The following is a 115,343-nucleotide window of genomic DNA, read 5'->3' on the forward strand; positions in this document are numbered from 1 at the left end:
AAAAAATTGTCGCAGGCGCTTTGCGGTTGTGGGCGACTTACCGTTGGTAGAGATAGCAACTTTAACATTGCCCTTGGTTACGATCCCGCCCATGTAAAAATCACAAAAAGGAGGATTATCCGCTACATTAACTAGGATATGCCTTTCCCGGCAATCGTGATATACTTGTTCGTTTACAGCAACTTTATCGGTAGTGGCAATAACCATATGACGGCCTTCCAGGTAGGTTTTATTGTAACAATCCTTAGTTATTTTTACTTGATGTTTTTTGGCAAGTTCCAATGTTTCATGCAAAAATTCAGGCGCCACCATTTCCACTTGGGCATGGGGACTGGATTTAAGCATAAAAGTCAGTTTTTCCAAACCAACATTACCTCCCCCCACAATCAAAATATTGAGCTGGGACACCTTTAAAAAAATGGGGTATAATTCATTCCTTTCCATATTGCCTCTTGTTTTATTCCAATACACATGCACTTTTCAACAATTGCTTTTACCAATAAAAAAGCAATCCATTCAAAGATAAGGCACAAAATGATAGACCCTCTTTCATTTTGGATAGATTTTCAAATACACCAAAGTGTTTTTGTTAATTCAATGGAATATAGTGTTCATTTTTTTATTGCCATATTTAAAAGTGCTAATTTCGAGATCCAAAACTCTAAACTAACTTCAAACGATGCCTTTGCGTTCTTTTCATAATGAAATTAGCGATCGGCACCGGCACTACTCTAATTTATTAAATATGATCAACTACAAGAAAATTAAAAATCAAATGATATCCTTATTGTTATTGTTAACTTGGATAACATATGCACAAGAACCTGTAGATTATGTAAACCCATTGGTGGGAACGGATTCCAAACCAAGCATGTCCAATGGAAATACTTACCCTGCCATAGCCATGCCATGGGGCATGAATTTCTGGACCCCTCAAACCGGTAAAATGGGAGATGGCTGGGCATATACCTACTCAGCTGATAAACTAAGAGGGTTTAAACAAACGCATCAACCCTCACCTTGGATGAACGATTACGGCCAGTTCGCCATCATGCCCCTTACGGGAAAAACAAGATTTACCGAGGATGATAGGGCCAGTTGGTATTCACATAAATCAGAGATTGTAAAACCATATTACTATAGTGTTTATTTAGCAGATCATGACATTACAACCGAAATTACCCCCACAGAAAGAGCGGCCATGTTCCGGTTCACCTTTCCAGAAAATGAAAATTCACACGTTGTACTTGATGCTTTGGACAAAGGTTCCTATGTAAAAATTATTCCAAAAGAACGTAAAATAATAGGGTATACGACCAAGAACAGCGGTGGGGTACCAGATAATTTTAAAAATTACTTTGTGATGGTCTTTGATAAGGACTTCGAAACCACCAAGACTTTTAACGGGGAGCAACTATTGGAAGGTCTGGAGATTGAAACCGACCACGCCGGTGCCATTGTAAGCTTTAAAACAAAGAAAGGCGAGGTCGTTATAGCCAAAGTGGCCTCCTCTTTCATTAGCTATGACCAAGCTGAATTGAATTTAAAGGAACTTGGCTCCGATGATTTCGATACTATTAAAAAAAATGGAAGGGCTGCCTGGAACAAGGAGCTGGGAAGAATAAAAGTGGAAGGTGGAAGTGTAGATCAATTCAGGACCTTTTACTCCTGTCTGTATAGATCATTACTTTTTCCAAGAAAATTCTTCGAATATGACGCTAACGGAAAAGTGGTGCATTACAGCCCATACAGCGGTGAAGTATTGCCGGGGTATATGTTTACCGACACGGGATTTTGGGACACGTTTAGAGCATTGTTCCCTTTTCTTAACCTAATGTATCCAGAACTTAACACCCAGATACAAGAAGGTTTGGCCAATGCCTATAAAGAAGGTGGCTGGTTGCCGGAATGGGGAAGTCCAGGCCTAAGAAATGTTATGGTGGGTAACAATTCTGCTTCCGTTGTGGCAGATGCCTACCTAAAAAATGGAGACACCAACTCCTATGACATTGCCACCTTATACGAAGCGTTGATCCACGGAGCCAACAATGCCGGACCTTTGACAGCGGTAGGAAGAGCAGGGGTAGATTATTACAACAAACTTGGCTATGTGCCTTATGACGTAGGCATCAATGAAAATGCTGCAAGAACCTTGGAATATGCGTATGACGATTTTACAATTTATCAATTGGCCAAAGCCTTGAACAAACCAAAAAAGGAAATCAACCTTTATAAAAAACGAAGTCTGAATTATAAAAATCTGTTCGACCCAGAGACAAAATTAATGCGAGGCAAAAATGAGAATGGTGAATTTATGGCCCCCTTTAACCCTTTTAAATGGGGTGATGCCTTTACCGAAGGTAATAGCTGGCATTACACCTGGTCCGTTTTTCACGACATCCAAGGATTGGCAAATTTGATGGGTGGAAATGACGCCTTTGCCGCCAAATTGGATAAAGTATTTTCATTACCACCAGTTTTTGATGAGAGTTATTACGGCTCTGTAATCCATGAGATAAGGGAAATGCAGGTTGCCAATATGGGCCAATATGCCCATGGCAATCAACCAATTCAACACATGCCTTATTTGTATAATTTCGCAGGACAACCTTGGAAGACCCAATATTGGGTAAGGGAAACCATGGATCGTATGTATACCCCGGCACCTGATGGTTATTGTGGGGATGAGGATAATGGCCAAACCTCAGCCTGGTACGTATTTTCCGCTATGGGCTTCTATCCTGTTTGCCCAGGAACAGATCAATATGTTTTAGGTACCCCCTTGTTCCAAAAAACAACACTTATATTGGAAAATGGGAAGGAAATTAACATCAATGCTCCTAACAATAGTACTACCAACAAATATGTAAATGCGCTGACTTTAAACGGCAAGGCCTATTCCAAAAACTGGTTGAGCCATCAAGAATTGGTTCAAGGGGCTGTATTGAATTTTGACATGTCCGATACTCCAAACAAAAATAGGGGAACCAAAACCGAGGATTTTCCTTTCTCGCTATCTAACGAAAAATAAGAAACAGCGCCCTAAGAGGACTGGAAGATAAAGTGCAATAGCAATCTGTTCGAGCCTGACAATATAAAGGCTCGAACAGATATACTTCTAATAAAAATTTCTTTTCTCAAATTAAAAACGGCAGCCCCTAGAAAGCAATTTATAGCTTTAGGACTGCCGCACCGATATTCAAAATCCCGCTGGGGACTATAGTTTTTCTATCACACTCTTATTTGTCCATTCCCATGGACATAATATTTGTTGGTTACCAATTGTTCCAAGCCCAATGGCCCCCTATGGTGTAATTTATCTGTACTGATGGCCAATTCGGCACCAACACCCATTTGTCCGCCATCGGTAAACCTAGTAGAAGCATTGTGGTATACGGCAGCACTATCTACCTGATCCATAAACTCTTTGGCCACATCACTGTTTTTGGTCATTATGGTAGCCGAATGCCCTCCTGAATATTTGTTGATCATTTGAACTGCCCCATCCAAATCCTCTGCAGCCCCTAAAACACACTTCATTGCCAAAAATTCTTCATACCAAATATCTTCGTCCTTTATTTTAGAGCTTTCAGGAAGTACTTCAGCTACCTTATTATCCACTAAAACAGAAACTCCGCGCTCACTTAGGATGGCCTTAAGCTCTTTGATTCTACTCGAGAAATCATCAATATTTACATCGACCAAAATTTTGTCCAGCGCATTGCAGGCCGAAATCTTATCGGTTTTGGCGTTGAGGATTACCTCCAAACTTTGCGCCCAATCCGCATCCTTGTCAACATATAGGAAATTATTGCCCCTTCCACTGACCAATACGGCACATTTGGCATGTTCCTTTACAAAGGCGATCAATCGCTCTCCTCCTCGAGGTACTATTAGGTCCAGCTTTTCGGTAGGATTCCTCAAAAAGGCCTGAGTTTCTTCCCTATTCATATGAAGCAATTGGATCCAGTTGTCATCCAAACCATTTTCTTCAAGTGCTTGATGCCAGCATTTTTCCAATACAATATTACTGTGAACGGCTTCCTTTCCTCCTTTCAACAAAATTTTATTATTGGCCTTAAAAGCCAAAACGGCAGCTTCAATAGTAACATCCGGTCTAGATTCATAAATGATCATTATGGTTCCAAAAGGGGCTGTTTTATTTTCAATTTTCAATCCGTTTTCAAGTACTTGTTCAGATTTTATTTTACCCACTGGATCTTGCTGTTGAAGGACCTCCGAAATGGCTCCGATCATTCCTTCCACTTTTTTTTCATCTACAATGAGCCGATCGTACATTGCCCTGTCCTCTTTATCAAAAAGATCAAGGTCTTTTTTATTTGCAGCTATAATTTCAGGTTTTTTGCTTTCCAAAATACTCATCATGGATCGCAACACCTTATTTTTTATTTCTGTATCTAATAATTTCATTCGTTTATTTTTTCGTTACTAAACCTTATACCGTAATCTTGGTACCTACGTTCTTCCCTTCAATAATATCCAGAATAACCCGCTTTCTTTTTCCATTGGCTATATAGGTAGGAATATTCTTGGAAGCGGTCTGCTTAGCGATATTTAGTTTGGAGCCCATGCCACCTCTACCTTCGGCCTCACCTTTATCAATGGACTTTATATACTGTTCCACATTCTGATCTACGCTAACGTTCTCTATCACTTCCGTATCCTTATCATCTGGATGTCCGGTATATAGTCCGTCCGTATCCGTTAGGATAATCAATTTATCAGCCTTGGTAAGTTCTGCAACCAGACTTGCCAACTCATCGTTGTCAGAAAACATGGATTTGGTTAGCGAAACCGCATCATCCTCATTGGCAATAGGTACTACCCCCTCGGCCAACAAGCCCTCATAACAATTGATCATATTATCGCGATGGTTTCCAGGGTTAAAATCCCGTTTTGTAGCCAGTACCTGTGCACATTTCATTCCATAATCTTGAAATATGTTGTAGTAATGGCGCATCATCCTAGGTTGCCCAATGGCCGAATATACCTGTCGTCGAGTTGCCTTATCCGTTATCTGACTCTCGCCCATCACTTCCATTCCGGCAATTACCGACCCTGAAGAGACCAAAACGGACATTATATTCCGCTCGTACAATTCTGCTATCTGTTGTACCAAATGATCAAGAACAGGCTTAACGATCCTGTTGTCCTTGTTGGTCATTACATTGGTACCTACTTTTATGACTACTCTCTGTTTATACATATCTTATTTGTCCTTTCCCAGCTCTACTGCTCTATTAAAAGCGGAATAGGCTGCTTCTTTTATCAGTTCCTTTACATTGTTATCTTCCATAGAATCCAATGCTGCCCTAGTCGTCCCTCCTTTAGATGCTACTCTATCCATCCAAGAATTGGGGGAAAGATCGGATTGATTGAATAGGTCTACGGCTCCTTCGAAGGTGTGACTTACCAACATCTTGCTATCATTGGCCGAAAAGCCCATTTTTAAGGCAGCTTCCATCATACTCTGCATAAAATAAAAAACGTATGCAGGTCCACTTCCTGAAATTCCAGTGGAGGCATCAATAAATTTTTCGGAACTCACTAAAATAGATTTTCCAGTGGTATCCAATAAATTTTCTATAGTCAATAATTCTATTCTAGATACCTCTTCCGAAGCCGTATATGATGTTACACCTTTCCCTATCTGCGCCGGCAAGTTTGGCATTGCCCTGACAATTTTATGAATCCCGAGCCCTTCTTGCATCGATTTTATGGTTACCCCGGCCATAATTGAAATAACAATTTGTCCTTCATTGACGAGGCTTTTCATCTTCTTAAATAAATCCTCACTATGGTAAGGTTTCACGGCAATAAAAATAAGATCTGCCTTAGGTACACAATCCTCTAAATTTTCGTGTACTTCAAAATGTAAAATCTTTTTTAAGGACAAGGTCTTCTCTTGAGAACTGTCCAAAATCATTAAATTTCTTTTTTTAAGTAGTTTTGATTTTGACATGGCCTCCGCGTAGGTCAATCCCATGTTCCCAGCCCCAATTACTAATACTTTCATGTATTGTTTTTAAGTTATACTTTATTTACACCCCATTTGGTACAATAACCGTGCGATTACCCTTTTAACGATATAGAGTTTAACTGTTGATATGGCATTATCATAGTTAAAATTTATACCCAAGCGCTAGCCTTTGCTATAGCTAGGATTGAAGCTTTTAAAAAACTCGGATAAATATGGGTTTTGGCCACTGGACATGCTTTAAGCCATTTCCAGAACCTGACAAAATGGTGCAATTGAGCAGAAACACAAATGAAAAACCAACCAAACAGTGGGATTGGCATGCTAAAAACACCTTCCCTGGAGAAGGACTTAATTCTAGATGGAATAATTAATCAATTCACAGCGCAATAATGAAGTCATCCCGATGCCTTGTGAATAGTCCAAGGCTAAAAGTATTTAGTGCAAAAAGTAAATTTTTAACATGGTGGCCTCCTCATTGAATTCATTGGAAACCCCGTGGGGTATTGATCCGTCAAAATACAAAAGATCACCTTTTTCCAAGAGGACCTTATCTTTTTTAAGCAAGTAATTAACCTTTCCGCCAAGAACATAAATCAATTCATTGGCATTTGTAGAAATGGGTTTCCGATATGCCCCAGCGGCAACATTAACAATATAGACCCTAATGCTACTATCGGAGGAAGTACTGGAGAGCAAATGGGTATATTCCAGATTAACGGAATCTTCCCGATCTTCCTTGGTCCCCATGCCATTTTTTATTACTATATAATCTCCAGAAACATTGGATGACAGGTCCAGCTCTGACAGATCTATACTAAGCGTCTGCATTATTTTTAATAAAACAGGTAGGGATGGCGTAGTTCTTAAATTTTCAATCTTGGAAATAAGGCCAGCACTAACGCCGGTCCTTTTCGCCACTTGTTGCAAGGTTAAATCTCTTTTTTGGCGGGCCAATTTTAATTGTCTGCCAATATTTATAAGAATATCATCCATTTAGCTGCTGTTGGTCATTGGCTAGCAAATAACTAGCCGTAATATGTGTTACGTTGCAAAAATAAGCAATTATTTTTGGCAAAACCATGCGCAAAATTTTAATTGATTTCAGCTTCCATTGGATTGAAATCTATTCTTTCAGCCTACTTTTCCAAAACACCTTAATTATGGTTTTCTATTTCTTTTTAAAGTTTACATTTCTATCACTTATCGAAGCGGAGAGCCTTGGGGCATCGGGATGATTCTTTTCGGAAGGGGTCGGACGCATAAAGCTACTTTTCCTTCCCTCAATAGAAATTTGACCGGAAGAATCTAGGGTTAAAAAGGCGAAAATGGAATCCTTGTACATAGCCCTACTGCCATCGGAACCATATCCATCGCCAACATAAAAATAGGAAGCACTGTTCATTTGAAAATAATGGACATTGTTGATATAACTATGATCATCAACATGATGGTGACCGCAGAAACAGGCTACTACTTTTTGGTAATCCGTTCTATTATTGGCATCATCTATTACTTTTCTAACGGCAAACCTACTGGGAGAGGACCAACCATCCCAAATTTCGTCAAAGGCCTGATGGGAAATAATAATGGTTTGCTTATCCGTTTTTTCCAAATCCTGTTTCAGCCATTCAATCTGTTCTGGATTTACCAAGCTTCTATTTGCCTGATCAATATAAAAATTCGCATTGGCATAATCCTCATATTTTCCATCCTTCATAATATAGTTGCCATCCATTATCACAAAATGAAAGTCACCTTTATCAAAGGAATAATAGTTCTTTTCCATTCCAAAAAAATCCATTGCTTCCTTCTTGGTGACCTTATCCATATCATGGTTTCCCAGCACATGATATTTCTCACCCTTGTAGGTATTCCAGAGGTCCATACATTCCTGGGATTCTTCCGTTGCATAACAAAAATCACCGCCTTGAATGATAAAATCCAATTTTCGGGAGGAAGCCTCCTTGATGAAAACCTCCAAACGCTCTAATCCATCTGAACAAAATCCGTGGTGGATATCAGTGATAAAACCAATTGAAACAGCATTATTCGCAACGACTTCCTTTTTTGGAGCAAAGGCATAAGCAGCCGTAGTCCCCACACCCAAGGCCAAAGAGCCCAAACCTATGTTCGACATAAACTTACGACGTCCTTTATTTTGATTTTGCATAAAATGTTTTTTTGTTAATTAACCACTTACCTTATTGGATCTGGCAGCGGCGCATTTGTTTAACCAATCGTCACCAAAGGGGTCTATTTCACCAAACCTTGAAATTTCAAACTCTGAAAAATCCATGGGATTTGACCTACCGGAAGCCATTTCCGCAATACCCAGGCCTACACCTCCGGCCACCGAAATACCCGCCCCGCAACATCCGGAAGCCACTAGAAAACCCTTTGTACCCGGAACTGCCCCCAATACTAATTGGGAATCGGGAGTGTAACCCGAAAATCCCGCCACGTAATACTTAATCCCCATATCATAGAAGGCAGGAAAAAATCGCGCAAGTCGCTCCCCGTTTTCAAAAAGATCGTCCATTCCTTCATCGGCACTAAATACAAAATCCGTTATGTCCTTTGGCACTTCTTTGGGCGAAGTGACCAGAGATTTACTTTCCCTTATCCCAAAGAGCAAACTACCCCCTTCAGGACGGGCATAAGCTTGGGCATCCGGCAATAACACCATAGGCGAATCTGTTGGGAAAATATCGGCCCTTTCTGTAATCCAGTATTGGCTTCTCACTGGTGCCATGGGAAGACCAGCTCCTATTTCCTCAGCTAAAATTGGCGCCCAGACGCCTGCAGCATCTACTACTGTGTCCGCATATATTTCCCCTTCCGCGGTCTTCACCCCTTTAACATTTTTACCCTCATGTATCAGGCCCAAGACTTCAACTCCTTGACGAATTTTTGCTCCATGTTTTCTAGCACATCTAGCAAAGAATGTCCCTAGCATATAAGGGTCACAATAGGCTTCATTGGGCACAAAACCAATATTCAGAGCCTCGTCCACTTTTAGCCATGGCGCTTTTTTTTGTGCCTCCTCTTTAGTTATATAATAGGCCACCTGTTTGTATTCTTTGGCAATTTCCATAAGCTCCTCCAGATCCATGACCTTGGCTTCACTAGCTGCCACGTGCATCATACCAACTACCTTAAAATCCAAAGTCTCCCCCAATTCTTCCTCCATTTCCTTGGCCACATTAAAGGTCTCAATGGTTAATGGAATATAAGACCGCTTGGAGCGGACCATGGTCATTAGGGCAGCGGCTCTACTGGTAGCCGCGTTATTAAGTTCGTTGCGCTCCAATAGTACCACTTCTTTTTCCGGATTATTTTTACTGTAGTAATAGGCAATTGCACAACCAAATATACCACCCCCAATTATTACTAAATCGGTCTTTTCCATTGAATTGTATTTCTTCTATTGCATATTATTTATAGCCAAATCATTTTTCTTCTACTTTGAAATTGGAATAAAATGATATTGGAAATAACAGTTATTATTACCCTCGATAGACCTAATCCGTACTTTGCTGGTTCCACTTTAAAGCGGCCAATCCACCTCCAATAAACGACATGATGACGAAAAAGTAAAATAGATTGTCCCAGCCGTAATACTCGTTAATAGCCACTACTATAAAGCCCGAGAACATCTGTCCCACAGACCCCATGCCATTAATTATGCCAGCAGCCATTGCGGCTCCTTTGGTACCGCCAACATCCATTGACCCCGCAGTGCAGATAAGGGAATCGGGTCCGTAAGTGGCAATCCCGATAAGGGCTATACTGATTATCGTGGCTATTTTTCCGTAAGGAACCATATAGGGATGGACAAGACAGGCAAGACCCAATCCTATCATCATAATAGCTACTGTACTGAATCGATTGGATTTGAAGATCTTATCCGAGCTGTAACCCGCCAGGATGACCCCAAAAAAGCCTATCAACTCATATACTGAAGACATATAACCTGCATCGCTTACATCATAATGCAACGCTTTCTCCAAATACACTGGCAGCCAGAATAGAAATGCATATCTGGTCATTTTAAGGATCATATAGCAACTGGAATAGACCCAAAGGGAACTGTTCCTTAGCAACAGGCCCAATATTTTAAGTTTCTCTGCCTTGGCACCTCCCTCAAATTCATACTTATTTTCAACGATTTTGGGCAGGCCAATGTCTTCCGGATTATTTCTGGTAAACAGAAGGTACAGGATGGCAATAACAAAAAGTATTAGAGAAGGGAAAATAAAACCTCTTTTCCACCCCAGCTCCGACAGGAAATCCATATCGAATGCCACATAAGTGGCAAAAATAGTAGCTAGAAAGCCCCCGGTAACATAACAGGTAGACCACCACGACATGACTATTCCACGTTCCGTTCTTCTAAACCAAGGGGTCATATTCTTTATTAATCCGCTCCATCCAGTAGATTGCCCATAACCATTTGCCGCTATAAGGAAAACTATCACCCCTGCAGAAAAGGTCATCCCCAGAAATAAGTTTCCAATTGCAGCCAAAAACAGTCCAAAAGTGACCACTTTTCTGGGCCCAAAAGTATCCGATAAGTACCCATTTACAAATTGGCCTATGGTATACACCAAACTGTAAACAAAAATAATGGAAGCATAATCAGAGTTGTCCAGGCCCAGGTCTTTTTCCATGGAACTCCAGGTGACCGACAAGTTTTTCCTACCGAAATAAAATCCCGCATAGGCCAGCCAAGTGAGAACAAATATTCTTTTCCTCCAATACTTCTGATCAGCCGTTAAACTCATGGTTTGACTTTACACTTAAATTAAACTTTATAAAGAATCGTAGACATTTAACAAACGATAATCTGTACGGAAATTACGCTTTTATAAAACCTATTTTTTCAAGGTATTCCTTTAAGACCTTTAGAAAATTTTGAATATCGGTATAATCTATCTGACCTATATTGGATATCCTGAAGGTGTCATAATTATTAACCTTACCCGGGTAAATGGTAAATCCTCTTTCGAAGAAAAAATCGTGCATTTCATCAAAATCATATTTTTCATTCTTAGGCTCAATAATGGAGGTGATTATTTTTGAATGATGCTCTTTATCAATTAAATATTCCAGCCCCATCTCCCCTATTCCACTTAATAATGTTTCCCAAGACTTGGCATACCTTGCATAGCGCTTTTCAATAGTTTCTGCCTTGGTTTCTATTATGGCCTGTTTTAAGGCATAAAACGTTTGCACAGGAGGGGTAAATCTTGTTTGATGTGTTTTTTCAAAATAGGCGTATTGCGCATATAGGTTAAGATACAAGTTCCGCATTGGAATGGATTCTGTTGCCAACAAAGCCTTTTTATTGCATATGGCGAATCCTATTCCGGCCATTCCCTGAATATTCTTATTGGAGCTTGCGGCCAAATAATCTATATTCATAGCTTTCATGTCTACAGGTATTGCGGCAAAACCGCTCATGGAGTCCACAATAAAACTTACATTATAGGTAGCACATAATTTTCCAACCGCTGTGATATCATTCAACAAACCAGTAGTGGTTTCATGATGGATCATGGCCAAATGGGTCAATCCCTTTTCACGTTTGACTACTTCCTCCAGGGCCTTTAAGTCAATAGGTTCTATGGAAGAAGATTCAAAAACCACGGTATCCAATTTATAAATTTTGGTGATCTGACACATTCGCTTACCATAGGCTCCATTGTCTATGATAAGGATACGACCATTTTCAGGAACCACGGAACTCAATATGGCCTCTACTGTTGCTGTACCCGAACCCCCGAACATTACTGTGGCATACTCCTTGGGATCACCTACGAATTTGGTGATTTCAGTGGCACAATATTCCATTAAATCGCCAAACTCTTTTTCCCTAGGGCAAATATCAGTAACTGCCTGAGCCAATTTTACGGAGTCCGTAGTTGTTGCAGGACCGGGGTTCAACAACACATTTCTTTTTATTTGCATGTAATATTTTTTTCGATTAAGATTTATACTTACTCAAATAATGATTGAAAAATTTAAATATATCCCTAGGCAATATCCCAAGGCAAGGAATAGGTCTTAACATAGGTATACCCTTTCATGGTCTCTATTACCCCTTCCTTATACCCCAAGCCGGAATCCTTAACTCCTCCAAAAGGAGTCCATTCCAATCGATAACTTGGTGCTTCGTTTACATTTACCGTGCCCGTATCCAACTCGGTAATTACCCGCTGAATGGATGGCCAGTGATTACTTACTACACCTCCGGACAAACCATATGGAGTATCATTGGCGATATCTATTGCTTCATCCAAAGTTGTGAATCGTATTATTGGAGCAACAGGACCAAAGGTCTCTTTTGCAACCACTTCATGGGCATTTTGCACATGGTCTAATACGGTAGGGGCATAAAGGGCACCATCCCTTTTATGTCCAGCCAAAAGCACTGCACCATTATCTATTGCATTTTGGACACGCGCTTCCATTTCCATGGCAGATTCCTCAGTAATAACAGTTCCCATATCGTTTTCAGCATTATAGGGATCCCCATATTTTAAGGCTTTTACTCGAGTTGCCAATTTGGCGGCATAGGTGTCCGCTATACTCTCGTGAACCAAAATCCTTCTAATGGCCGTACAACGCTGGGCCGAATTCTTAAAAGTCCCAGACATGGTTACCTCTACTGCCTCATCTATATCGGCATCTTCGAGAATTAACAATGCTGAACTTCCACCAAGTTCCAAAACCAATTTTTTATATCCTGCTTTGGAGGCTATTATTTTCCCCACTTTACTTCCTCCAGTAAATGAGACCATAGTAATTTCCGGATGTATGGTCATCATTTCAGCTGTAGCCTGTACATCGGCACCATTGATCACATTCAACATATTTGGCGGCAGCCCACAATCCAACGCCAGTTGGGCAAAATAATATGCCGACAGCGGTGTTTTTTCAGAAGGTTTTAAAACCACTGTATTGTTGGTCGCGATTGCGGGAGCTATTTTGTGAACCACTTGGTTCATAGGATGGTTGAACGGCGTAATACAGCTGATCAATCCTAAGGGAACACGAGTAGTGTAGATCCTTCTGGGTTTTCCGTTTTTGGAAACATCACAAGGAAACACCTGGGAATCATCATCCAATGCCTTCATAGCGGAAAATCGCAACACATCGGAAACCCTACTGGCTTCATAGCGGGTATCCTTTAAACAAAGTCCCGTTTCATCGGTAATCATTTTGCTGACCTCATCAACCCGCTCCTCAAGGGCATTTGCAATCTTGTTCAATATATCATAGCGCTGATAGCGCGTAAGGGTCATCTTGGTATTTTTGGTATCCGTTAAAACCTTATCCAAAGTTTTTGTATCTATGGATGACACCCTACCCACCTGTTTCTTGGTAAATGGATTATAAATATCGATCCATTCACCGCTTTTCACCTGTTTTCCATTGATTATACTTCCAAATTCGATCATAGCAGTGTTTTTAAATGGTTTAATTAGAAAATCCGTTACTCAAAAAGTGGAACAGATCAAAATTCCTACTGGTACCAGATGCCAATTTATTACTGTATTCAGTGTTCAATTTCTTATTGAATATCATTGGCACCTCTTGACAGTGCTCTCCACCATGTGAACGCAAACCTTCCTTCACCTTGTCCAGTTCGTGCCAATCCGGGGTTCTTCCAATAGTAGTAGCAGAATCTGCCAATACTACCAAATCTCCTATTCTATCTCCTGGTAATTCAAATTCTTCCACAGCTTCCTTATTAGTCAGCACCTTTTCAATTCCGTCAAGGGACAACAAATATTCCTTGGCCGCCTTTAACTGTGATTTATCCTCCAAATACAGAGTCCCATAGCCACCTAAGGCTCCGTGATGTACTACATAGGGATCTGTAATCGGTAAAATTACCCTTGACTTAATATTTTGGGCATCCAGAAGTTGTTCTATAAACTGAACTTTGGGACTGCCATCCGGATTGGTCTTGGCCTGCATTCCATGATCTGCGGTTACACCAATAATGGCACCCAACTTGTCCAACTCACCCAGCCAAAGGTCAATTTTCGATAAAAAATCGTTCGCATCTGCACTTCCAGGGGCATATTTATGTTGCACGAAATCCGTTGTAGTCAGATACATAACATCAAAATGTTCCCTCTTCAACAACTTGGCCCCGGCCTCAATACAATAAACAGAAATATAAGGGTCATAGATTCCTGGTCTTTCCTTGCCCATTAATCCTTCCTCTACATTTTCAATACCGTTTTCTTCCATTGTGGCCTGATTGGCAAATTCTGCAGAAAAGCAAATGCCGTCCAGATTATGGGCCAACATCTTCCGCAACTTATCCTTGGCGGTCACTACTGCAACCTTTCTTCCATTTTTGCTCAGTTCAGACAGGATTGTAGGTACTTTTAAATACTTTGGGTCGTTCATCATAACCTCCTGTTGCAGCTCTGTATCCCAATAAAAATTTCCGCAAATTCCGTTTACTTTTGGGGTAACTCCAGTAACTATAGCCATGTTATTTGGGTTGGTAAAAGATGGAATAACACTTTTCACCATTCCCATAGAACCTTGCTTTATAAAACGTTGCAAATTCGGCATCACTTCTTTGGCGCCTTCATAATATGGATAAGAGGTTCCATCCATACATATTCCAATAATGGTCTGCTTTTGCTTTGGGTAACTTCTGTCGTTAATGTTCATGTTTAAGAATAACTTTGCGTTGAATAAATATTTTGCACTAAAGTACAAAAATTTTACATATAGGATAATTTTTGATGTTAATATTAATGGCCGTAACAATAGGCATAAACAGCATTCATAACCATATTAAATTAGCAAAATCCCAAAGCCTATAAATTAAGTAAACAGTAAATTAAAGTTCATTAAAATGACAAGAAGTGCCTATAAATAAGCCCTTTAAGTGGCAATAGACAGGAAATTATAACAGTTATGTCAAAGGCACAAAAAAACCCCTATTACATAAAATCAATAGGGGCTTGGTTTAAAATATAAAATTGTGATTTAATCGATCAAGCCAAATACTCTTGGTAGCCATAAAGATAGTTCCGGCACATAGGTAAGGATCAACAATACGGTAGTCATCGCTGCCAATAAAGGCAATAATGGCTTTATAACTTTTGTGACCGGTACTTTGGCTACACCACTACCTACGAAGAGCAGCGTTCCTACAGGAGGGGTACATACCCCAATACATAAATTGAGAACGATTACCATTCCAAATTGAACCGGATGCATTCCCAATGCCATTACTACCGGTAAAAATATAGGTGTAAAAATAAGTACCGCCGGGGTCATATCCATAAAAGTACCCACAACAAGTAAAGTGATATTAATAAACAGCAACACCAACAAGGGGTTCTTTACAGATTCCAAAAGGAAGCCTGTTAATGACTGCGGAATGGATTCAAAAGAGAACAACCAGGACATGGCCATGGAAGTTGAAATCAAGAACATAACAATAGCTGTTGTCTTGGCACTGCGAAGAAGAATAGGCCTAAAATCGGCAAACTTTAATTCCTTGTTTACGAAGCCCAATAAAACAGCATAAACTACGGCAATTGCCGCAGCTTCCGTAGCCGTAAAAATTCCAGCAACGATACCACCCACTACTATTACCAATAGGGTTAAACTTAAAATAGCATTTTTAAAATCAATGAACAGCTTTTTAAAGCTCACTCTTTCCTCCTTGGGCAAACCTTTTTTTCTGGCATACAAATAGACCATGAACATAATGGCCAGTCCCACCAATAATCCTGGTATATAACCTGCAATAAATAATGCAGCCACCGAAGCGGTACCTCCACTGGCCAAGGCAAATATTATTAATACATTACTGGGTGGTATTAAAAGCCCGGTAGTGGATGCACTAATATTTACAGCTGCACTAAACTCCCTGGGATAGCCATCCTTTGCCATTTTCTCTGTCAAGGTACTCCCAATAGCAGATGCAGCCGCAATGGCCGATCCGGAAATGGCCCCGAACAACATAGCGGAAATTATATTAACGTATGCCAATCCCCCGGGCAAACTTCCTATAAGTGATTTTGCAAAGTCGATCAAACGATTGGCAATGCCTCCCCGGTTCATTATTTCCCCGGCCAAAATAAAGAAGGGGATGGCCAGTAATGCAAAATTATCGATACCTGTTGTCATTCTCTGACTAACAGTGGTCGTAGCGGGCATATAAGCTATATTGATCAGTAAGGTAATCGTTGTAGATATACCAATGGCATATGCCACAGGTACGCCATAGGCCAACAAGCCCATGAAACTAATAAACAATACTATTATACTTATGGTTTCAATACTCATTGTTGTTGGCGTTAAAGGTTATTTTAATGTGATACACGGAAAAGAAAATGATCATAAGGCCGCAAATTGGCACTATGGCATAAACATACCCAAGTGGCACTAACAATGCCGGGGACAACTGTCCCAACTTTAGTGTGGTGTAAACCAAATTACCTCCTCCAATAACCATAATAATCAAGGCAAAAACCGCCATAACCACCTGTATTATTCTATGTCTCCTTTTTTGCTTGTCCGCTGGAAGTTTGGACAATAAAAAATCCATGGAAAGATGGCCTTCTTTCTGTCCATTGATATAGGCAGCACCCAAAACCGTTAACCATATCAATGAAAATCTGGCGAATTCTTCTGTGAACGAGCTGGATTGCCCCACTACGTACCTTGAGACTACCTGCCATACCACGTCAAGCACCAATAAACTATATATAAGTACTAACAATCCCTCAATGGCCCTATTCAATATTCTATACGTCGTTTGCATTATTGATTGTTGATTTCTTCGATTATTTTTTTCATCTTGGGATCCTTCATCAATCCCTCCAAAATTGGCTTCGTTTTTTCAACAAAGGGACTTTTATCCGGATTATAGATTTCCACATTGGCCTCTTTTAAGATTTTCATACCCTCCTCCACGTTTTCCTTCCAATATACTTTTTGTTTCTTCACACTTTCATCTGCCGCCTCCTGCAACCATTTTTTTTCAGTATCGCTAAAGGTATCCCAAAACTTGGTACCCACTACTACGACGTCCGGTACCATACTATGCTCGTCCAGTGTATAGAATTTACACACCTCATAATGATTGGAAGTTACAAAGGAAGGGACATTGTTCTCCGCACCATCCACTACCCGTTGCTGAAGAGCGGTATAAAGTTCCCCATAGGCCATTGGAGTGGCGGAACCACCCAGATCGTTTACCATGTTAACGGCCATTTGATCGTTCATAACCCTAATCTTTTTTCCCTTTAAGTCCTCTGGGGTTTTTATAAAGCCGTCCAAGGTATAAAAGCTTCTACTACCTGCATCATAGAAACAAAGACCCCGAAGCAGAAATTCGCTGCCTCCCTCCAAAAGTTCCTTTCCTATTTTCCCCTCCAATACATTGAACATATGCTCGCTGTCCCTAAATAAATAAGGTACTCCCAAGACCCTGTATTCCGGGGCAAAACTGGACATTGCGGCCGCACTTACCTTTGTCATGGCCACACTGCCGATCTGCAGCAGTTCCAAAACTTCCCTTTCTGTACCCAACTGCCCATCTGGAAATATTTTGATCTGCAACTTTCCTCCTGATTTTTCATTAAGGGCCTCTTGCATGGCCACGATCCCTTTATGGACAGGATGTGTAATAGGCAAGGAATGGGCGAAGAATAAAGTTTTGTGATTTGTTATATCAGAACAAGAGTATAGCCCTAAACACGCCAAAATCCCAATGGCAACAATAAATTTTCTCCCTAGGGTTTTATAATCCTGCATATACATTTTGTTTATTCGGTCGTTAACGTTAACGTAATTATCGTTTATATTTGATTTCCAAACCTTAAAAATACTCTTTTTTTGAACTTTAGCAATAATTCCTTACAATTCTAGCCAAATAATTGCGCCTTCCATAAAAATCTCCACTCTATTTTAAATTTTCATTAAGTAGCTTTCATAAGCATTTCCCTAATGCCCTTTTCCAGGCCATAGAGCTCGGCCATACCTATGGCTCTGCCAATCAGGGAGTATCCGGAGTAGAACTCATCCTTTCTTTTCTTGTCATCCAACAATACATGGCCATGATCTGGCCTAATGGGAATTGCCACCTCTCCAAGACCACTATTTTGCCTTCTTAGTTGCTCATTAACAATAGCCTCCATTAACTTGGGCATGGGTATGGAACCATCTAAATGTGCCGCTTCATAAAACTTACCATCTTCCTCCCTAGATACATTTCTTAGATGTAGAAAATGAATTTGAGGCCCAAAATCCCGAATAATCTTAACAAGGTCGTTGGTACCAACAGCCCCTAAAGATCCTGAGCAAAATGTTAATCCATTACTGGGAGACGGAACACAATCCAGAATAAATTTTAAATCTTCGTAAGTCGATGCAATACGGGGAATACCAAATACAGGAAATGGTGGGTCATCTGGATGCAAAGCCATTTTTACACCCAACCTTTCGGCCTCCGGAATAACCGATTTTAAAAAATATGCTAGATTTTCCCTGAGGACCGATTTTTTAATCTTACTGACCTCCTCAAGGGTAGACCTAAAATCAGCTAGGGCAATGGCCTCCTTGGACCCTGGCATCCCAGCCAAAATAGCACTTTTTAGCAGCTCACGTCCCTGATGGTTCAGTGTATTATAATAATGTTTGGCCTTTTGGACCATTTCATCACCATAGACCTCAGCTGCCCTATCCCTTTGCAAGATGAACAAATCAAACGCAGCAATAGCCACAGGATCGTACAACAAACTTATTGCCCCAGTTGGAAGCTCAAAATTTAAATTAGTACGGGTCCAATCAATCAATTGCATAAAATTATAGCAGACTACCTTAATTTTGTTCTCTGCCAAATTCTTAAGGGTCTCAATATAATTATGAATGTAGATGTCCCTTTCGGGCAAACCGTATTTAATAGCCTTATGGATATTAACACTTTCCACTACGGACCATTCCAGGCCGTTGGACTCAATTTCTTTTTTAAGTTCACCTATAATCTGTGATGACCAAACCTCACCAATGGGCACTTGATGGCAAGCAGTTACTACTCCAGCAACACCAAGCTCCTTGATATCCTTTAAGGACACTCCAAAACTAGGTCCGAACCACCGTAGAGTCTTCTTTAAATATTGCATGGGTTATACTCCGGAAAAAGAACTAAATCCACCGTCGATTTCATAAATACTTCCAGTAACAAATGAAGAAGCATCACTAAGTAGATAGTGTACCATTCCGTTAAGTTCAGATGCATCACCAAAACGTCCCATTGGAGTATTAGTGATAATTTTTTCGCCCCTATCCGTAAAGGAACCGTCTTCATTAGTCAACAGTCTTCTATTCTGATTTCCGATAAAAAACCCAGGAGCAATGGCATTTACCCTGATCTTATCACTAAATTTAGAGGAAAGTTCATTGGCCATCCACTTGGTGAAAATATCCACTCCGGCCTTGGCCATGGAATATCCCAACACTCGTGAAATGGTCTGTTTGGCTGCCATAGATGAAACATTTACAATGGAGCCAAATCCTTGTTTTGCCATAATTTCACTTAATACAATTGTAGGAATTACGGTACCGAATAAATTTATATCCACCACTTTTTGGGTATCACCAAGTTCAATATCGTAAATCGTTTGATCTGGTTTCAAAGTGGCTCCGGGAATGTTACCTCCTGCCAAATTAACCAAACCGTCCAACCTCTTAAACTGAGTGATTATAGTGTTCTTCAATTCGGTTAATTGCTTTTCATTCATTACATCCAGAACGAACAAATGAGCACTATTAGTACGAATTTCATTTAATTCTTTGCATTTTTCTTCCAGCTTATCCAAGGATCTACCCAAGAGCAATACCTTGGCTCCATTTTCCACAAGATATTTGGCAATTGACCCTCCTAAAGTTCCAGTTGCACCGGATAAGGCATATATTTTATTTTCAATCGAAAAAAGTTTACTCATCAATTCTAATTTTATTATTCTACTTCAACGAAACCCAAAGATAATACAAGGGAACAACAATGGGCATAATATCTAAGCTTTACCCTAAAGCAAAAAATGCAAAGGTTTACATAGTTGAACAAATCTCCATAAGTCTTATCAAAAAATGGAGACAAACAGATTTCCTTCCTATTTTTTCGCCATTTTATAGCCTTCAATGGTAGTGTAATATTTGGTAATCATATTCGGTATCTCCCAGTTTGGCAATTTACCATCTTCCAAATACTGTAAATAATTTTGGGTTACTTGGGCAAAATGTGCCTCATGACCAATTTTAAATTCATCGGGAATATTAATTTTCCACATATTCTCCGATACTTTTTCAGCATTCGTCCCCGGAAATTTAGAGTTTATGGTCTGCTCAAGTGCCTGGGAAATTAGATTATCAAAATTTTCACCGCCCTTGGATCTAATATATAATGTGGGCTTATAATTTTCTTCCTTACCCTGTTTAATAATCAGATCACTTTTTGTACCCCTCATTATACTATAATGGGTATCCCCAGTGCCCTCAGGAGCTTCGTAATTCCATATCACAGATACCTTGGCGTACTTCCCCTTAATTTTATAAAGCATTTCCCCATTGCAATACACCTTAAGTTTATCACCATCGATATCCTTTTTAAGATAATCGGGAAAACTATCCAGCCCGGTGACCCTGGTAAATTCATCCAGAGTCAAAACTGTTGGCCAACGCTTGGCCTGAACCATTTCTATATCTGTACGATCTATAATCTGATCCGGAAAAAGTTCCCATTGCACCAAATCCACCAAGTGGGTGGTTACATCCACAATTCCTTCACCCTCTTCATTTACGTCAAAAAACCACGCTGGCCTCACCAATGGCTGGCCAGAAACATACTTAAAAAAGTGATGAACACTTTCTTTAATAATGGCCGGTTCCTCAGGATTTCCTTCCAACACTTGGCCAAATATATCGGGCAACATGGAAAACTGCCTTTGCATACCAGTAGTAACTTCAAAACGCTCGGTCATAATATCATAAATCATGACCCCATTGTCTTCAGCTATTTTAAAAGCCTCTTCCAGTTTCTGGAACCCTTCCGGATTAATCACCAATGGCTTATCCGCATAAACGTTCAACCCAGCTTTTACTGCGGCCAAAATATAATCTATCTTTTTGGAGTTTTTCCCTGCCACCACCATGACGTTACCGGGTTTATTGGCAATCATTTTTTCCAAATAATCATCCCCGAAATAACTATTCACCTTCCAATGGGTGGGGTTTTCCGACCTTGAATTATAGGCTTCTATTTTACTTAAAAAATCGCTTACCTCCGCCCCTTCGGGAGCAAAAACATAAATGGTGGAATCTACTGCATTATACATTGTTTTTTGAACCAAGGCGGCATGAAAATGCCCTGGATCCAAAGTCATTAAACTTACTTTGTCAGGAGCAATATCAGCAGTTGCTTTCACTTCTTCTTTTTTTTGACCACAGCTAAGAAACAATACCAAAAGAAAGGTCGAGATACTATATTTCATTTATTAATTTTTTTTTGTGAATAATGACAAACCCCTCCTTGGTTCAAGTTATTTTGACCAAAGGAGGGATTATTTTTACATCATTCAATATACAACATGTTTACTAAACTTTTACAAAGTCAGTCCCATAAGGCTTTCTCTGTTCCCTGTGCAACATGGCGTTGGCCTCATTATCATTAATAAACATCTCTTTCTCGTTGTCCCATTCCAATTTTCTATCAAATTGCATGGCAATATCACTGATCAGACAAGTTACGCATGCCTTGTGCCCTTTTTCAATTGGCGAAATTGGGGCTTTTCTTGTTTTAATGCAGTCCAACCAGTTCCCGTGCTGATCATCGATCTTCTCCAAATTGATCTCATTCTCACCAATTACCGATTCCAATATTTTAGGATCGGAGGCATTAAGGGCTTTACTGCTCTTTTCCTGATCCACAGGATCGGAGGCTGAAGCTTGATAAGCACCTCGGGATACAAAGATCCAACCATCGGTACCTTCATAACGTATTCCGTTGGTATACCCGCCACTGGTGTAGACCGTAATTCCGTTGTCATATTCGTGTTTTACAAAGAAATCGCCATGTACATTCCACAAGCCAGATTTCGGGAATTCTGCCAAGGCCTCGACAGATTTTGGCCCTGTTAGCTCGGTATCCATTCCCCATGCCGCTGAATCATAATGGTGTTGTCCCCAACCTGTGATCATTCCTGCACCGTAACTTCTTAGGCGAAGCCACCCCGGCCTACTATAACCCTGTTGAGGGTGCACACCAATTTCGGTATAAGGCACTTCTGGGGTTGACCCCAACCACATATCAAAATTTAAATTTTTAGGTACCGGCATTGCAGGTGCTTCCGGTCCGGCAGGATCTCCTGGAAGTCCGATCTTAACCGTATGTATTTTACCAATGCGACCATTTCTGACCAGCTCGGCAGCCACCCTAAATTGGGGCATGGCTCTTTGTTGTGTTCCAACTTGAAGTATAACTCCCGTTTTTTGAACGGCCTCACGCAACTGTTGACCTTCCCTCACGGTTAGCGATGTAGGTTTTTGCAGGTATATATCCTTTCCAGCCAATGCCGCTTCCATTGCCGGCTGGGAATGCCAGTGGTCAGGGGTACTGATAACCACGGCATCTATGTCCTTATTGAGTAACATTTCACGATAGTCATCGTAGATTTTGGTATTCATGTATTTATCCTTCCCCGTTTTCTCCTTGTAGAACTTATCCACCAAAACCTTGGCATCGGCTGCCCTATTGGAATCCAGATCACATACGGCAACATAACGGGATTGGTCGAACCTGATGGTATCGTGAATATCATGGTCGCGGGCAATACGTCCACAACCAATCTGTCCTATATTAATCTTATTGCTCGGTGCGTTCTTTCCAAATACACTTGCAGGTACTATAGTTGGAAATCCAACCACGGCCGCAGTGGTCAATAGGGAGTTATTAATGAATTTTCTTCTTTGCATCTTTTTTGATTTTAATTTAATTCACAAATTATTTGGTTGAAAACATGGATATTTCCCCTGTCCCCATATTTAATTATTAACAATTCTGGGCATCTCCGCAAAACTCTTCCAATAAGATTCCGCTTCCTCAGCCGTAAGTTCGCCATCAAAAACCACCATCCTATATTTTAGACTGTAGTCTTTATTGGGCTCAATTTTCCATTCCTCGTGACGTATCGGGCAAAATTCGAAAAACATATCTCCCCTACCCCCATTTCCATCAATGGGCCATATACGCATTGGCTCTGGGTGGGACCTATTTTCCGGGTAACTTAAAAACAAAACACCATTGGTTCCCTTACCATCTGCAGACTCCCCGGTTACCATACACCAGCGGGCGTTGGTACCATCAGCGGTGAGGCGATCGTTGCCTTCCGAAGTAAGCACCGTACAATTATCCTTATGCCAGCGTTCCGTAAAACGCATTCCCAAACCTCCTCCATAGCGATAGGCTTCAAAAAGAATACCGTTCTTTAAAGGGGAAGAAAAATTAGATGTATAATCTACCATATACCTATCCGGGCGATCCAAGTCCCACACCTTAACGTCCAAATCTTCGTTCAAAGCTATTCGGTTATCCTCGGAAGCTTTTAAGTTAATATGTTCTTGACGGGCGTTGAAGCCCCCATATAAGGCCCCAGAATAAGTGTCATTAAAATCCTTAAATAGGACCGTCCCTTGGCGTTCCACCAAATTCCAGAAATCGACGCGTTCCCCTTCAATCTGGGTATGTGTCCACGGCCCCCATATGCCATAATGATGGTAATGGTCTGGAGGTTGAATTCGACTAAGGGTATCTCCCGAGGGAGAAAGTAAAGGATGAAGGTATCCGGATTTCCGAAAGATGGAATCCACACCTTTTGGAGGATAGGTCATTCCATATCTATAGGTTAGCAATGGAATGGAACCTTTCAACAATTGAAGGTTGCCATTGTTTTTATCCGTTTTGACTCCTTCCGATCCATGGATTTGAGCCTCTTCCTTTACTATTTCATAAGAACCGTTATTGTTAGGCGTATGAACAAACCATAGCCTTTTCTGACCATTGTCAATTTGAAAAGGTATCTGTTTGCCATTATTCTTCAACACCAAATTACTTTGGTCGTCTGCATCTCCCAACCCCAAAGTATCAATTTTTAAAGAAATTGGAGAGGCTAGAGTAATTCCATCCTTCTCGGCTATTTCAAACTTATACGCTTCTTTGTAATTACATGACAGTAACAACATTACAACATAACCAAGAAATACATACTTCATTTAAATAGGTTTAAAGGATGGAATTTACAAAAAACTAATTAACTCAATTCTTCTAATATTATTCAGGGATAGTGGTCAGTGGTGGAATATTATTTTCCGCTCCTGGATATCCTTCATTTTGGTTTATTACCCCCTGTGTATTGGCGTTAATTGCCGAAGCAGGGATTGGCCACAACACATGATAAGGACTCATAGTATATTCATCACCGTGAATAGTTTTCACACCCTTATTGTAAAAGTCGGTAACCTCCATTATTCGGTCATACCAAAAATTATCGGTAGAGAAATTATCCAAACTATAGGTCTTACCATTGTATGCTGCTTTACCCGTCTTAGCAAAAATATAGGCAATACGTGTCAGCTCAGTTTTCCTTCCTTCCTCATAATACAATTCACGTGCACGCTCATCCAAGATATAAGCAATATCTACATCGGTAGCAGTAATTTCATCTGCCTCTGCCCTTCTTCTCACGACATTGATATCATCTGCCGCAGCACCTAAATTTCCTTTCCAGAAGTAAGCCTCGGCCCTTAACAAATATGTCTCCGCAACCCTATATACATACCAATCGCCGTGACCTCCTGCTGGTTTTACATTTAAAGGATCTGGAACAAAAAATTTATAATGTGGAAAGCCATACCAATTTCTTATGGTATCCGAACAAAGTGGAGTTCCATTGGGCAAATAAAGCTCCAAATTCTTTCCATAATAAGAGTTTCCAGAACTTTGTAGACTAGGTGCATTGTACACTAAATCTTCCATATCATACCAATTGCCCAACTTATGGCGTTGGTCATTATTTGCATCTTTCCAAATCTCTTTGGTACTATAATGTGTACCCCTATTTCTACCAATACCCCTACCTATTGCCGTAACTTGATCAATATCTATCCCTGGGGCATCTGACATACCATTCTGGCCATCCGGAGTATTAATAAAGCGCCACCAGAGTGGAACTGCTTGTCTTTGAATACTGGTGCCACCGGGATAGTCACCGTTGTCCTCATAACCCAACCTATCTATAACAACCAATATTCCCTCAGTGTTACCCGGAATACTTTTGTTTTCCACCCGATGTAAATCCCAAGTTACATCCTTTGCTGCATTACCCGCATCAATGCCAAACCTATCCGTGGTAAGGGAATGTGTACCCCCATTGATTATTTGGGTAGAGGAGGCTATGGCGGCATCGAAATCACCAAGGGCAAGGTTTACTTTTGTCAGAAGATGCAAAACCGCATCTTTGTTAATATCACCGTTATTGGCAACTGCGTTTACCAAAGGAACCGCTAGATTGAGGTCTTCCTGCATTTTTCTAAGGATGGTCTCTCTAGCCGTAGTAACAAAATCCAACCGTGCTGAGGTAATCTCTTCCAATATTAAGGGAACATCCCCAAACTGCTGTGTCAACCTATAATACCTGTAAGCTCTATGAAACAAAGCTCGTCCCAAAATATCATTTTTTTGCGAATCACTTTCAAACTCTGCATCATCCAATCTTCCAATAACGGTATTGGCATATTTAATTCCTTTATAGAATTCCTCCCAAAACCATCCTATTCGGTTAAAATTGGCACTATTCAGGTTCGCATCTGGCAAAATCAATAGATTTAAATCCTGGGCGGGACCTGATTTATCCGTTGTTCCTTCCACTGAAACCTCAGAAAAGATATTCTCTGTAATCATTGGTGCACCATCTCCATAAAACTCTGCTCTTAAATTCCTCATAGCCTGTGACAAAAGGCTATTTAATCCTTCCGGCGTATTTAAGGCATTACTTGGAGTAAAGAACGATTGTGGATCTGCATCCAAGAATTCTTCCTCACAGCCCGTAAAGGCAAAGGCCACAATTAGGGTAAAGCTTAAAAAGGCTTTTCTATAGTTGTATATAATATTTCTCATCGTTATTATTTTTTTATTAAAGACTTAAATCAATTCCAAAGGTGAAAAACCTAGGTGTAGGCAAACTTGGATCAGTACTTCCATTGGAATTTCTTCCGTCTATATTGGTTGGCTCTGGATCGTAAAAGTCCCAATGAGGTGCATAAACCGCAACATTTCTAGCGTTGGCATATAACCTAAGACTCTGCAAAGACAATTTTTCAAGAAGGGGTTTTGGAAATCTATAAGCAATGGTAATATTACTTAAACGGATAAATGAAGCATCTCTCCATATGGCAAAATTAGAACTACCATCACTTGAAAACAATCTTGCATAATCGTTAATTGGATTATCCGGTGTCCAGAATGGGGTTTGAATGGAGTTGGTCCTATCTATAAAACCGTTTCTGTTTTTTGCTTCATTAAACACTCTTTTCTGACCCCAATTGGAATAAACCTCAAAGGAAAAATCAAAATTCTTTAGCATAGTGAACCTATTGGACATCGCCCAACTGAAGCGTGGTGATCTATGTCCCTGAAAAACATTATCATCCACGGTAAAATCCCCACTGTTATCAACATCGTTTATTTTCCAATCACCTGGAAAAACGCCATACTCAGCAGCTTGGGCAGCTTCATTGGTCTGCCAGATACCTATGGCTTCCTGACCCCAAATAACGTCTGTGGCCTGTCCTATAAAACGCTGATTTGTAATGTCATCCAATTCATTTCCATTTTCATCAAGATCTCCATATAATTTCCTGATTTTGTTTCTGTTCAAAGAGAAATTAAAACTGGTATTCCATTGGAAATTCTCCCTATTATAATTTTGGGTGGCCAAGGTAAATTCGAGACCTTTATTTTCTATTTCTCCCAAATTGGTAGTTACATTGTTAAAACCAATAATATTGGGCAACTCCCTAGTAACTATAAGATCATTGGTAATATTTTGGTAAGCCTCAATAGAACCTTCAACCACTCCGTTGGCCAAACTAAAATCCAACCCTAAATTGGTAGCTTTGGTACGCTCCCATCTTAGCTCTGTATTTTCCTGAGTTCCATTGTCAAATGTAGGCACGGTAATAACATTGCCCCCGGCATCCACATTTAAATATTTATTTGCACCAAGTCTAGATAATGCAGTAAACCTTCCTATATCCCTATTCCCGTTTTCCCCATAAGACAATCTTAGTTTTAGGAAATTAACAAATTCCGAATTAAAAAAAGATTCATTGGAAATGGTCCAAGCACCTGCTATGGAAGGAAAATATGCTCTTTTATTGTTGGTTCCAAAGGCCGAGTAACCATCCCTACGCATGGTCATCGTTAAAAGGTAGCGGGAATCGTAATTATAATTCAATCGCGTCATTACTGCATCGCCCGTACTTGTTTCGTCCTCACTATCCACTGTTTGCACGGTACCCAATTCCAAGGCACTATAGCCCAAGGCATCACTAGGCTCAAATGTATTGGCTCTAGCACGGGTGAAATAACTTTGATATTTTTCCCCATACACCAAAAACATTAAATTAAAGGAGTGTTTATCTATAGTCTTGTCCCAACGTAAAATGTTATCCAACTGCCATTCATTAATCTTGGTCACCTGTCTTACAGCAGAACCTACTACGTTTTGTGGGCTAGCTGCAGATGCATGATTGTAATATTCCCGAAATTCCAAACGATTGGTATACCCTACTTCATAAGAGAAACCCAATGGCAATTTTAACTTGGCATACACTCTAGAATTAAAGGTATGGTCCAAGTCTATACGATCATTAAACTTCTGAGCCAAAAATGCGTTAACAGCACCCGCCCCGTTATCGTCTTGGGGACTTAAGCGTATATTACCTTCATCATCGAATTCCGAACCCCAGGGACTAGATCTTTCTATTTGACCACGGTCTGCGGCAATAAAACCTTCATTACGTTTTGCAAATTGGGTATTCATCCCAACAGTCAGCCAATCGGTGATTTTAGCATCCAAATTTAATCGCGATCGCAATGCCTCAAATTTTTCTCCATTTATTATACCTTCATTGGAGGTTCTACCAATGGACCAATAATAATTTAATCCACCGTTTCGTCCGGAGATACTGGTATTGATATCATTTCGAAAACCTTTCTGCATTATCCTATCGTACCAATTAATACTATTTCCAGCCAAATAATTTTCTATTTCTACATCCTGAAACCCAATTCTGTTCAACCAGGCCCTAGTGGGGTCTCCAGCAGATCCATCATAGGCCAGCCATTGATCTAAGGTTACACCAGATGGCAAGTTGCTGGGATCATCATATCTTCCCGGATTATCTATAGTATTCTGGGGATTGATACTTTTAAATACTTCAGTTCTCCAGTTCACATAGCCTTGTGCGTCGTATGGCCGCTCCTTATAGGCGTCAGATGCCATTCCCACACTAGTATTGATATTTATGGTAGGCTTATCACTGGTTCCTCTTTTTGTGGTTACCAAAATAACACCACTTGCCCCCCTTGCTCCATAAACGGCGGCAGAACTGGCATCTTTCATCACATCAAGCTTATCGATGTCAGAAGGAGCAATATCGGACAGGTCCCCATTATATATCATTCCGTCCACTACTATCAACGGACTTGAACCCGCACTAAGACTATTATTACCTCGAATTCGGATTTGACTAGTACCTTTAGGGGAAGCGGAAAGCCCAATGCTAAGACCAGCCACATTCCCTCTCAAAACATCGGTCACCGAGTTGGTGGATTGGTCGGAAAGTGCGGCTGCATCCACTTGTGAAATAGCCCCTGTTAGATCCTTCTTTTTTACTGCGCCATAACCTACCAATACTACTTCATCCAAGGTAGATGCAGTAGATTGCATAGTAACATTAATTTGAGCGTTACCATTAATTGGTATTTGCTGCTCTTCAAAACCAATATAGCTAATAGTTAATGTGGCATTTTGGCCGGCCACCTCAAAACTAAAATTTCCGTCAAAATCAGAAACCACCCCATTGGTTGTTCCTTTTTCAATAATGGATGCGCCGGGTAGCGGAACACCAAACTCGTCTACTACGGTTCCCGAAACGGTGAAACCATCTTGCCCATAAACGGACATTGAAAAAAATGTACAGAGAAGCGTTAGAATTAATAACGCCCTGCACCTAACTTTTTTAAATAAATTTCTCATACATAAATGTTTAAAGTTGGTTAGTTATTGAATTTTAGTCATGAGTGGAAAACCAAATCATGTTCACATTCTGGACAAATCTAAATAATTGCATTTTATTACGCAACCGATTGCGTTATTATGTTGGCAATTTTTAACTAAAAAAATCACTTTTGTTGAATTTATACGGTAAAATCCCTCTAATTTCACATATTTTACTCCCTAAATTAAATTGCACTTTAATAATAAAATTTTATTTGTATTATTGTTGCAGAGTTTGTGCAACAATTTATAATATGGACAAGAGAATTACCATTTACGATTTGGCAAAAACGCTGGGTGTTTCGGCCGGAACCGTAAGCAGGAGCCTAAACGACCATCCCTCCATAAGCCAAAAAACCAAGGACCGTGTAATCTCAAAGGCCAATGAACTGGGTTACAAAACCAATAAATTTGCAGTAAACCTCAGCACACAGAAGTCCAATACCATTGGAGTCATTGTCCCCAAACTCAATTCTATTTTCATGTCCACCGTTCTGGCGGGGATAGAAAAAATAGCCAATGAGGCCGGTTATAATTTGATTATAAGTCAGTCTTTGGAGTCTATGGAAAAAGAAAAGTTAAATGCAAAAACGCTCTACGATAGCGGAGTTGATGCCCTTTTGGTATCCTTGGCCTACGACACTACGGACTTTGATCATTTTGCAAATTACATTAGAAACAAAATACCACTTATATTTATTGATAGGGTGCACAATTTGCCCAATTGTTCCACCATAATAATCGATAACAAATTGGCCGGATTTGAGGCTACAGAGCATTTGATAACTCAGGGCTGCAAAAATCTTCTGTATATTAGTGGCAATCTAAAACGTAACGTTTATTCCGAGCGACTGAAAGGATTTAAGGAAGCTATGGCCAAACACAATTTAAAATTTAACCAGGCCAATTTACTGGAATCCGATCTTGGCCCAAGTAGTGTTAAAGATGTCATTGCGCATATCAATAATAATGACATACCCATTGATGGACTGTTCGTAGCCAACGACACCTTTGCCGCCCATTGTATTAAAGAATTAAAAAAAGAGAAGTATAAAATTCCCAGTGACATTAAAATAATTGGGTTTAACAATGACCCTATCTCGGAATTGGTCACCCCAACCCTTAGTACCATAAATTATCCAGGGTACGAATTAGGGGTTTTGGCCGGACAAAGTGTTATTAGCCATTTAAACGGCGGCATAGACTTGCATCCCGCAAACTCCATTACCCTTAGACATAAACTGATAATAAGAGAATCTACACTTTAATAAATATCTAAAATGAACAAAACAGTTTACTCCTTATTTACATTCCTTTTTGTTGGAACAATTTTCGCCCAAAGCCTAGAAGAAATACCCATAGATGACCAATGGCTTGCCAAAATTGAATCACTTGCCCCTACCGCACCTAGAGTTGCGGCAGAAACCAAAAAAATATTGGTATTTTCGCAGCATACCGGTTTCTACCATTGGACCATTCCACACAACGACGAAATGCTGAAAATCCTAGCGAGGAAATCGGGAGCATTTGAGATTACTATTGCACACGACGTTGATAGTTTTGATAAAAAAAATCTAAAGCAATACGATGCCATAATTTTAAACAATTCCAATCCGGCCGGACCTAAGCGGGACTTGTTCTGGGACCTACTAAAGAAGAACACGACCTTGAATGACAACACCATTGCCAAATTGGCGGCAGATTATGAAAAGAATTTAATGGATTATGTTGCAAAGGGTGGTGGATTAATGATCATGCACGGTGCAATCACTGTACAAAACAATTCCAGGGAATTCAGCAAAATGACTGGGGGCAGCTTTGACTACCATCCCAAACAACAGGAAATGCACCTAAAGGAGGTTAATGCCAATCATCCAATGGTACAGGCCTTCAAAGGAAAGGGCTTTACCCACGTGGATGAACCCTATTTTTTCAACAATGCCTATTCTGACTACAACTTTAGACCTTTATTGTACATAGAAGCTGACAAATTGGAGGGTTTACGTAAAGAAGTTACCGACAACACAATCTACGTGTCCTGGATAAAACGACACGGTAAAGGCAGGGTGTTTTATAGCTCCCCTTCACATAACGCCCAGAGCATGGATAATCCGGAATTGCTTCAATTCTTTTTGGATGGTATGCAATACGTAGTGGGCGATTTAAAATGTGATGATAGCCCTATAGGAAAACCTTGACATAATCCCTTATCAATATTATAACATCAATAAAAAATGCGCATCCTTTTAAGATGCGCATTTTTTATTTCTTGCTATTAGTAGCAGCCTTGAATAACCACTTCCCAAAAAGTCTTATTTATTAAAATCGAAAAAGTTTTTGGCGTTATAATAAGAAATATCCGATACAATTTTTCCCAGCAATTTTTCATCTGCCGGTAACTCTCCATTTACTACATCTTTACCTATTAAATTACATAAGATCCTTCTAAAATATTCGTGTCTAGGAAAAGACAAAAAGCTCCTGGAATCGGTCAACATTCCCACAAAACAACTTAAAAGTCCCATATTGGAAAGCACATTCATTTGTTTTTCCATTCCGTCCTTCTGATCTAAAAACCACCATCCAGAGCCAAACTGCACCTTTCCTCTTACGCTACCATCATTAAAATTACCAACCATGGTAGCTATAACTTCATTATCGGAGGGATTAAGATTGTAGATTATAGTTTTGGCCAATTGATCTGTTCCGTCCAATTCATTTAAGAAACCGCTCAATGCACGGGCCTGTGAAAAATCTCCGATAGAATCGAAACCGGTATCGGGCCCCAATTTAGACAATAGCCTTTTATTATTGTCCCGGATGGCCCCTATATGAAATTGTTGCACCCATCCTTTTTTATGATAAGTCCTTCCCAAAAATAGTAACACCTGTGCCTTGAAATATTGTACTTCATCAACAGTTAGTGCCTTACCGTCCAAAACTTTTTTAAATAGACTTTCAGCATCATAAGTGCCTTCCTTGAAATGATATAATTGCTCCAAACCATGGTCAGCAAGCCTTCCTCCTTGTTCATGGAAATAATTGATCCTGTTTTCCAAAGCAGCCAATAAATCTTTGAAAGATGTAATATTGATATTGGACGCTTCTCCCAATTTCTCCATATAGGCAACATATGCAGCTCCCAATTCTATTGCAAATGTCTTATCTGGACGGAAGGTTGGAAAAACTTTTGGCGTAATTCCTTTTTGCTTGATGTTTTTATGGAATTGAAGGGTGTCTATAGATTCATCCGTAGTGCACAAAGACTCCACTTTTTGCTGCTGCAAAAGCCCTATAGTGTTGTGGGAAGGTTGTTGTAACATGGCAGATGTTTTCTCATAAATTTCCTCTGCATTATCAGGCCCCAACAACTCTTGAATTCCAAAATAACGTTGCAATTCAAGATGCGTCCAATGGTATAAAGGATTCCTTACGGTATAGGGTACAGTCTCCGCCCATTTGAGAAACTTTTCCTTATCCGTGGCATTTCCAGTTATATAGCGTTCATTTATCCCAAAAGCACGCATAGCACGCCATTTATAATGATCACCGGCCAACCAGGCCTGACTTATATTTTCAAAAACCCGGTTATTGTCAATTTCTTGTGGAGGAAGATGATTGTGATAATCTATTATGGGCAACTCTTTTGCATAATTGTGGTATAAAGTTTTAGCAAAGTCGCTTTGCAAAAGAAAATCATCATTTATAAAAGTCTTCATCTTTTTCCGGATTTAATTTTTATTTTAATCTACGATCTTTATCACTAAATGTCGTTCTACTCTCTAAGGCTATTTTCCAATATGCTCATACAATTCCTCTTCTGTATACTCCATCCCGTCTTTAGACTTGACATCGCGAAGTTCCTTTATTTTTTCAGGCTTTAAACCCTTAGGGTTAACAGAGAATGCATTGGTCACATAGGATATTATATCCGATATATCCTTATCGGAAAGATTCTTATTATACTTAAGGCCTGGCATTTGATGATTCTCATCATACAATTCGCCTTTTATTTTCAAAGGACCTTTTAGGCCATGAAGAATAATAAGCCCCAATTGTTCCAAATGCGTAGAAATATACTCTGACCCCACCAGTGGTGGTGCCAATCCGTGGATACCCTCCCCACTGGACGAATGGCAAGAAGCACATATTTGTCGGAACAGAATAGCTCCATTGGTCCTAGAATCTGCTCTTGCAATTTTTGTTGAATAAATATAATTAGGTTTGTCGTTTCGTTTACGCTCCACACTTTCGGTTGTTAGACTGGCGAGGTCCGAATCCTTAAGCTTATTAAATTGCCCAAGTTGGGAGTCAAGGACAGTAAGAACATCTTCCGATCCACTGACAATCGCCTCCTGATAAATTTTCTTATCACTGTATTTATTCGCCAAATCGTAAATTATGGGAAAAAATACTTCCTGGTCGTATTTGGCCCAAATCCCCATTGTTGTTGAAAGGTATAGGTCCAACATGGGCTCATTCCTGTTCAAAAGTTCGGCAAAAAGATCTTTTGCTTTGGGAACATTTTTGTCAGAGGCATACTCTTCCATAAGGACAATGGCATGTGATGCAGCTTCGGGATCACCACTTTGAGCTAACTCCTGCAGGAAGTCAAAAGAGAGTGCATTAAGTCCCTTTAACACATAAAGGGCGTGCATTTGAGCCAATGGACTAGTATTGTCCAAAGCCATTTCTTTTAGTTCTGGCAGGGTTTCCTTATTATTTTTATGTATCAGATATTGTTGGGCACGATCGCGCACCCAACCATTGGCATCCTTCAATGATGCAACCAACTGGAATCCTGATAAAGTCTCAAGATCGGGAATGCTCCTCGCTGGTTTGTCTTTGCTTCGGACCCTTAAGATGCGACCATAATCCAGTATGGTGTCCAATTTTTTCTGGGCCGATATCTTTTTTAAATAAGGGCTTAAAAATGCATAATGTTGAATTACACCGCGGTGCATATCTACAACATACATATTCCCATCGGGGCCGGTGGCAAGATTTACCGGGCGGAACCCTTCATCCGTGGAAGCCAAAAACTCCTTTCCCTGCCACGCTTGCTTGGCCTCCACCCGATCCCCATAAAAAGATAGGATATTTCTTTTGATCAAATTGACCTCTGGAACGCATACAAAAACATTCTGGTCGTAATCTTCAGGAAACATCCCGCCCCTATATACCAATGGACCGCAGGCAGCCGTAACATTAACCAATAGACTATCCTGATTCAAAACCCCTTCTTCGTAACCCCGGTTTACAGAGGCAGCATGAAGGGGATAAACACGTTGATCTTTGGTCAAGGTCTCGTCCACTCCTTTTTTGGGAACAAAATATTTATTCCGGACCAATCTATTGGGCAGTATATGATCGCCCAATAGTTGAGTGGAATTGTTATTGTAATAAAGTCTTCCAAAATTGTCATGGGAAATACCCCATTGCCCTCTCTGGGTAGTAGGTTCTTTTTTCCACACTCCATTCGTACGCTGATATCTGAAATTGGATTTGGCATTATATATCCAATTATCCAAATTCATCATTAAACCATTGGGCTGATGTTCCGGGTTACCCACTGTAGCATAAAGTGAATCTACAAGAACCCTGTTTACAGGTTTATCATTCTCAATTTCCACAAACCACAGGTTAGGGGATTCTGCATACAAAAGTCCCCCGTATACCAAAGCCAAAGCTCTAGGCATCACCAAACTATCCAAAAAGGTTTTGGCATGGTCCATAATTCCGTCCTCGTCAAGATCCTCAAGAATTTTAATAGATCCACTTGGCAAATCTTCCCCATCACCTTCCAAATTGACCATAAACCCAGTCATTTCAGCTACCCAAATCCGTCCCTTAGAATCGAAATCTATGGCGACCGGTGCTGTCAAAAGGGGTTCGGACGCCACCATTTCCAAGTCAAAACCATCTTCTACCGTATAATCCTCCAGTGAAATCCGAGGTTCATCATAGGAAGGTTTACATGAAATAATGGTAATTGAAAGGGAAAGAAAAAAACAAAATAATAATCTCATTAAATAAGTAGTTTGTATTCTGTATACTTGAAAAGGCCACTAAAATAATGCAGAGGTAATTAAAATACTAATGGATTAATATATATTTGGCAAAATACAGACAAACAGTGGACTATATGCTTTTAATTTGGCATTTTTCCATTGATAATTAGCTCTTTTCCTGAGAAAAGGGTTCCTTCAAAATATTATTACAAAACTATTTTAGCCCTGTATTTTTTTAATCAATTCACTGATTTTGCTATCCGTTAAGGGCTTGGCAATAAAATCATTGACTATTTCATATTGTTTGGCCTTCTCAATATCCCTGGAATCTATAGATGAACTTAAAATATAGACTCTAATGTTCTGCACATTGGAAAGTTTACTGAATTCATCCAAAAACTCCCACCCGTCCATTATGGGCATATTAAGGTCTAAAAAAATAACCTCAGGCGAACCTTCCTCAGATTCAAGCATAGGAACTATCATTTCCAGCGCTTCTTTCCCATTTTGAAAGACAATTATATTTGAAGCGAAACCATTATTCTTCAATAAAACTTTTGAACCAAAAACAAAAATAGGGTCATCATCAATGATGCAGGTAGTATTAATTCCCATTCACTTTATAAATTAATGTGTTTTTTTAATTGAAACCCCATAGTCTTTTTAATCTATAGAATATGTTGGTTTCCAATATCAGTAATATTTATTCATCTGGACATTAAGCACTTATTAAAAAATTGTTAAAATTAAGAGGATATTTTCAGAATAACCGTGATCGGTATCCATAACTATGATATCCAATTAAAGAATTTTAAAATATGTCGTAAATTTTGTTCCCTTATTTATTTCACTTTCCACCTCAATCTTACCGCCCATGGCTTCAATTTGATTTTTACTGATAAAAAGCCCTATGCCACGAGCTTCTGGATGACTATGAAATGTTTTGTACATCCCAAAGAGCTTGGATCCATGTCGGTCCAAATCAATTCCAAGTCCGTTATCGGCAACACTCAGAAAAGCATAATCCCCAGCCCTTCCGCCGTTAATTTTTAGTACGGCCGGCCTATCTGGAGATTTGTATTTAATGGCGTTGGTAATCAGATTAAGAATAATACTCTCCAAATAGGCATGCACTGCGAGTACATTAATATCACAATCAACCTCCAATTCTATTTGTGCATTGTTTTTCTTAACTAGGGAATCAACCGTTCCTAAAGCTTTCTGAACGTTTTCCAATAAATTTTGGGAAGTTAAAGTTGAGCTTACTTTAGAATTTATTTCTACAATCTCATTTAGTTGGTATATGGTCTCGTTCATATTATCCGAAACGACCTTAATATTGCGATAGTATTCATTTTTAATTACGTTGGGATCCTCTTGGAATGCCAAATCCAACAACATGGAAATATTGCTGGTATGCGATCTTAAATTATGCGAAACGATATGGGCAAAATTGATCAGGCGGTTGTTATGCTCCGTAAGGTTTTCGGTTAATAGCTTTTTGTCGGAAATATCCTGAATCTGTGCCACCAAATGAGTAACCTTGCCAGCATCATTTTTAACGGCCGCTATGGCTGCATTTACCCAAACATAGCCCCCATTTTTATGCACACAACGTTTCTCCAACTTAAACGACCCTTGTCCCCCACTATGAATTTCTGCCAACATTTCCTCAAGTCTACCCATATCCTCCTGATGCGCCAAATCAAATATTGTTTTTTCCAGAACTTCGGTCTCACTATATCCCAATATTTCACAAATTCTAGGATTGGCCTTACTCAGTCTTCCCTGCAAATCTATGACCAACATGCCTATTGCGGCATGTTTAAAAGACCTCCTAAACTCTTCTTCCTTGACTGCCAATTCTTTTGTTGCCCTGGCCTTTTCATCTATATTCTGAAAAAAACCATATAATCTTGTACAGACGCCATCCACCATTTCCGCAATTCCAATCGTTCTAGACCAAAACACCCTTTGATCAGTTGTAACTACCTGTAGTTCAAGATCAAAGCCTTCTCCTTTTTCAGTAGCTGTTTTTATGGCCTCTATTAGGGCTGCCCTGTGCTCCCCTTCCAGAAAAAAGAGATATACTTGCTCTAATGTAGGGACATAATCTTCAGATACTTTTACCATTTTTTTAATAGTTGGGCTCCAATAAACAGTATTGGTTACAAAATCCAACTCCCAAATACCAATTTTCGCTGCTTCATTGATGCGCTTCATTATGTCCGTGTTATGAGCCAATAGAAGTTCATTCTGTTTACGTTTTGTTATGTCCTGTACTTGGGACACAAAATGTATAATGTCGCCATGGTCATTATGTATTGCGGACATGGATATATTGGCCCAAATAACAGATCCATCTTTGTGTATAAACCTATGCTCTAACTTTATATATTTATGTTTACCATGAAATAATTCTTCTATAAAAGTCCGGTTTATTTTTAAGTCGTCCGGATATGCAATACGCTCCAGATCCATCTGCTGCAATTCAGCTTCGGTATAACCGAAAATATGGCAAAATCTTTTGTTGGCTTTTATCAATTTATTTTGACCATCTATCAAAGCCATTCCCATGGAAGAATGGTTAAAGGTTTGCCTAAATTGCTCCTCTCTGAACCTAATTTCCAACTGTACCTTTTTAATGTCATCAATGTCCTGAATAAGTCCGTATAACTTAACACACTTATTACCTCTATGTTCGGAAGCACCTATTACCCTTACCCATTTCAAGTTTCCGTTCTGTGTTTTTAGCTGCAATTGCTCATCAAACTCCATAGGTTTCAGAAGGGATTGAGAAACTATCCTCTTTATACGTTCACGATTTTCACCTTCCAAATAAAAACTCAAGCCTGCTTCCAAGGTTGGGGTATAATCTTCCGACACCTCGTGTATTTGCTTATTGACTTTACTCCAGAAAATATTGTTTTCCTCTTGATCAACTTCCCAATAACCAATTTTTGCAGCTTCACTGGACCGTTCAAAAAGATTCTTATACTTTTCCAACAAGATTTCATTGGTTTTACGACTAGTTATATCGTAATGAATACCTGATACGATTTCGGGAAGGCCATCTTCATCGTATTTGGTGATTTCACCACGGCTCAAAACCCAAACCCAATGCCCCTTTTTATGTTGCATTCTAAATTCCACCTCGTAAATACCGTTTTCTTTAACATGATTTTCCAGGGAAATATCTATCTCCTCAATATCCTCTGGATGAACCAGCTTTAAAAAAGTGCCGTAGGTTAATGGTTCCAGCTCGGCCAAAGTATAACCGAACATATCTGCCCATCTTTCATTACAAACTACATTCCCTGTTTTTAGATTACCTTCCCATATCCCTATATTGGCCCCCTTTACAACATTTTTATAATGTTCTTTCCAAACGGTCAACTGTCTTTCATCTTCCTTGTATTTTTCAATACTGAAAACAGAACCCAAAAGTGCATGGGCAGCCCCTGAATCATCCAACATCAAATTACCCCTTAAACTAAACCATAAGGAATACCCCTTTAAATGGTTCAATCTTACATCTATGTTTAATGGATATTTTTCAGAATTGTTGATATGCCTTTGACAGGCGTCTTGGATAAGTACTAGATCTTCTTGGTTAACCAATGATAAGAAATTGACCTCTACTACTTTATCGGGTGTTGACGAATAACCAAGTAGTTGTGACAGCTTATAACTAATACCTCCCCTTTCCGGATTTTTCAAATTCCAACACCATATGCCATCCGTAAAATTTTCTTGGACGAGACTAAAAAAATCACCTTCCTTATTTAATAGATCGCCAAATTCGTTTTGTAAGGTAGTCATATTGCTTTTTGGCATAAAATCGTCCTATTTTAAATATAATCATTGCCTAAAACTTCCAATACACCTGCACATTAGAATTAGATTCAAAATTATAAACCTAATGTCCAACAGGATAAACTAATCCTCACTTGAACCAGTATTTACAAAGCAAAGTTGTGCCGTGCAGTTGGTCCGCCATTAAATAGCTACTTAAAAGGAGAGGGGGGAATACCTAGTAGTCGTAACATATTTCCCTATTGCTATTGACTTTATATGATTCAGGTATACACAGTGTATACCCAAATATAAACAAAGAAACCGTTAACACTGAAACGATTTCAAAAATGATAAATTATATCGGCCTTAAAATTTTAATAAATACTAAGGAATAAATTTTCACCCGTGGAAAATATATAGTAGGAAATGGCCACAAAAAAAGATAGATTATTTGAAAAACTTCCAAATTCACCAACAATGTTGGACTGTCCCTTTTTATGGCCTATTTAGCATTCTTAAATACTTACATTCTTAACATTAGGCAGAATTCCTACTTGCATTTATATTTCCGTATAAGGACCTAATTACTATTTTCTCATATAAATCCTTATACTCGGTGTCCTTACTCATTTGCTGAAGGGCAAATTGTTGGATAACCAATAAAGGCAATACTATATTTTCCCTTATTTTAACCGATTCCCTTGAAACCGATTCTTTTTCCATCAATATCTTGGAATCTGAAATAAGCAATAACATTTCCTTGGACAGCAAATATTCCTCATATAGAATTTTCCAGAAATCACCATATTCCTTATCATCCTTCATATAGCTGGTCAATTCAAAATAACATTTGGCCAAGGACATCATACTATTGAGCATCAGTGCCTTAAACAAAGGGACATCTTTGAACAATTTTTTCAAATCCCCTAATTTCCCTTGATCTTTTAAAATCTTAATAGCAGTACCAATACCAAAATAACCTGGAACATTCTGCTTAAGTTGACTCCATGAACCTACAAAAGAAATAGCCCTTAAATCCGTGAGCTCCAGTTTTTTCTTATGGCCTCTTTTCCCCGGTCTACTCCCTATATTCGCTTTTTGGTAGTATTTTAAAGTACTCTTATTTTCTAAGTACGAGATGAATTTATCATGATTCTTTAAGTCATCATATTTTTTGAAACTTAAATCGGACAAGGCCTCCAATAATTCCCTGGATTCCTTGGAAATAATATTTTCCTTACCGAAAAAATTATTGGAAAGACCTGCAGTTAATAATTGTTCACAGTTATGTATAAACTGCTCCTTGGTACCATAAGTACTAGTTATAGTCTGCCCTTGTATGGTTAGTTGTATTTCATTATTGGCAATGTCTTTGGTTTGTGCCGCGTAAAACCTATGGGTTTTTCCTCCACCACGGGCAGGTGGTCCTCCACGCCCGTCAAAAAATATCGCCTTAATATTATTTTGATCACAAACGGCAGACAATTTTTCTTTGGTCTTGAAAATTTCCCAATTCGCCTTTACATATCCTCCATCCTTGGTGCCATCAGAAAACCCGAGCATTATGGTCTGCTTATAACTGCGCTGATCCAGATGCTTTATATAAGCAGGGAGATCAAACAATTCATTCATAGTATTTTCTGAACTTTCCATTCCTTTCATGGTCTCAAACAAAGGAATAATATCGAAGGTAATTTTATCAGAATCCCAACCACACCATCTAAATAGTCCGTAAACAAAAAGAACAGAAAAGATATTCTCGGAATTACTTATAACATAGCGGTTGCAGCCTTCTTCCCCATTTTTTTCCTGTATCCCTCTTAACTGTAGGATATTCTGGATGGTTTCGCGGACAATATCCTCCTCAAAATCCTGTTGTTGTAGGTTGATCTCCTTATGGAGTAGGATATCTATTAATTCCTGTTTATCCAGTTCATCAATATTATCAGAAATATATCCGTTCTCCTTAAGAATTGCTTCTACCACTTGTCTATGAACGCTATGGTCTTGTCTAATATCCAAGGTGGCAAAATGCGTCCTAAATATTTTTACCTTGTCTATAAGATAATCCAAATCCTTTAGGTACAACTTGTGGTATTTATTAATCAATATCGACCTAATTTCAAGAAGAGGTTCTATAATTTCATCGTAGCGCAACACTTTGCTGGCATCGAACATGGTATTGTACAACCGTCCCCTTAAATTGGATATTACATCCTGCAGTTCCCTAAAAGTTAATTTTTGCTGTAAGTTTTTTACATCGTGATAATAACATTTCATTAGGGTAATACGTAGCTCGTCGGCCACATCCTTGGTAATACTGGAAGTCACAAAAGGGTTTCCATCCCTATCCCCACCAGGCCAAAACCCAAGTTTCATGATGTTATGGTTATTAAAATCCATGTCGCCAATATTATCCTTGATGTAGGCATAAAGGTCACCAACAGCATCATAATAAACATTCCGTAAAATGTATATTATATTTTTAGCTTCATCCAAGGGAGTAGGTTTTTTAGCATTGATTAAAGAGGTTAGCCCCAATTGTTGAAGCACAAGATCAATGTCATTGATTTTATTTTCTAAAATCAGACTCCTTAAATTACTAATGATATCCAATACAGCAGGGGTGTAAAATTGGGTAGGATGTGCCGTTAAAACGATGCGAGCACTAAAGGTGGACAATTTTTCCGAAATCTGGTCCCAACTTTTATTTTTGTCAACAAGCTGAAAATAATCACCAATAGTCAGTGAACTACTGTGTTTCTGTAGCCTTGGAAAGGCTGCATCCTCAACACTGTCATACAACACCACTTGTCTTTCCACATACTGAATAATCCGGAACATAAAATCTATCCTGTCTTTTTCCGAATCTATCTTGGCATAGTTTTCAAAAAAAGCGTCCAAAATTTCCTGCGGATTTTTCCCGGATTTCAATCCCTTTTCAGCCTGATCCAATAATAAGGGAATAAGCATCCCGACATTTTCAATATTTTGATACGGCAAATTAAGGAACAAGCTATTATAAATATTGAACTTGTTATGAACTGATTTTTTAAACTCGTCTAATCTCTCTGATTGATGCATACATCTTTAATTACATTCTACATTATCAATTCCCACAAAAATAGGAACATGAATTTCAAAAATTAAATATCGGCATATTTTTAGATTTGAAGTAAGAAATATGCTCCAAACATCAAAATTTTATGGGGACACCTCAAAATCAATCCACTTCACAACAATAATTTTCCAAACGGATTACAACAACTTACATTTACATTGTAATAATAGAAAAGTAATTTTTTCATTTTCATATAGTGTTCTCGTAAAAGAGCTTTGTCGAACTGGCAAGGCTCTTTTTAGTTTCTGCCTATTTAATGGCAACTCTATTACATTACCTAGTTAAAAACAAAATATAAGCTTTTCCATATCAATAATACCTATAATCAGGACTTTCTGAAATAGGCATTTATGCAAACCTTTGCATAATTAATATTTCCCTATCTTTCCCATTATCAATATTTTATTGTTTTTTTGATTAGCACCCACTCCTGTTTTCATTTATGATTATCCAACAACATTTGCGCATTTTACTGATTATGATAAGTTTCATAATCGCGTCTTCCTGCGCAACAAAAAAAATCAAAAATCCGGAAGGTATAAAATTGGCCGTCCTAGCCGACGTACATTTGAGCGATGTTTATGGCGAGCTAAAGGATAATGATTACAAGGGGCTAAAGATTAAGCTAAATGGGGAGTATGCCTTTATAAGGACCATGAAATCGCAACTGCATTCCACACGCATCTTCAATGAAAATTATTTTGCCTTTTTGTCCGCCCTGGATGATGTGGTAAGTAGGGAAATAAAATACGTTCTTTTGCCTGGTGATTTTTCCGATGACGGCCAGCCCATACACATTAGGGGGTTAAAAAATATTCTTGACCATTACACAAAGACTTATGGACTTCAGTTTTTCCTGATTACGGGGAACCATGATGTGGTTCAACCCTTTAACCATAAGGATGGCAAGACCGACTTTCTGGGTGAAGGCGGAAAGTCACAACCTATTATGTCCCAACCGAACATGTACACTTCCAAGATGGATATGGAAAATCCCGTTGTAATATCCAGCGATCTTCAAAATTTGGGATATGAAGAAATTACAAGGTTTTTGGGCGATTATGGCTTTTTTCCAAAAAAAGAGTACCTCTACTGGGAAACTCCTTTTTCAAATTACAACTTCGAATCCTACAGCTATGACAAGGCTCGTAAAACTGCCGATTTAGAAAATAGAAGCCACCAAATTCCTTCGAATAATTTACCAATGCATGATATAAGCTATTTAGTTGAACCCATAGAAGGATTATGGCTATTGGCGCTTGATGCCAATACCTATATTCAAGACAAGAAGTTAAATGTTGATATTGCCCAACCTGAATATCCAAATACTGGGCTAGGACTAAACAATCTACTTACGGATAAAAAATACCTTTTGGACTGGGTACGTAAAGTAGCTGATAATGCTAAAAAACAGGGCAAGACCCTTGTTGCTTTTAGTCATTATCCCATGGTGGAATTCAATGACGGAGCATCCCCGGAAATGGAAGAATTACTGGTTGGCAGCAAGATGCAAATAAAAAGGGTTCCCGATAAAAAGGTCGCACAATTATTCGCTGAAGCAGGTCTAAAACTTCATCTGGGAGGCCATATGCACATTAATGATACCGGAGTCGCAGTTTCCGTGGAAGGCAATACCTTGTTCAATATTCAGACCCCTTCACTCGCAGCCTACAAACCGGCCTATAAAATACTGACACTTAAACATGGGGGATTCGCTGAGGTGGAAACTGTTGTCATGGATACCGTCTCCAGATATAAGGAATTTTTTGAGCTATACCATCAAGAATTTGGCTTTTTGGAACTCACGAAAGAAAGAAGTATCTGGAATAAGGACATTTTGTCTTCCAAAAACTATATGGAATTCATGGAATGGCATCTTAAAGAACTGGTGAGACTTCGATTCCTCCCTAGTGAATGGCCAGTTGAATTCAAGGATTTTGTTGTGGGCCTTTCCGGCAAGGAGCTAATACTGCTGTCCCAATTAAATACCTCCCTAACCATGGATGAGGTAGTGCAAGACTATAGAGAAAATCCAGAGAAAGTAGTGGACAGCCTAAATCTCTATAAAGGCAAAACATGGGAACAACAAATTAATGTAAATGACTTGGACGATTGGTCCGGCTATGATTTGTTAATGGATCTTTATAGGCTAAGAAGCGCTGATGAGTTGGCTATGGATGACATCGGGGCCAACAGATCACATCAATATCAATTCATAATAGATTCCTTTTTAAACAATCCTTCCTTCAAAGGCGATGCTTCCCCCTCTAAAAGAAAAATGTTACTACTGATGAACATTTTTGATAAATTTTTAAATGGGGCACCCTCGGACCATTTTCAACTAGACCTTAATTCAGGAAATATCTTTTCCTTAAAAAAACCTTTACATGAAAACAAATAAGCAATTACACTGCACGCTCCTGATATTTTTATTTGGGATGACAGGGCTGTCCGCCCAAAACAAATTGGAAGTTGATTATGTGAACCCACTAATTGGAACCCCGTCAGCTGGTTTTATCGATGGAAGGGATGGTGGAGGTACCATGCCTTGTGTGGGAACCCCTTTTGCGATGACCAATTTTGTGGCCCAGACACGTGAAAACAAGATCAGTGAAATGCCCTATGTCTATGAAGACAATACCATACAAGGCTTTATGGCCACTCACCAGCCAACGGTGTGGATGGGCGATTATGGCTACGTCTCCGTAATGCCTCAAGTTGGAAAATTAAAGTTACTTCCCAAAGACAGGGCCCTGCCATTTACCCATAAGGATGAAATTTCGAAACCCAATTACTACAGTGTTTCCATGGGTGATAAAAGTCAAAAAATAAAAGGGGAAATAGCGGCTGCATCACGCTGTGGTATATTTCAATTCACCTTTCCAAAGTCCGATGAATCCCACATCGTTATCCAAGGTATTAATATAACGGAAAATAAAAAATCGTTTCACGGCTATATCAATATAGATGAAAATAAAAGGGAAATTACTGGTTACAACCCTGAGCGGATGTCTTCACATTTGGGACCGGAGCTCAAAAACTTTAAAGGCTATTTCGTAATTCAATTTGATAAATCCTTTGAGCGATTTGGAACTTGGAATTCCTTTAGGACGGAACCCGACATAAAAGAAATGGGCAGAGAGCAGACCGGTGCCAGAATGGGCGGATACATAAGTTTCAAAACGGAAAAAAATGAAAAGGTCAAAGTAAAAATTGCAACTTCCTTTATAAGCTTGGAACAAGCCCGCGAAAACTTATCCAAGGAAATACCGGATTGGGATTTTAATAAAGTAGTGGAAAATACCCGGGATATTTGGCAAGAAAATCTCTCTAGAATTAAAGTAAATGGAGCTACGGAAGATCAGAAAAGTATATTCTATACCGCCTTGTTCCACACCATGTTGTTTCCTAGGGAATTTTCTGAGTACGGTCGCTATTACAGTCCGTTCGATGATAAGGTCCATAAAGGGGTTTCGTATAACGATTACTCCCTTTGGGATACTTTTAGGGCCCTACACCCCCTACTGCATTTTACACATCCAGAACGGGTTAGCCCTATGATACAATCCCTATTGCAAATGTACCAAGAGGGCGGGTGGCTGCCAAAATGGCCAAATCCTACCTATACCAACATCATGACGGGGACCCACGCCGACGCCGTAATTGCGGATGCCTATGTAAAAGGCTTTAGGGATTACGACCTAGATCTAGCTTATGAAGCTGTTCGAAAAAATGCCATGCACCCACCTTATAGAGACACCGAAAAGCCATGGGGGGACAGGGATGAAGGTACTTTATACGAGGCAAGGGGCGGACTCACCTACTATCATTCCTTAGGGTATGTGGCAGCCGATAAGACTCGGGAATCAGTTACAAGGACCATTGAATTTGGAATAGATGACTATAGCATTGCCCAAATGGCCAAGGATATGGGTAAAATGGAAGACTATGAGAGATTAATGGGATGGAGCAAAAACTACAAAAACCTTTACAATAAGGAGACCGGCTTCCTAAATGCCCGTCTATTTAATGGGGATTGGGACAAAAACGTACAGGAAGGTTTTACGGAAGGTGGACGATGGACCTATTTATTTGGGGCCATGCACGATATACAAGGAAGCATTGAACTCTTTGGAGGAAGGGATAAGTATGCCGCCAAATTAAATGAAAATTTTGATGGGCAGCACTACCGTCATGATAATGAACCCGGACATCATTATGCCTACCTTTTCAACTATGCAGGGCAACCTTGGAAAACCCAAGAGCTTATCCGTAAGCACACCTCAACCATTAATTATAGAAATCATCCTCTAGGAATCAACGGAAACGATGATTGCGGACAAATGTCGGCTTGGTATGTTTTTGGCGTTATGGGATTTTACCCTGTCACTCCGGGAACGGATATATTTGCCATTGGGGCTCCGCAATTTCCAGAATTCACCCTTAGCCTACGCAAGAACGGTGAGCCAAAATCCTTTAAGATAAAAGCCAACAACCTCTCCGAAGAGAATATGTACATTCAGTCCCTGAAATTGGACGGAAAGATATTGGATGAACCTTTTATCACTTATACTCAAATAATGAATGGTGATGTCCTAGAATTTGAAATGGGAAAAAGCCCCAATCCCAACGCTTTTAAAAACAACTAAAAAAGGAGTATAGTGATATAAATTCCCCATTGTTCCAAAATAACAAAGAGGATGGTTTTCAAAGTTAAAACCATCCTCTTAATACTTTATAGATTAGTTCTTTTATTCTCCCGATATATACCTCAACCACGCCATTATTTCTTGGGTATGGAGTTGGTAATCGGAAATCTCGGTTGGAATTCCTTTCTGTTCCTTCAATGACAAGGCGAATTCCTTAACGTCCTCCAAAGATTTAAAAGCACCACTGTTGACCAATTTTTCGGATAAAAACGAACCGATCAATGCCATGTCCGAAGTACTAAATTCAGGATGGTATTGAACCCCAAAAAATGAACCTTTTTTATAGTCGAATGTCATTGCCTGTACCTTGGAATGAGAATTACCGGCTAAAATAAGGGCGTTTTCGGGCACTTTTGCAACTTCATCATAATGAATACACAGTGATGAATAGGTCTTTTTACGGTGGGAAGTTAACGGACTTTTCCTTCCCAAGGGAGTGAGATCAATTGGTTTGGAGATTCCAAACTCCAAACCGTTCTTGCTAAGTGCCACCTTGCCCCCAGCTACTACCGTAGCTATCTGCATTCCCCAACAGCTTCCGTAAAACGGCACACCGCTCTTGAAAACCTCATTGGCAAAATTTAATTGCTGTTGAACATCCGGGATATCATCAAGGACACTAAGGGAGCTGCCTGTCCACAATACCCCATCATATTTTTCCAATTGTTCAGCTGTAGGCAATTCACTTGCCCCATCAGCCGGAAAGGCAAAATTTGTCTGAGCCTTTGGGACCAAGCCCCTCAGCATTTCTTGAAACATTAGATGATAAGGCTTTATCCCAAAGGCTCCTCTTTGCAGGCGTGTTTGTTCGTTATTGCCTTCTACTATTAATAATTTCACTCTTACAGTCCTTTTATTTCACCAGAAACAGCAGCTTTAAAAAGTTGCTCCAAATCCTTTGCATTAACAGGTTTTGCGTTGGAAGGTGTTGATGGATCTTTAAAAGCCATTTCCCCTATTTCCTTTGCGTTATCAGTATTAATGTCGATATCTTTTAGTGTATGTGGAATATTCAATTCTTTTCTCAGACCGATTATATAATCTATAATAGCATCGGTACCATGCTTTTCCAGTCCCAGGACTTTGCTTAAATGCACCATTCTATCCTCAATAGCTGCCTTATTCTGTTTTAAGGCATATGGCAATATTATGGCATTTAACAAACCGTGTTGTTTATTGTAAATGGCTCCCAATTGATGGGCCACTGAATGAACGGAACCTAATCCTTTTTGAAAGGCCGTTGCCCCCATAGAAGCTGCTACCAGCATTTGTCCCCTAGCCTCCAGGTTTTTTCCGTCCTTTACTGCAATCGGCAAATATTTGGCAATAATACGGATGGCTTCAATAGCAATACCTTCGGCCATTGGATGATATCCCGGAGCGCAATATGCTTCAATGGCATGCACCATAGCATCCACCCCTGTCCAAGCAGTGATATGAGGTGGCAAGCCTAAAGTCAATTCAGGATCGGATATCACTATTGCCGGTAACATTTTAGGATGAAAAATGATTTTCTTGGTGTGCAATTTTTCATCCAAAATCACCGATGCCCTACCCACCTCTGACCCTGTGCCAGCAGTAGTCGGGACAGCTATAATGGGAGCAATTCCGGCTAGGTCGGCATAACTCCAATTGTCGCCCACATCTTCAAAATCCCAAAGCGACCTGGTCTGTCCGGACATAAATGCGATTGTCTTGGCCGCATCAATCGCAGAACCACCACCAAATGCTATAACTCCATCATGTTTATTTTTTACATAATGGGCCACTCCGTCGACAACATTTTTTTCGGTAGGATTCCCCTGCACATCACTGTATACCGTAAAATTTAACCCTTCCTTTTTTAAGATGTTTATAGTTTTTTCTACTATATCCAATTTTACCAGGCCTTCATCAGTAACAAATAAAGGGTTCTTGATCCCCAATTTTTGGCATGCCTGTGATATTTCATTTATTCTACCATTTCCAAACCAGATGGTGGTAGGATAATTCCAATTTGTATTTGCTAATTGCATTAATTCTTATTTTTTAATTCAATAAATTGATTTCTAAATTTTATTTCCCTTTTCTAAAATTAAACGACTTCACCCGTGTAACATGGTCGTAGCCAATTTTTGACAGGGTAACGCCCTTTCCCGAATTTTTAACACCAGTCCAAGCCAAGGCAGGATCCAAATAATCACAGCGGTTCATGAAAACTGTACCGGTTTCAATTCTCCTTCCCAAATCCATAGCCCTATCCATATCATTGCCCCAAATGGAAGCGGTAAGTCCGTATTGGGAATCATTCATCAATCGCAATGCTTCTTCATCGTTCCTCACCTTCATTATTCCAACTACCGGTCCAAAACTTTCCTCGCTCATTACATCCATAGTATGATCCACATTCACCAGTACATGAGGGGATAAATAGGGAGTATCTCTTTTGGATGCCGCGAACAGGGATTCCGGCACCAAGGACTTTGCTCCTTTACCCAATGCCTGTTCTATTTGTTTTCTTACGTAATTAGCCGCATCAGTCTTCACCATTGGTCCCAGATTGGTCCCTGCATCCAAAGGATTTCCCAATTTGTATTGCTTTGTCAACGCTACAAATCCGTCAATAAACTTGTCATAAAGAGATTCGTGGACATAAATTCTTTCAATACCACAGCAGGATTGTCCACTATTAAAAAATGCTCCGTCCACCAAATTTTCTACACTATTCTCCAAATTGGCATCGGCCATTACATAGGCGGGATCCTTTCCTCCCAATTCCAAACCACAGGGAATAAACTTGTTCAGCAAAGAATTTTGAACGGCTATTCCTCCCTGTACAGAACCTGTAAAGTATACCCCGTCAATTCTGGTATCGGAAACTAATTGGGCCGTATTTTTATGGTTCAAGTGCAGTATTTGAAAAACGCCCTTCGGCAAGCCGGCCTTCGCAGCTGCTTTGGCATATCGTTCCGCTACCAAAGGTGTCTGAAAAGAATGCTTTAAAATCACCACGTTACCTGCCATTAGAGCAGGAACAATAGCATTTACAGAGGTCAAGAAAGGATAATTCCAAGGGCTTAACACACTAACAACACCAATGGGCACACGTTCTACCCATCTTTTATCCGGATTGGCACTATCTTCTACTTTATAATCGGTTAAAGCCTCTTCCGCTGCACCTATCATATAATGGGCACGGTCCGCAAACCCTTTTATCTCGCCCGGGGACTGACCCAAGGGCCTACCCATTTGCCAGGTAATTTCGAGAGCAATGTCATTCTTATCCTGAACAATGGCCTCCACAAAAGATGTAATATACTTTGCACGTTGAGCAATGGATAGATCGGACCACAATGGAAAAGCACTTTCGGCCAAACTTAAAGCCTGCTCAATATCCTTTGGGCCATGTTCTTCGGCAGTGTAATAAATACTGCCATCTATAGGTGATATAGTGTTTATCATTTTTTAAATTATTTCAAAATAACGTTTTAATTGCCAGTCTGTTATGGCTCCAAGTTGTTGTTGATCTTCCCATAGTCGGGTATACGCATAATGATCCACAAATATATCACCAAACAAGTCTCGTGCAATTTTTGAATTCTTAAATTTCTCAGCAGCATGTGATAAGGTCCTGGGCAACTGAAGTTCCTGAGGAAAATCTACATCATAGGCATTACCATCCACAGCTTTGGTTGGTTCAATTTTATTCTCTATACCCCATATTCCGGAACCAATTGCGGCTGCCAGCGCCAAATATGGATTAATATCGGCCGCTGAAACCCTATACTCCACTCTTTGTGATTTTTCCGATCCCGGGATGGCCCTAAGTGCACAAGTTCTATTGTCCATACCCCAAGAAGCAGCCGTAGGTGCCCAAAAACCTGGAATAAGACGGGTATAGCTGTTACAGGTAGAGGCCACCATGGCGAGCAATTCGGGCATTAACTTTTGCTGACCCCCTATAAACCAACGCATAACGTCTGACATTCCATGTTCCTTGCTTTCATTATAAAAGGCAGATGAACCATCCTTCTTTTGTAAAGAAATATGGATATGTCCGGATTGCCCTGGATAATTGGAAGACCATTTGGCCATAAAAGAGGCCATTAAACTGTTCTGCTGTGCCCATACTTTTACAAAGTTTTTAAACAAAGCCCCATTATCGGCTGCCCTTAGCGCCTCGGAATATTCAAGAGCTCCTTCGAGCACCCCTGCCCCGGTTTCTGTGTGCAGGCCTTCCAAAGGCATTCCCATCTCCTGGGCAAGACTCATTATTTCATGGTAAAAATTGGCATGGGTAGAACTTCGCAATATGGAATATCCAAAATTACCCGGTGTCATAGGTTCCAAATTATGGTAATTTTTATCGCGAATGGATTTTGGGGTCTCATTGAACAAGAAAAATTCGAACTCAAAGGATGAGCTTGCCGTATACCCAATATTCCCTAATCTATCCAAGGTTTTACGAAGTACAGATCTGGGGCACACACTTGCCGCTTTACTCTCGGAAAAATCAACCAAAAATATGACCGATTTATAATCTTCCGTTGGCAACACCCTCATACTCGACGCGTCTATTGTGGCATTGGCATCCGTAAAACCATCAGCCCAACCGGTAAAGGAATCATTCTTATATAAAACATCATTGGAGTCCCAGCCAAAGATTACACTGCAAAATCCGAATCCCTTGTCCAAAGCCGAAAGGAACTTTTTAGAATTCACATATTTCCCACGGAGTACGCCATCAACATCAACCACAGCCAACTTTATATTTTCAATCTGATGTTCGCTAATATATTTTTTAACCGATTCCGGTGTTATTTTTGGTTCTTCCTTTTTCATCTATTTAAAAATTTTTATTAATCTGAAAATGAACACGATAAAAAAATTTTGTGTAAATCAATCGCTACGCTTTCCCATAAACCTGCCTTCCGGCAGGCAGAATTTTAATTATTTCGGTTGGTATGCAAAAAATTAATTTTGTTTATGCTCATTTCATCGGTTAATTTTTGTTGTTTGTATTGGCCCAATAACCCTCCTAATGCAATGTAAGGTTTCATTTGACCACTTTTTGGTTGATTTTTCAATTCTTAATCTAAAGTGCGGTTTTAAGACACAGCGGTATTGGTACTATCCCAAATGTTGCTAATCCAAGTTTTCAATACATATATGCAAGCCAACAAGGGGATCTTCTATAAAAATATTGATTAATGTCCACCTCCACGTATAAAATCTAGTTTTTTACAAGTGCTTTTTTCGTTTCGTGCTCCAAAGCAAATTCTTCCTCAGGGGAGAGGATCAATCGGTGCCTACCCTTAAGTGCAAAGTATGCCAAACCTATTATTAAATAGCCTATGGATATAAAGACAGCAGTCCTATAGGATTGATCCTGTAGCTGAAAATATATAATTACACTTGCCAATAAAATAGTGGTCCAAGCACCAAACTTCCCAAAAGGGCTAACATAAGGCCTTTCTAGATCAGGCTTGTTTTTTCGCAATAACAAAAAAGAACCGCATTGTAGAATATAGGATAACATGGCACTAAAAACAGCGATGTTCAATAAAGCCCCTCCAATAAAGACCTCACTTTCATTTCCGGCCAAAAATTTGGTGACCATCAAAACCAAAAAACCTATAACAGATCCCAAAATCAAAGCGGTATAAGGTGTTTTTCTTTTGCTATGGGTAAGGGACAGCAATACTGGAAAATAACCTGCCCTGGATAGGGAATAAATTTGTCTCCCAAAAGCGAAGATAATAGTATGGAATGATGCCAAAAGACCAATGGAAGCCACTAAGGCCAAAAGTTTGGCAATATGATCACCGTACAATACTTTAAATCCGTCCAATAAAGGTTCCCCGGATTGAGAAAGGGCAAAAGAACCCAAAGGTATTGAAGCATTAAGCCAAAGGATTAAAAAAGCCGAAATAATCAGCGTAATGATTCCATAGGTCAATCCCTTTGGCATATCCTTTTTGGGATCCACTGATTCTTCTGCCGCCAATGGCAATTGTTCAATGGCCAAAAACAACCATACTGCAAAGGGCATGGCTTTGAGGGCTCCTTCCCAGCCCAAAGGGAATAATGAACCTCCTCCGCCAGGCAAATGTTCAGCAGTACCATCGGCACCTGCCTTAATATCCAACGCATAGGTAGTAAAATCGGCACTTCCGATAGAGGATACCCAAAATATACCCAAACAGCCCAAAGCCAATAAAGTAAGTGCTACAGTAAATCTAAAAGAGAGTTCCACTCCTACTATGTTCAACAAAGTAAAGATCGTATAGAATCCGAACCACCAAAGGGGCAACAATTCCGGTGATGTTTCAAAAATTCCCTGCATATAATTACTAAGAAAAAACACAATAACGGCCGGTGTAAGAATAAATTCCAGGTTTTCCACCAGTCCTGTAAAGAATCCGCCCCAAGGTCCCATGGCCGATCTGGCAAAAGAATAAGCGCCACCGGTATGTGGCAGGGCAGGAGACATTTCTGCAACGCTCTGGGTAAGCCCAACATACATGATAGCTACAATACAAGTAGCAACGAACATACCACCCCATCCTCCTGAAGCCAGTCCCAAGTTCCATCCAGAAAAATGTCCCGATATCACGGCACCCACCCCTAAGGCCCATAAGGACCAAACACCTGCATGGCGTTTAAGTTCCCTGGATTCAAAATAGGATTTGTCCATTTTCTTGTACTTCACGCCTTTGCTCATATCAATTAATCTTGGTTTAGGTTATTTATAAATTACTTAGTTGGTAACTAATTTACTATGAAATAGGAAAAGCATCACCCCAAAAATTTCAATGCGGATCAATATTCTCAAGAAAAAGACCATAGGGAAAGAATCCCTATGGTCTAAAAGATTCATAATAAATTTTACTTAATTGTCCATTTAATTATTACTGGCAACATCCCACCACAGTCTGGTATTTAAATCGTCACCACCCATTCTGGTAACTGCTTGTTGATAGTTGGCATTATTGGTTGATTTTACCTCGTTTGGATATTGAAACCTTACCGGCACCAATTTATCATTGCCTGCATCCTCACCGGGAATGACTTCAGGCATTCCGGTGCGCCTCCAGTCGGACCATGCCTCAAAACCAGTATAAAATAAGGATATCCATTTTTGCAAGGCTATTTTCTCCAACTTTTCCCCGGCTGTACCTGAGTAGGCCACCGTAGTCTGTGCAATATAACCGTCCAGATCAAAAGCTTGTAGATCAGCCGCAATCTCATTCCATCCACCAGCGTTGATTCTATCCAAATAATACGAAAATGAGGCTCTAATTCCATTTTCATAGTAAGTTGCCGCATCGCCTATAGTAATGAAATTTCTTTCCCTAGCTTCTGCCAAGATAAATTGAAGTTCGGAATAATCCATTATAATGGTCTGTGATGCGGTTGCCGAAGCCAGTTCAACATTACACGCCCTACATGCCAGAAGAATACCAATTCTAGAAATAAAATTGGACCCCACTTCATTTGGGTTTCCTGATGGACTATAACTTAAGGCGGCCTCATCATCCAAGCCATTTGGCATGCCCACATAATCATCCAAATTATCGGAATATATTCCCTTTCCTGAATTGGAAGTGGGTTGTGCAAATACGATAAGTCTTCTGTCGTTGAGAGCCTTAAGTCTAGTTTCCAATGTAAGACTTAATCTAACCTCATCAAAACTTCCTGAACGGGTATCATATTTGGGTTGGGGGTTATCAGGATTCCATTGTAACAATGCGGCATCCGCGTTGCTGTCAAATATAGGATAAGTGGTTAAGTCACCCATTATCTCCGCCATTCCCGCAACGGCCTTTGAATTATCCACATCACTGATTCTCATCAACAAACGAAGTCGGAGCGAATTGGCAAATTTCCTCCATTTAAGTACATCGCCACCGTACAATATATCACCCGATATATTACCTGCGCCCGTCAAGGCCGCGTTGGCAGTTTTTAAGTCGGCCAAAATACCGTCGTAAATTTCCTGTTGCGGTGTAAATTCGGGCGTAATGTTATCATCAGTAATCCCTTTTATAGCGTCTGTGTAAGGAACATCACCATAAGCATCCGTTAAATAGGAATAAATCCATGATTTTACGATCAGTCCAACACCATAATAATTTTGACGATCGGGATTTTCTTTGTTATCGCGAATAATATTCTCAATATCCCTTAAACCATCGTAGCTGGAATTATAAGGGTCGCTTGTAGGCGACCAATTGTATCTGTCACCAGAAGTAAACTGAAGTCGGGCCCCATACTGAACTACAGTAAAACCTTCTTCCCATCCTTGATTCCCCCAATTGTAGGCCATTTGCCTTAAAACTCCTGGCAAAAGCAATTCCGAAGAAGCTTGCTCAGGAAAATTCGGGTTTTTATTTATTTCTTCGAAGTCTTCCGTACAACCCATAAAAGCCGCCAAAAGAAACAACATGAAGAAACCCTGTTTTGAAATATGTATGTTTTTCATCTTTTATGCAATTAAAAATCGATTTGTAAATTTAGCGTGTATGTTTTAGTGCTGGGATAAGACATATTTTCTATCCCCGGCTGTAAAGTACCGCCGGCAACGGCCACCGTTTCCGGATCAAAATGCGGGTTATCCGTCCAAAGCACCAAATTTCTACCAGTCAGTGATAATCTTGCCTTGCTTATTGGCAGTTTATCAATAATTCTGGCCGGTAAGGTGTAGCCCATAGAAACTTCACGCAATTTGGTATAGGAAGCATCGTACTTGGCAGCCTCTACGTTATCCCGTTCATAATAACGGTTGTTGTATGTCCTTACATCCACATTAGTTGTGTTTGGTGTATATACTCCAGGGGAAGTTTCCACTACCCCTTCTGCCACTATACCTGTTTCCCTACCTACTAAGGTTTCCTTTAATTGCCCAGAAGTGGAACCTATAGTTTTGGTTCTGGACACTACAATTCCACCCTGCCTTATATCGAACATAAAACCTAAATCCAAAGACTTATATTTAAAACTATTCAGGATTCCGAGCGTATAATCGGGTGCATAATCACCTTGGTACACCAAACCATCCGTTCTAATTGGAATACCATTGGAATTAACTATTTTTTGACCAAAGTATTCACTGTTTGGATCTTCAACACGTTGAAACCCTCTACCGTAAATAGCACTTATAGAACCGCCTTCCCTAGCCTGTATGAAGACACTGTTCCTTTCGGTAAGGGTATAATCTATACCTCCCAAATCTGTAACCTCGCTTCTATTGCGGGAATAGTTGAACATGGTGTTCCAACTAAAACTCTCGGTTCTTACCGGAACAACATTTAAGATTGCCTCAAAACCATAATTCCTTACTTCACCGGCATTGATCAATTTACTGGTATATCCGCTGGAAATATCAGTACTTATCGGGATAATTTGGTTTTTGGTTCTACCGTCGTAATAAGTGGCATCCAAATTAAGCCTACTTTGAAACAAACGAATATCGGCCCCAATTTCATAAGAGGATGTAATCTCAGGTTTCAAAACGGCATTGGGAATCAATGAAGATTCCGTTAGAATAGGATTATCCCCGAACGGTGTTTCATTGGTGAAAAAACTAGACAACTTATAAGGATCTGTATCATTTCCAACCTCGGCATAAGCGGCCCTTAATTTTGCAAAGGACACAAATTCCGGCATTTCAAACATATCACTTGCAATGGCGCTCAAGGTAGCAGAAGGATAAAAATAGGAATTGTTATCCGTAGGCAGAGTACTGGACCAATCGTTTCTGCCAGTAATATCCAAGAAAAGTAAATTATCATAAGCAAACCTGGCAAAACCGTAGAGGCTATTGATTCTCTTCTGTTGATTGTTTGTGTTCACCTCCAATGGTTTTCTTGTGTTATTAAAAGAATATATCCCTGGGTTGATCAATTGTGGGGCCACCGTTTGGGTATAATCCTGCCTTTGGCGAAATTGGTTTCCACCTCCAGATATATTTACGTTCCATTTTTCGTTGAACGTTTTATCATAGGATAAAAGGAAGTCTGTATTGGACTCCTCAAAAAACACATTATCCTCCCTATAGTAGCCTAATGGGAAACGTTGGGTACTAAACGCTCTTTTCTTGGTCCTTAAATCGCGGTAGAAATCCCTACCTGTCCTTACCATTAAATTCCAATTATCGTTTATGGCATAATTAGCGCTGACATTTCCATATACCCTATCCTTATTTTGTGAATTTGTATTCTCATATACATTAAAGAAAGGGTTGTCATGATAATTATAGTTATAATTAAACTGCTGTAAGCCTTCCCTTCCTGGCATCCAATAATCGCGCATACTATTGGTATTCAGTTGCCTACCATACCAAATAAACAGATACATTATACTTTCGGTACCATAACTCAAAGAGGGTCTGTTACCACTATCCGCCTTAATGTAATTAATATTGGTGTTAATGGTTAATTTATCGGTCAGGTTAAGCCCTGTACTTAAGTTAAAAGTATTTCTCGTAAGATCGGTATTGGGTACAATTCCTTCCTGATCCAAATTTTGGTAGGAAAATCTAATGTTTCCCAAGTCTCCAGATTTTGAAATGGCAATGCTATTGGTCTTCGTATAGCCCGTATTGAAGAAGTCCAGTGTATTATCAGGCATGGAAACCCATGGTGTGGGAGTTATTGGCGAATTGCTCACCAAGTAGTCTCCCCCTCTTGTCCCGTCGGCTCTAGGTGAATCAAATTGTGGGATCATTAATCCGGTATCCAATCTTGGACCCCAACTTTCATCAACACCGTCCGCAATACCGCTTCCACTACCATCTACAAAAGCAAACTGCTGGTTGTTACCTTGGCCATATTCATTTTGCCAATCCGGTAATAACAGAACACTTTCCATAGTAATACCAGAATTGATGGAAACTCCTAATTGTCCTTTTTTGGTATTCCCTTTCTTGGTAGTTATAATGATTGCACCGTTTGCAGCCCTAGCACCGTATAGTGCCGCTGCTGCAGGTCCTTTAAGTACGTTGATGGATTCAATGTTTTCAGGGTTTATTTCCGAAGCTCCATTACCGTAATCCACATCTTGGGTACCAGAGCCGCTAGACCCAACTATTGAATTACTTATAGGGGTTCCATCTACAATAAACAATGGAGAGTTCCCATTAATGTTCAATGAGGCATCACCTCGTATGGATACTCTGGCAGAACCACCCAATCCAGAAGGACTGTTCGTAATCTGCAATCCAGCAACTTTCCCGGATATACCATTTAAAAGATTAGGTTCCTTGGAAGAGGATACCTGATCGGCATCCAGCTCCTGTGATGCGTATCCCAGGGATTTCTTTTCCCTCTTAATTCCTAAGGCGGTTACTACCACTTCACTTAAGCCAGTGGCACTCTCTTCCAAAGTTATGGAGACATTTGCCTGCCCATTTACCGAAACTTCCTTGGTTGTATATCCAATATAGGAGATAACAAGAATGGCATTCTGACTATTTACACTGATTGTAAAATTTCCATCAAAGTCCGACTGGGTGCCGTTTGTAGTTCCTTTTTCCAAGACGTTTGCCCCAGGCAAAAGATTCCCTTCACTGTCAACTATAGTCCCATTTACAGCAAACTGTTGATAAACCTCAACCTTTTTTACAACATCCTTGTTTTGGGAAGGAACATTTTTTTCCGGCTTAAGAACTATCTGCTTGTCCAATACTTCGTAGGTAATATCCAATTTGGAAAAAAGTCTTTCCAAAATCGTAGTTACCAATTCTTTTTCTGCACTTACAGAGACAATTTTCTTATAATCTACCTCCTTATCGTTGTACATGAATTTGAATTCTGTAAGTGACTCTATTTTGTCCAAGACATTTTCGAGACTTACATTTTCAAGATTCATTGTAATTTTGGTCTTTTGACCATAAGTTTCGTTTGCATGAATTTGAAAAAGCGAAACAATTAAGAGAACTATTGTAGAAAGTTTCATTTTCAACTCATATTGTAGCCGAAAACGGGATTCCCTCCCCGGCTTAATTAGGTTTTTCATATTTTTGTAGTGTGTTAGTGGTTAATTAATTTAATCACGTACTATCGGGAAGTGTTGCCGCACTTTCCGATTTTTTTTTTGGCTTTGTGCCTTCATTATAATAACTTAAGCGTTTAAGCTAATTCTGTGATTTCTTTATATTGATGAAAGTTTAATTCATTGGCCGTTGTGGTTTGTTAGTTAATAATTATTTGTCTGTTGTTGATCTTATAATCCATTTCGTAAGTCTCATTGAACGTTCTAAAAACTTGATCAATGGTTTCAATATCAAAACTGGCCGTAAACAATTCTTCGTCCAAGTTTAGATTATTGTTGGTAATCTCCACATTATAATGTCGCTCCAATTTTTTGACTATGTTCTTAAAGGGCACATGTCTCAATATAATTTTTCCATTCAACCAATCGGTATGCATTGCTATATCTGCCTCTCCAACGGAAATTTGTTTATTGTGCTTATTCCATTCCGCCTTATAACCCGGTTTTAATAAAGAGGAATTTTTAGAATCATAATTCTCTTGACTATCATAAACCGAAACGGAGCCCTCGACCAATGTTGTATTTACAAATTGATCCTCAGGATAGGAGGATAAATTAAATTTGGTACCTAACACCCTTATGCTAAGTTCATCCGCATTTACGATAAAGGGATGTAATTTGTCCTTGGTCACATTGAAGAAAGCCTCACCATTTAGGAAAACCTGTCTATTATCCCCATTTAAAAATTGTACTGGATACCTAAGGGATGTTCCTGAGTTCAGAATTACTTGGGTTCCATCGGACAATACAATATCAAACCTTTTACCATATGGAACTGTAAGGGTATTATAGATTAACTTTTCTTTTGAAGTATCGTTGGTCTTATAGACCAATTGAGACCCTTGTTGTGCCCCTAACACATTTCCTTCGGAATCCACTACTTTGGCCGTCCCGTCTTCCGAAATAACCTCGACGGTTCCATCGCTCAATTGCAGGGTAATGGCATCTTCGGAAATTATTGGCGCCGAACTCGAATCATTAATATTGTCTTTAAAAATAAAAGTTACCCCTACAAGAATTGCCAAAATAGCAGCAGATTTCAAAATAGTAAAGATAACGCGACCTTTATTTTTGGAATTAGAATTTGTGGAACTGATATGGGTATGGTAAAAAGAATCCAAATCTACCTCCGTTTCATCCAAAGTGGAAGCAATATATTTGGCTTTAAAAGAATAGAATTTCTTGGCATTTTGATCAGAGGAAGTAATCCAAAACTCAACCTCCTCTTCTTCTGAGGAAGTAGCAGTACCTCTAAGGTATTTGGAAATTTTTTTATCCATCATCATCCAAAGTATAGTATTAAGACGATTCAAAAAAGATTTACACCTAGTGCTAAGTCAAAAATTTATTGGGAAATTGTGATAAACTCACGTAAATGAAGCTTCATATGCTTTAGGGCACTTGCAATATGGTTGTCAACGGTCTTATGTGAAATGCCCATCTGCGAGGCTATTTCACTATGTTTTAAGCCCTCGAATCTACTTTTTTTGAAAATACTTTTACACTTTTCCGGCAACAATTCTATGCTCTGCATAATTTTGCTTTCCAATTCATTTTCCAGTAAAAGGGAGGCCGCTTCATCCTGGATGAATTGATATTGAATTTCAGACTTGATCCGAAAACGTTGATCTAAGAAATTCCTTTTAACGTTTTCATGCTTTAATTGGTCCAAGCATGAATTCTTGGTCATAGTATATAAGTAACTATTAATATTGGTCACTTCCTTAAGTGCCCCTTTATTTTCCCAAATTTTTAAAAATACATTCTGGACAATACTTTCTGCCTCCTGGTGGTAAATTAAATATCCCTTGGCAATTTGAACAAGTTTGGAGTAATAAAGCCTAAACAAGGTCTCAAATGCACATTTCTCTCCCTTTTCCAATAGGGAAAGAAAAAACTCATTGTTGACATTAGGTTGACTCTTTTTCAACTTATCAATGGATTTAAATTCTAGGTTAAATCCTTTCACCTACCATGGCAAGAGTATTTTTTACAATGGTATATGGCTCATGGATTCAACTAATTTTTCCTCATCGCCTTTCTATTCAGTCTATCATCATATATTAAGTGTAATAATTTAACTTCCGTTAAATTTCATATAAAACATCCAACACTACGCCCTCAAATTGCAGAATATAAGTGGGTAGATATTTTAATATCCTCCCAATTTAACAAATTATTATAATCTTACCAAAGATTGGGTTTCCTTAAATCCTAAATTGATCTTGATTTTGGGTCTTCATAATTTTGAGGAATCTAATTGCTTATTTCGGAAATTTTCACTGGTCTTTTTTCCTTTAATGATTTTATGGCAGCCAGTCCAATTTGAAGAGACATCAATCCATCATTCCCATCCACAGGGACGGATTCGCCATTTTTTAAACTCTTCACATAGCTGGCCATTTCCGTTTTATACGCTTCAGCATATCTCTCCAGGAAGAAGTGCAGGGGAAGTGCCCCATGGATTCCCTTATTTGTATAAAGGCGATGCGAGTTTTCATAATTATTGTCAGCCTGTGCCATTCCCTTAGATCCAAATACCTCAATTCTTTGGTCGTATCCATATGCGGCCTCCCTGCTGTTGTCTATAACCGCCATAGTACCGTCCGTATAGGTCAGGGTAACAACTGCAGTGTCTATATCCCCAGCCTTACCGATCGCGGCATCTACCAAAACAGCTCCCTTGGCATATACCTCCTCTACTTCCTTGCCTACCACAAAGCGGGCCATGTCAAAATCGTGAATGGTCATATCCAGAAAGAGACCTCCTGATTTTTCAATATAGCTTACAGGTGGCGCACCCGGATCTCGACTTGTAATTTTTACCAAGTGGGGCTCTCCCACGGCACCCTCTTTTACTAGTTCATGAACCTTTCTAAACTCTTTATCGAACCTACGGTTAAAACCTAACATCAACTTAATGTTAGTCTCCTTTACCACTTTTAAGACCTCAACGACCCTTTTCATGGATAGATCCAAAGGTTTTTCACAAAAAACATGGATACCTGCTTTCGCCGCCATTTCAACATAATCGGCATGGGTATCCGTTGGGGAACAAATTACAACGGAATCGAAGGGGGCAACAGCCAACAATTCCTTATAAGTACTTGTGATATGGGGTATGCCCTTTGCCTTTGCATATTGTCGACATTCTTCCATTGGGTCCATTACGGCAACCACTTCCACATGTTCCATCTGAAGCAAGTTTTCCAAATGAATCTTTCCAATCCTTCCCAATCCTGCTACGGCGAATTTAACTTTTGTCATCGTTTTATATTTCTTAATGATCGTTTCCTGAAAATTTAATTATCTAAAGCCCCAAGGATTTTATATAATCCCTATTGGCCTGTGCACATATTTTTGGGTTTCCCATGCCGGGTAAAATATCCTGTTCCACGACGATCCAATCGTTGTATTTCATTTCTTCCAATAATTTTACAATGGCTTGAAAATCTACAGATCCTTTTCCCAGTTCACAAAACACCCCTCTTTTAATAGCATCGAAGTAATCCCCATTTTCTGCTCGTGAAGCTTGGGCGGCCTCGGGACTATAATCCTTGAAATGGACATGCCATATTCTTTTTCCGTACTTTTTTAAGGCACTTACCGGGTCTCCGCCGCCAAAAGCGTAATGACCCATATCCAAACACAAGCCCAGTAATTCTGGATCGGTCAAAGTCATAAGCTTGTCTATTTCCTCAGGGGTTTCTACATAACCCGCACAATGATGGTGGAACACTGTTCTTATGCCATAGGCATCCTTCACAGCCCTTGCAATCTTTTCAGCTCCAGTAGCATAAACTTTCCATTGTTCTTCTGTAAGCCCCATAGCGGGTTTAATTCTCCCTGCATTTTTGGTACGTTCCGGAACAGATCCGTTATCATCGGCCAATACAATAAAAGAATTTTTATAACCGGCATTGAACATAAGCTCAGCCACTTTTAAGGCAGAAGCAACACCCTTGTCATGATTGTCCACTTGGGCCAAAGCCACAGGAACGAAAGCTCCCAGCAGATCCAAGTGTCTTTTATCCAATTCTGCTTTTAATAGGTTGGGTGTAGTGGGCATGTATCCCCAATCGCCCAGTTCGGTACCTATATATCCAGTTTCCTTTATTTCATCCAATACCTGTTCAAAGCCTATCTCTTCGGATTTTTCTTCCAGGTCAAATTCCAAGGCGCCCCAAGAACAAGGAGCATTAGCAATTTTCATCATTCCCTTTTCCTATTAAAATTTTCTTGACCAAATGTTCGGCCATCTTTCTATTATTACCTTGGTCTGTGTAAAGAATTCTATGGCATGCTTGCCTTGTCCGTGCAAATCTCCAAAAAAGCTATCTTTCCAACCACTAAACGGAAATTGGGCCATTGGTGCAGCAACCCCTATATTAATACCAATATTTCCAGCGTCGGCTTCATTTCTAAACCTTCTGGCATTGGCACCGCTACCGGTAAATAAACAGGCCATGTTACCATAATTCCCTCCATTTACAAATTTCAGGGCATCATCTATATTCTTCATGGATATCAAACTCATGACGGGACCAAATATCTCTGTTCTAATAAGTTCCTTATCCAAAGCCACGTTCTCCAAAATTGTAGGGTTCAGGAAGTTTCCTTTCTCATATCCTGAAATGGAAGCATTTCGTCCGTCCAAAAGCACTTTTGCCCCTTCATCAATTCCTTTTTGGATCAATCCTGTGATTCTCGTCTTACTTTCGGGAGTAATTACCGGCCCCATATTTATCTCCCTGTCCAGACCATAACCTGTAGTTCTGGATTTAACGGTTTCATAAAGGGCATCTTTAATCTGTCTTTTTTGATCATCTACAGTAATAATTGTGGAAGCCGCCAAACATCTTTGTCCTGCACAACCATAAACGGAGTCCGCTATTATTCTGGCAGACATTTCTATATCTGCATCGGGCAGTACCACCACTGGATTTTTGGCTCCCCCTTGGGCCTGAACCCGTTTACCGTTGGCCGTACCCTTGGAATAGATATATCTGGCTACCGGAGTACTTCCTACAAAACTCACTGCTTTAATGGCAGGATGTTCCAAAATAGCATCTACTGAATCCTTGCCTCCATGTACCAGGCTTACAAGACCCTTTGGAATATCCAATTGATCAATAAACTCAAAAATCTTCATCATGGTCAAGGGCACTTTCTCGGAAGGTTTTACTACAAAAGCGTTACCCGTTGCAATTGCATAGGGCAAGAACCAGAAAACGATCATACTTGGAAAGTTGAACGGAGTTATACATGCTGCCACACCTAAAGGTTGCCTTATCATCATCTCGTCTATTCCCGTAGCAATATCTTCAATAACATCGCCTGCCATAAGCATTGGCGTTCCGCATGCCACTTCAATATTTTCTATAGCGCGTTGAATTTCCCCAACAGATTCCCCGTAGGTTTTGCCGGACTCCTTGGTAATAATCTCTGCAAGTACCTCGGTATTATCCTCCATGAGTGTTTTTAAGCGATATAGCACCTGAACCCTTTTCAACACAGGAACTTTGCTCCATTCCTTATAAGCTTTTGAGGCTGCCTCAACAGCCAGATCAACATCCTTTTGGGTTCCCTTACCGTAAGGCACCTTTGCCAGGACCTCTTGCGTGGCCGGGTTTACAATGTCCTTTGTTTCTTTGGAGGTGCTTGGAGTCCAGACACCATCGATATAATTTTTTAGAATTTCCATTTTTTTAAATATTTAATATTTTTGATTATAGAGCTCCTATTGGTTGTTCCAGAGCAAAACATAGATTAGAATAGTAACAGCGCATAACCCAATGGACATGGGTATGGTATATTTCCAGGTGGTCAGATTTACTGCTCCGACATCCGTAATTTCATACTTGTTATTATTGGGATAGAAGTAGGATACAGAATACATTATGGCCACGTTCAACAAGAATTCTATCCCCCATAAATGTACGAAATGAATGCCATGGGAGGTATAGCCCCAAGTCATAAAAATATAAAAACTTAGTCCAAAAATTAGGGCCACTTTAGCTCCCATTGCCGAGACTTTTTTCATAAAGAAACCGGCCAATAAAATGGAGGCAATAGGAATAAAAAATATTCCGTTAAGCTCCTGTAACAATTGGTACAGTCCATCCGAAGCATTGGCCACCATTGGAGCTGCAAAAATGGCCATAACTGCTAATATGGCAGAGGTTACTTTTCCAATCTTCACCAATTTGGTATCACTTACATTTTTGGCTATATGTTTCTTGTAAATGTCCATACTAAATAAGGTTGCCACTGAATTCAATACAGAGTTAAAGGTGCTCAAAACCGCTCCCATGATTACGGCTGCAAAAAAGCCTATCAACCATACAGGCAGCACCTTTTTAACCAACTGAGGATAAACCGTGTCTTGTTGGTCAAAGTAGGTATCCTGAAAATAATAGTAACAAATTACCCCTGGCAACACAATTATTAAGGGAATCAAAATCTTAAAAAGACCGGTTATTAAAAGTCCCTTTTGGGCTTCCTTCAAATTTTTCGCCCCCAAAGCCCTTTGGATAATTGTCTGGTTCATTCCCCAGAAATATAGCTGATTAATGATCAATCCCGTAAACAACACTTCAAAAGGCAATACAGAGTCCCTTGCCCCTACCACATTGAATTTCTCGGGAGCATAGTCATATACCTTTACCAATCCGTCCCAAATGTTGTTATCCCCTATGGCCATCAACGCCAATATTGGTATTAACAAACCTCCCAATAAAAGTCCAAATCCATTAATGGTATCAGAATAGGCCACGGCCTTTAAACCTCCAAATATGGCGTATATAGACCCTATGACCCCAATAATGACTACTGTGATCCATAGCCCTTCAGATTTACTTACCCCAAGAGCCTCCGAAACACCAAACAGACTTTCAATACCTATTGCACCAGAATACAACACAATAGGCAGCAAAGTAACCACAAACGAAAAGATAAGAATGGCGGCCACCATAGTCCTTGTTAACCCATCAAATCTACTTTCCAGAAATTGCGGTATTGTGGTCAATCCCATTTTTAGATACTTGGGAACAAAAAAAATGGCTGCAATTACTAGGGCTATGGAAGAGGTAACCTCCCATGCAATTACAATAAATCCATTGACATAGGAATTACCGTTCATCCCAATAAGATGTTCCGAGGAAATATTGGTCAGCAACATGGAGCCCGCTATTACGATTCCCGTTAAACTTCTACCTCCCAAAAAATAACCATCGGACGATGTTAAATTGGTTTTTCTAAGGCTGTACCAGGTAAAAAAAGCAACCCCTCCAGTAAAAATCAGGAAAGACGTTAAAATAATGATGAGATCGGAATTCATAAGGCTGGTTGGTTATGGTCTATAAATAATATTTTTGGGTTTTCTTATTTTCCCTATAGGTTTCCAAAGATTTTTTGACGCCACTTTTCTCTGATACTTCGGCTACCGCTACATCCCACCAGGCAAATCCTGGGACAGCTTTTTTACGGTCCACTTCAATATAGATTACCGTGGTCTTGTCTATGGTTTTTGCCTTTTTAAGGGCGGCATTTAATTCCTTTACATTTTTCACTTTAATTACATGGGCTCCCATACTCGCAGCATTGGCCGCATAATCTATAGGCAATAATCCTCCATCCAATTGATCGGTCTCCTCATTTCTATATCTGTAATAAGTTCCAAAACCTTCGCTTCCAAGAGAACTGGACAAGCTTCCAATACTGGAATAGCCATCATTGTTCAATAAAACAATTGTTAGTTTCTGTTTTTCTTGGATTGATGTCACGATTTCCTGAGACATCATTAGGTAACTGCCATCGCCCACCATTACATATATTTCACTTTCAGGCCGTGCCATTTTAGCACCCAATCCACCGGCAATTTCGTAGCCCATGCAAGAATAACCGTATTCCAGGTGGAAGCCTTTGGGGTTTCTGGTCCTCCACAATTTATGAAGGTCTCCAGGTAGGCTGCCTGCGGCACAGAGTACTATATCCTCTGGGTTCGAAAATGAATTTACAGCTCCGATCACTTCCCCTTGAAATGCGGGCACTTCATTCTTTTCGGCATAGATATCCGCTACAAATTGATCCCAGCTCTTATTAAAGTTTTCTACTTTTTCACTATAATCCGCGCTTACTTTAAAATTGGACAGCTCCTTATCCAAGGTTTCCAATATGGCCTTAGCATCCCCTACCAAAGGAAGTGCTCCATGCTTAAAGGAATCGAATTCCGTAATATTTATATTGATAAAACGGACATTGGGATCCTGAAATGCGGATTTGGAGATGGTAGTAAAATCACTATATCTTGTACCGACCCCTATAACCAGATCGGCCTCTTTGGCTATCTCTATGGCCCCTGGTGTTCCTGTTACCCCAGCTGCTCCCAGGTTCTGTGGTTCGTTATAATCCAAGGAACCCTTTCCCGCAAAGGTTTCGGCCACAGGTATCCCCGTTCTATTGACCAATTTTTTTAATATTGCCGTTGCATCGCTATAAATAGCACCACCACCCGCAATGACCATAGGTCTTTTACTTTTTTTGATTTGCTCAATTGCCCTTGCCAATAGCGTTTGATCTGGCATAGTTCTACCTATATGCCAAACACGCTTCTGGAACATTTCTTCTGGAAAATCAAAGGCTTCTGCCTGAACATCCTGTGGAATGCACAAGGTAACGGTACCTGTTTCGGCCTGGGAGGTGAGTACCCGCATTACTTCGGGCAAGGCTGTAATCAATTGTTCCGGTCTATTAATTCTATCCCAATATTTAGAAACGGGCTTAAAACAATCATTGACCGATATATCCTGGGTTACATTGGATTCCAATTGTTGCAATACCGGTGCAACCTGTCTTGTGGCAAATATGTCACCTGGAATTAGGAGTACAGGAATCCTATTAATAGTGGCCGCCGCAGCACCAGTAAGCATATTGGTGGCTCCCGGACCAATAGAAGATGTACAGACGAAGGTTTGCAACCTATTCTTTACTTTGGCAAAAGCTGCAGCAGTATGCACCATTCCCTGTTCGTTCCTAGCTACGTAATATGGGAAATCCAAGTTTTGGTGAAGTGCCTGTCCTATACCCGCCACATTTCCATGCCCCAAAATTCCAAAACAACCTGCAAAAAATTTATTCTGAACGCCATCACGCTCTACATATTGGTTCTTAAGATATTCAATTGTGGCCTGGGCCACCGTAAGTCTTTTTGTTTTCATCGCTATATAAATTAAAATCCGCCCTTCTGCTTTATAAAGTCCATGGATTCTTCCAAGGTTGGCATAAAATTGGCACAACCCTTTTTAGTAACCACTTGCGCACCACTGGCATTACCCATTCGGCATGCCTTTTTTAAATCCCATCCTTGTAGTATTCCATATAGGAATCCGCTGGCAAAGGCATCACCTGCACCCAGCACATTCAAAACCTCAACCGGAAACCCGGGAACATCCTCCCTGGAACCATCTTTTTGGTATATACTGGCGCCCTTTTCCCCTCGCTTTACGATCAGTGTCTCTATGCCAGAGGATAGCAGTTGCTTAATAGACACATCTATATCCCCTTTGATTTCCGGAGCGGAAATCTGTTGTTCCTTTATGGTCACTTGTGAGGAATCGATGAGCGTAGCGGCAAGAATCTCCTCTTCGGTACCAATTGCCATTTTCACTCGTGGCAAAATAGCCCTTATTGTCAGTCCAAATGCCCTGTAATCATGCCATTGGTCCGCTCTAAAATCCAGATCGAGAACTACGTCGACATCATTTCTATTAGCGATTTCAGTGGCATAAAAAGTAGCACTCCTAGTAGGTTCTATATTTAACGCAGTACCATTGATCAACAATATTTTGTAGTCCGGAATATTGGCTTTGTCCACGTCATCAATATCTACCTGACTATCGGCCGCATTGTCCCTGTAGTACACCAAGGGAAATTTATCCGGAGGTTCTATTCCCAGGACAACCGCACTACTCCTAGTCCCATTTTTTACGGGAATACAATGCGTGTTTACCCCCTCCCCATTCAAGAAATTTAGGATAAACTCACCAACCTTGTCATTACCTACCGCGGTCAAAAGACTGGCATTAACACCCAATCTTGCACATCCGACGGCTATATTGAGCGGAGATCCTCCCACAAAGGCATCAAACCCTTTAATATCATTAAATGGTGAACCAATATTCTGTGAATAAAGATCAATACTAGATCTTCCAAACGTGATTACATCAAACTTTTTATCGCTCATTTTAAATTATTGTTTATTCATTTCCGCTGTTACCAAGGGCAATCTTTTGTCTTTTGAGGTCCAGGAATCATAAATCCATTCATGATCCGGGTCTGTGGTATTGGCCAAGCATTGGTCCGTACCGGCCAAGAAATTAAGATAATAACAGTGAAATCCGTGTTCCGCCACCACTGGATGAAAACCCTTGGGTATCATTACCACGTCATTATGTCTAGGTCTAACAATCTCGTCCAAGGATCTATCCTTGGTATAGACCTGCTGAATAGCATATGCCTCCGGTTTTTGAAACTTATAGAAATACGTTTCCTCCTGTATTGGTTCCAAAACCGTTCCTTCAGCGTCTACTATCCGCTCATCGTGTTTATGGGCAGGGAAGGAACTCCAATTGCCAGAAGGAGTATATACTTCACGCACCACTATTTTACTACAACCAAAACCCGGTGGCACCAAATCATTGAACTGTCGGGTAGCATTGTCACCACCAAAAATAACCACGGGAGTATCCTCTGGAGTTACGAATTTTGCAGGAAAATCCTCATCTACCTTGCACCAACCGTACCCTATGTCCAAAGTATCGCTCATAGCCGTTAATGTGAATTTGCTATTTCGCGACAGATAAAGAGTATGGGCCACCCCGCTAAAAACATCCTTTCTGCCATTTTTTGTTTCCCAGTTTCCCTTATCGCTTTCCACCTTAAAATTGCCACTCAATAACACTATGACCATTTCGTTATCCTTGGTATCGTGTTGCCAAGTTTCCCCCTTGGTCATTAACCTTGCCTCAAAATTGAGATATTCCCAGTTGGCCGATGCCGGTGTAATTTGATGATATACCCCGGTTTTGGATTTTGGTTTTATCTGCAAATGTGAATTATGTTCCATAATTTTTAATTTTAAAATTTTAAGTCGCTCACTTTCCCGGTGGCACCCAATAGATCGAACTTTTCCAGCATAAATTTTTCGTACTCCGCCATATAGGTCTTGCCTGGAATAACGGGGTCGAAAAGCTCTGGAGTATCCCTGAAGAATTCCCTATGCACCCTGGTCCACAATAGTCTGGTATCTGTTGCTATATTGATTTTACAAACTCCATAGGCAATGGATTTAACAATCTCATCGGGCGAAACCCCGGAGGCACCTTCATTCAAATTCCCTCCTGCCTTGTTGATCCGTTCTATTTCCTCCAAATTAACGGCAGAGCCACCATGCAACACTATAGGAAAATTAGGCAATCTGCGCTGAATCTCCTCCAATATTTTAAACTGAATACCGTCTCCACCAGAAAATTTATAAGCTCCATGACTGGTGCCTACTGCAACCGCCAAACTATCACATCCTGTTAATTCCACAAATTCCTGCACTTCGGACGGCTGGGTATATTTGGCATGTTTTTCGTCTACGGACAGATCATCTTCCACACCACTTAACACCCCCAGTTCCGCCTCTACTACAATGTTCTTTTTACGGGCCTTCTCCACTACTGCCTTGGTCCTTTTTACGTTCCCATCAAAACTATCATGGGAGGCATCGATCATAATGGAGTCATAATCGTTGGATTGAATAGCATTAAAAGCATGTTCCTCGTTCCCATGATCCATATGAACGGAGAATACTGCTCTGGGATGAATTTTGGAGGCCGCGGTTATCATGGCCATAAGCATTTCAGGATGGGCGTAATTCCGTGCTGCAGGTGTAATTTGCACCATAAAAGGTGCATTGGCTTTTTCCCCGGAGCTAAAAAGTCCGTGGACCTGTTCCATGGTAAAAACATTTACAGCTGGAATGGCAAACTTGCCATAACAATGTTCAAATAATATTTTGGGCGAAACTTGCATGCAAAATTTAGATATAATTATTTATAGCCTTAATATATTATACAAATAACAATAAATAATTGATGTTTCGAAGAATTCCGTATTAAAAGTCTATGCAAAGGTTTGCATAATTACAGAATTATTTCACTCTAGAGGTAGTAATTAATTTGCTTTGGAAGAAGCCCTAATAACGAGTTCTGGTTTAAAGACTTCCTTTCGAAACTCCAGTGTGGTATTCTTGTTGTTCAAATGACTTAATAAAATTCTGGCAGATAGCATTCCCATACTGTAAACCGGTTGCCAAACGGTAGATAAGGAGGGTGTAATAAACGAGGAATGCGGTTCATCGTCAAAGCCTAAAACAGAGACCTCTTCGGGAATTTTCAAACCCATTTTTTTGGCGATGTGCATGGCAGAAATTGCGATATTATCGTTGTAGGCAAAAATGGCGTCCGGACGTTCTTTCAATTCCAATAATTTTTTTGTCGGTTTTATGCCATCTTTATGTGAAAACCCTGGTACATGAACAATGTGTTTCCCATTAACGGGTATGTTGTTTTTTTCCAGTGCATCCAGATAACCCTGAAGCCTGTGTTCGGTGGTACTCAAATTCAAGGGACCCCCAAGGTGCGCAATGTTCTTGCAGCCCGTTCCAATTAAATATTCCACAGCCTGAAATGCCCCATGATAATCATCGACCAATACTTTATCAGCTTCCAATCCAGGACAGTCCCTATCAAAAACCACCACAGGGATCCCGCTTTTTTGAAGCCTTCGAAAATGATCAAAATTCTTGGTCTCCGACGATGGCGATACCAAGACCCCATCTATCTGAATCTTTGACAGCTTCTTTACAATGGTCATTTCCTCCTCATAGGATTCATTGGACAAGCAAATCATGATATTGAACTCGGAATTAACAATCACGTCCTGAATACCGGTAATTATTGCGGAAAAAAAATGACCAGTAATTTCTGGTACTATAACCCCAATGGTATTGGATTTTTTTTGCAACAGGTTTAAAGCCAAAAGATTGGGCTGATAATCCAACTCTTCTGCCAGTGCCTTTACTGCATCCTTGGTTTCCTTTTTTATTGCTGGATGATCATTCAAGGCTCTGGACACTGTTGAAGGAGCTATGTTGAGCTCGCGCGCAATGTCTTTAATAGTAACGCGGCCTTTCTTCATAATAAATTGTCATTTCCAATCCGTACTTCCCTTTTCATATTCACATTTATTACAAGATGTCAACCCTATGAAACCAAAAAATTTCATCTAACCAATTATGGCCCCAAATTAGGGAATTGAACAAGGTAACCAAAATACAACAAAAATTCTAAATTAGCTTGCAAAGTTAAACCCATGAAAAATAATTAATCATGATATGTTGAAGCGTCTTTAAATAGAATGTCTTAAGAATTATTTTCATATTCTATATAACCCTAAAAGCAATAAGGGCGAGCAAAAATTTGCCCGCCCTTATTAATATTAACACTTAACTATTTCTAATATCCAGCGTTTTGAACCAAATAACCGTCAAGAATTGAGGCGCCATCAACAGCACTTTGAGGAATTGGCATAAGACGCTTTTGGGGATCGGAATTTGTTTTTTCAGTATAAGAGTCCTCATACTTCCCAAAACGAATCATATCGGTCCGTCTTTGAAATTCCCAATAAAATTCAAATCCACGCTCACGATACAAAATGTCAAGATCCATTGCGTCAAGTGCCGGAGCTGTAAACCTAGCGGTTCTAGATGCTCTAACGAAATTAACATCGGCCAGTGCCGCACCGGCATCTCCCTTTCTTAGCATTGCTTCAGCACGCATTAGGTACATATCGGCCAAGCGCAGTACTACAAGATCAGGTTGTCCTTTGTTTCGGCCAGAATCTGAAGTTTTACTAAACTCATACTTCAACACCCTGTATCCGTTACTGTGCGAACTATTGGTAGTAAAATCGATCTCCAAGGAATGAAAAACTGGATCACCTACCTCGGACCTACGATTTATAACAAGGTCCACTACATATTTATCACCTTCGCATCGTTCAAAGGGGTCGCCTCCTTGATCATGTTGCAATCCGTACAACAAGCCCCTATAAATACCTCTATCGACCTCGAAATCTGCGGCGCTCACACATCCAGGTTCATTTATCAAATTATCCTTATGGAATCGGGGATCGGCATCTGCTGGATCCACATCGCCATAGGCATCTACCCAGGTCTGATAAAAATCCGGAGTAATCGCTGCAGCATCAGTACCATTGGCACTAGGAAATTCTGGAAGTGGGTAAAAATCTCCGGACATAGAGAAATAAGCCATGCGATTATGACCATCCAAATCTGGACGCTGATCAATAGCAAAAATCAATTCCTTGTTTGTATGATTTTCATCGTCAAAAATTTCAAAATATTCTGCAGAAAGGGCGTGCTCACCAGAATTGATTACCTGATTTGTATATTGGATTACTGCATCCATATCTGCCGCACTGAAATTAGGTGTTCCATAAGGATCTCTATATACGGCCGCATTTAAATAAATTCTAGCCAACAATGCTTGTACGCCAGTCTTTGTCATCCTTCCCGGGCCAACTGCAGTAGTGGTTGACAAATCCGGTTCAACGGCCTTCAACTCACTTATTAAATAATCAACTGCCTCACTCCCCCTTAATATTACGGATTGATCGTCAATATTATCCTTGACAAATACCAAACCAAATGCGTCCAATAAAATATGGTTATAAAGCGCTCTCATAGCCTTGGCTTCTGCTAAATAAACCACCGCTTGAGGATTTGTTTCAGTTAAAGGCTCTAAGGCATTAATAGCACTTACGGATCTGGCTATATGTTTTGTAGTTCCTTCCCAAACATCTTTCATGATGGAATTTCCTGGAGTCATGGCATGACGGTATAAATCCGAAAATTTACCTCCATCGCCCCAATCCGTACCGCCCCTATAGGGCAATATGGCTTCATCCGTTGAGATTTCTTGCATGGCAAAATATTTAGTATGCCTCCAAATATCATTATTTGCATTTGCATACACGGGAGCTATAGCTGCTACAGCTTCATCGATACCTTCAGTACTAGGATTCAAAGATTCGTCCAAAACATTCTCTTCTAGATCCGTACAATTCCAACTTAATAACATGCTGCCGAACAACAATGCTAATTTTATCTTGTTTTTCATATCTAATTTTATTTTTTATTAAAAGGATACATTCACACCAAAAACAAATGTTCTCGCTTTTGGATAGGCGAACTTATCTATACCAAAGGATTGAATTCCGTTGGTTGAACTATCCGTATTTACCTCTGGATCATATCCATCATAATCCGTAATTACAAATAAGTTTTGGCCTGTAAAACTCAATCTAAATTCTTGTAACCAATTAGAGGCCCAAGACATGGATTTTGTATCGAACGAATACCCAAGGGTCATATTATTCAATCTTAAATACGAACCATCTTTTAAATAGCGCGTAGAAACCGCAGCCGAGTTTATAATACTTTCTTCTGGATATTCAATCGCAGCAGCCGTAGTATTATTGGATTTGCTCAACAAGGTTTTATAAAAACTCCCCATGGCGGTATGGTCATAAATTTCATTTCCGGATACCCCATTAAAATTCAAAGTAAAATCAAAATTTTTATATTTTAAATTTGCGTAAAAATTATAGGTTAGATCGGGCAAAGCACTTCCTACAATGGTCCTATCTTTTTCAGTTATCTCACCATCTCCATCATTGTCCGCAAATTGAGACAAACCGTCCGGACCAATTCCAGTAAATGTTTGCATATAAAAAGCGCCAATGGCCTCTCCGCTAACAAATCCATTAATAGTAGCATCCGTAAGACCTTGTCCAGAGGCAGATCCCGTAGTTACAATGGTAAAAGGGGAATCCTCCACTAAATTATCAATAAAAGTGGCATTTCCTCCAAATCCATAAGACAAACCATCAGGATTACGTTTTGAATAATCCAATGCTACTTCAAGTCCTTTGTTGGTAATGGTCATGTCAGGAACATTGGTCCAATACGTTGGTGCCGGAACAATAGGGTCTACTGGGACAACCTCTAATAAGATATTGTCCGACACTTTATGGAAATAATCCACGGTACCTGTTAAACTACCATCAAATAATCCGAAATCCACACCCACATTAGACTGGGTTGAAACCTCCCATTGAATGTCCGGGTTGGCAAATCGGGTATATTCAGATCCCACTGGATAAGCACCATTTTGATCTATTGGATAACTTACATTACTAGAGTTACTAACCCTAAAGGAGGCTTTTGTAATTTTCCCTGGAATTTCCTGATTTCCAGTTTGCCCCCATCCAGCTCTTAATTTTAAATCGCTAAAGATGGAACCCTCCATAAAATCCTCTTCAATAATTCTCCAAGATCCTGCAAAGGACGAGAACACTCCATATTTATTGTTTTTACCAAATTTTGAGGAACCATCAGCTCTTACCGTTGCGGTAAATAGATACCTATCCATAAAACTCCAATTGGCCCTGCCAAAATATGACTGTAATTCGTCTTCATAGGTACTTCCAGTAGGTCTATGGTCAGTTATATTGGTATCCCCTCCCAGTCCTGGGTTATTACGAGGGTCTATACCTGTATCAGATGGAAATTCGTCAATGGACCAACTACTATTTCTAGCAAAAGTCTTTTGATAAGAGTGACCCCCTAAAATACTTAGATTGTGTTCTCCTACATCAAAAGTATAGGTCAAGTAGTTTTCAATTAGGTTATTTTCATATTTTCCAAAGGACTGTCTTAAAAAACCTAAATCATTTCTATCACTATTGGCGATAGTTTGCTGATCCCTGTCCGATGATCTATTTTCATAGCCATAATTTAGTTTGTATACCAGACCATCCAAAATTTCGAAAGAAGGTGCTATGTTGATCAATATTCGTCTAGATTCGGAAAAATCCCCATTATACTTATTGGACAATAAAGGATTGTTCCAATTAAGAGGATTGTTAATCTCCCCATCAGCAGTATATGCGTCAAATGTAGGGTTGGTGGAATACCCCAAATTATTATTTCTGGATTGATCGGTCAGCGTCGTATTCAAATTATAATCAATTCTTAATCGATTATCCAATAATTTTTGGGTTACGTTAATTCTGGCACTTGTTCTTTTTAGGTCGGAATTATAAACAATACCTTCCTGATCTTGTAGTCCTAAGGAAGCGTAATAATTTAATTTATCGGTACCCCCGGATAAAACCAGATTGTAATTTTGCGTAATTGCGGCCCGGGTCAGTTCTTCTTGCCAATCGGTAGAACCTCCTCCATCTATCAGTTCACTTCCAGGAATTGCTGCCACTTCCCTGCGAAATTCATCAGCACTGAATACATCCAATTTACGTGCCAATGTAGAAACACCTACATCGGTAGAAAGTGATATTTTTGAAACACCAGACTTTCCGCTTTTAGTAGTAATAATGACCACTCCATTAGCACCTCTTGAACCATAGATTGCCGTTGCCGAAGCATCTTTTAGCACATCAATGGATTCAATGTCGTCTGGATTTATAAAATTCAAAGGACTTTCACCTGAACCCGTACCTGCCAAGCCAAGAGGAAAACCATCCAAAACAAATAATGGCCCTGACCCTGAACGGATAGTCCCTTGTCCACGAATTACTATGCGTTGTCCACTACCAGGCTCACCACTTGAAGAGGTAACATTTACACCCGCAGCCTTACCCTGTATAAGTTGACCCGCATTGTTTACAACTCCTTTATTGAAGTCTTCACTGGTAACCCTTTTAACCGCACCTGTAACGTCCTTAATTTTTTGAGTTCCATACCCCACAACGACCACTTCGTCCAATAATGAGGAGTCTTCCTGTAACGATATGCTTACATTGCTTTGACCATTTAGCGGAATTTCTGAGGTTGCATACCCTAAAAAAGACACTGCGAGTGTTGCATTGGCATCAGCTACTTGGATTGTAAAATTACCATCAAAATCGGTTGTTGTTCCATTCTTAGTTCCCTTTTCGAGAACTGTTGCACCGGGCAAGGGAACATTCTGTTCATCGGACACCGTACCGCTAACCGTGGTCTGTGCCCATGATGTTGTTGATATGCCTATCATAAAGGCAAACATCAAAAATTTCAGTTTCTTCATATTTTAGTAGTTTTAATTAGTTTTGTCATAACCAATTTAACACAAAATTAAGGATATCGAAATTTTACGGTCTTAAAAAACAATGCAAAGGTTTGCATAAGTCGAATTAGGAAGAAATTTCTTACGAGTATAATTGCCCTAATCCAGGTTAATATTTCCTGACCTGAATATCAACCCCTATAGGGTTGCCAAACCAGGTATAAAGCAAGCTACATACTATCTTGCCCCTTATCAACGAAGGTACAAATCCCCATAATCAATTTCTACAGACCCATAAATTCGTTACCGATTAATAATCTTAATTGGTTATTTACAGCAAAACTATATAATTGGTGATAGGAAAATTGAGCGATTTTATGATTTTACCTTGCGTTTACTATTTAATAACACAAAATGAATTAAGTAGTATCATAAAAAAATCAAACTATATATTAAGGTATACTCAAGAAAATAAACTCCTTTTGGAACAGCCCAAACCGGTGCCTCTGATTTCCTGAAACAAAACACTTTACATTATAAAAAAATAACAACCAATGCCCTATGTCTAAAATGCAGATCGTTTTACCAATGCCGTCTGACGCATTAACAATTTCCTAACGCTTATAAGGAGATTTTGAAATTTTTGGTGCTGCTTTTTAGATGCAACAATGAAAAGTGCCTGCGAATTAATACCACAACTTTTAATTATAAGATGGTCGAATAAAATAACAACAGCTTAGGAATATATAATTCCCACCTTAAAAAACACTGATCAAGGAAAACTTCTCTTTCTTAAACTTAAGGATAAGACTAATAGACCTAAAAATCAAAGGTATAGACTACACCAAGAGTAAGGGTCGTCCAAGTAACATCATCCAATTTGATACCGGTATAGGAAAGATTCACTTCCGTTTGTGCCCCCATTAAATAACCAATGGTTGGCCTATAATATAATCCACCGTCATTGCCGTCGTTTATACCTATGGCCTGACCAACATCGGCCCCAAGGGAGAACGAATTGGATGTCCATATTCTTACAGAAGCAACGAGGGGAATAAATTGAATGTTAGGCAGATCCTCGGCAAAGATGTCCCTATCATATTTTTCCGGAAATCCATTTACGAAACCTACCATTACCCCAAGGTCCACTATTTCGCTTAGACCCCAGCGATATCCTAGATCCACTCCCGCAACAAGGCTAAGTTGATCCTGGAATTCATCCAATGGCAGACCTCCATGGATTCCTAGTTTCATGCCTTGTTGGGCAAACAAGCCTAGACTTAAAAGTGCAAAAACAAAGGTCGTAAGTACTTTTTTCATACATGTTGGTTTTTATTGGTCGGTATAAATCTAGGGTCTTCCTTAGACCAGACCACATTTTTGTTGTAAAAGCGGCAAAAATGGTTGTGGAGTCGGGAATTTTTAGTACAACACCCCTAATCCATTAAAATGAATTGGTATAAAAACCATGTTTGCACTGTTGGATACCTTTTATAAATATCTAATCCCCTAAAATAACTTTCAAGCATCAGTTCCCAGTTTTTTCACTTAATAAATAAGCAAATATTTATATTAATTATACCTTTTTAATTTAAAAATTGGGCTACAGGCAAAATAAATACTATTAGGTGTTAAAAATCAAAAATAATTAAACATTATGTATAACATAAGTATATAAATTTTATACCTTGTCCCAAAATCTAACCGACATGTTAACTCAAACACACATTATTTATGAAACATTTTATTAAGCGATTGAGGGGAAATGGACCATCATCCGATTCAATTCAAACAAAAAACTCGACCCTAAGCATCACATTGGTTCTTAGTTTATTCCTTTTATTGGTCAGCACACCTATGCTGGCACAACAAAAGAATATAAGTGGAACCATAACAGACGGTTCGGGACAACCGTTGCCAGGGGCAAACGTATTGGTAAAAGGAACTACAACAGGTAGTCAGAGCGACTTTGACGGTAACTTTACTATCCAAGCCGGTCCCAACGATGTATTGGTATTTAGCTATATTGGATTTACTTCGCAAAGTATTCCGGTAGGCAATCAAATCACCATAAATGTTACCCTACAGGAAGACGCCGCATTACTGGATGAAGTAGTTGTTACAGGTTACGGCTCTCAAACAAGGGCTACCCTGACCACCTCGGTCTCCAAATTGGATACCAAAATCCTGGAAAGTTCCACAAGATCTAATGCTGCAACAGCACTGCAAGGTACCATAGCCGGTTTAAGGGTAACCAACACTACTGGACAGCCTGGCGCCACTCCACAAATAGTTTTGCGCGGGGGTACCAATTTTGACGGTACCGGGTCTCCCTTAATATTAATAGACGGTATACCAGGAAGCTTTTATGCCTTGAACTCTGACGATATTGAGTCTATAGAAGTATTAAAAGATGCTGCGGCTACCGCTATTTACGGTGCCAGATCGGCCAACGGAGTTATCCTGGTAACGACCAAATCCGGTAAGCCAGGAAAGTCCTCGATCAACTATAAATATAAGTATAGTATGAACGAGGAAAGAAATGACCAAAAATATATTGGTGCGGCCGACTTTATAAATTACAACAGGCAATCGATCTCTTGGTTCAGGGAGGCCGTCAACAACCCGGGATCTTTTGGAGCTTTTTTAGATGGAGCCAACGGTATGGGAACAGGCGGGGATGCCATTAGCTCTCCTTTCACCACACAACTCCTAAATTCCGACAACCAATATTTACTAAATCAACCAGGATGGAGCAGTATCCCAGATATTTTGAATCCAAGCCAGGACATTTTGTTTTACGACAATAAAACCGTAGGCGATCGAATTTACCAAAATAGTGCCACCAAGGACCACTACCTTTCCTTTGACGGCGGAAATGAAAAAGGCTCTTACTATTTAGGACTGGGACTTTTGGACAACGATGGCTTAATTCTGGGATCGGGCTTTAAAAGGTACTCAGGAAAATTTACCGGGTCCTATAGAATTACGGACAACCTAAAGGTCAACTCCAATGTTTTATACTCCCATTCCAACCTAAGCTTAAGTCCATTAGGTGGCGATGACACCGTATTCAGACGATTTCAGAGCCAAGCCCCAACTTCCAGGACCTATGACAACAACCCTGACGGTACATGGTCCAACATATATGCAGTTGGACAAAACCAGAGTTTCGGTAACCCTTTATACTATCAGGACAAATTTGTTAGAAAAAATTTGGAACAACGCTTATCGGCTTCAGTGGGAATTGACTGGAATATTTTGGACAACCTGATCCTATCTGTAGACGGAAGCCATTTTACCATCAACAATCACAACGAAAGCTTTAATAGGGCCTATAGGGTAGGAAGCACCACCGGTCCGCTAAGAACGGGCAGGGAAGCCTCGGTAGGTCTGGATAGGACCTTAAGGAATCAACTGACCAGTACTTTGAACTATACCAAGAATTTAGGCAACCATAATTTTAACGCCTTGATCGGGGCCGAATACTTTAAGGATAATTATTATACCACTTCTGCTGGAACGAGAAATTCTCCCACAGACCTGATAGAGACATTGAATGCAGGAGCTGAAGCCAACGGAATTCCTTACAGCTTTGAAACAGAATATGTTATTGCCTCTGCTTTTGGTAGGTTATTATATGATTATGACAACAAATATCTATTTGGGTTTACCTTTAGAAATGACGGTTCCTCAAGACTAGGGAACAACAAGAGCGACTTTTTTCCAGGGGTATCCTTGGGATGGAACCTGCACAATGAGAGTTTCTTTGCCAATTCCGATATCAGCAATACCATATCTAGGATAAAACCGAGATTGAGCTATGGCGTCAACGGTAATCAGGACGTGTTGAGCAATTACGGCGTTTTTGGAGCTTATGGAAGTCAGGGTGTATACAACGGGCAAACAGGTTATGCCAATTCGGGATTACCTACCTTGGGTCTGCAATGGGAAAAGTCGACCACCTTAAACGCAGGTTTGGATATTTCGTTTTTCAATAATCGTTTAACGTTTATCACAGATGTGTACTCCAGGGACATAAAGGACAAACTAGCCAATCTTACACTACCCTACTATACTGGTTTTAGCAGTATATTGACCAACAATGGAACTATTAGAAACAAAGGTTTTGAACTTCAGGTCAATGGAGATATAATTCAGAACCAAAACCTTACTTGGAATATTGGCGCCACTATCACTTCCAACAGGAATTACGTGGAGAAACTTCCGGAAAATGCCAACGACCTAAACAGACAGGACGGACAGTTGATCTGGAATGCCAGTACAGGGGAAGAAGAATGGGTAGGTGGCTTACAGGAAGGCCAGCGTGTTGGCAACGACTTGGTTATTGCCTATGAGCAAGAGGGTATCTATGCAAGTCAGGCAGAAGCCGATGCCGATAGTAACATTCAGGACGATTTCCTACCAGGCGATAAAAATCAGCATTTTGCAGGGGATGTAAAATGGAAAGATCAAAATGGCGATGGAATAATCAACAGTTTGGACAGAAAAGTTATTGGTCGCACTACCCCAGATTTCTTGGGAGGATTAACCACTAGCTTGAGGTACAAAAACTTTAACCTGTTCGTAAAGACCGATTTTGCCACAGGCCATTTGGTATGGAACCATATACGCAACAAAGGTTACGGGCAAACCCAGGGTAATTTAAATCAGCCCACAGAAGTATTGGATTCATGGACACCCACCAACACGGATACCGACTGGCCACGTTTTGTTTTTGTAAATGGGACCAAGAATGTGTGGAGAGGGAATGAAGGAGCAAACTCCGGGGATAGTTCCAGCCTTGTAAATGCTGGTAACAGCCAATTTTGGGAAAAAGGGGATTATTTGGCCCTAAGGGAAGTAACCTTCAGTTATGATGTACCCTCAGAATATTTCAATGATGTAATTAAAAGATTGAACATTTATGTTACGGGCAGTAACCTACATTACTTCAAAAGTTTTACTGGGGAAACACCAGAAGTGGGTGGTGTGCAATACGGAGCATTCCCTGTTCCAAAGACCCTTACCATTGGATTAAACCTAACTTTTTAAAATTACTACGATGAAGAAATATATTTCTATACTATTAATAGCCTTTACATTGGGTGCTTGTGAAAGCGAGTTGGAACTCACCAGCCCAAGTGAATTAACCACAGCCGGCTTTTGGGATACAGAAGAAGGAGCTAGAACCGCCCATACGGGCCTATATGCCAATTTAAGATCTTCTGCGGATGATTTATGGCTGTTGGGTGAAATACGAAGTGATATCTGGGGAGGCCGCACCTTCGAATCCCCAAGTAACGAGTCCTTGATAAGATCGGACATCACCGTTGCTACGGCCCCCTTTGGTGGCTGGGCAGGTTTATATACCAGAATACACCGTATAAACGATTTTCTGGCCAATGCTCCTGGCGTTAGCTTTGTAAACGAGGAAGACAAAAGCCATCTCCTGGCACAGGCCTATGGCCTAAGGGCACTTTATTATTACACGCTCTTAAAGACCTGGGGAGGGGTGCCTATAATTTTGGAACCCATTGCCGATGTAGACCCTGCAAGCCTAAGCAAAGCCAGATCATCCAAAGAAGAGGTTATGGCCCAGATCAAAACCGATATAGAAACATCCTTGAGCACCTTTGGATCAGCTAACAATTTCTGGGAAGGCAATAGAAACTTCTGGTCCAAAACTGCGACTTTAGCACTTAAGGGCGATGTATATATTTGGTCCGGTAATCTAATGGGAGGTGGCGCTTCAGACTTTGAGGCAGCAAAATCGGCCTTACAACAGGTTGCTTCCTTCGGGCTAGCCTTGGAGCCAAATATCTCCGATTTATGGGGTGTTGGGAATGAAGGAAATAGCGAGTTTATTTTTGCCATACAGTACAAGCAGGATGAAGCTTCCAACTTTTACAATAGCCTTACAGGAAGAAGTACGGAAATTAACCCAACTTTTAACGATAATGGCAGTTCTATGGGCGATTTTGTTATCGCCGGGGCCAACAGATATGGACAATCGGAAAAAACAATACTGTTGTTGGACGATAATGAAGACAGTCGTAAGGATGCAACTTTTATAAGATTGTATGTGGACGATAATGATGGACTTGGATATCCAACCTATAATGAAACGGCCTACTTCGGTTCCGTATTCAATAAATTTTTAGGACAGGTTGTTGGGTCCGAGCGTATTTTTGAAAATGATGTTCCAGTGTACAGATATGCGGACGTAATCCTTTTATTGGCAGAAGCCAAAAACCTATTGGGCGAGGATCCTTCAGGAGAAATCAACCAAATCCGCGAAAGGGCATATGGAGAAAATTATGTGCCTCTTATTCACGCCTACACAAATGGGACACAAACGGAAAACGCAAATGCCATCTTAGATGAGCGTTATAAGGAATTTATAGGCGAAGGTAAAAGATGGTGGGATTTAAGAAGAGCTGGGGACAGCTATGTATTTGACAATGTGAGCTTCATAAACCCAGGCGACGAGTTTAAATTGGTATTGCCCATTACAACTGATATGATCGGCAGAAACCCTTTGCTGGAACAAACACCAGGATATAATTAAAATATTGAGTTAGTTTAAATTGAGTTGTTTTCTGAAAAAAGGGTTCCATTTCTTTTGGAACCCTTTTTAAGCTTCATCCACAAAATCGGGATAATAAAATCAGGACTAACTATATTCACAATACGAATTATTGTGATCTGACTAAATTATTTTGGGAGAATGAAATCTTTGTACGTAATTGTATTTTGTAATACATAATAAAAGTAAATATATGAACGGATTGATCGCCGCAACTTATGCGCCACTGCATAATGATTCCTCAATAAATTTGGAAATAATCTCCACATACGGCCAATTTTTAAAAAACAATAAGGTGAAGGGAGCCTTTGTAAACGGATCTACTGGAGATTTTGTTTCCTTGACGACTAAAGAAAGAAAGGAGATTATCACGGAATGGTCCAAGAACAAACCAAACGACTTTTTCCTGGTAAACCATGTAGGACATAACAGTTTAAAAGAAGCCAAAGACCTAGCGACACATTCTTCCGATAAGGTGGATGCCATAGCTGCTTTGGCCCCCTATTATTTTAGACTTAGCTCGTTAAAAAGTTTGCTGGAGTATTGCAAGGAAATTGCAGGCTGCGCACCTGACACCCCTTTCTATTACTACCACATTCCGGTATTGACGGGAGCCAATTTCCTAATGCACGAATTTTTGGAATTGGCCTCCAAGGAAATACCCAACTTTGCTGGCATAAAGTTTACCAACAATAACCTAATAGACTATAAATATTGCAAGGATTTCAACAATGGCGCCTACAATATATTGTTCGGTTTTGATGAGATCTTATTAGCGAGCCTTCCTCTGGGAGCAGAGGGCTGGGTAGGTAGTACCTATAACCATTTAGCACCCTTATATCTATCGATCATAGAGGCATTCCACAACAACGACCATAAATTGGCAGCAGCACTTCAGGAAAAATCCATGAAGTTCGTGGATATTCTAAATGCTAAAGGTGGCTTTAACGGGGCGGCGAAATCCTTTATGAAGGTATTGGGTGTGGATTGTGGCCCAAGTAGATTTCCGCATGTAACCCTTTCACCAAAAGAACTGGAAGAGGCTAAGACAACACTGGAAGCATTAGGGATTATGGACCATGCAAGCCAATGATCCGAAATTAATAAGTAGCTAAAAAAAAACATACTAAAAAGGAATCATGAAACCACAAAGTAGACTATACAAAGATACCCTACTGAACAATATTGTTCCCTTTTGGGAGAGGCATTCCTTGGACCTTGAAAATGGAGGTTACTTTACCTGCTTGGATAGGGAAGGTAAGGTTTACGACACCGATAAATTTATGTGGCTGCAAGGAAGACAGGCATGGATGTTCTCTACTTTGTACAATCAGGTGGAACAAAAAGAAAAGTGGTTGAAAATTGCCAAAATCGGGGTGGATTTTATTAGGGATAAGGGAATGGATGCCCAAGGCAATGTATATTTTTCCTTAACCGCGGACGGACAACCATTGATACAACCCTATAACATTTTTTCAGACTGTTTTGCGGCTATGGCTTTTGCCCAATATGGTCTAGCGGCACAAGATCAGAAATACAAAGAACTTGCCAAAAAAACGTATCTAAACATTCTTAAGAAGAAGGACAACCCTAAGGGCAAATACGAAAAAGGAACCTCCGCTAGACCGTTAAAAAGTTTTGCCCTGCCCATGATCTTGTCCAATTTGGTTCTGGAGCTGGAAGACATATTGGAATCCACTGAAGTGGAGCGGACCATAGATTTTTCGGTTCAAGAGGTTATGGAAGTGTTTTTGGATAAAAAATCCGGTATAATTTATGAATTCGTAAAGCCCGATGGCAGTCTGGAAGACAGCTTTAACGGCCGTTTATTGAATCCAGGGCATGGCATAGAAGCCATGTGGTTTATGATCGATATTGCCATAAGAAGAAATGACAAGGGGCTAATAAAAAAGGCATCGGAGACCATTATTAAAATATTGGAATACAGCTGGGACGAAGAATTTGGCGGAATATTTTATTTTATGGATTCCAAGGGTCACCCACCCCAACAATTGGAATGGGACCAAAAATTATGGTGGGTGCATTTGGAGACTTTGGCGGCCCTTTCTAAGGCCTATGAACAGACGCAAGATCCGAAAATTTCCCAATGGTACACAAAAGTACAAGACTATAGTTGGAATCATTTTTCAGACCAGGAACACGGGGAATGGTTCGGATATTTAAACCGAAGGGGGGAAGTATTATTAAACCTCAAAGGAGGTAAATGGAAAGGATGTTTCCATGTGCCAAGAGCTATGCTCCAATGCTGGAAAACCTTCGAGAGAATGGAGAATAAGGGAATAAAAGGTATTAAACCTCAGGGCAAGCCCTGAACCCAATAATAGGAATCGACCCAACGGTCGAGGTATTGAACCTAAATCCCGCCGAAAAAGGCGGGATTAGTTCAACTTTCAATTTTCAGTGCGTCTTACTGACTTCTCAAAATTGAGTTTCACTAATAAAATAGAAATTATCATAAATTTAATAGACATGAAAAATACACTCATACTACTTTTTTTGGTCGCCTTCGGCTGTAGGGCCCAACAAGAAACTTTTAAGATCACCGATGGGGTAATAAACCATCAGGATCTGTTCAACACCTCTATGAATCCAGATGTTTCCTGCTATCGTATCCCCGCCTTGGCTACCGCTCCAAATGGGGATATCATTGCTGCCATTGATGAAAGGGTGCCTTCCTGTGGCGACCTAAAATGGAGTAAGGATATTAATATTGTGATAAGACGAAGCAGCGATAATGGCAAAACATGGTCTGCAATAGAGAAAATAGTAGATTTCCCGTTAGGCAGATCGGCTTCCGATCCTTCTATGATAGTGGACGGGATTACCAACGAAATTTTCCTTTTCTACAATTATATGGATTTGGATAATGAAAAGGACGTTTACTATTTACATGTTGTAAAAAGTTCTGATAACGGAAAGACGTGGAGCCAACCGGAAGATATTACCCCCCAGATTGCAAAGCAGGAATGGCATAACGATTTTAAATTTATCACCTCTGGCCGAGGTATTCAGACCCGATCGGGTGCACTACTCCACTGCATGGTAAACTTAAATAGTGGGCTCCATGTTTTTGGCAGTAAGGACCACGGGAAATCCTGGTTCTTTATAGATACTCCTGTGAGTCCTGCGGACGAATCCAAAATTATGGAGTTGGCCAATGGGGATTGGATGATCAATGCCAGGGCCAATAAAGAAGAAATGAGGTACGTACATATTTCCAGTGATGAGGGAAAAAGTTGGGCATCTCGACCTGAAACCACCTTGATCGATCCGGGTTGTAATGCCAGTATTGTTCGCTATACCTCCATTGAGGATGGCTACAAGAAAAACAGGTTATTGTTCTCCAATGCCAAAAGTGAAAAAGGACGTGTTAACATGACGGTTAGAATTAGTTATGACGAAGGCGAAACCTGGTCTGAAGGAAAAACAATTTATAAGGGAGAATCGGCCTACTCATCCATGACTATAATGGACAACGGGGATATAGGTTTGTTTTTTGAACAGGATGATTACCAGAAAAACCCTTTCGTAAGCTTTTCGTTACAATGGCTCACAGATGGAAAAGACAAATACAGAAAACCGAAAAATAAAAAGAAATAGATAATTAATAGTAACAAATTATTTACAAGGCCATTCCGTCAATTTCATTAGGTCTAAATAAATTGACATATCGAAAAATATTGGATATATTTATAACAGTTTGCCCACCAAATTAGAGTTGTGGCAATTTATTGGTTGCAAATAGAATTTAATAAACTGTACTATGTCCATTATAAAAGATTTAGCCGATTATGACCATCCTGTTTCGGACATGTTCCAACTGCCAAAATCGGCTGCGGAATGGGAGCAATACAAACTATCCGATGAACAGTTGGCCCACTTTAAGGAATTTGGGTATGTATCCGGCATAAAGCTTTTGGAAGATTGGCAGGTAGATTTGTTAAATCAGGAATTGGCGGAAATAATGGACCCGAATCATCCTGGCCATCATTTGTTCTACGAATTTCATAGTAACGAGTCCCAAGACCCAAATTCGGTTTTGTTCCATTCCCTAGGTCATTGGCGCATTGCCCCGGGCTTACATGATGTTCTATGGAACCCTGCCTTTATAATGGCAGCCCATCAATTACTGGATAACAAATCCGTTAGGTTTTGGCACGACCAATTATTTTGTAAACCTGCTCGCCATGGCGGTGTAGTAGCTTGGCATCAGGATTACTCTTATTGGACAAGGACCGTAGCCATGCAACACCTTACCTGCTGGACAGGATTGGATGATGCCACGACAGACAATGGATGTCTACATTATATCCCAAAAAGCCATAAATGGGGCCTTTTGGATGCGCCATCCCTTGCGGGTGACATGAATGGACTTATGCAATATCTTAACGAGGATCAAAAAAAGGAGTTTAAGCCAACTCCCATTGAATTAAAAAAAGGGTATGCCACCTTTCATCATCCCCTAATGGTACATGGCTCCTATGAAAACAAGTCGGAAAGAAGTAGAAGGGCATTTGTCCTTAATGTATTTGCCGATGGTACAATAAGCAATACAGATGATGAACTTTTGGCTGGCGTTCCAAGTGTTCCCAAAGGCAAAAAAATGGAAGGAAAGTTTTTTCCTTTACTTTATTCCAAGCTGGACTGACCTACGAATCAGTTTTCTTTTTACCATTCTTTAGAACATGGTCAAAGTGTGGTTCCAAATGTCGGCGCATGGCACTTCTGTAGGTCTCGGGGGTACCTACCCTTAAATTATCCATCAGCATTCTATGGGTCACAAATTGACCAGAGGAGTACTGATATTCGGTATTGTTCTTCCTAGAGGATTGTAAGTACTCGTATTCAAAAACCGGCAACAATAAACTTTGAAATCTCTGAACGGTAGCGTTGTTGGACATTTGATATAGCTTACCGTGAAAGGCAATTTCCCGGTCTAGTGAAAATCGATTTTTCTCATAACTGGTTTCCTCCTCCAAAGTCACTATTTGCTCCAATTCATCCAAATCCTTTTGCGTTTTATGTTCAAATAGGAAATCCGCTATACCCATTTCGAGAATGAGTCGCAATTCAAATAAATTTCGAATTATATCCTCCCCTAAAAGAGCTGGATCCAGAATTCGTTCAAAGTTGTTAATAATATCGGGCTGGGTAAGTATCATCCCTCTATGTTTCTTGGAATCTACCATCCCCAATGTCCTTAATCGCAATAAAGCCTCCCTTACCACCGTCCTACTTACTCCAAGTGCTTCGGAAAATTCCAATTCCTTTGGAATGGCATCTCCCGGCTTTAAATTGTTCTCCTTAAAAAATTTCAAGATTCTAATTTCGGCCTTATCTACCAAAGACAGGTTTTCCAAAGGTTCGATCTTCTTAAATGTACTCATGCTTCACTACCATTAGAGTTATATTACAACCTGATTTAATTCGCTTCATAGGTTGCCCAATTTTGTGTAATTTATGACAATATTACGACTATTTTAAGTTAATTACATACAAATTGTTTTATGTATTACATATTGTTAAAAAATATGGAGTACATTTCACATCACAAATACCGAATAATGCAGGCATTTGGCTAACCAATTAGCCTCGACAAATAAAAACGATAAAAATAAACAGATGAATACAAGTCCAAGACCCTACGTTTTAGCAGAAACCAACTGGAAATCCGTAAGGGAGCAAAAGTATACCGTTGCCATATTACCTTGGGGTGCCACGGAGGCCCACAATTACCATTTACCATATGGAACCGATAATATATTGGCAGAAAATGCTGCCATTGAAGCTGCAAAAAAGGCCTGGTCCAAGGATGCCAAGGTAATAGTCCTGCCCAATATTCCTTTTGGGGTCAATACCGGACAAATGGATGTTGATCTATGTATAAACATGAATCCAAGTACACAGATGGCACTTCTAAAAGATGTGGTTCAGGTGTTGGAAGCCAATAAGATCAGAAAACTTGTCATCATAAACGGACACGGTGGTAACAATTTTAAACAAATTATTAGGGAACTAAGTATTATACACTCTAGCATCTTTGTTTGCTCATTAAACTGGTGGCAGGTAAAAGATGGGTCACAATTTTTTACAGAGCCTGGAGATCACGCAGGCGAATTGGAAACCGCGGTCGTAATGCATTTAAATCCAAATTTGGTGCTACCCTTGGACGAGGCGGGTGATGGAAAAGCCAAAACATTCAAAATAAAAGGATTAAAGGAAGGATGGGTTTCCGCACAACGTAAATGGACTCAAGTAACAAAGGATACTGGTGTAGGAAATCCTAAAATGGCCAGCCCAGAAAATGGAGCAAACTACTTTAGGGCAGTGACAGACGGTATTGCCGAATTTTTAAAGGAACTCCATGAGGTGGATGTTGATGATATGTACGAATAACAATATTTTTCCAAGTGTCTTCCCTTAATTTCTAGAAATGCGTTAAAATGAGAAATCCAATTAATATGTTATACATAATACTTTATTTTTAAGTATATTGCAGACCAAGTTAATTTTACCTTATATGGGGATATTACATAAGATTTCTATTTTCACCTTAGTGCTCTTAAGCACATTATCTAATTTTGGTCAGGACAGCCTAAAACTCTCAATCCGTAATTTACCGAATCTCCCCGCCGCAGCAGGACAAGAACAGTCTTTAGGTTATGCGGGCATGTTGGGTGGCGTACATGAGGGCGTCATCATTGCCGCAGGTGGTGCCAACTTTCCAGATGCACTTCCATGGGAAGGTGGACAAAAAAAATGGAGCAATTCCATCTATATCCTTAATGACAATGCATGGCAATTAGCCAAAACTTCGCTGCCTTACCCCTTAGCCTACGGAGCATCCATAAATCTTCCCAATGGAATTCTCTGTATTGGTGGCAACAACATAGAAAAAACCTCTGCTGCCGTTTTTCTGTTGAGCTATAATAAGAATACATCTGACATAACCATAGTTAACTACCCCGATCTGCCAGAACCTTTATCCAACAGTGCTGCCGTTATCAACGGAGACTATATCTATGTCATTGGAGGCATAAATAATGGTAAAAGCACCAATTCCTTCTACCGTCTAAATATAGAAACCAAAACTTCCTGGGAAAAACTTCCAGATTTTCCAGGTGCAGCCAGAGCACTACATACAGCAGTAGTTCAGGAAGCCTCCGAGGCAAAAAAAATATTTGTCATTGGAGGAAGGAATGAAGTAAAGGGAAAACCTTCCGAAGCACACAGTAACTATTTATCCTACAATCTCAATAAAAACACTTGGGAAGAAGAAGGCGATGTGCTATTGGACCACGAACCAACGGTATTAATGGGCGCTTCAGCCGAAGCAATGGGATCCATGCACATTATGATCTATGGGGGTTCAGACGAAGTAATTTTCAATCAATTGGAAAACTATGCCTTAATAATTCCCCAAGAGACAAATGATTCCATACGGGAAAATTTAATTCAATCAAGAAATAAAATATTAAATAACCATCCTGGTTTTAGTAAAAACATATTGGCCTACAATACCATTACTAAAAAGTTCTTCATCCATGATAGTCTGGACACCAAAATACCGGTTACGGCATTGTCCTTCCATCATCAGAACGATTTTGTAATCGTTTCAGGAGAAATATCCCCTGGAATACGAACCCCAAAAGTCCAAGGTTTGCATATTGCGGATGCGGCCCATCCTTTTGGATTTTTAAATTACGGTATATTGGCAGCCTATTTATGCATTTCTGTACTCATAGGGCTATATTTTTCAAGAAAACAGCGCTCCACAGAAGATTACTTTACCGGAGGGGGACGCATACCTTGGTGGGCGTCCGGGCTAAGTGTTTTTGGAACCTTGCTAAGCGCAATCACGTTTATGGCTATACCGGCCAAAGCCTTTATCACAGATTGGTCCTATTTTATGCTCAATATGACAGCCATATTGATTACCCCTGTTATAGCCTATATTTTTATCCCATATTTCGCCAAGCTTAGAATTACCACAGCATACGAATTTTTGGAGAATAGGTTTAATTATACGGCCAGGGCCTTGGGAAGTTTGTCGTTTATCCTATTTCAATTGGGACGGATAGGGATTGTACTATTGCTTCCCTCATTGGCAGTATCCATAGTTACCGGTATACCCGTAGAGGCCTGCATATTAATCATGGGTATACTATGCATTATATACACCGCTTTCGGTGGTATTGAAGCTGTAGTCTGGACCGATGTATTACAGGTTGTAGTATTAATGGGAGGAAGTGTATTGGCTGTCATCTGGATTATGCTCCACACAGAGGCCAACCTCGGTGAAATGATAGATTATGCCTCGGATAAAAATAAGTTCAATATTATGAACATGGAACTCAATTTTACCGATTCCACTTTCTGGGTAGTATTTATCGGAGGTTTGGCTTCAGCTTTGGTAACCCAAGGTACCGATCAAACCATCGTTCAGCGTTATTTGACCAGCAATAATGTTAAGGATTCTCAGAAAACAGTCTACACCAACGCCATTATGACCTTGCCGGCGACCATTATATTCTTTGGAATTGGAACCTTGCTATTTTTATTTTATTCGGAGATGCCCGATCGTCTATCCCCATCCATTACCAACAACGACTCTATTTTCCCATGGTACATTGTTAAAGAACTCCCTACAGGGGTGTCCGGGCTTCTCGTGGCGGGTATTTTTTCCGCGGCAATGTCCAGCATTAGCAGTAGCCTAAATTCAGTTTCCACAGCTTTCTGTAGTGACTTTTACAAGCATTTTCGCCCCGAAATAGCCGATTTACGCCTACTGCGCATTGCCAGGGTAGCCACCATAACCACAGGTATTTTAGGGGTGTTGTTTGCATTATGGATGGCGAGTTCCAACATAAAATCCTTATGGGATGAATTCTACAGATACCTGGGCCTGTTTACGGGTGGACTGGGCGGTATGTTTCTTTTGGGCATGCTTACAAAAAAAGCAAATGCCAAAGGCACCCTGATCGGATTTGTATTCAGTGGGATTTTAATCTACTATATAAGTAACTACACCACAATAAACTTTTTAATGTATGCCTTTTTTGGATTGGTATCCTGTTTTGTTTTTGGATATGTATTTAGCTTGATATTTAAGGAGAAAAACAATAAGGGTCCCAAAAAATAGAGTTTCCAACTAAAACCATTACCCTAGTCATCATCTAATCTAATATGACCCGAAAAGGAAGCAATAAAGAACGTCATAAACCAAGAGTACCCCTAATTGGAGACATGTTCCAATTCCTGTAAAGCCGCTTCATTTTCCCTTTTTAATTTCCAGCGTCTATGGCTCCACAACCACAATTCCGGAGCACTAACAATGGCCTGTTCCAATTGTTGGGCGTATTTTTCCAATATTTCAAAATTGTTTCTTATTTGTGGGTGATCCTCTATAATCCGAAATTCCAATTCGTAATAACCCCTTTTCAATTTTTTGAAGAACGGAAACAGAACTACCTGATCTGTTTTTTTGGCAATTTTATCGGCACCGACAAAAAAGGCAGTCTCCTGATTTAAAAAATTATACCAGTATTTGGAACTCTTTTTGGTTGGACTTTGATCGCCGATCATACAATTTAAGGTAAGTACCTTCCTTTGATGATTATCAATAATGGTCCTAAACCCCTTGTCCGATTCCACACAATTTACACCAAACCTTTCCCGCATATTTTTGAACAACTCCTCAAAATATTTGTTTTTGATAGGTTTGTAAAACGTATTTGAACTATAGGGAAACATCAATGGCAAAAAAACCAACCATTCCCAATTCCCTTGATGACCTGTGTACATGAGAATACTTCTATCCTCATTCACATATTGCTGTATGAGTTCAGGATTCTTAATGAGCAAACGTTTTTTTATGGCCTTCTCCCCTATTGTCAACCTTTTGAAGGACTCCAAAACAATATCGCAGAAATGCCTATAAAAATCTTTGGCTATTTGTTTTATTTCATCATCACTCTTAAAGGGAAAAGAATTCCTTAAGTTATTGAATACAACCCTTTTTCGGTAGCCCACAACGTGATATACCAAAAAATACATAAAATCCGAGACCCTATATAGAGCCCACATCGGAAGTAAGGAAATAGCGTAAAAGGGGAGAAATTTAAATCTTGAAAGGTATTTCATCCTGTTGTTGATTTAAGTATTCCAAATAATACCCATTACTTATTACTTGGGATTTTTTATCATTAGTACGCCAAAATTAAAAATACTTACCCTTTGCCGTAAAATATGAAACGGTAAGAATTTGTTAATACTGCTCAAAATCAATCTAATTTATTGATTTTCCACTAATTAACCACAGTTCTTGATTAAAAAGAGAATATAAAAGTTAAGGATATTTTATTCTTTTCTTGAGCACCACCAACAAAAATAACAGCCAAAACCTTTCAAAGACTCGGGTAATAAGAAAGTCCATTGACGAGTATGAAAAAAGTTAAGATCAATCCCTAAAAATGACCAAAATCATTTACCTGCGCTTTTCAATTTACTAACTTTAAGGTTGCAGGTATAAATTTGCAACTACCGACCATTTTTTATCCATTACCAGCTTTTGGCATTACTAATTAAGCTTGTAAATACTGGGAACATCAAAACCTAAAGAGTCATGTATTTAATCTAAAACACAACATTATGAACGCTGCAATTAATAAAAAGAGAATGATCGAATGGCTAGACCCCAACGAAATGCACGAGGCTAGTCTAAAATGGATGTCGGAATTAAAATTTATCAGGGACGAACAACTGTTCTTAAATGACTTGGTTAAATCGTACACCTTACAGTTAACGGATTCCGAATTTTTCACCGAAAGTAAAGAAATCATTGGAGCCATCAGCACAGCAGAAAAAGAGGTAATCGTACTGATGAAAAAAGTCCAGGCCCACGAAAACCAATTGGAAATAATGCTTGATCAAATAGATCAGTTAAAAATGGAAAAAGCATATACGGAAACCCATTGGGAATTGAATACCGAAATGAACAGATACTCGGTTCACTACAGGGAACTTAAATCGCATCTATTTAAACTGGTCACCAAAGTCATGAAAAAGGACAAAAGAAATAGGTTGCTGAACTGAGTTTTGAACATTCAAAAATCACCAATTAGTTTTGTCCCCTTTTTTAGTGGGGGATTGTAACATTTGGGGTGTAAGTCTAAAATTATTTGGTTGCAAGCTCTAGTGGACAAATCATTGAGGAAGTGTTTTGGTCCTAGACTCCTATAGCAATATTTTATTACGGCCTTTCTATCTCCACTACAGAAGAAGACCGACCAAACTATAAACGTTGTAGACCAAGAAGTTGGACCAAAGTAATTTCTATTCTGGCCTTAACCTATCCAGAAAGATTAGGTCTGGAATAACAATGACACGCTTAACTGAACATAACCAGGCCATGCAAAGAAATGAACAGAACACGAACTCTGAGATAGTCTCTTCTATCTTTTTCCAATTCACACATATCTTTTGAGCTCGATCCCGATTAAGCAAGCATCCTTCGCTTTATCCATGGCCACTTCCCATATATAGTCTTTTCTACTTACCCTTGTATTTTTTATGTAAGGGCATCAATGGCCTTTTAAAAAATCCCCTATGCGGTCCGGCAAAATATTTTATCGACCAACTACCTCAAAAATCAGTTATCGCAAATATGCAACACCACAAGTTTTAACTTGTTCAGGATGAAAATTGGGCTATTGACAACTTTAATTCTTGATACTTAATTCACGTAAATACCTTGCGCACTCAAGTAGGTAATTATTTATAAGATTCATCCTCTTCTTCATAATTGACCCCCGATTAACTGGTTTTCTTTAAGATAAGGCAGACCACTATGGAACAGTGTACAAAATATTTAAAAAGGTCGCTTAATAGTTTTAATAAAAAAAATACAATTTATAAACCCTAACCATGAAATACAAATCCCTAAAAAGATTATGATAGCCTATCTAAAACAAGAATTGAAAACCAATACATTAATAAATACACTTTTATGAAAAAGCAACAGCTTAATTTATTCCTTTTTTCCTTAATGCTATTTTCGTTAACAGCATTAACCTACGCTCAAGATAAATTTACTATGAGTATTTACACGGGTGGAGGAACACCAACCGTTACATCTAGTTCTTCAGCAGGCACAGCAACCTTAATAGCTACCAGAAGTGATGGAGGAATTCTTCCTGGGGTTTCCAGTGGCTTTCTAGACCCAGGCGTAATGGCGTCAAATGAATCCTATACGGTTGCATTTAATATTCCTATCGACATCAGTAGTTTTCAAATTGGAGAATTCACTAACAATAGTACAGGCCTTGATTACGTGTTTACACCAAACATAGGTTCACCAATTAGTATCGCAGATAATTCTGGCGCCCTCGCAGGATCGGTAACCACATTTTCTCCTGCTGATTGGATTGGGGTCACAAGTATGATAGTTTCATATACGGGATCAGCCAATTATAGAATGGGTCTAGACAATCTTGTGTTTACTGCCAGTTCAGCTTTTATCACCACCTGGAAAACAGACAATCCGGGATTTTCCGCAGACAACCAAATTACCATCCCTACGGGAACCGGTACTTTTAATTATACCGTGGATTGGGGCGATGGCACAACAGATACTACCGTGTATACGGGGAGTGCAACGCATACCTATGCCACTGCAGGCACTTATACAGTTACCATTAGTGGTAATTTTCCGCATTTGCAATTCCCAATAGGCAGTTCCGATGCCCAAAAATTACTATCCGTGGAGCAATGGGGGGGTCAGGTGTGGTCCTCAATGGAGAGCAGTTTCAATGGTTGTAAAAACATGGTTATTAGTGCCATGGATGTGCCGGACCTCTCTCAGGTAACCAATATGAGTAATATGTTTGCTTACGCAGAAAACATGAACCAGGACATAACAACCTGGGATGTAACTAATGTGACCAATATGGAACGAATGTTTTGGTTTGCATTAAGCTTTGATCAGCGTATAGGATCTTGGAATGTTGGTAATGTCATTAACATGCGTGGAATGTTCAATGGAACCGTTGCCTTTGATCAAGATATAAGTTTGTGGAATGTAAGCCAAGTGACCAATATGGCGCTTATGTTCGAGAGAACGAAAAGTTTCAACCAGTGGATAGGGGATTGGGATGTAAGTAATGTTACAGATATGGAATATATGTTCGCTGGGGCCGAAGCATTTAATCAAAATATAGGGTCGTGGGATGTGAGCAATGTGGTCAACATGGGGAGCATGTTTCAGGGTACAGCTAAATTTGACCAAGATATTGGCCATTGGAATGTAAATAATGTTACCAACATGGAATTCATGTTTCAAGGAGCTGCCAAATTTGATCAGGATCTTGGCAATTGGAATGTGGGCAATGTGGCCAATATGAGCGAAATGTTCAGCTCAAGCTTGTCCACTGATAACTATGACAGGATATTGATGGGTTGGAGCGACCAAACGCTTCAGCCTGGTGTTCGGTTTGGTGCAGGGACAAGCAACTTCTGTCTCGGGGTTACTGCGCGCCAGAAGATGATCAACGATAATGGTTGGACAATAACCGATGGAGGAGAGGATTGTTCCCACATTTTTATCACCACCTGGAAAACAGACAACCCAGGAACATCTGCAGACAACCAAATTACTATCCCAACAGGAACCGGTACCTTTAGTTATACCGTGGATTGGGGCGATGGTACAACGGATACTACCGTGTATACGGGGAGTACAACACATACCTATGCCACTGCAGGCACCTACACCGTAGCGATTTCAGGATACTTTCCGCATATTTATTTTAATTATGATGGAGATAAGGATAAAATATTGACTATTGAACAATGGGGAAGCCAAGTTTGGTCATCTATGGAAAATAGTTTTATGGGGTGTTCCAATATGGTAGTAATTGCCACAGATGTTCCTGATCTTTCTTTGGTAACCAACATGGCCTATATGTTTTTTGATGCCACTTCTTTTAATCAAGATATAAGTTCATGGAATACGAGCAGCGTAACAAATATGTCTAATATGTTATACGGTGCAACTGCATTTGACCAGAATATTGGTCCCTGGAACGTATCAAATGTCACAAATATGGCTGGTATGTTTCGCGGGGCAACTGCATTTAACCAGAATATTGGCTCCTGGAACGTGTCAAATGTCACAACAATGAACAGTATGTTTGATGGTGCGGCTGCATTTAACCAGAATATTGGTTCATGGGATGTATCCAATGTTACAAAAATGGCTAACATGTTTCAGGGGGCAGCTATGTTTAACCAGGATTTAGGTTCATGGACCGTATCAAATGTCACAATAATGCGTAGTATATTTAAGGGTGCAACTGTTTTTAACCAGGATATTGGATTATGGGATGTATCCAATGTTACAACAATGGGTAGCATGTTTCAAGGGGCAGCTATGTTTAACCAGGATATAGGTTTATGGGATACAAGTAGCGTAACCGATATGGACTTTATGTTCAACAACGCAACTGCATTTGATCAAAATATTGGATCTTGGAATGTTGCCTTAGTGGAAGCAATGCAAGGAATGTTTGAAAGCGCCATTGCATTTGATCAAAATATTGGTTCATGGAACGTATCCAATGTCATAACTATGGAGGACATGTTTAAAAATGCGTCTCTATTTGATCAAAATCTTGGGACATGGGATATAGGTAGTTTGTCCTACATCGAAGATATGTTTCTAAATGTAACCTTGTCTACTATCAATTATGACGGCATACTTTTAGGCTGGAGTAGTTTGGATACAGGAGAGACAAAGGTTCCATCACGTTTGTTGGACTTTAGTGGTGGTAACAGTACATATTGTCTTGGAGAACAAGCTCGTCAAAACCTTATTGATAATTATGGCTGGGAGATAATAGATAATGGTAAAGATTGCTCAAGCTATGATGAGGACAACGACGGTGTCAATGATTTCAATGATACCTGCCCTTATACCCTAAGCGGAGAAACTGTAGATGCCAATGGCTGTTCCGATAGTCAAAAGGATAGCGATAACGATGGTGTTTCAGATTCAATTGATACTTGTGCCGATACGCCTTCAGGAGAAACTGTAGATGCAAATGGCTGTTCAGATAGTCAAAAAGATACCGATAACGATGGTGTTATGGATGATGTTGATAACTGTGCAAACACACCAACAGGGGAAACTGTTGATACCAATGGCTGTTCTAACAGCCAAAAGGATGCCGATGGTGACGGTGTACCTGACGCCGAGGATACCTGCGATAATACTCCAACCGGAGAAACTGTAGATGCCAATGGCTGTTCCGATAGCCAAAGGGACAGTGATAACGATGGAGTCACTGATGCTAATGATATCTGCGATAATACTCCAACTGGAGAAACTGCAGATGCCAATGGTTGTTCAGATAGCCAAAAGGATGCAGATTTTGATGGGGTGAACGATGCGGAAGACCAATGTCCCGCTTCCCCCGAAGATGAAGCAGTGGACGCTTATGGCTGTACTCCTTCCCAAAAGGATTCAGACAACGATGGTGTAAACGATGACCAGGACGAATGTCCCAATACCCCATCCGGTGAAAACGTGGATGCTATAGGTTGTGCAGATTCCCAGAAGGATGCCGACGGAGATGGTGTTCTGGATTCATTGGACAATTGCCCACAAACTCCTAATACTGACCAGCGCGATGCCGATAATGATGGCATAGGGGATGTCTGTGATTCCATGGAACTTAAAGTATCGCAAAGCTTTACGCCCAATGGCGATGGCATCAACGATACCTGGAGCATCTATGGTATTGAGAACCATCCCAATTCCTTGGTAAGGGTGTTCAACACCTGGGGCAAAGAGGTCTTTTCGGCCAGGAACTATCAGAATGATTGGGACGGGCATTACAAAAACCTAAATAACAAATTACCCGGTGCCGGATCTTATTATTTCCAGATCGATTTCGACGGTGATGGTAAAGTAGACCAGGACGGATGGCTTTATATCACTTCACGTTAACCAAACCATTAATTTCAACTAAAGACATTATCAACATGCAGATATTCAATAAGATTTTTTTAGGCGCACTTTTGTTGGTGGGCGGCACCTTGTTTGCCCAGCAGGAAGGGGTGATCACCAATTATATGTACCATATGAACTCCTATAATCCCGCCTTCGTAGGCGTGGATGGGGAGACCATGGTCACCGCCAGTTTCAGGCAACAATGGACGGGTGTCCAGGATGCCCCCAGTGCAGAGGCGGTATCCTTCGGGACCACCCTGGGCAAGAATTTGGGGATAGGGATATCCATTTACAACAGCAATACCTTTGTAGAAAGCCAGACCTTTACGGGCATCGACTTTTCCTATAGGCTGCAGTTGTCCCAAGGAACGGAGCTCTACCTAGGGCTTAAGGCAGGCGGTAACTCGTACAGCGTTAACACCTCCGGCCTGGAGACCTACAATGTAAATTCGGATCCCAGTATCTCCTCCATCTCCCGTTTTAATCCCAATGTGGGAGTAGGGGCCCTGTTGAAAAGTGGTAAGTGGTATGCTTCTTTGGCGGTTCCACGTCTCCTTTCTACGGAACGTGCGGATAACGACAACGGTGTGGCCACGGCGGCCTTGGCAAAGCCACATGTCTACGCCACGGCCGGGTATGAGCTGATGCTGAATCCGGCCACCAACCTAATGTTGAGGCCATCTGCCATGGGGCGTTATGTTAGTGGGGCACCTGTTTCCGTAGATTTCAACGCTATGCTTTCCTTTGACAACATTTTTGAATTCGGGGGCAGCTACAGGACAGATGGGGCATTTGCCGGACTGGTGAATATCAGCATTAAAAAAAGGTTGCTATTGGGATATGCCTATGAGGTAAGTACCCGTAGCGAACTGGCCAGTGCCAAAAACACAAATGAATTTTTATTGAGGTTTTTGTTTTAGGCCAGAGTGGAGGAAACAAAAATATTATCACAATATTACAGGACAATTTATTTAAAAAGGGGTGTTTCATACACCCCTTTTTTTTGTATTTCCAAGGAGTTGAAATTCAGCCTATTGTGGGGATTCGCAGCCCATTTTAATTGCCCATATTAAATACTTGCCATCGATAATCCCATTAAAACGAGGGTGTTTACAAGTAATTTTAACAAAGATTTTGAGTGTTTTGCAATTTATTTAAGAAGTTTTAGAGCAACCTTTGTACCGATAAAATATCTAAGTAAAAAAATCGTTAATAATTGATCTAATTGTTAGATAATCAGAAATCATTATATGTCATGGAAATAGTTGCCCCAATTGTAAAGCTTATAGAAAATAACCCCTTCATCTCTATTGTGCTTTGTCTGCTTATAGCCTTAGCGCTAATTACCTACAAAATAGTTAAAAGAAGGACCTATTAAAATAATTAAAGGGGAAGAATACTTTTGTGCACTTCCCTTTTCTTTTCTTTATTTCCCAAACCATCATAACCAACAGGAAGAAGACATTGTAATGTCTGCTTTAAATTGAGATTTATTGGCGTTTCCCTTCTTCTTAATTTTCTTCCTAAGTCAAGAAGGTGATGTTTTAATGGTAAATGACCACAATATTAACATCAATGTCCCCCTTATTTAGTAGAGAATTTATAGGTAGTTTTTGAGCTATACTTTTCTTCTGGATTGAGTACCACCGATGGAAAATCCAATTGATTTGGAGAATCCGGATAGTGCTGTGTCTCCAAACAAAAGCCACTTCTTTTTTTATAGGTTCCCCCTTGCTTGGCAGGAAGGGTGCCATCCAGAAAATTACCAGAATAAAACTGTACCCCTGGTTCAGTGGTGAACACTTCCAAAACCCGGCCACTTTCTGGGTCATAGGCCGTTCCAATCAGTCGATGTCCTTTGTCCTGACCGTTTAAAACCCAGCAGTGATCGTAACCGCCGCCTTTCTTTAATTGATCATCGTCCGCCTCTATCCTGCTTCCTATAGATGTTGGTTTTCTAAAATCGAACGGAGTGTTTTTCACCTCGGCAATTTCCCCTGTGGGGATCAAGGTATTGTCTACCGGAAGATATTTATCCGCATTCAAACTGAGGACCTGATCAAGAACGGTTTTGGAAAAGTCTCCTGAAAGATTAAAATAACTGTGATTGGTAAGGTTTACTATTGTTTTTTTATCTGTGGTTGCCTCATAGAGCATATCCAAAGAATTGTCCTCCTTAAGCGTATATGTAACCGTTGTATTCAAGCCCCCGGGATAGCCTTCCTCCATATCCTTGCTCAAATAAACCAATTTTAAGGCTGCATAATATTCACCCGTTTCCTCTGATGCCTTCCAAACCACTTTATCAAAACCCTTAATACCTCCATGCAAATGGTTTTCTCCATTATTAACGGCCAAACTATATTCCTTTCCGTCCAAAGAAAACTTTCCTTTGGCGATCCTGTTTCCATATCTGCCTATAATTGCTCCAAAATACGGGCTACTCTCCATGTACCGGTCTAGGTTGTTATACCCTAAAACCACATCTTCTGAAACTCCCTCTTTGTTTGGAACTTTGATGGAAGTTATAATTCCGCCATAGGTTATTATATCCACGGTCATTCCTGAACTATTTTTAAGGGTATAGCGGTCCACTTTCCCACCATCTGGCGTAGTCCCAAATTCGTTTTTTTCAATACTCACTTTTTCAATCTTTTGGGTTACTTCCTTTTTCTTTTCGTCCTTACACATTACGCTTAAAATTACTATCCCTAAAAAGGATAGACTATATAAAAACTGTTTTATGAACTTCATATTACTTGCTTGGCGGATTAAGGTTGATGTTGAAATAGATGGTAATATACAAAACCAGCAAACACTATATTTTAATTAAAAAGAACACACCTATTAAAAACCTAAAAAGTCCCTCTTAGGCCTATGGTTCCTGGTCCAACTTGCAGTCTCCAGCTAATTTTGTCCCTAGACATAATCCCGGGATACCGTTCCTTATTAAGGTATTTATCTATTGAGTCTACCACCACAACACTTACAGCCACACTCAAGGCCACATCCGTTAGCCAATGGGCGCCGCTCCAAAGCCTTGTAACCGGAGAAAGAAGCCCCAAAGTGTAAAACCCACCCTTGGCCCATGGATTTTTAAATTGCTTGCCTATGGCATAAAATGTAGTAAATGCCAATATAGTGTGCCCTGAGGGAAAGCTGTGATAGGCGGCTTCCTTGCTAAATGGTTTAAAGTTTCCTTTTCCCACATCGGCTATAGGCCTGGCCCGCCCAACAAAAGTTTTACTCACAGACTGAATTAATCCTACCGTAGTGGCCGAGGAAATTAAGAGCACCCCTGTTTTTCTCCATTTCTCATTCTTCGTAAAAAGTCCAATTAAATACACCCCTCCATTGATGGAGTAGTTATAAAGTGGTTTTCCAAGGTAATAACCGGTCTCCTTGAATATCCCTGGAACGTCCTCCTCCTGATTCCGAAACCAATCGGAGCTTTCTTCGTCAAATGCGTACAGCGCCCCAGTTCCCAAGATAATGGCCCCTGCGGTTATAAAATCGTCCTTTTCCCAATGAAATGGCCTGGAATAGGCATGCTTTAATCCTCCAAAGGCACTTGCCCCGTCATACCCCAACATTTTCCATGTACTCATGGTATCAAGATCCTGGGTCTGCGCCTTCAACTTGGGAAGGCCCAAAAAAAATATTAAACTAAAAATTAAAACTTGGAATTTCAAATTCATTAAACTCTTGGTGTTATTCATGGACAAAATTAACCAATTATACATCTAGTTCAAATTTCAACGGTCTACCAAAGCCGATTATTCGCCAAAACCCAAATCCTTTGGTTGCTAGTGGACCTAACCATTTGTAAATTTTCTTTGTTAACTATTTAAGGTCACATAGCCCTACCTAAAGTATTTAAGATAATTTAGAAAGTCGACACCTCCATTCATAAAATAGTTGAATTAATCCAAATTAAGACCATAGGCAAGATTTTCCTTAATATAATAAGCTTGACCATGTTCAAAATGAGGTATTTCCAGTATATTGTATAACTTGAACGATGTGGAATGCGAAAAATATTATTATACCTACCCCTAGCCTTATTTGGCTTGGTCTCTTATGCCCAGTTGGAATGTCCAACTCTTGTAAGTCCACCAAACGGCTCCGTAAACATACCTTCCACTACCACTATCTCATGGACAGAAACCCCGGGGGCATCAGGTTACCTTTTAACCTTGGGCACTTCCGCTACCGCCGATGACATACTAAGTAAAACTATTTATATGGTCAATTATACCGAGGAAATAGATTTTCCGAACAATGCTACTATTTTTGTGACCATAACCCCATTTAATGACATGGAAATTGCTAGTGGCTGTCCAAAATATTCATTTAATAGCGTGGAAGAATGTTGGCTATATTTAGAGCCGCAAAGGGATATTGTGGTATGTGAAAATTATAAACTCCCGGATCTTCCCTCTGGAAACCAATACAATACTGAAACCAACGGAACTGGCAACACTCTGAATGCAGGGGATATAATCACTAAAAACCAGCTCATATACATAATTACCGATACTGGCCTATGTTGGGAACAATCCAATTTCAGTGTTACCATAGACCCCACTAGTTGTATAGACATGACCAAAAATACGGTATATCCAAAATTTTTTACACCTAACGGAGATGGTATAAATGATTTCTGGCATCCCAACTGGGCAGATTTGAATCCAACCCTTAGATCAGCAGTATTTATATATGACAGGTATGGAAAGTTAGTACGTCAATTGGAATATGACAGCCAAGGCTGGGACGGCAGTTCCCAGGGTGCACCCTTGCCGGAATCGGATTATTGGTTTACTTTGAACCTTGGCGATAATAACTACTTAAGCGGACACTTTGCGTTGAAAAGATAGAAATTCGATTTTCAATATCCCATTCATAAAAATGTACCCCTTACCTACTTCCAGTTCAGAAATTAGCTTCTGGACATGTAACAATTATCATTTCCAATCAGATGTCTAAAACTCCCGCTTACCGAATTCACTTTCAATGAATTTGGATTTATTTTTGTTTTTGTTAAAGGTGTAGGAAAGGTTAAGGATTATCATATCTACCTCATATACGTAATTGGTAGTGGTATAGAATTCATTTTCGCGAAAGGTGGTTATGCGCTGTTCATTGGTGTCCAATAACCCCATATCTATGTTCTGCCATTGCAATGTGGCCGTAAGCCTATTATCCAAAAAGGATTTACGCAAAGTAAGGTTTGGCGAATAAAAGCGCGAATCCTCACCTTGAGCGGTGTTGCGATCGGAGATATAATTAAAGGTAAACTGTGCCGATGCCGTATCGGAAAAATTATAGGTACTATTGGCGTTGACGGAATAGACCACAGCTTCGCTATCTATGTTTCTATTGTCAAAAACACCTTCAATTTTATAGCTGTATACATTACCGCCGATAAAATTGGACCAATTTTCAGTTAGTTTCAATTGCGTACCCAATTCCAGTCCCAAGGACCTACTTTTCCCAACATTGGAATAGATTCGGTTCAGAATAGTATCGTTATAAACGGTATTTACCCTATTTACCAAATTGTCGACATTTCTAAAATAGGCAGTGGCGAAGATGGAATTTCCTTTTTGCAAGTTCTTGGTCACTCCCACCTCAACAAGATCAATGAATTCCGGTAAGAGCGTAGGATCCCCCTGTTCCAAGGTTTCTGAATGTTCACGTTCTGGGAAGGGATTCATTTTAAAGGTCGTGGTGCGTTCAACACGCTTGCTATATGCAGCTTTTAATTTAGTGTTGTTTTCAAAGGAATATTGCACCGATGCGGATGGGAACAATTTTACATGATCATAAACATAAGTGGTGTCAATGGTATTGGTCTTATCCCTAAGATCAAAATCCCTGTCCATTGCTTCCAACCGAAGTCCGGCTGCATATTCCCATTTCTCCTGGGTGCCGCTCAATTGGGCATATCCGGAATGAATGCTCCGCGCCAAATCCACCTCACTTGAAAATTCAGGGATCAGTTCAAATTCTCCAGTACTATTATTTTTTCTTTCATAAACGAAATCCCCGGTATGGTTTAGGTTTCTATACTGATAACCTGTTTCCAATTGTCCAAATGAGAACGGCTTAAAGGCATAATCTACCTGAAAACGTACTCCATGCAAAGGGTTGTCATTGGTATTGTACTCATCCTGCCAAACAATATTGTTATCAGGATAGCCCAAATTCTGATTGGTCGTTGGGCCTCCCAGTAAGGTGTATTCATATAAAATGGAGGATGACAACTGTGAACCATTATCAAACTTGTGGGCATAGTCGAAACTTCCTAAGACAAAATCTCCCTTGCGTGTGCGCAGGTTGTGGTTATAATATTGAAAGGTGTACACCCGGTCTCCGCCTTGAGCAGGGGTAATAGCGTGATTGTCATAATATAATATATCCGCAAGACGGTCTGTACTTCGTTTTCCTCCATAAAATCCAAGCGAAAAGGTATTTTTTGTGTCGGGCGTATAATCTACCGTAAACCTTCCACTATAATTTATTTCATCAGAGCTGCGTTCCCCGTCCGAAGGAAATTGGGTAAGGGTATCATTGATAATAGTAAATACATCGCCTTCCCTCCTTCCACCAATATCATTGCGCTGATAATTGCCGCCCAATGAAATATTCCAATCCCCTTTACGAAGATTATAGGTAGCATCCACACCATGGCGTTGATGAGGGTCGGCATTATCGTATTTTTCAATGGACGGTAAACCGCCCTTTACATTTATCTGTGCATATACCCCATCGGCTGCACCATTCTTTGTGATAACATTCAAAATCCCTCCTTTACCTTCCGGGTCATATTTGGCCGAAGGTGCAGTAATTAATTCTACCCTTTCAATGGCATTGGCAGGAAATTGTGAAAGCAGGTTTGCTGCATTGCCCTGCAAGGGCTTCCCATTAAGCAATACTACAAAGCCCGTGGTTCCGCGCACACTGATCTCACCTAGGCCATTGACCGTTACAGAAGGTAGGTTTTTAATTACGTCCGTGGCAGATCCACCTTGGGTGTTCTGAAAAGCCTTGGCATCAAATACCTGCCGATCAATTTTATTGATTACAGTTTTCCTTTCCGATTGCACCACTACCTCACTAAGTTGGTTATCACCAATACTAAGGGATATAATACCTAGGTCGCTTTTAACGTTACGGTTTTGGATATGTATATCACTGATTGTTTCGGTCTGAAAGCCTATAAAGGAAGCTTCCAAATAATAAACACCGCGTTTTACATCTGGAATTGTAAACACTCCCTCCAAATTGGTAATTACCCCTGCCACCAATGCTCCATTTTCCTGATTATAAAGTGCCGCTGTAGCATACTCCAACGGGTATTCCTCAGTACCATCCACAATTCTACCTGTAATCTGTCCAAAAACAAGGGGTGAGCTTAAAAGTAAGGCAAGCAAAAAATGTAATCGTAATTTCATTTTGTAACAGTTATTTAAACAAGCGTCAAATTTACATTTAAATAACATTGTAACATGGTATATTTGAAATATTTAAGGTATAATTCCTGTTTTATAGTGCTTCGGCGCAATTCCATGATGGCGTTTAAAATACTTCACAATATGGGAAACATCCTTAAAATCAAACTTGAAGGTGATTTCGGTAACCGTGAGTTCCGTGTAACGCAATAATCGCTGTGCTTCTTTAACAATATTTCCCGAGATAACTTCCGATGCCGTCTTATCGTATTCCTTTCTACACCAAACATTTAGATTTTGAGCTGTGGTGTTCAGTAATTGGGTATAATAAGCCACCTCGTTTTTAGGTGCACTTTCCAAGAGCTCGTTAAATTGCACCGCCCTATAAGGCCATAAATTAGAAATCACACTTTCCGCTGAAATTTCACAAATCCCTGATAGCTGTTCCTTATTCCAAAAAAATTCCATCGATAAAAAACGGGAATTGGTATAGTCAATTACCGCAACAATCTATTTCATTTCAAGTTGGTTGCCATTAGCGGGATATTTGATTTGAAATATTACAGTCCATGAAAAAAAATATCATTTTGGCAATCATTTTTGTTGTTCAGTTTGCACAAGGGCAAGTACCGATTGATTCGGAACAGAAGATATGGACCTTGGAAGAGTGCATATTCTATGCCCTTGAAAACAATATTACTGTAAAACAGGCCCAACTATCCAAGAACAGGACAGAGGCAAACTATTTGGCTACAAAATCCTCTAGATTGCCAAATTTATCGGGGAATGCCTCTCAAAACTTCACCAATGGGAATTCCATTGACCCTATTACCAGCGATTTTGTTTCCCAGCAAATAAATTCGACCAGCATGGGCTTGAATTCCCAAGTAACCCTCTTTCAAGGAAATGAGATAAATAATCAGATCAAACAGGGAAAACTGCTTATTGATCAATATGCGCTCTATGAAGAGGAGGCAATGAACAATATAACTCTGAGCATTACAGAAAGTTATATACAATTGCTATATGCCAAAGAGAATATCCTGATCGCGGAAAATAATCTAAAGGTATCGCAAAAGGAGGAAGAAAGGGCCAAGGCCAGATTGGATGCCGGTTCCATTGCCATAAAGGAGTATACCGATGCAAAATCGCAAACCGCCACCAACCAGTATGTTCTTATAAATGCAAAAAACGATTATGCACTGCAGCTTTTGAACTTAAAACAACAATTGGAGCTACCTCCCGATTCTAATTTCGGGATTGCGGATTCCAACGAAATTATCCTGAATATTGTCCCGGATCTCAACGAGGTATATTCCGAAGCTTTGCAAAACCTTCCGGAAATAAATGCTAGCAAGATAAATGTATCCCTTTCTGAAAAGGACTTGGATATTGCCAAGGGAGGCTACCTTCCAACCCTTTCCCTAATAGGAAGTTTAGGCACCGGTTACACCTCAACTCAAGATTTCAACTTCAGTGATCAATTCGACCTGAACTTCAACCAAAGACTGGGGCTTTCCCTGAACGTGCCCATTTTTAATAGAAACAAAACGAAATCGGAGGTGCAATCCGCCAAAATAAACATTGATATCGCCAAATTGGAACTGGAGCAAGAAGAAAAGGAATTGTACAAAAAAATAGAAACGGCCTGGCTAAATGCCAATACGGCCCAAAGTCAAATGGTAGCCGCCGATGTCGCCAGAAATGCAGCAAGTGAATCCTTCAGACTGGCACAAAAACAATATGAATTGGGTGCACTGAGCACTACCGATTTTATTGTAAGTCAGAACACTTATACCAACACCGAACAGAACTATATCCAGGCCAAATACCTTAACCTATTGTACAACCAATTGCTTCAATTTTACCAAGGAAACGACATTAAACTTTAATCAAAATGAAAAATAAAAAAAGAATCATATTAGGCAGCCTTGCATCAGTAATACTAGCTATTGTAGCATACAGCTTTATAAAAGACGATAGCAGTGCTGTAATAGAAGCCAAGACCATTGCAGCCAAAAAAGGGGACGTTACCACAATGGTTACGGCAACAGGTACCATAGAACCTATTACCCAAGTGGAAGTAGGAACACAAGTATCTGGAGTCGTGGAAAAAATATATGTGGATTACAACAGTGTAGTCACCGAAGGACAACTTTTAGCAGAATTGGATAAAACAAACCTAATGGCTGCACTTACCCAGGCACAAGCAGCTTATGATAACGCCTTGAGCCAAAGGAACTACATGCAGACCATTTACGACCGACAAAAAACACTTTATGACAATCAGGTAATCAGTAAATCGGATTTTGATGACTCCCAATATAATTTTGAAACGGCAAAAGGCACGGTGACCCAACGCCTATCCGATCTAGAAAGAGCCAGAACCAATTTAAGCTATGCCGATATTTATTCACCCATTGATGGTGTAGTACTTTCCAGGGCTATAGACGAAGGTCAAACAGTTGCGGCAAGTTTTAGTACCCCTACCCTATTTACCATTGCCCAAGATTTAAAGGAAATGCAGGTAGAGGCGGATGTTGATGAGGCAGATATAGGTGGAGTAAAAGATGGACAAAGGGTAACCTTTACCGTAGATGCCTATTTAGGGCAAACTTTTGAAGGAACCGTAACCCAAATACGTTTGGATCCAACAGTAACTTCAAACGTAGTTACCTACACGGTAGTCATAAAAGCGGATAATCCAGATCTAAAATTAAAACCTGGACTTACTGCCACCATTTCCATATATACTTTAGAGCTGAAGGACGTCTTGACCGCCGAAGCCAAGGCGATTAATTTTAAACCTACGCCACCAGTGATGATGGCCTATAATGAGCAACAAAATATAACCGTTGAACCACCAAAAGGACAGCCACGACCAGGTGAGGAAAATAAAGGACAAGCTAGGCCCGAGGATAAAAATAGCAGTATGGTTTGGGTACTTGGAGAAAACGGGGCCATTTCACCTAAAAAAGTCACTTTAGGAGCCAGTGACGGGGTAAACGTACAGATATTAAGCGACATTGATGAAGGAGATCAGCTGGTATATAGTTTAAAATCCCAAAGCAACCAAGAACTTTCAGGACCAGAGGGCGCTGGCGAAAGTCCGTTTATGCCAAAACCCCCGGGAGCCAACAAAAAAAAATAAGCAGCCATGAGTAAAGAGATTATCAAAATTGAAGATCTGAAGCGCGAGTTTACCATGGGCAACGAAACCGTCCACGCATTGAAGGGCATTTCCTTTTCCATCAAAGAAGGTGAATTTGTTACCATAATGGGATCTAGTGGTTCTGGCAAAAGTACCCTATTGAATATTTTGGGCTGCTTGGACCAACCCACATCGGGAACCTATGAGATAGATGGCCTAAAAGTAAAAGATCTGGACAAAAACGCCTTGGCTACCATAAGAAATGAAAAAATTGGATTTATTTTCCAATCCTATAATCTGTTAGTCAGGACCTCGGCATTGGAGAACGTAGAACTTCCTCTTTTGTACAACAGTAAGGTATCCACGGAAGACCGTAGGGAACGCGCCATAAAAGCTTTGGAAAAAGTTGGCTTGGCAGATCGTATGCAACATACCCCATCGCAGCTTTCCGGAGGACAACAACAGCGGGTAGCCATTGCAAGGTCTTTGGTAAACAACCCCGTGATGATTCTAGCTGATGAAGCTACAGGTAATCTGGACACCCGGACCTCTTATGAAATTATGTCCCTATTTCAGGAATTGAACAAGCAAGGCATTACCATCACCTTTGTAACACACGAACCGGATATTGCCTCTTTTAGCAATAGAACCATAATCCTAAAGGATGGGAATATTATCAAGGACAATTTAAATGCAAAGATCCAATCAGCAGCAACTGAATTGGCTTCATTACCCATAGAAGACCATTAATTATGAGACTATTAAATTTATTTAAAATTGCATTTAAGGCTATCATTCTTAACAAAATGAGAACCCTTCTTACCATGCTAGGCATTATCATAGGAGTGGCGTCTGTAATCGCAATGCTCGCTATTGGAGAAGGTTCCAAGGACAGTATTCGCAGTACTATTTCCAGTATGGGATCTAATATGATAACCATTAGACCAGGTGCAGATATGCGTGGAGGGGTTAGACAGGAACGTAGCGCCATGGAATCTTTAACGCTAAGCGACTATAAGGCCATTAAGCAACAGGCAGACCTATTAACCTATATAACGCCCGTGGTTAATGGGGGCGGCCAAGTTATTAATGGTTCCAACAACTGGCCTTCTACTATTTATGGTGTAAATCCCGACTATCTAAATATTAAGATGATCGATCTACAAAGTGGTAGTATGTTTACCGATGCAGAAGTGCAATCGGCCTCCAAAGTAGTTCTGATAGGCCAGACCGTTGTGGACAATATATTTCCCAATGGGGAAGACCCCGTTGGAAAAATGATCCGCTTTAACAGTATTCCATTTAAAGTAATTGGGGTATTGGAGGAAAAAGGGGAAAACACCTTTGGCCAAGATCAAGATGATGTGGTTATTGCTCCCTTTACCACGGTACAAAAGCGTATTTTGGCCATTGATCATTTAAATCAGGTCATAGCCTCTGCCATTAGTGAGGAGGATGCTCCGGATGCCGTAACCCAAGTAACAGAAATTTTACGGTCACAACATAAATTGACCGATAATCAAGATGATGATTTTAACGTGCGTTCAATGGAAGAGTTAATTTCTACATTTAGTGCAACCAGTGAAATGCTAACTATTCTTTTGGTTGCGGTAGCAGGAATTTCATTATTGATAGGAGGTATTGGCATCATGAATATCATGTATGTTTCGGTAAAGGAACGAACCAAAGAAATTGGGCTGCGGATGGCAGTAGGCGGAAAGGGATCGGATATTCTAATGCAATTTTTGATCGAAGCCATTTTAATAAGCATTACTGGAGGACTTTTAGGGGTAATTCTAGGGCTTGGTTCGACCGTATTTATTGAAAAATTCTTACATTGGCCCACTAACGTTGCATTATACTCCATCATAATTTCCTTCGCTGTTTGTGCCGTTACTGGAATATTTTTTGGATGGTATCCGGCAAGAAAGGCCGCATCTCTAGACCCAATTACTGCATTGCGATATGAATAAGAACAAAGTAGATGACACTGAATAAAAAAAAGAATTTAATCCCTTTACTCCACCTATTAACGTGGGCGATATTAATAGGTCTACCCTATTTGCTTTCCTTGGGTCAAGATTCAGAACAAATCTTTAATCGGACCCTGATACACTCATGGATTCCGCTATGCTTTTATGCAATTATTTTTTACTTCAATTATCTTTATCTTATAGATAGATTTCTTTTTAAGAATGAAATTTTGCCGTTCATATTGATCAATTCTGGTTTAATTGCCTTTTTTGTTTTTACCAACCATGAGCTTAAGGGCTTTTTAATGGACCAGCTAATCCTTAATCGTAGTAACGATAAAGGACCACCGAAAAATTTATTTCTTTATGTGGACATGATTGCATCTATGGTGCCCATTGTATTTTCCGTAGCCCTAAAGACCACAGAACGCTGGTTCAAATCCGAGAACGAACGCAAAGAGGCACAGACTATAAAGTTGCAGGCAGAGATACAGCACTTAAAATATCAATTGCAGCCACATTTCTTCTTTAATTCACTTAACAACATATATGCCTTAGTAGATAGTTCCCCTGCAACTGCAAAAAAAACTATCCACAGTTTGGGCAAATTAATGAGGTATCTATTGTACGATACGGATACCGAGAAGGTAGCCCTGCAAAAGGAAATTGATTTTATGACGCAGTATATCGAACTTATGAAACTAAGGTTTTCAGATAAGATTACTATATCGTATTCCTTTCCCACTGTTCCGCAACATATTAAAGTGGTACCACTATTATTTATTACCTTGGCAGAGAATGCCTTTAAGCATGGTATTCCTGCCAGTAGCGAGGCCTCATTGTCCTTTAAAATGGAAATAACGGATACCTTTCTGGCCTTTACAGCAAAGAACCAAAATCTGCCCAAAAGCGATTCGGATAAAAGCGGTTCTGGCATTGGCTTGGAAAACCTTAGAAAAAGACTGCAATTGTTATATCCAGATAGTCACAGCTTTGTTTATCAAGTTAAGGACGAAACCTTTACCGCTGTGCTAACACTTGAAATTTAATGGAAATGAACTCGAATAAGATAAGCTGTTTAATAGTGGATGATGAACCTATGGCGTTGCAGCTAATTGAAGGTTATGTAACTAAAACACCTTTTTTAAATCTTAGACATAAATGCGATAGTGCCATAGAGGCTTTAAGGTACTTGGAAAACGAGAAAGTTGATCTACTTTTTTTAGACATACAAATGCCGGACCTCACTGGGATTGGATTATCCAAACTAATTCCCAAAAGTACCCGTGTCATTTTTACAACGGCCTTTAGTGAGTATGCTCTTGAAGGCTATAAGGTTGAAGCCTTGGACTATTTGTTAAAGCCGTTCGACTATGAGGAGTTTTTGATCGCTGCAACCAAGGCCAAGGATTGGTTTGCCTTGGTCAAAGGTCGTGCCAATGAAACTTCTGTTCAAGATAAAAAGTTCCTTTTTGTTAAATCCGAATACAAGCAATTGAAGATCAATCTGGATGATGTGCTGTACTTTGAAGGCTTGAAGGACTATATCAAAATTTGGCTTAAAGGTCAGCCTAAGGCCATCTTAACCTTAATGAATCTCAAAAGCTTGGAAGAGGAACTTCCAAAAGATAAATTTATGCGCGTACATCGCTCTTTCATCGTTTCCTTACAAGCGATCGATGTAATAGAACGCAGTCAGATCATAGTTAGGGATCAACGCATTACGGTTTCAGAAAATTATAAACCTGACTTTTTGGATTACATTGCCAAAAATAGCTTGGATTGATTTTTTTACTGTGAAATCCGTACGGATGTAATCCCCCTTACAAGTTCCCAAAGAATAACATTTAGGTCCGGGGTTGACCCTAGGCCCCTTGATGAAACCAAACTTAGGACCACGGTATAAGAAACAGAAACCCCGCCAAAAAGCGGGGTTCGTTCTGCTATAGCATTTCAATGCTTTGTATAACCTTCATAGTGACCTGGTATTAGTCGGTCTTACGTTTTTTAAACCACAAGTCCTCTAAGCTTAAATTCAGGGTAAGTACATGGTAATTTTCCTTAACGAGTATATTTTCTATTAATCCTGTGGATCCATAGGAATAGGAGAAATTAAGCATAGAATTATTACCCCGGCCAATAGGCAAACCAATACCGGCGGTAAAATTATAGCCATCTATTTTTTTGTCATTAATGGACAAATACCCAGTGTCATAGTTGAACCCAGTTCTATATCGAATACGCTGGTTAAATTTATAGCTGGCAGCATTTCTTACGAATTCCAAACCAACCGCATAGATATCCTGATCAACGTATGTTCCTATATTCTCGGTCTGTTTGGTATCACTCCAGTAATTCTTTTTATAATCAGCATTTAAGGTAAAGGATTTTAGAAAATTTGTGCTTAGCCCCACCCCCAGTTCCAATGGCATATTGAAATCCGCGACAGTATCACTTTCATCCTCTTCCACGTCTATTTCAACCCCGTTCAGACTTTTAATTACAGAGCGCCTTACACTACCCTTTAGGCTCGTTGGAAGTTGCACCGTACTTCCAATGGTGATTTTATTTGTGAGGTCATATTGCAATCCAAGACCAACACGGGCACCGCTGTAATTGGTATCCTCCGTGGAGACCAGGGCACTACTGTAAACCTGAAAGGATTCCTCCTCCTCAATTTTTCCAAATAATATGGAAAAACTGGCTCCAAACCTTAAATTATCGGTAATTCCATAACCCAGGTTGAACTTAAGATCACTCATTCCGCCAAGTCCATTCACATTACTTTCAAAGTATTCTTCAGATCCCTCAATATTGGTTTTTACCCCTACCAGGGTATAACCAACATCGGTATATGGAACCAGGGCAATACCTGCACCCAGTCTGTCCGCTATC

Annotated in this window: 77 protein-coding genes (2 of these 77 cut by a window edge); 23 read left to right on the forward strand and 54 right to left on the reverse strand. The window is 39.9% G+C overall.

Annotation, left to right across the window (positions count from 1 at the left end):
* Positions 1 to 444, reverse strand: partial view of a precorrin-2 dehydrogenase/sirohydrochlorin ferrochelatase family protein gene (locus tag H4O18_RS09925; protein ID WP_187584054.1) — the 5' portion only. The gene continues 141 nt to the left of window position 1, outside the view; only the first 444 of its 585 coding nucleotides appear in the window; it begins with the start codon at positions 442 to 444; its stop codon lies beyond the left edge, outside the window.
* Positions 445 to 745: 301 nt separating this feature from the next.
* On the opposite strand from H4O18_RS09925, the gene H4O18_RS09930 reads away from it, so the two are divergent.
* Positions 746 to 3,031, forward strand: coding sequence for a GH92 family glycosyl hydrolase (locus tag H4O18_RS09930; RefSeq protein ID WP_187584056.1), 2,286 nt, complete (start codon positions 746 to 748; stop codon positions 3,029 to 3,031).
* 200 nt (positions 3,032 to 3,231) lie between these two features.
* Here the strand turns inward: H4O18_RS09930 and H4O18_RS09935 are convergent, their stop codons facing one another.
* The 20 genes from H4O18_RS09935 to H4O18_RS10030 all read right to left on the reverse strand — a co-directional run bounded on the left by H4O18_RS09935 (position 3,232) and on the right by H4O18_RS10030 (position 29,364).
* On the reverse strand, positions 3,232 to 4,431 hold the full coding sequence (locus H4O18_RS09935; protein ID WP_187584059.1) for a glutamate-5-semialdehyde dehydrogenase: 1,200 nt from the start codon (positions 4,429 to 4,431) through the stop codon (positions 3,232 to 3,234).
* Between the two features lie 25 nt (positions 4,432 to 4,456).
* The gene (gene proB / locus H4O18_RS09940) at positions 4,457 to 5,227 is read right to left on the reverse strand and encodes a glutamate 5-kinase (protein ID WP_187584061.1); all 771 of its coding nucleotides are present in this window, start codon (positions 5,225 to 5,227) and stop codon (positions 4,457 to 4,459) included.
* 3 nt (positions 5,228 to 5,230) lie between these two features.
* Complete coding sequence (gene proC / locus H4O18_RS09945) at positions 5,231 to 6,037, reverse strand: pyrroline-5-carboxylate reductase (RefSeq protein WP_187584063.1); 807 nt, start codon at positions 6,035 to 6,037, stop codon at positions 5,231 to 5,233.
* Between the two features lie 399 nt (positions 6,038 to 6,436).
* The gene (locus H4O18_RS09950) at positions 6,437 to 6,994 is read right to left on the reverse strand and encodes a helix-turn-helix domain-containing protein (RefSeq protein ID WP_187584065.1); all 558 of its coding nucleotides are present in this window, start codon (positions 6,992 to 6,994) and stop codon (positions 6,437 to 6,439) included.
* Positions 6,995 to 7,169: 175 nt separating this feature from the next.
* A complete protein-coding gene (locus H4O18_RS09955; RefSeq protein ID WP_187584067.1) occupies positions 7,170 to 8,171 on the reverse strand; it encodes a metallophosphoesterase family protein in 1,002 nt (333 codons plus the stop codon).
* Between the two features lie 18 nt (positions 8,172 to 8,189).
* Positions 8,190 to 9,410, reverse strand: a complete 1,221-nt coding sequence (locus H4O18_RS09960) for an NAD(P)/FAD-dependent oxidoreductase (protein WP_187584069.1) — start codon at positions 9,408 to 9,410, stop codon at positions 8,190 to 8,192.
* Between the two features lie 112 nt (positions 9,411 to 9,522).
* Complete coding sequence (locus H4O18_RS09965; protein WP_187584071.1) at positions 9,523 to 10,785, reverse strand: MFS transporter; 1,263 nt, start codon at positions 10,783 to 10,785, stop codon at positions 9,523 to 9,525.
* A 73-nt stretch (positions 10,786 to 10,858) separates the two neighbouring features.
* On the reverse strand, positions 10,859 to 11,971 hold the full coding sequence (locus tag H4O18_RS09970; protein WP_187584072.1) for a 2-aminoethylphosphonate aminotransferase: 1,113 nt from the start codon (positions 11,969 to 11,971) through the stop codon (positions 10,859 to 10,861).
* A gap of 65 nt (positions 11,972 to 12,036) precedes the next feature.
* On the reverse strand, positions 12,037 to 13,464 hold the full coding sequence (locus tag H4O18_RS09975) for an aldehyde dehydrogenase family protein (protein WP_187584074.1): 1,428 nt from the start codon (positions 13,462 to 13,464) through the stop codon (positions 12,037 to 12,039).
* Between the two features lie 19 nt (positions 13,465 to 13,483).
* Complete coding sequence (phnA, locus tag H4O18_RS09980) at positions 13,484 to 14,701, reverse strand: phosphonoacetate hydrolase (protein ID WP_187584076.1); 1,218 nt, start codon at positions 14,699 to 14,701, stop codon at positions 13,484 to 13,486.
* Positions 14,702 to 15,022: 321 nt separating this feature from the next.
* Complete coding sequence (locus H4O18_RS09985) at positions 15,023 to 16,333, reverse strand: TRAP transporter large permease (protein WP_187584078.1); 1,311 nt, start codon at positions 16,331 to 16,333, stop codon at positions 15,023 to 15,025.
* Entirely contained in the window at positions 16,323 to 16,811 is a 489-nt protein-coding gene (locus H4O18_RS09990) for a TRAP transporter small permease (protein WP_187584080.1), read from the reverse strand. Before H4O18_RS09990 ends, H4O18_RS09985 begins: the two co-directional genes overlap by 11 nt.
* Complete coding sequence (locus tag H4O18_RS09995; RefSeq protein WP_187584082.1) at positions 16,811 to 17,806, reverse strand: TRAP transporter substrate-binding protein DctP; 996 nt, start codon at positions 17,804 to 17,806, stop codon at positions 16,811 to 16,813. The genes H4O18_RS09990 and H4O18_RS09995 overlap by 1 nt, the downstream gene beginning before the upstream one ends.
* Before the next feature lie 164 nt (positions 17,807 to 17,970).
* A complete protein-coding gene (gene uxuA / locus H4O18_RS10000) occupies positions 17,971 to 19,173 on the reverse strand; it encodes a mannonate dehydratase (RefSeq protein WP_187584084.1) in 1,203 nt (400 codons plus the stop codon).
* 3 nt (positions 19,174 to 19,176) lie between these two features.
* The gene (locus tag H4O18_RS10005; protein ID WP_187584086.1) at positions 19,177 to 19,995 is read right to left on the reverse strand and encodes an SDR family oxidoreductase; all 819 of its coding nucleotides are present in this window, start codon (positions 19,993 to 19,995) and stop codon (positions 19,177 to 19,179) included.
* Positions 19,996 to 20,163: 168 nt separating this feature from the next.
* Positions 20,164 to 21,540, reverse strand: a complete 1,377-nt coding sequence (locus tag H4O18_RS10010) for a putative oxidoreductase C-terminal domain-containing protein (protein WP_187584088.1) — start codon at positions 21,538 to 21,540, stop codon at positions 20,164 to 20,166.
* A 103-nt stretch (positions 21,541 to 21,643) separates the two neighbouring features.
* Positions 21,644 to 23,020, reverse strand: coding sequence for a Gfo/Idh/MocA family protein (locus H4O18_RS10015; protein ID WP_187584090.1), 1,377 nt, complete (start codon positions 23,018 to 23,020; stop codon positions 21,644 to 21,646).
* A 69-nt stretch (positions 23,021 to 23,089) separates the two neighbouring features.
* A complete protein-coding gene (locus H4O18_RS10020; RefSeq protein ID WP_187584092.1) occupies positions 23,090 to 24,316 on the reverse strand; it encodes a DUF6807 domain-containing protein in 1,227 nt (408 codons plus the stop codon).
* 58 nt (positions 24,317 to 24,374) lie between these two features.
* Entirely contained in the window at positions 24,375 to 26,219 is a 1,845-nt protein-coding gene (locus tag H4O18_RS10025; RefSeq protein ID WP_187584094.1) for a RagB/SusD family nutrient uptake outer membrane protein, read from the reverse strand.
* A gap of 16 nt (positions 26,220 to 26,235) precedes the next feature.
* Positions 26,236 to 29,364, reverse strand: a complete 3,129-nt coding sequence (locus H4O18_RS10030; RefSeq protein WP_187584096.1) for a SusC/RagA family TonB-linked outer membrane protein — start codon at positions 29,362 to 29,364, stop codon at positions 26,236 to 26,238.
* A 275-nt stretch (positions 29,365 to 29,639) separates the two neighbouring features.
* Here H4O18_RS10030 and H4O18_RS10035 point away from each other — a divergent pair, with 275 nt between their 5' ends.
* Both H4O18_RS10035 and H4O18_RS10040 read left to right on the forward strand, forming a co-directional pair.
* Entirely contained in the window at positions 29,640 to 30,653 is a 1,014-nt protein-coding gene (locus H4O18_RS10035) for a LacI family DNA-binding transcriptional regulator (RefSeq protein ID WP_187584098.1), read from the forward strand.
* Between the two features lie 12 nt (positions 30,654 to 30,665).
* Complete coding sequence (locus tag H4O18_RS10040; protein WP_187584100.1) at positions 30,666 to 31,583, forward strand: ThuA domain-containing protein; 918 nt, start codon at positions 30,666 to 30,668, stop codon at positions 31,581 to 31,583.
* A 114-nt stretch (positions 31,584 to 31,697) separates the two neighbouring features.
* Here H4O18_RS10040 and uxaC read toward each other — a convergent pair whose 3' ends face one another.
* The 5 genes from uxaC to H4O18_RS10065 all read right to left on the reverse strand — a co-directional run bounded on the left by uxaC (position 31,698) and on the right by H4O18_RS10065 (position 42,278).
* Positions 31,698 to 33,104, reverse strand: coding sequence for a glucuronate isomerase (uxaC, locus tag H4O18_RS10045; protein ID WP_187584102.1), 1,407 nt, complete (start codon positions 33,102 to 33,104; stop codon positions 31,698 to 31,700).
* A 69-nt stretch (positions 33,105 to 33,173) separates the two neighbouring features.
* Positions 33,174 to 35,414, reverse strand: a complete 2,241-nt coding sequence (locus H4O18_RS10050; RefSeq protein WP_187584104.1) for a DUF7133 domain-containing protein — start codon at positions 35,412 to 35,414, stop codon at positions 33,174 to 33,176.
* A gap of 201 nt (positions 35,415 to 35,615) precedes the next feature.
* Positions 35,616 to 36,011, reverse strand: coding sequence for a response regulator (locus H4O18_RS10055; protein ID WP_187584106.1), 396 nt, complete (start codon positions 36,009 to 36,011; stop codon positions 35,616 to 35,618).
* A 186-nt stretch (positions 36,012 to 36,197) separates the two neighbouring features.
* A complete protein-coding gene (locus H4O18_RS10060) occupies positions 36,198 to 39,233 on the reverse strand; it encodes a PAS domain S-box protein (protein WP_187584108.1) in 3,036 nt (1,011 codons plus the stop codon).
* Between the two features lie 498 nt (positions 39,234 to 39,731).
* Positions 39,732 to 42,278 carry a phosphoenolpyruvate carboxylase gene (locus H4O18_RS10065; RefSeq protein WP_187584110.1) on the reverse strand — a complete coding sequence of 849 codons (2,547 nt, stop codon included), beginning with the start codon at positions 42,276 to 42,278 and terminating at the stop codon, positions 39,732 to 39,734.
* A 515-nt stretch (positions 42,279 to 42,793) separates the two neighbouring features.
* Here H4O18_RS10065 and H4O18_RS10070 point away from each other — a divergent pair.
* Positions 42,794 to 44,716: a metallophosphoesterase family protein gene (locus H4O18_RS10070; protein ID WP_246474179.1), complete on the forward strand. Its 1,923-nt coding sequence runs from the start codon at positions 42,794 to 42,796 to the stop codon at positions 44,714 to 44,716.
* Entirely contained in the window at positions 44,703 to 46,964 is a 2,262-nt protein-coding gene (locus H4O18_RS10075) for a GH92 family glycosyl hydrolase (RefSeq protein ID WP_187584114.1), read from the forward strand. The genes H4O18_RS10070 and H4O18_RS10075 overlap by 14 nt, the downstream gene beginning before the upstream one ends.
* A 102-nt stretch (positions 46,965 to 47,066) precedes the next feature.
* Here H4O18_RS10075 and H4O18_RS10080 read toward each other — a convergent pair whose 3' ends face one another.
* The 21 genes from H4O18_RS10080 to H4O18_RS10180 form a co-directional block, all read right to left on the reverse strand.
* A complete protein-coding gene (locus H4O18_RS10080) occupies positions 47,067 to 47,864 on the reverse strand; it encodes a glutamine amidotransferase-related protein (protein ID WP_187584116.1) in 798 nt (265 codons plus the stop codon).
* A gap of 2 nt (positions 47,865 to 47,866) precedes the next feature.
* On the reverse strand, positions 47,867 to 49,039 hold the full coding sequence (locus H4O18_RS10085) for an iron-containing alcohol dehydrogenase (protein ID WP_187584118.1): 1,173 nt from the start codon (positions 49,037 to 49,039) through the stop codon (positions 47,867 to 47,869).
* A gap of 40 nt (positions 49,040 to 49,079) precedes the next feature.
* The gene (locus H4O18_RS10090; protein WP_187584120.1) at positions 49,080 to 50,465 is read right to left on the reverse strand and encodes an aldehyde dehydrogenase family protein; all 1,386 of its coding nucleotides are present in this window, start codon (positions 50,463 to 50,465) and stop codon (positions 49,080 to 49,082) included.
* 3 nt (positions 50,466 to 50,468) lie between these two features.
* Positions 50,469 to 51,845: a glutamine synthetase family protein gene (locus tag H4O18_RS10095; RefSeq protein ID WP_187584122.1), complete on the reverse strand. Its 1,377-nt coding sequence runs from the start codon at positions 51,843 to 51,845 to the stop codon at positions 50,469 to 50,471.
* 391 nt (positions 51,846 to 52,236) lie between these two features.
* A complete protein-coding gene (locus tag H4O18_RS10100) occupies positions 52,237 to 53,727 on the reverse strand; it encodes an amino acid permease (RefSeq protein WP_187584124.1) in 1,491 nt (496 codons plus the stop codon).
* Positions 53,728 to 53,907: 180 nt separating this feature from the next.
* Positions 53,908 to 55,488 carry a SusD/RagB family nutrient-binding outer membrane lipoprotein gene (locus H4O18_RS10105; RefSeq protein ID WP_222942386.1) on the reverse strand — a complete coding sequence of 527 codons (1,581 nt, stop codon included), beginning with the start codon at positions 55,486 to 55,488 and terminating at the stop codon, positions 53,908 to 53,910.
* An 11-nt stretch (positions 55,489 to 55,499) separates the two neighbouring features.
* Entirely contained in the window at positions 55,500 to 59,021 is a 3,522-nt protein-coding gene (locus H4O18_RS10110; RefSeq protein WP_246474185.1) for a SusC/RagA family TonB-linked outer membrane protein, read from the reverse strand.
* 176 nt (positions 59,022 to 59,197) lie between these two features.
* A complete protein-coding gene (locus tag H4O18_RS10115; protein ID WP_187584126.1) occupies positions 59,198 to 60,343 on the reverse strand; it encodes a FecR family protein in 1,146 nt (381 codons plus the stop codon).
* 59 nt (positions 60,344 to 60,402) lie between these two features.
* Entirely contained in the window at positions 60,403 to 60,987 is a 585-nt protein-coding gene (locus H4O18_RS10120; RefSeq protein ID WP_246474187.1) for an RNA polymerase sigma-70 factor, read from the reverse strand.
* Positions 60,988 to 61,313: 326 nt separating this feature from the next.
* Positions 61,314 to 62,324 carry an inositol 2-dehydrogenase gene (gene iolG / locus H4O18_RS10125; protein WP_187584128.1) on the reverse strand — a complete coding sequence of 337 codons (1,011 nt, stop codon included), beginning with the start codon at positions 62,322 to 62,324 and terminating at the stop codon, positions 61,314 to 61,316.
* A gap of 43 nt (positions 62,325 to 62,367) precedes the next feature.
* Positions 62,368 to 63,273, reverse strand: coding sequence for a sugar phosphate isomerase/epimerase family protein (locus H4O18_RS10130; RefSeq protein WP_187584130.1), 906 nt, complete (start codon positions 63,271 to 63,273; stop codon positions 62,368 to 62,370).
* A gap of 12 nt (positions 63,274 to 63,285) precedes the next feature.
* Positions 63,286 to 64,761, reverse strand: coding sequence for a CoA-acylating methylmalonate-semialdehyde dehydrogenase (locus H4O18_RS10135; protein ID WP_187584132.1), 1,476 nt, complete (start codon positions 64,759 to 64,761; stop codon positions 63,286 to 63,288).
* A gap of 36 nt (positions 64,762 to 64,797) precedes the next feature.
* Positions 64,798 to 66,396, reverse strand: a complete 1,599-nt coding sequence (locus H4O18_RS10140; RefSeq protein WP_222942387.1) for a solute:sodium symporter family transporter — start codon at positions 66,394 to 66,396, stop codon at positions 64,798 to 64,800.
* A 19-nt stretch (positions 66,397 to 66,415) separates the two neighbouring features.
* On the reverse strand, positions 66,416 to 68,275 hold the full coding sequence (gene iolD / locus H4O18_RS10145; protein ID WP_187584134.1) for a 3D-(3,5/4)-trihydroxycyclohexane-1,2-dione acylhydrolase (decyclizing): 1,860 nt from the start codon (positions 68,273 to 68,275) through the stop codon (positions 66,416 to 66,418).
* A gap of 11 nt (positions 68,276 to 68,286) precedes the next feature.
* A complete protein-coding gene (iolC, locus tag H4O18_RS10150) occupies positions 68,287 to 69,300 on the reverse strand; it encodes a 5-dehydro-2-deoxygluconokinase (protein ID WP_187584136.1) in 1,014 nt (337 codons plus the stop codon).
* A gap of 6 nt (positions 69,301 to 69,306) precedes the next feature.
* Positions 69,307 to 70,182, reverse strand: coding sequence for a 5-deoxy-glucuronate isomerase (iolB, locus tag H4O18_RS10155; protein ID WP_187584138.1), 876 nt, complete (start codon positions 70,180 to 70,182; stop codon positions 69,307 to 69,309).
* Positions 70,183 to 70,193: 11 nt separating this feature from the next.
* Positions 70,194 to 71,135, reverse strand: coding sequence for a class II fructose-bisphosphate aldolase (locus H4O18_RS10160; RefSeq protein WP_187584140.1), 942 nt, complete (start codon positions 71,133 to 71,135; stop codon positions 70,194 to 70,196).
* 141 nt (positions 71,136 to 71,276) lie between these two features.
* Positions 71,277 to 72,302, reverse strand: a complete 1,026-nt coding sequence (locus H4O18_RS10165) for a LacI family DNA-binding transcriptional regulator (RefSeq protein ID WP_187584143.1) — start codon at positions 72,300 to 72,302, stop codon at positions 71,277 to 71,279.
* Positions 72,303 to 72,619: 317 nt separating this feature from the next.
* Entirely contained in the window at positions 72,620 to 74,305 is a 1,686-nt protein-coding gene (locus tag H4O18_RS10170; protein WP_187584145.1) for a RagB/SusD family nutrient uptake outer membrane protein, read from the reverse strand.
* Between the two features lie 18 nt (positions 74,306 to 74,323).
* Positions 74,324 to 77,272 (reverse strand): SusC/RagA family TonB-linked outer membrane protein, encoded by a 2,949-nt coding sequence (locus tag H4O18_RS10175; RefSeq protein WP_222942388.1) that lies wholly within the window; start codon positions 77,270 to 77,272, stop codon positions 74,324 to 74,326.
* A 798-nt stretch (positions 77,273 to 78,070) separates the two neighbouring features.
* Positions 78,071 to 78,571 (reverse strand): outer membrane beta-barrel protein, encoded by a 501-nt coding sequence (locus H4O18_RS10180; protein ID WP_187584147.1) that lies wholly within the window; start codon positions 78,569 to 78,571, stop codon positions 78,071 to 78,073.
* A 414-nt stretch (positions 78,572 to 78,985) separates the two neighbouring features.
* On the opposite strand from H4O18_RS10180, the gene H4O18_RS10185 reads away from it, so the two are divergent.
* The 6 genes from H4O18_RS10185 to H4O18_RS10210 all read left to right on the forward strand — a co-directional run bounded on the left by H4O18_RS10185 (position 78,986) and on the right by H4O18_RS10210 (position 88,509).
* Complete coding sequence (locus H4O18_RS10185) at positions 78,986 to 82,306, forward strand: SusC/RagA family TonB-linked outer membrane protein (RefSeq protein WP_187584149.1); 3,321 nt, start codon at positions 78,986 to 78,988, stop codon at positions 82,304 to 82,306.
* A 10-nt stretch (positions 82,307 to 82,316) separates the two neighbouring features.
* Complete coding sequence (locus tag H4O18_RS10190) at positions 82,317 to 83,822, forward strand: RagB/SusD family nutrient uptake outer membrane protein (RefSeq protein WP_187584151.1); 1,506 nt, start codon at positions 82,317 to 82,319, stop codon at positions 83,820 to 83,822.
* A 211-nt stretch (positions 83,823 to 84,033) separates the two neighbouring features.
* The gene (locus H4O18_RS10195; RefSeq protein ID WP_187584153.1) at positions 84,034 to 84,933 is read left to right on the forward strand and encodes a dihydrodipicolinate synthase family protein; all 900 of its coding nucleotides are present in this window, start codon (positions 84,034 to 84,036) and stop codon (positions 84,931 to 84,933) included.
* A gap of 46 nt (positions 84,934 to 84,979) precedes the next feature.
* Positions 84,980 to 86,173, forward strand: coding sequence for a n-acyl-d-glucosamine 2-epimerase (locus H4O18_RS10200; protein ID WP_187584155.1), 1,194 nt, complete (start codon positions 84,980 to 84,982; stop codon positions 86,171 to 86,173).
* 157 nt (positions 86,174 to 86,330) lie between these two features.
* The gene (locus tag H4O18_RS10205; RefSeq protein ID WP_187584157.1) at positions 86,331 to 87,461 is read left to right on the forward strand and encodes a sialidase family protein; all 1,131 of its coding nucleotides are present in this window, start codon (positions 86,331 to 86,333) and stop codon (positions 87,459 to 87,461) included.
* Positions 87,462 to 87,624: 163 nt separating this feature from the next.
* Positions 87,625 to 88,509: a phytanoyl-CoA dioxygenase family protein gene (locus H4O18_RS10210; protein ID WP_187584159.1), complete on the forward strand. Its 885-nt coding sequence runs from the start codon at positions 87,625 to 87,627 to the stop codon at positions 88,507 to 88,509.
* 1 nt (position 88,510) lies between these two features.
* On the opposite strand, the gene H4O18_RS10215 is transcribed toward H4O18_RS10210, so the two are convergent.
* A complete protein-coding gene (locus H4O18_RS10215) occupies positions 88,511 to 89,248 on the reverse strand; it encodes a FadR/GntR family transcriptional regulator (protein ID WP_187584161.1) in 738 nt (245 codons plus the stop codon).
* 235 nt (positions 89,249 to 89,483) lie between these two features.
* On the opposite strand from H4O18_RS10215, the gene H4O18_RS10220 reads away from it, so the two are divergent.
* Both H4O18_RS10220 and H4O18_RS10225 read left to right on the forward strand, forming a co-directional pair.
* A complete protein-coding gene (locus H4O18_RS10220; RefSeq protein ID WP_187584163.1) occupies positions 89,484 to 90,257 on the forward strand; it encodes a creatininase family protein in 774 nt (257 codons plus the stop codon).
* A 124-nt stretch (positions 90,258 to 90,381) separates the two neighbouring features.
* Positions 90,382 to 93,003 (forward strand): sodium:solute symporter family protein, encoded by a 2,622-nt coding sequence (locus H4O18_RS10225; protein WP_187584165.1) that lies wholly within the window; start codon positions 90,382 to 90,384, stop codon positions 93,001 to 93,003.
* Positions 93,004 to 93,095: 92 nt separating this feature from the next.
* Here H4O18_RS10225 and H4O18_RS10230 read toward each other — a convergent pair whose 3' ends face one another.
* Positions 93,096 to 94,004: a lysophospholipid acyltransferase family protein gene (locus H4O18_RS10230; protein WP_187584167.1), complete on the reverse strand. Its 909-nt coding sequence runs from the start codon at positions 94,002 to 94,004 to the stop codon at positions 93,096 to 93,098.
* 507 nt (positions 94,005 to 94,511) lie between these two features.
* On the opposite strand from H4O18_RS10230, the gene H4O18_RS10235 reads away from it, so the two are divergent.
* From H4O18_RS10235 to H4O18_RS10245, 3 genes are all read left to right on the forward strand, one after another.
* Positions 94,512 to 94,955, forward strand: a complete 444-nt coding sequence (locus H4O18_RS10235) for a hypothetical protein (protein WP_187584169.1) — start codon at positions 94,512 to 94,514, stop codon at positions 94,953 to 94,955.
* Between the two features lie 913 nt (positions 94,956 to 95,868).
* Positions 95,869 to 99,867 carry a BspA family leucine-rich repeat surface protein gene (locus tag H4O18_RS22375; RefSeq protein WP_187584171.1) on the forward strand — a complete coding sequence of 1,333 codons (3,999 nt, stop codon included), beginning with the start codon at positions 95,869 to 95,871 and terminating at the stop codon, positions 99,865 to 99,867.
* Between the two features lie 35 nt (positions 99,868 to 99,902).
* The gene (locus H4O18_RS10245; protein WP_187584173.1) at positions 99,903 to 100,790 is read left to right on the forward strand and encodes a PorP/SprF family type IX secretion system membrane protein; all 888 of its coding nucleotides are present in this window, start codon (positions 99,903 to 99,905) and stop codon (positions 100,788 to 100,790) included.
* A 664-nt stretch (positions 100,791 to 101,454) separates the two neighbouring features.
* On the opposite strand, the gene H4O18_RS10250 is transcribed toward H4O18_RS10245, so the two are convergent.
* Positions 101,455 to 102,624 (reverse strand): aldose epimerase family protein, encoded by a 1,170-nt coding sequence (locus H4O18_RS10250; protein ID WP_187584175.1) that lies wholly within the window; start codon positions 102,622 to 102,624, stop codon positions 101,455 to 101,457.
* A 101-nt stretch (positions 102,625 to 102,725) separates the two neighbouring features.
* The gene (locus H4O18_RS10255; protein WP_246474189.1) at positions 102,726 to 103,568 is read right to left on the reverse strand and encodes a phosphatase PAP2 family protein; all 843 of its coding nucleotides are present in this window, start codon (positions 103,566 to 103,568) and stop codon (positions 102,726 to 102,728) included.
* A gap of 330 nt (positions 103,569 to 103,898) precedes the next feature.
* On the opposite strand from H4O18_RS10255, the gene H4O18_RS10260 reads away from it, so the two are divergent.
* Positions 103,899 to 104,747 (forward strand): T9SS type B sorting domain-containing protein, encoded by an 849-nt coding sequence (locus H4O18_RS10260; RefSeq protein ID WP_187584179.1) that lies wholly within the window; start codon positions 103,899 to 103,901, stop codon positions 104,745 to 104,747.
* 105 nt (positions 104,748 to 104,852) lie between these two features.
* On the opposite strand, the gene H4O18_RS10265 is transcribed toward H4O18_RS10260, so the two are convergent.
* Positions 104,853 to 107,327 carry a TonB-dependent receptor gene (locus H4O18_RS10265; protein WP_187584181.1) on the reverse strand — a complete coding sequence of 825 codons (2,475 nt, stop codon included), beginning with the start codon at positions 107,325 to 107,327 and terminating at the stop codon, positions 104,853 to 104,855.
* Between the two features lie 72 nt (positions 107,328 to 107,399).
* Positions 107,400 to 107,792: a helix-turn-helix domain-containing protein gene (locus H4O18_RS10270; RefSeq protein ID WP_187584183.1), complete on the reverse strand. Its 393-nt coding sequence runs from the start codon at positions 107,790 to 107,792 to the stop codon at positions 107,400 to 107,402.
* A 101-nt stretch (positions 107,793 to 107,893) separates the two neighbouring features.
* On the opposite strand from H4O18_RS10270, the gene H4O18_RS10275 reads away from it, so the two are divergent.
* From H4O18_RS10275 to H4O18_RS10300, 6 genes are all read left to right on the forward strand, one after another.
* Complete coding sequence (locus H4O18_RS10275) at positions 107,894 to 109,216, forward strand: TolC family protein (RefSeq protein ID WP_187584185.1); 1,323 nt, start codon at positions 107,894 to 107,896, stop codon at positions 109,214 to 109,216.
* Positions 109,216 to 110,475: an efflux RND transporter periplasmic adaptor subunit gene (locus tag H4O18_RS10280; protein WP_425489134.1), complete on the forward strand. Its 1,260-nt coding sequence runs from the start codon at positions 109,216 to 109,218 to the stop codon at positions 110,473 to 110,475. The genes H4O18_RS10275 and H4O18_RS10280 overlap by 1 nt, the downstream gene beginning before the upstream one ends.
* 6 nt (positions 110,476 to 110,481) lie before the next feature.
* Positions 110,482 to 111,225: an ABC transporter ATP-binding protein gene (locus tag H4O18_RS10285; RefSeq protein ID WP_187584188.1), complete on the forward strand. Its 744-nt coding sequence runs from the start codon at positions 110,482 to 110,484 to the stop codon at positions 111,223 to 111,225.
* A gap of 2 nt (positions 111,226 to 111,227) precedes the next feature.
* The gene (locus H4O18_RS10290; RefSeq protein WP_187584190.1) at positions 111,228 to 112,448 is read left to right on the forward strand and encodes an ABC transporter permease; all 1,221 of its coding nucleotides are present in this window, start codon (positions 111,228 to 111,230) and stop codon (positions 112,446 to 112,448) included.
* Between the two features lie 230 nt (positions 112,449 to 112,678).
* On the forward strand, positions 112,679 to 113,497 hold the full coding sequence (locus H4O18_RS10295) for a sensor histidine kinase (RefSeq protein WP_246474190.1): 819 nt from the start codon (positions 112,679 to 112,681) through the stop codon (positions 113,495 to 113,497).
* A 5-nt stretch (positions 113,498 to 113,502) separates the two neighbouring features.
* Positions 113,503 to 114,234 (forward strand): LytR/AlgR family response regulator transcription factor, encoded by a 732-nt coding sequence (locus H4O18_RS10300; RefSeq protein ID WP_187584194.1) that lies wholly within the window; start codon positions 113,503 to 113,505, stop codon positions 114,232 to 114,234.
* Between the two features lie 202 nt (positions 114,235 to 114,436).
* Here the strand turns inward: H4O18_RS10300 and bamG are convergent, their stop codons facing one another.
* On the reverse strand, positions 114,437 to 115,343 hold the 3' portion of the coding sequence (bamG, locus tag H4O18_RS10305; protein ID WP_187584196.1) for a BamG family beta-barrel-assembly machinery protein. 341 nt of this gene lie beyond the right edge of the window; the window shows 907 of its 1,248 coding nt (coding positions 342-1,248); its start codon lies beyond the right edge, outside the window — the gene reads right to left on this strand; the stop codon is at positions 114,437 to 114,439.

The sequence above is a fragment of the Arenibacter arenosicollis genome, assembly GCF_014397245.1.
Taxonomy (GTDB): Bacteria; Bacteroidota; Bacteroidia; order Flavobacteriales; family Flavobacteriaceae; genus Arenibacter; species Arenibacter arenosicollis.

Coding starts and splice junctions, on each gene's coding strand:
- H4O18_RS10220 (WP_187584163.1), top strand. CDS start 89,484: ATGAATACAAGTCCAAGACCCTACGTTTTAGCAGAAACCAACTGGAAA.
- H4O18_RS10290 (WP_187584190.1), top strand. CDS start 111,228: ATGAGACTATTAAATTTATTTAAAATTGCATTTAAGGCTATCATTCTT.
- H4O18_RS09935 (WP_187584059.1), bottom strand. CDS start 4,431: ATGAAATTATTAGATACAGAAATAAAAAATAAGGTGTTGCGATCCATG.
- H4O18_RS10140 (WP_222942387.1), bottom strand. CDS start 66,396: ATGAATTCCGATCTCATCATTATTTTAACGTCTTTCCTGATTTTTACT.
- H4O18_RS10005 (WP_187584086.1), bottom strand. CDS start 19,995: ATGAGTAAACTTTTTTCGATTGAAAATAAAATATATGCCTTATCCGGT.
- H4O18_RS10250 (WP_187584175.1), bottom strand. CDS start 102,624: ATGAAGTTCATAAAACAGTTTTTATATAGTCTATCCTTTTTAGGGATA.
- H4O18_RS10235 (WP_187584169.1), top strand. CDS start 94,512: ATGAACGCTGCAATTAATAAAAAGAGAATGATCGAATGGCTAGACCCC.
- H4O18_RS09970 (WP_187584072.1), bottom strand. CDS start 11,971: ATGCAAATAAAAAGAAATGTGTTGTTGAACCCCGGTCCTGCAACAACT.
- iolG (WP_187584128.1), bottom strand. CDS start 62,324: ATGACAAAAGTTAAATTCGCCGTAGCAGGATTGGGAAGGATTGGAAAG.
- H4O18_RS10085 (WP_187584118.1), bottom strand. CDS start 49,039: ATGCAATTAGCAAATACAAATTGGAATTATCCTACCACCATCTGGTTT.
- H4O18_RS09995 (WP_187584082.1), bottom strand. CDS start 17,806: ATGCAGGATTATAAAACCCTAGGGAGAAAATTTATTGTTGCCATTGGG.
- H4O18_RS10230 (WP_187584167.1), bottom strand. CDS start 94,004: ATGAAATACCTTTCAAGATTTAAATTTCTCCCCTTTTACGCTATTTCC.
- H4O18_RS10130 (WP_187584130.1), bottom strand. CDS start 63,273: ATGATGAAAATTGCTAATGCTCCTTGTTCTTGGGGCGCCTTGGAATTT.
- H4O18_RS10245 (WP_187584173.1), top strand. CDS start 99,903: ATGCAGATATTCAATAAGATTTTTTTAGGCGCACTTTTGTTGGTGGGC.
- iolD (WP_187584134.1), bottom strand. CDS start 68,275: ATGAAAACAAAAAGACTTACGGTGGCCCAGGCCACAATTGAATATCTT.
- H4O18_RS10030 (WP_187584096.1), bottom strand. CDS start 29,364: ATGAGAAATTTATTTAAAAAAGTTAGGTGCAGGGCGTTATTAATTCTA.
- H4O18_RS10110 (WP_246474185.1), bottom strand. CDS start 59,021: ATGAAAAACCTAATTAAGCCGGGGAGGGAATCCCGTTTTCGGCTACAA.
- H4O18_RS10050 (WP_187584104.1), bottom strand. CDS start 35,414: ATGAGATTATTATTTTGTTTTTTTCTTTCCCTTTCAATTACCATTATT.
- H4O18_RS10100 (WP_187584124.1), bottom strand. CDS start 53,727: ATGAGCAAAGGCGTGAAGTACAAGAAAATGGACAAATCCTATTTTGAA.
- H4O18_RS09965 (WP_187584071.1), bottom strand. CDS start 10,785: ATGAGTTTAACGGCTGATCAGAAGTATTGGAGGAAAAGAATATTTGTT.
- H4O18_RS09955 (WP_187584067.1), bottom strand. CDS start 8,171: ATGCAAAATCAAAATAAAGGACGTCGTAAGTTTATGTCGAACATAGGT.
- H4O18_RS10060 (WP_187584108.1), bottom strand. CDS start 39,233: ATGCCAAAAAGCAATATGACTACCTTACAAAACGAATTTGGCGATCTA.
- H4O18_RS10040 (WP_187584100.1), top strand. CDS start 30,666: ATGAACAAAACAGTTTACTCCTTATTTACATTCCTTTTTGTTGGAACA.
- H4O18_RS10265 (WP_187584181.1), bottom strand. CDS start 107,327: ATGAAATTACGATTACATTTTTTGCTTGCCTTACTTTTAAGCTCACCC.
- H4O18_RS09985 (WP_187584078.1), bottom strand. CDS start 16,333: ATGAGTATTGAAACCATAAGTATAATAGTATTGTTTATTAGTTTCATG.
- uxaC (WP_187584102.1), bottom strand. CDS start 33,104: ATGAAGACTTTTATAAATGATGATTTTCTTTTGCAAAGCGACTTTGCT.
- H4O18_RS10160 (WP_187584140.1), bottom strand. CDS start 71,135: ATGCAAGTTTCGCCCAAAATATTATTTGAACATTGTTATGGCAAGTTT.
- H4O18_RS10065 (WP_187584110.1), bottom strand. CDS start 42,278: ATGCATCAATCAGAGAGATTAGACGAGTTTAAAAAATCAGTTCATAAC.
- H4O18_RS10260 (WP_187584179.1), top strand. CDS start 103,899: ATGCGAAAAATATTATTATACCTACCCCTAGCCTTATTTGGCTTGGTC.
- H4O18_RS10175 (WP_222942388.1), bottom strand. CDS start 77,272: ATGAAGAAACTGAAATTTTTGATGTTTGCCTTTATGATAGGCATATCA.
- H4O18_RS10075 (WP_187584114.1), top strand. CDS start 44,703: ATGAAAACAAATAAGCAATTACACTGCACGCTCCTGATATTTTTATTT.
- H4O18_RS10205 (WP_187584157.1), top strand. CDS start 86,331: ATGAAAAATACACTCATACTACTTTTTTTGGTCGCCTTCGGCTGTAGG.
- H4O18_RS10185 (WP_187584149.1), top strand. CDS start 78,986: ATGAAACATTTTATTAAGCGATTGAGGGGAAATGGACCATCATCCGAT.
- proB (WP_187584061.1), bottom strand. CDS start 5,227: ATGTATAAACAGAGAGTAGTCATAAAAGTAGGTACCAATGTAATGACC.
- H4O18_RS10115 (WP_187584126.1), bottom strand. CDS start 60,343: ATGATGATGGATAAAAAAATTTCCAAATACCTTAGAGGTACTGCTACT.
- H4O18_RS10035 (WP_187584098.1), top strand. CDS start 29,640: ATGGACAAGAGAATTACCATTTACGATTTGGCAAAAACGCTGGGTGTT.
- phnA (WP_187584076.1), bottom strand. CDS start 14,701: ATGAACATTAACGACAGAAGTTACCCAAAGCAAAAGCAGACCATTATT.
- H4O18_RS10010 (WP_187584088.1), bottom strand. CDS start 21,540: ATGAAATATAGTATCTCGACCTTTCTTTTGGTATTGTTTCTTAGCTGT.
- H4O18_RS10070 (WP_246474179.1), top strand. CDS start 42,794: ATGATAAGTTTCATAATCGCGTCTTCCTGCGCAACAAAAAAAATCAAA.
- H4O18_RS10180 (WP_187584147.1), bottom strand. CDS start 78,571: ATGAAAAAAGTACTTACGACCTTTGTTTTTGCACTTTTAAGTCTAGGC.
- H4O18_RS10190 (WP_187584151.1), top strand. CDS start 82,317: ATGAAGAAATATATTTCTATACTATTAATAGCCTTTACATTGGGTGCT.
- H4O18_RS09950 (WP_187584065.1), bottom strand. CDS start 6,994: ATGGATGATATTCTTATAAATATTGGCAGACAATTAAAATTGGCCCGC.
- proC (WP_187584063.1), bottom strand. CDS start 6,037: ATGAAAGTATTAGTAATTGGGGCTGGGAACATGGGATTGACCTACGCG.
- H4O18_RS10020 (WP_187584092.1), bottom strand. CDS start 24,316: ATGAAGTATGTATTTCTTGGTTATGTTGTAATGTTGTTACTGTCATGT.
- iolC (WP_187584136.1), bottom strand. CDS start 69,300: ATGAGCGATAAAAAGTTTGATGTAATCACGTTTGGAAGATCTAGTATT.
- H4O18_RS10270 (WP_187584183.1), bottom strand. CDS start 107,792: ATGGAATTTTTTTGGAATAAGGAACAGCTATCAGGGATTTGTGAAATT.
- H4O18_RS09990 (WP_187584080.1), bottom strand. CDS start 16,811: ATGCAAACGACGTATAGAATATTGAATAGGGCCATTGAGGGATTGTTA.
- H4O18_RS10165 (WP_187584143.1), bottom strand. CDS start 72,302: ATGAAGAAAGGCCGCGTTACTATTAAAGACATTGCGCGCGAGCTCAAC.
- H4O18_RS10275 (WP_187584185.1), top strand. CDS start 107,894: ATGAAAAAAAATATCATTTTGGCAATCATTTTTGTTGTTCAGTTTGCA.
- uxuA (WP_187584084.1), bottom strand. CDS start 19,173: ATGCAATATTTAAAGAAGACTCTACGGTGGTTCGGACCTAGTTTTGGA.
- H4O18_RS09960 (WP_187584069.1), bottom strand. CDS start 9,410: ATGGAAAAGACCGATTTAGTAATAATTGGGGGTGGTATATTTGGTTGT.
- H4O18_RS10255 (WP_246474189.1), bottom strand. CDS start 103,568: ATGAATTTGAAATTCCAAGTTTTAATTTTTAGTTTAATATTTTTTTTG.
- H4O18_RS10210 (WP_187584159.1), top strand. CDS start 87,625: ATGTCCATTATAAAAGATTTAGCCGATTATGACCATCCTGTTTCGGAC.
- H4O18_RS09975 (WP_187584074.1), bottom strand. CDS start 13,464: ATGATCGAATTTGGAAGTATAATCAATGGAAAACAGGTGAAAAGCGGT.
- H4O18_RS10025 (WP_187584094.1), bottom strand. CDS start 26,219: ATGAGAAATATTATATACAACTATAGAAAAGCCTTTTTAAGCTTTACC.
- H4O18_RS10170 (WP_187584145.1), bottom strand. CDS start 74,305: ATGAAAAACAAGATAAAATTAGCATTGTTGTTCGGCAGCATGTTATTA.
- H4O18_RS10055 (WP_187584106.1), bottom strand. CDS start 36,011: ATGGGAATTAATACTACCTGCATCATTGATGATGACCCTATTTTTGTT.
- H4O18_RS22375 (WP_187584171.1), top strand. CDS start 95,869: ATGAAAAAGCAACAGCTTAATTTATTCCTTTTTTCCTTAATGCTATTT.
- H4O18_RS10095 (WP_187584122.1), bottom strand. CDS start 51,845: ATGAAAAAGGAAGAACCAAAAATAACACCGGAATCGGTTAAAAAATAT.
- H4O18_RS10090 (WP_187584120.1), bottom strand. CDS start 50,465: ATGATAAACACTATATCACCTATAGATGGCAGTATTTATTACACTGCC.
- H4O18_RS10225 (WP_187584165.1), top strand. CDS start 90,382: ATGGGGATATTACATAAGATTTCTATTTTCACCTTAGTGCTCTTAAGC.
- H4O18_RS10105 (WP_222942386.1), bottom strand. CDS start 55,488: ATGAAAAACATACATATTTCAAAACAGGGTTTCTTCATGTTGTTTCTT.
- H4O18_RS10135 (WP_187584132.1), bottom strand. CDS start 64,761: ATGGAAATTCTAAAAAATTATATCGATGGTGTCTGGACTCCAAGCACC.
- H4O18_RS10285 (WP_187584188.1), top strand. CDS start 110,482: ATGAGTAAAGAGATTATCAAAATTGAAGATCTGAAGCGCGAGTTTACC.
- H4O18_RS09930 (WP_187584056.1), top strand. CDS start 746: ATGATCAACTACAAGAAAATTAAAAATCAAATGATATCCTTATTGTTA.
- H4O18_RS10300 (WP_187584194.1), top strand. CDS start 113,503: ATGAACTCGAATAAGATAAGCTGTTTAATAGTGGATGATGAACCTATG.
- H4O18_RS10015 (WP_187584090.1), bottom strand. CDS start 23,020: ATGCAAAGAAGAAAATTCATTAATAACTCCCTATTGACCACTGCGGCC.
- H4O18_RS10195 (WP_187584153.1), top strand. CDS start 84,034: ATGAACGGATTGATCGCCGCAACTTATGCGCCACTGCATAATGATTCC.
- H4O18_RS10200 (WP_187584155.1), top strand. CDS start 84,980: ATGAAACCACAAAGTAGACTATACAAAGATACCCTACTGAACAATATT.
- H4O18_RS10215 (WP_187584161.1), bottom strand. CDS start 89,248: ATGAGTACATTTAAGAAGATCGAACCTTTGGAAAACCTGTCTTTGGTA.
- iolB (WP_187584138.1), bottom strand. CDS start 70,182: ATGGAACATAATTCACATTTGCAGATAAAACCAAAATCCAAAACCGGG.